The 115,343-nt window shown below is 74.4% G+C and carries 100 protein-coding genes, 1 tRNA gene and 2 pseudogenes (2 of these 103 only partly in view); 37 read left to right on the top strand and 66 right to left on the bottom strand.

The window, feature by feature from the left end:
* Positions 1-1,054 carry the 5' portion of a 30S ribosomal protein S1 gene (rpsA, locus tag HLA93_RS06965; RefSeq protein ID WP_222193618.1) on the bottom strand. It extends 434 nt beyond the left edge of the window, so 1,054 of the gene's 1,488 nt are visible here — the first part of the coding sequence; the start codon lies at positions 1,052-1,054; the stop codon falls past the left edge of the window.
* 237 nt (positions 1,055-1,291) lie between these two features.
* Between rpsA and HLA93_RS06960 the strand changes: the two genes are divergently transcribed.
* A complete protein-coding gene (locus HLA93_RS06960) occupies positions 1,292-2,137 on the top strand; it encodes a class I SAM-dependent methyltransferase (RefSeq protein WP_222193617.1) in 846 nt (281 codons plus the stop codon).
* Between the two features lie 85 nt (positions 2,138-2,222).
* Positions 2,223-2,789 carry a 2'-5' RNA ligase family protein gene (locus HLA93_RS06955; protein WP_222193616.1) on the top strand — a complete coding sequence of 189 codons (567 nt, stop codon included), beginning with the start codon at positions 2,223-2,225 and terminating at the stop codon, positions 2,787-2,789.
* Between the two features lie 72 nt (positions 2,790-2,861).
* On the opposite strand, the gene polA is transcribed toward HLA93_RS06955, so the two are convergent.
* Complete coding sequence (gene polA / locus HLA93_RS06950; protein WP_222193615.1) at positions 2,862-5,603, bottom strand: DNA polymerase I; 2,742 nt, start codon at positions 5,601-5,603, stop codon at positions 2,862-2,864.
* 70 nt (positions 5,604-5,673) lie between these two features.
* On the opposite strand from polA, the gene HLA93_RS06945 reads away from it, so the two are divergent.
* The 7 genes from HLA93_RS06945 to HLA93_RS06915 all read left to right on the top strand — a co-directional run bounded on the left by HLA93_RS06945 (position 5,674) and on the right by HLA93_RS06915 (position 11,356).
* Entirely contained in the window at positions 5,674-6,078 is a 405-nt protein-coding gene (locus HLA93_RS06945; RefSeq protein WP_308127987.1) for a PaaI family thioesterase, read from the top strand.
* Between the two features lie 233 nt (positions 6,079-6,311).
* On the top strand, positions 6,312-7,628 hold the full coding sequence (locus tag HLA93_RS06940; protein ID WP_308127986.1) for a branched-chain amino acid ABC transporter permease: 1,317 nt from the start codon (positions 6,312-6,314) through the stop codon (positions 7,626-7,628).
* Positions 7,629-7,633: 5 nt separating this feature from the next.
* Positions 7,634-8,632: a branched-chain amino acid ABC transporter permease gene (locus HLA93_RS06935; protein WP_222193613.1), complete on the top strand. Its 999-nt coding sequence runs from the start codon at positions 7,634-7,636 to the stop codon at positions 8,630-8,632.
* A complete protein-coding gene (locus HLA93_RS06930; RefSeq protein WP_222193612.1) occupies positions 8,622-9,641 on the top strand; it encodes an ABC transporter ATP-binding protein in 1,020 nt (339 codons plus the stop codon). The genes HLA93_RS06935 and HLA93_RS06930 overlap by 11 nt, the downstream gene beginning before the upstream one ends.
* Positions 9,638-10,489, top strand: coding sequence for an ABC transporter ATP-binding protein (locus HLA93_RS06925; protein WP_222193611.1), 852 nt, complete (start codon positions 9,638-9,640; stop codon positions 10,487-10,489). Before HLA93_RS06930 ends, HLA93_RS06925 begins: the two co-directional genes overlap by 4 nt.
* A 121-nt stretch (positions 10,490-10,610) precedes the next feature.
* Positions 10,611-10,934, top strand: coding sequence for a hypothetical protein (locus tag HLA93_RS06920; protein ID WP_222193610.1), 324 nt, complete (start codon positions 10,611-10,613; stop codon positions 10,932-10,934).
* On the top strand, positions 10,931-11,356 hold the full coding sequence (locus HLA93_RS06915; RefSeq protein ID WP_222193609.1) for a DUF1772 domain-containing protein: 426 nt from the start codon (positions 10,931-10,933) through the stop codon (positions 11,354-11,356). Before HLA93_RS06920 ends, HLA93_RS06915 begins: the two co-directional genes overlap by 4 nt.
* Before the next feature lie 103 nt (positions 11,357-11,459).
* Here HLA93_RS06915 and HLA93_RS06910 read toward each other — a convergent pair whose 3' ends face one another.
* Positions 11,460-12,794 carry an ABC transporter substrate-binding protein gene (locus HLA93_RS06910; protein WP_222193608.1) on the bottom strand — a complete coding sequence of 445 codons (1,335 nt, stop codon included), beginning with the start codon at positions 12,792-12,794 and terminating at the stop codon, positions 11,460-11,462.
* A 226-nt stretch (positions 12,795-13,020) separates the two neighbouring features.
* Complete coding sequence (locus HLA93_RS21985; protein ID WP_222193607.1) at positions 13,021-13,644, bottom strand: ANTAR domain-containing response regulator; 624 nt, start codon at positions 13,642-13,644, stop codon at positions 13,021-13,023.
* 68 nt (positions 13,645-13,712) lie between these two features.
* Between HLA93_RS21985 and HLA93_RS06900 the strand changes: the two genes are divergently transcribed.
* The 6 genes and pseudogenes from HLA93_RS06900 (at position 13,713) to HLA93_RS06890 (ending at position 18,873) form a co-directional block, all read left to right on the top strand.
* Positions 13,713-13,786 (top strand) — tRNA-Leu (locus HLA93_RS06900).
* A gap of 99 nt (positions 13,787-13,885) precedes the next feature.
* Positions 13,886-14,089 (top strand): hypothetical protein, encoded by a 204-nt coding sequence (locus HLA93_RS20810; protein WP_246625839.1) that lies wholly within the window; start codon positions 13,886-13,888, stop codon positions 14,087-14,089.
* A gap of 30 nt (positions 14,090-14,119) precedes the next feature.
* A pseudogene (locus tag HLA93_RS20805) lies at positions 14,120-14,266 on the top strand (pyridoxal-dependent decarboxylase); the annotation flags it as partial.
* A gap of 23 nt (positions 14,267-14,289) precedes the next feature.
* Positions 14,290-14,796, top strand: a pseudogene (locus tag HLA93_RS22505) (transposase); the annotation flags it as partial.
* A 1,155-nt stretch (positions 14,797-15,951) separates the two neighbouring features.
* On the top strand, positions 15,952-16,077 hold the full coding sequence (locus HLA93_RS22500) for a hypothetical protein (protein ID WP_439957961.1): 126 nt from the start codon (positions 15,952-15,954) through the stop codon (positions 16,075-16,077).
* A gap of 927 nt (positions 16,078-17,004) precedes the next feature.
* The gene (locus HLA93_RS06890) at positions 17,005-18,873 is read left to right on the top strand and encodes an aminotransferase class V-fold PLP-dependent enzyme (protein ID WP_308127985.1); all 1,869 of its coding nucleotides are present in this window, start codon (positions 17,005-17,007) and stop codon (positions 18,871-18,873) included.
* Between the two features lie 78 nt (positions 18,874-18,951).
* Here the strand turns inward: HLA93_RS06890 and HLA93_RS06885 are convergent, their stop codons facing one another.
* The 18 genes from HLA93_RS06885 to HLA93_RS06800 form a co-directional block, all read right to left on the bottom strand.
* Positions 18,952-19,839, bottom strand: a complete 888-nt coding sequence (locus tag HLA93_RS06885) for an acyl-CoA thioesterase (protein WP_308127984.1) — start codon at positions 19,837-19,839, stop codon at positions 18,952-18,954.
* On the bottom strand, positions 19,836-21,251 hold the full coding sequence (gene pyk / locus HLA93_RS06880) for a pyruvate kinase (protein ID WP_222193606.1): 1,416 nt from the start codon (positions 21,249-21,251) through the stop codon (positions 19,836-19,838). The genes HLA93_RS06885 and pyk overlap by 4 nt, the downstream gene beginning before the upstream one ends.
* A gap of 154 nt (positions 21,252-21,405) precedes the next feature.
* Positions 21,406-22,893 (bottom strand): glutamate synthase subunit beta, encoded by a 1,488-nt coding sequence (locus tag HLA93_RS06875; protein ID WP_222193605.1) that lies wholly within the window; start codon positions 22,891-22,893, stop codon positions 21,406-21,408.
* A complete protein-coding gene (gene gltB, locus HLA93_RS06870; protein WP_222193604.1) occupies positions 22,886-27,592 on the bottom strand; it encodes a glutamate synthase large subunit in 4,707 nt (1,568 codons plus the stop codon). Before gltB ends, HLA93_RS06875 begins: the two co-directional genes overlap by 8 nt.
* Positions 27,593-27,994: 402 nt before the next feature.
* Positions 27,995-29,011: a prolipoprotein diacylglyceryl transferase gene (gene lgt, locus HLA93_RS06865; protein WP_222193603.1), complete on the bottom strand. Its 1,017-nt coding sequence runs from the start codon at positions 29,009-29,011 to the stop codon at positions 27,995-27,997.
* The gene (gene trpA / locus HLA93_RS06860; protein WP_222193602.1) at positions 29,008-29,808 is read right to left on the bottom strand and encodes a tryptophan synthase subunit alpha; all 801 of its coding nucleotides are present in this window, start codon (positions 29,806-29,808) and stop codon (positions 29,008-29,010) included. The genes lgt and trpA overlap by 4 nt, the downstream gene beginning before the upstream one ends.
* A 73-nt stretch (positions 29,809-29,881) precedes the next feature.
* Entirely contained in the window at positions 29,882-31,276 is a 1,395-nt protein-coding gene (gene trpB, locus HLA93_RS06855; RefSeq protein ID WP_222193601.1) for a tryptophan synthase subunit beta, read from the bottom strand.
* Positions 31,277-31,351: 75 nt separating this feature from the next.
* On the bottom strand, positions 31,352-32,161 hold the full coding sequence (gene trpC / locus HLA93_RS06850; RefSeq protein ID WP_222193600.1) for an indole-3-glycerol phosphate synthase TrpC: 810 nt from the start codon (positions 32,159-32,161) through the stop codon (positions 31,352-31,354).
* A gap of 328 nt (positions 32,162-32,489) precedes the next feature.
* Positions 32,490-33,116 carry a TIGR02234 family membrane protein gene (locus HLA93_RS06845; protein ID WP_222193599.1) on the bottom strand — a complete coding sequence of 209 codons (627 nt, stop codon included), beginning with the start codon at positions 33,114-33,116 and terminating at the stop codon, positions 32,490-32,492.
* Positions 33,113-34,633, bottom strand: a complete 1,521-nt coding sequence (locus tag HLA93_RS06840) for an anthranilate synthase component I (protein WP_222193598.1) — start codon at positions 34,631-34,633, stop codon at positions 33,113-33,115. The genes HLA93_RS06845 and HLA93_RS06840 overlap by 4 nt, the downstream gene beginning before the upstream one ends.
* On the bottom strand, positions 34,617-34,991 hold the full coding sequence (gene hisI, locus HLA93_RS06835; RefSeq protein ID WP_222193597.1) for a phosphoribosyl-AMP cyclohydrolase: 375 nt from the start codon (positions 34,989-34,991) through the stop codon (positions 34,617-34,619). The genes HLA93_RS06840 and hisI overlap by 17 nt, the downstream gene beginning before the upstream one ends.
* Before the next feature lie 31 nt (positions 34,992-35,022).
* The gene (locus tag HLA93_RS06830; RefSeq protein WP_222193596.1) at positions 35,023-35,748 is read right to left on the bottom strand and encodes a hypothetical protein; all 726 of its coding nucleotides are present in this window, start codon (positions 35,746-35,748) and stop codon (positions 35,023-35,025) included.
* A 107-nt stretch (positions 35,749-35,855) separates the two neighbouring features.
* Positions 35,856-37,511, bottom strand: coding sequence for an FAD-binding dehydrogenase (locus HLA93_RS06825; protein WP_222193595.1), 1,656 nt, complete (start codon positions 37,509-37,511; stop codon positions 35,856-35,858).
* 43 nt (positions 37,512-37,554) lie between these two features.
* Positions 37,555-38,064 (bottom strand): hypothetical protein, encoded by a 510-nt coding sequence (locus HLA93_RS06820; protein WP_222193594.1) that lies wholly within the window; start codon positions 38,062-38,064, stop codon positions 37,555-37,557.
* 150 nt (positions 38,065-38,214) lie between these two features.
* Complete coding sequence (locus HLA93_RS06815) at positions 38,215-38,649, bottom strand: hypothetical protein (RefSeq protein WP_222193593.1); 435 nt, start codon at positions 38,647-38,649, stop codon at positions 38,215-38,217.
* A gap of 55 nt (positions 38,650-38,704) precedes the next feature.
* A complete protein-coding gene (locus HLA93_RS06810) occupies positions 38,705-39,124 on the bottom strand; it encodes a hypothetical protein (RefSeq protein ID WP_222193592.1) in 420 nt (139 codons plus the stop codon).
* 42 nt (positions 39,125-39,166) lie between these two features.
* The gene (locus tag HLA93_RS06805; RefSeq protein WP_308127983.1) at positions 39,167-40,975 is read right to left on the bottom strand and encodes an ABC transporter ATP-binding protein; all 1,809 of its coding nucleotides are present in this window, start codon (positions 40,973-40,975) and stop codon (positions 39,167-39,169) included.
* On the bottom strand, positions 40,972-42,777 hold the full coding sequence (locus HLA93_RS06800; RefSeq protein ID WP_222193591.1) for an ABC transporter ATP-binding protein: 1,806 nt from the start codon (positions 42,775-42,777) through the stop codon (positions 40,972-40,974). Before HLA93_RS06800 ends, HLA93_RS06805 begins: the two co-directional genes overlap by 4 nt.
* Positions 42,778-43,011: 234 nt before the next feature.
* On the opposite strand from HLA93_RS06800, the gene HLA93_RS06795 reads away from it, so the two are divergent.
* Positions 43,012-43,641: a TIGR03085 family metal-binding protein gene (locus HLA93_RS06795; protein WP_222193590.1), complete on the top strand. Its 630-nt coding sequence runs from the start codon at positions 43,012-43,014 to the stop codon at positions 43,639-43,641.
* Between the two features lie 13 nt (positions 43,642-43,654).
* On the opposite strand, the gene hisF is transcribed toward HLA93_RS06795, so the two are convergent.
* From hisF to HLA93_RS06775, 4 genes are read right to left on the bottom strand one after another with little or no spacing between them, the layout of a single operon-like run.
* Positions 43,655-44,449: an imidazole glycerol phosphate synthase subunit HisF gene (gene hisF, locus HLA93_RS06790; protein ID WP_222193589.1), complete on the bottom strand. Its 795-nt coding sequence runs from the start codon at positions 44,447-44,449 to the stop codon at positions 43,655-43,657.
* A complete protein-coding gene (locus HLA93_RS06785; RefSeq protein WP_222193588.1) occupies positions 44,446-44,835 on the bottom strand; it encodes a RidA family protein in 390 nt (129 codons plus the stop codon). The genes hisF and HLA93_RS06785 overlap by 4 nt, the downstream gene beginning before the upstream one ends.
* A complete protein-coding gene (gene priA / locus HLA93_RS06780) occupies positions 44,832-45,566 on the bottom strand; it encodes a bifunctional 1-(5-phosphoribosyl)-5-((5-phosphoribosylamino)methylideneamino)imidazole-4-carboxamide isomerase/phosphoribosylanthranilate isomerase PriA (RefSeq protein WP_222193587.1) in 735 nt (244 codons plus the stop codon). Before priA ends, HLA93_RS06785 begins: the two co-directional genes overlap by 4 nt.
* Before the next feature lie 37 nt (positions 45,567-45,603).
* On the bottom strand, positions 45,604-46,449 hold the full coding sequence (locus HLA93_RS06775; RefSeq protein ID WP_222193586.1) for a helix-turn-helix domain-containing protein: 846 nt from the start codon (positions 46,447-46,449) through the stop codon (positions 45,604-45,606).
* 37 nt (positions 46,450-46,486) lie between these two features.
* Here HLA93_RS06775 and HLA93_RS06770 point away from each other — a divergent pair, with 37 nt between their 5' ends.
* The 4 genes from HLA93_RS06770 to HLA93_RS06755 all read left to right on the top strand — a co-directional run bounded on the left by HLA93_RS06770 (position 46,487) and on the right by HLA93_RS06755 (position 48,904).
* Positions 46,487-47,047 carry a TIGR03086 family metal-binding protein gene (locus HLA93_RS06770; RefSeq protein WP_222193585.1) on the top strand — a complete coding sequence of 187 codons (561 nt, stop codon included), beginning with the start codon at positions 46,487-46,489 and terminating at the stop codon, positions 47,045-47,047.
* Between the two features lie 42 nt (positions 47,048-47,089).
* Positions 47,090-47,689, top strand: a complete 600-nt coding sequence (locus tag HLA93_RS06765; protein ID WP_222193584.1) for a nitroreductase family protein — start codon at positions 47,090-47,092, stop codon at positions 47,687-47,689.
* A 16-nt stretch (positions 47,690-47,705) separates the two neighbouring features.
* Complete coding sequence (locus tag HLA93_RS06760; RefSeq protein ID WP_222193583.1) at positions 47,706-48,479, top strand: SDR family NAD(P)-dependent oxidoreductase; 774 nt, start codon at positions 47,706-47,708, stop codon at positions 48,477-48,479.
* Positions 48,480-48,676: 197 nt separating this feature from the next.
* Positions 48,677-48,904: a hypothetical protein gene (locus HLA93_RS06755; RefSeq protein WP_222193582.1), complete on the top strand. Its 228-nt coding sequence runs from the start codon at positions 48,677-48,679 to the stop codon at positions 48,902-48,904.
* A gap of 11 nt (positions 48,905-48,915) precedes the next feature.
* Here the strand turns inward: HLA93_RS06755 and hisH are convergent, their stop codons facing one another.
* The 5 genes from hisH to hisD all read right to left on the bottom strand — a co-directional run bounded on the left by hisH (position 48,916) and on the right by hisD (position 53,129).
* Positions 48,916-49,554: an imidazole glycerol phosphate synthase subunit HisH gene (gene hisH / locus HLA93_RS06750; protein ID WP_222193581.1), complete on the bottom strand. Its 639-nt coding sequence runs from the start codon at positions 49,552-49,554 to the stop codon at positions 48,916-48,918.
* A 393-nt stretch (positions 49,555-49,947) separates the two neighbouring features.
* Positions 49,948-50,124 carry a hypothetical protein gene (locus HLA93_RS06745; RefSeq protein ID WP_222193580.1) on the bottom strand — a complete coding sequence of 59 codons (177 nt, stop codon included), beginning with the start codon at positions 50,122-50,124 and terminating at the stop codon, positions 49,948-49,950.
* Complete coding sequence (hisB, locus tag HLA93_RS06740) at positions 50,121-50,717, bottom strand: imidazoleglycerol-phosphate dehydratase HisB (protein WP_222193579.1); 597 nt, start codon at positions 50,715-50,717, stop codon at positions 50,121-50,123. The genes HLA93_RS06745 and hisB overlap by 4 nt, the downstream gene beginning before the upstream one ends.
* Before the next feature lie 4 nt (positions 50,718-50,721).
* Complete coding sequence (locus tag HLA93_RS06735; RefSeq protein ID WP_222193578.1) at positions 50,722-51,828, bottom strand: histidinol-phosphate transaminase; 1,107 nt, start codon at positions 51,826-51,828, stop codon at positions 50,722-50,724.
* Entirely contained in the window at positions 51,825-53,129 is a 1,305-nt protein-coding gene (gene hisD, locus HLA93_RS06730) for a histidinol dehydrogenase (protein ID WP_222193577.1), read from the bottom strand. The genes HLA93_RS06735 and hisD overlap by 4 nt, the downstream gene beginning before the upstream one ends.
* Before the next feature lie 82 nt (positions 53,130-53,211).
* On the opposite strand from hisD, the gene HLA93_RS06725 reads away from it, so the two are divergent.
* Entirely contained in the window at positions 53,212-54,141 is a 930-nt protein-coding gene (locus HLA93_RS06725) for an LON peptidase substrate-binding domain-containing protein (RefSeq protein WP_222193576.1), read from the top strand.
* Positions 54,142-54,222: 81 nt separating this feature from the next.
* Here HLA93_RS06725 and HLA93_RS06720 read toward each other — a convergent pair whose 3' ends face one another.
* The 6 genes from HLA93_RS06720 to lspA form a co-directional block, all read right to left on the bottom strand.
* On the bottom strand, positions 54,223-54,957 hold the full coding sequence (locus HLA93_RS06720) for a hypothetical protein (RefSeq protein WP_222193575.1): 735 nt from the start codon (positions 54,955-54,957) through the stop codon (positions 54,223-54,225).
* Positions 54,958-55,008: 51 nt separating this feature from the next.
* Positions 55,009-58,572, bottom strand: a complete 3,564-nt coding sequence (dnaE, locus tag HLA93_RS06715; RefSeq protein WP_222193574.1) for a DNA polymerase III subunit alpha — start codon at positions 58,570-58,572, stop codon at positions 55,009-55,011.
* A gap of 230 nt (positions 58,573-58,802) precedes the next feature.
* A complete protein-coding gene (locus HLA93_RS06710) occupies positions 58,803-59,315 on the bottom strand; it encodes a GNAT family N-acetyltransferase (protein ID WP_222193573.1) in 513 nt (170 codons plus the stop codon).
* Positions 59,312-60,109 (bottom strand): CPBP family intramembrane glutamic endopeptidase, encoded by a 798-nt coding sequence (locus HLA93_RS06705; protein WP_222193572.1) that lies wholly within the window; start codon positions 60,107-60,109, stop codon positions 59,312-59,314. Before HLA93_RS06705 ends, HLA93_RS06710 begins: the two co-directional genes overlap by 4 nt.
* A 12-nt stretch (positions 60,110-60,121) precedes the next feature.
* Positions 60,122-61,087 carry an RluA family pseudouridine synthase gene (locus HLA93_RS06700; protein WP_308127982.1) on the bottom strand — a complete coding sequence of 322 codons (966 nt, stop codon included), beginning with the start codon at positions 61,085-61,087 and terminating at the stop codon, positions 60,122-60,124.
* A 75-nt stretch (positions 61,088-61,162) separates the two neighbouring features.
* Entirely contained in the window at positions 61,163-61,732 is a 570-nt protein-coding gene (gene lspA, locus HLA93_RS06695) for a signal peptidase II (protein ID WP_246625837.1), read from the bottom strand.
* A 282-nt stretch (positions 61,733-62,014) separates the two neighbouring features.
* Between lspA and mqo the strand changes: the two genes are divergently transcribed.
* A complete protein-coding gene (gene mqo / locus HLA93_RS06690) occupies positions 62,015-63,502 on the top strand; it encodes a malate dehydrogenase (quinone) (protein ID WP_246625836.1) in 1,488 nt (495 codons plus the stop codon).
* Positions 63,503-63,741: 239 nt separating this feature from the next.
* On the opposite strand, the gene HLA93_RS06685 is transcribed toward mqo, so the two are convergent.
* The gene (locus tag HLA93_RS06685; protein WP_222193570.1) at positions 63,742-65,253 is read right to left on the bottom strand and encodes a potassium/proton antiporter; all 1,512 of its coding nucleotides are present in this window, start codon (positions 65,251-65,253) and stop codon (positions 63,742-63,744) included.
* Positions 65,254-65,348: 95 nt separating this feature from the next.
* On the opposite strand from HLA93_RS06685, the gene ileS reads away from it, so the two are divergent.
* Entirely contained in the window at positions 65,349-68,495 is a 3,147-nt protein-coding gene (gene ileS / locus HLA93_RS06680; RefSeq protein WP_222193569.1) for an isoleucine--tRNA ligase, read from the top strand.
* Between the two features lie 48 nt (positions 68,496-68,543).
* On the opposite strand, the gene HLA93_RS06675 is transcribed toward ileS, so the two are convergent.
* From HLA93_RS06675 to mraZ, 19 genes are all read right to left on the bottom strand, one after another.
* Positions 68,544-69,242, bottom strand: a complete 699-nt coding sequence (locus HLA93_RS06675; protein WP_222193568.1) for a phage holin family protein — start codon at positions 69,240-69,242, stop codon at positions 68,544-68,546.
* A gap of 107 nt (positions 69,243-69,349) precedes the next feature.
* Entirely contained in the window at positions 69,350-70,081 is a 732-nt protein-coding gene (gene wag31 / locus HLA93_RS21460) for a DivIVA-like cell division protein Wag31 (protein ID WP_222193567.1), read from the bottom strand.
* A 97-nt stretch (positions 70,082-70,178) separates the two neighbouring features.
* Complete coding sequence (locus HLA93_RS06665; RefSeq protein ID WP_222193566.1) at positions 70,179-70,481, bottom strand: YggT family protein; 303 nt, start codon at positions 70,479-70,481, stop codon at positions 70,179-70,181.
* Positions 70,482-70,533: 52 nt separating this feature from the next.
* Positions 70,534-71,379 (bottom strand): cell division protein SepF, encoded by an 846-nt coding sequence (locus tag HLA93_RS21455; protein ID WP_222193565.1) that lies wholly within the window; start codon positions 71,377-71,379, stop codon positions 70,534-70,536.
* 103 nt (positions 71,380-71,482) lie between these two features.
* Positions 71,483-72,190 carry a YggS family pyridoxal phosphate-dependent enzyme gene (locus tag HLA93_RS06655; protein ID WP_222193564.1) on the bottom strand — a complete coding sequence of 236 codons (708 nt, stop codon included), beginning with the start codon at positions 72,188-72,190 and terminating at the stop codon, positions 71,483-71,485.
* Positions 72,191-72,284: 94 nt separating this feature from the next.
* On the bottom strand, positions 72,285-73,019 hold the full coding sequence (gene pgeF, locus HLA93_RS06650; RefSeq protein WP_222193563.1) for a peptidoglycan editing factor PgeF: 735 nt from the start codon (positions 73,017-73,019) through the stop codon (positions 72,285-72,287).
* A 77-nt stretch (positions 73,020-73,096) separates the two neighbouring features.
* Positions 73,097-74,395, bottom strand: a complete 1,299-nt coding sequence (gene ftsZ, locus HLA93_RS06645) for a cell division protein FtsZ (RefSeq protein WP_222193562.1) — start codon at positions 74,393-74,395, stop codon at positions 73,097-73,099.
* Positions 74,396-74,770: 375 nt separating this feature from the next.
* Positions 74,771-75,571, bottom strand: coding sequence for a cell division protein FtsQ/DivIB (locus HLA93_RS06640; RefSeq protein WP_246625835.1), 801 nt, complete (start codon positions 75,569-75,571; stop codon positions 74,771-74,773).
* Positions 75,572-75,582: 11 nt separating this feature from the next.
* On the bottom strand, positions 75,583-77,034 hold the full coding sequence (gene murC / locus HLA93_RS06635; RefSeq protein ID WP_222193560.1) for a UDP-N-acetylmuramate--L-alanine ligase: 1,452 nt from the start codon (positions 77,032-77,034) through the stop codon (positions 75,583-75,585).
* A complete protein-coding gene (gene murG / locus HLA93_RS06630) occupies positions 77,031-78,203 on the bottom strand; it encodes an undecaprenyldiphospho-muramoylpentapeptide beta-N-acetylglucosaminyltransferase (protein WP_222193559.1) in 1,173 nt (390 codons plus the stop codon). The genes murC and murG overlap by 4 nt, the downstream gene beginning before the upstream one ends.
* Positions 78,200-79,897, bottom strand: coding sequence for a putative lipid II flippase FtsW (ftsW, locus tag HLA93_RS06625; protein ID WP_222193558.1), 1,698 nt, complete (start codon positions 79,895-79,897; stop codon positions 78,200-78,202). The genes murG and ftsW overlap by 4 nt, the downstream gene beginning before the upstream one ends.
* A 6-nt stretch (positions 79,898-79,903) precedes the next feature.
* Complete coding sequence (gene murD, locus HLA93_RS06620) at positions 79,904-81,343, bottom strand: UDP-N-acetylmuramoyl-L-alanine--D-glutamate ligase (RefSeq protein WP_308127981.1); 1,440 nt, start codon at positions 81,341-81,343, stop codon at positions 79,904-79,906.
* Positions 81,340-82,419 (bottom strand): phospho-N-acetylmuramoyl-pentapeptide-transferase, encoded by a 1,080-nt coding sequence (mraY, locus tag HLA93_RS06615; protein WP_222193557.1) that lies wholly within the window; start codon positions 82,417-82,419, stop codon positions 81,340-81,342. Before mraY ends, murD begins: the two co-directional genes overlap by 4 nt.
* Positions 82,416-83,861: a UDP-N-acetylmuramoyl-tripeptide--D-alanyl-D-alanine ligase gene (locus tag HLA93_RS06610; RefSeq protein WP_222193556.1), complete on the bottom strand. Its 1,446-nt coding sequence runs from the start codon at positions 83,859-83,861 to the stop codon at positions 82,416-82,418. Before HLA93_RS06610 ends, mraY begins: the two co-directional genes overlap by 4 nt.
* The gene (locus HLA93_RS06605; protein WP_222193555.1) at positions 83,858-85,411 is read right to left on the bottom strand and encodes a UDP-N-acetylmuramoyl-L-alanyl-D-glutamate--2,6-diaminopimelate ligase; all 1,554 of its coding nucleotides are present in this window, start codon (positions 85,409-85,411) and stop codon (positions 83,858-83,860) included. The genes HLA93_RS06610 and HLA93_RS06605 overlap by 4 nt, the downstream gene beginning before the upstream one ends.
* Before the next feature lie 95 nt (positions 85,412-85,506).
* Entirely contained in the window at positions 85,507-87,375 is a 1,869-nt protein-coding gene (locus HLA93_RS06600) for a peptidoglycan D,D-transpeptidase FtsI family protein (RefSeq protein ID WP_308127980.1), read from the bottom strand.
* 3 nt (positions 87,376-87,378) lie between these two features.
* Entirely contained in the window at positions 87,379-88,032 is a 654-nt protein-coding gene (locus HLA93_RS06595; RefSeq protein WP_222193554.1) for a hypothetical protein, read from the bottom strand.
* 73 nt (positions 88,033-88,105) lie between these two features.
* Positions 88,106-89,080, bottom strand: coding sequence for a 16S rRNA (cytosine(1402)-N(4))-methyltransferase RsmH (rsmH, locus tag HLA93_RS06590; RefSeq protein WP_222193553.1), 975 nt, complete (start codon positions 89,078-89,080; stop codon positions 88,106-88,108).
* A gap of 419 nt (positions 89,081-89,499) precedes the next feature.
* On the bottom strand, positions 89,500-89,934 hold the full coding sequence (gene mraZ / locus HLA93_RS06585) for a division/cell wall cluster transcriptional repressor MraZ (RefSeq protein ID WP_222193552.1): 435 nt from the start codon (positions 89,932-89,934) through the stop codon (positions 89,500-89,502).
* 226 nt (positions 89,935-90,160) lie between these two features.
* Between mraZ and HLA93_RS06580 the strand changes: the two genes are divergently transcribed.
* From HLA93_RS06580 to HLA93_RS06565, 4 genes are all read left to right on the top strand, one after another.
* Positions 90,161-91,216, top strand: a complete 1,056-nt coding sequence (locus HLA93_RS06580) for an AAA family ATPase (RefSeq protein WP_439957957.1) — start codon at positions 90,161-90,163, stop codon at positions 91,214-91,216.
* A gap of 25 nt (positions 91,217-91,241) precedes the next feature.
* Positions 91,242-92,591 (top strand): DUF58 domain-containing protein, encoded by a 1,350-nt coding sequence (locus HLA93_RS06575; RefSeq protein ID WP_222193551.1) that lies wholly within the window; start codon positions 91,242-91,244, stop codon positions 92,589-92,591.
* Positions 92,588-94,942: a transglutaminase family protein gene (locus HLA93_RS06570; protein WP_222193549.1), complete on the top strand. Its 2,355-nt coding sequence runs from the start codon at positions 92,588-92,590 to the stop codon at positions 94,940-94,942. The genes HLA93_RS06575 and HLA93_RS06570 overlap by 4 nt, the downstream gene beginning before the upstream one ends.
* 116 nt (positions 94,943-95,058) lie before the next feature.
* A complete protein-coding gene (locus HLA93_RS06565; RefSeq protein ID WP_222193548.1) occupies positions 95,059-96,015 on the top strand; it encodes a ribose-phosphate diphosphokinase in 957 nt (318 codons plus the stop codon).
* Positions 96,016-96,091: 76 nt separating this feature from the next.
* Here the strand turns inward: HLA93_RS06565 and HLA93_RS06560 are convergent, their stop codons facing one another.
* Positions 96,092-96,529, bottom strand: coding sequence for a DUF3040 domain-containing protein (locus HLA93_RS06560; RefSeq protein ID WP_308127979.1), 438 nt, complete (start codon positions 96,527-96,529; stop codon positions 96,092-96,094).
* 132 nt (positions 96,530-96,661) lie between these two features.
* A complete protein-coding gene (dinB, locus tag HLA93_RS06555; protein ID WP_222193547.1) occupies positions 96,662-97,897 on the bottom strand; it encodes a DNA polymerase IV in 1,236 nt (411 codons plus the stop codon).
* Between the two features lie 199 nt (positions 97,898-98,096).
* Between dinB and HLA93_RS06550 the strand changes: the two genes are divergently transcribed.
* The 3 genes from HLA93_RS06550 to HLA93_RS06540 are packed head-to-tail and all read left to right on the top strand — an operon-like array spanning position 98,097 to position 100,670.
* Positions 98,097-98,369 carry a BatC protein gene (locus HLA93_RS06550; protein WP_222193540.1) on the top strand — a complete coding sequence of 91 codons (273 nt, stop codon included), beginning with the start codon at positions 98,097-98,099 and terminating at the stop codon, positions 98,367-98,369.
* A gap of 2 nt (positions 98,370-98,371) precedes the next feature.
* Complete coding sequence (locus tag HLA93_RS06545) at positions 98,372-99,703, top strand: cupin domain-containing protein (protein WP_222193539.1); 1,332 nt, start codon at positions 98,372-98,374, stop codon at positions 99,701-99,703.
* Complete coding sequence (locus HLA93_RS06540; protein ID WP_308127978.1) at positions 99,681-100,670, top strand: sucrase ferredoxin; 990 nt, start codon at positions 99,681-99,683, stop codon at positions 100,668-100,670. Before HLA93_RS06545 ends, HLA93_RS06540 begins: the two co-directional genes overlap by 23 nt.
* Before the next feature lie 18 nt (positions 100,671-100,688).
* On the opposite strand, the gene HLA93_RS06535 is transcribed toward HLA93_RS06540, so the two are convergent.
* The 5 genes from HLA93_RS06535 to HLA93_RS06515 form a co-directional block, all read right to left on the bottom strand.
* The gene (locus HLA93_RS06535) at positions 100,689-101,855 is read right to left on the bottom strand and encodes an alkaline phosphatase family protein (protein WP_439957955.1); all 1,167 of its coding nucleotides are present in this window, start codon (positions 101,853-101,855) and stop codon (positions 100,689-100,691) included.
* A 22-nt stretch (positions 101,856-101,877) separates the two neighbouring features.
* Positions 101,878-102,618 (bottom strand): methyltransferase domain-containing protein, encoded by a 741-nt coding sequence (locus tag HLA93_RS06530; protein ID WP_222193535.1) that lies wholly within the window; start codon positions 102,616-102,618, stop codon positions 101,878-101,880.
* Positions 102,619-102,774: 156 nt separating this feature from the next.
* The gene (locus tag HLA93_RS06525; RefSeq protein ID WP_222193534.1) at positions 102,775-106,539 is read right to left on the bottom strand and encodes a DNA polymerase III subunit alpha; all 3,765 of its coding nucleotides are present in this window, start codon (positions 106,537-106,539) and stop codon (positions 102,775-102,777) included.
* The gene (locus tag HLA93_RS06520) at positions 106,536-107,057 is read right to left on the bottom strand and encodes an SAV_6107 family HEPN domain-containing protein (protein ID WP_222193533.1); all 522 of its coding nucleotides are present in this window, start codon (positions 107,055-107,057) and stop codon (positions 106,536-106,538) included. Before HLA93_RS06520 ends, HLA93_RS06525 begins: the two co-directional genes overlap by 4 nt.
* Positions 107,057-107,383, bottom strand: a complete 327-nt coding sequence (locus HLA93_RS06515; protein ID WP_222193532.1) for a DUF6504 family protein — start codon at positions 107,381-107,383, stop codon at positions 107,057-107,059. The genes HLA93_RS06520 and HLA93_RS06515 overlap by 1 nt, the downstream gene beginning before the upstream one ends.
* Positions 107,384-107,787: 404 nt before the next feature.
* On the opposite strand from HLA93_RS06515, the gene HLA93_RS06510 reads away from it, so the two are divergent.
* From HLA93_RS06510 to HLA93_RS06480, 7 genes are all read left to right on the top strand, one after another.
* Positions 107,788-108,333 carry a GNAT family N-acetyltransferase gene (locus HLA93_RS06510; RefSeq protein ID WP_222193531.1) on the top strand — a complete coding sequence of 182 codons (546 nt, stop codon included), beginning with the start codon at positions 107,788-107,790 and terminating at the stop codon, positions 108,331-108,333.
* Between the two features lie 156 nt (positions 108,334-108,489).
* Complete coding sequence (locus HLA93_RS06505) at positions 108,490-109,017, top strand: YbaK/EbsC family protein (protein ID WP_222193529.1); 528 nt, start codon at positions 108,490-108,492, stop codon at positions 109,015-109,017.
* A complete protein-coding gene (locus tag HLA93_RS06500) occupies positions 109,014-109,607 on the top strand; it encodes a GNAT family N-acetyltransferase (protein ID WP_222193528.1) in 594 nt (197 codons plus the stop codon). Before HLA93_RS06505 ends, HLA93_RS06500 begins: the two co-directional genes overlap by 4 nt.
* Positions 109,604-111,277 (top strand): phytoene desaturase family protein, encoded by a 1,674-nt coding sequence (locus HLA93_RS06495; protein WP_246626046.1) that lies wholly within the window; start codon positions 109,604-109,606, stop codon positions 111,275-111,277. Before HLA93_RS06500 ends, HLA93_RS06495 begins: the two co-directional genes overlap by 4 nt.
* Entirely contained in the window at positions 111,274-112,074 is an 801-nt protein-coding gene (locus HLA93_RS06490) for a carotenoid biosynthesis protein (protein ID WP_222193527.1), read from the top strand. Before HLA93_RS06495 ends, HLA93_RS06490 begins: the two co-directional genes overlap by 4 nt.
* Positions 112,071-113,228 (top strand): glycosyltransferase, encoded by a 1,158-nt coding sequence (locus HLA93_RS06485; RefSeq protein ID WP_222193526.1) that lies wholly within the window; start codon positions 112,071-112,073, stop codon positions 113,226-113,228. The genes HLA93_RS06490 and HLA93_RS06485 overlap by 4 nt, the downstream gene beginning before the upstream one ends.
* A 36-nt stretch (positions 113,229-113,264) precedes the next feature.
* On the top strand, positions 113,265-113,912 hold the full coding sequence (locus HLA93_RS06480; protein WP_308127977.1) for a flavin reductase family protein: 648 nt from the start codon (positions 113,265-113,267) through the stop codon (positions 113,910-113,912).
* Positions 113,913-114,036: 124 nt separating this feature from the next.
* On the opposite strand, the gene HLA93_RS06475 is transcribed toward HLA93_RS06480, so the two are convergent.
* Positions 114,037-115,014, bottom strand: coding sequence for a carbohydrate kinase family protein (locus tag HLA93_RS06475; RefSeq protein ID WP_222193523.1), 978 nt, complete (start codon positions 115,012-115,014; stop codon positions 114,037-114,039).
* 119 nt (positions 115,015-115,133) lie between these two features.
* Positions 115,134-115,343 carry the final stretch of a CDP-alcohol phosphatidyltransferase family protein gene (locus tag HLA93_RS06470; protein ID WP_222193522.1) on the bottom strand. 447 nt of this gene lie beyond the right edge of the window, so only the last 210 of its 657 coding nucleotides appear in the window; the start codon falls outside the window, past its right edge; its stop codon occupies positions 115,134-115,136.

Genomic DNA, 115,343 nt, shown 5'->3' with positions numbered 1-115,343 from the left:
TGACCTTGACCAGGATCTCGTCGCCGACCTGCACGACCTGCTCCGGGATCTCCACGTGGCGCTCGGCCAGCTCGGAGATGTGCACCAGGCCCTCGATGCCCTCGTCGACGCGCACGAACGCACCGAAGGGGACCAGCTTGGTGACCTTGCCGGGGACGACCTGCCCGATCTGGTGGGTGCGGGCGAACTGACGCCACGGGTCCTCCTGCGTCGCCTTCAGCGACAGGGAGACCCGCTCACGGTCCAGGTCGACGTCGAGGACCTCGACGGTGACCTCCTGGCCGACCTCGACGACCTCGGAGGGGTGGTCGATGTGCTTCCAGGACAGCTCGGAGACGTGCACCAGACCATCGACGCCACCCAGGTCCACGAAGGCACCGAAGTTGACGATCGAGGAGACGACGCCCGTGCGGACCTGGCCCTTGGCGAGCTTGTTGAGGAACTCGCTGCGGACCTCGGACTGGGTCTGCTCCAGCCACTGCCGGCGGGAGAGGACGACGTTGTTGCGGTTCTTGTCGAGCTCGATGATCTTCGCCTCGAGCTCGCGGCCCACGTAGGGCTGCAGGTCGCGGACGCGCCGCATCTCGACCAGCGAGGCGGGGAGGAACCCGCGCAGGCCGATGTCGAGGATGAGACCGCCCTTGACGACCTCGATGACGGTGCCGGTGACGACCTCGTCGGCTTCCTTCTTGGCCTCGATCGTGCCCCAGGCGCGCTCGTACTGAGCGCGCTTCTTGGACAGGATCAGCCGGCCTTCCTTGTCCTCCTTCTGGAGGACGAGGGCTTCCACCTCGTCGCCGACGTTGACGACCTCGGTCGGGTCGACGTCGTGCTTGATGGACAGCTCGCGCGAGGGGATGACGCCCTCGGTCTTGTAGCCGATGTCCAGCAGCACCTCGTCCCGGTCGACCTTGACGATCACGCCTTCGACGATGTCGCCGTCGTTGAAGTACTTGATGGTCTGGTCGATCGCGGCGAGGAAGTCCTCGGCGGTGCCGATGTCGTTCACCGCGATCTGGGGGGTGCTGTCGGGACGGACCTGGGTGGAGGTCATGTGGTCGAGTGCTCCGGACGGGGGATGCGTAGGGACAGGATCACCCGCGGCCCAGGCGGACCACGGGGAGGTTCACGGGAGACGTACCGCGGCGGTGGCCCCCGTTCCGGGGAGCCGACACCACAGACCTCTGGCGTGATTCCCCATGGTACGGACGTCGGGAGCACCGGTCCACCAGGGGTCGGGGACAGGTGCGCTGCCGCTCCGGACCGGTCGGCGTGTCACCATCGGCGGGTCATGGACGGCTCCCCCGCAGGCCTGCCCCTGGCCGCGGACGGGTACCCGGCGGCCAGCGGTGTGACGCGCCGTCGGGCCGGTGCGGCCGAGTCGGCCCGGGCCAACCGCGGCTGGTGGGACGCCGCCGCGCCGGCCTACCTCGCCGAGCACGGGTCCGACCTGGGCGACACCGACTTCCTCTGGTGCCCCGAGGGCCTGCGCGAGGCCGAGGCGCACCTGCTGGGTGACGTGGCCGGCCGCCGGGTGCTCGAGGTGGGCTGCGGGTCGGCCCCGTGCTCCCGCTGGCTGGCCCGGGCCGGGGCCTCCCCCGTCGCCCTGGACCTGTCCGGCGGGATGCTCGACCGGGCGGCCACGCTGAACCGCCGCACCGGCATCTCCGTCCCGCTCGTCCAGGCCGACGCAGGCGCGCTGCCGCTGGCCGACGGCAGCATGGACCTGGCCTGCTCGGCGTTCGGAGGCCTGCCGTTCGTCGCCGATGCGGCGGCGGTGCTCGCCGAGGTCGCCCGGGTGCTGCGCCCCGGCGGCCGCTTCGTCGCCTCGGTGAACCACCCGGTGCGCTGGGCGCTGCCGGACTCCCCCGACCCGGCGGACCTTCGGGTCGTCTCCTCCTACTTCGACCGGACGCCCTACGTGGAGACCGACGAGCACGGTGCCACCGTCTACGTCGAGCACCACCGCACGGTCGGGGACTGGGTGCGGGCCGTGGTCGGTGCCGGCTTCGTGCTGCGGGACCTGCTGGAGCCGGAGTGGACGCCCGGTCGCAGCCAGACGTGGGGGCAGTGGTCCCCCGAACGCGGCGCGCTGGTGCCCGGCACCCTGATCCTGATCGGCGAACTGCCAGCCTGACCTGCGCAGGGCCGGGCCGACCTGCCAGGCTGGCCGCCGGCGCCGGCCGTGGGCCGGCCACTCGACCGACCTGAGGAGGTCCCCGGTGGACGAGACAGCCCAGGCCGTCCTGGCCGATGCGACCGAGAGCGCCGTCGTGGTGCTGGTCCCGGACGTCGACCCGGTGGTGGATGCCCACCGCCAGCAGTTCGACCTCTCCGCGTCGTGGGGGGTGCCAGCCCACCTGTCGGTGATCTACCCGTTCGTCTCGCCCCGCCAGGTGGACGACGCCGTGCTGAGCGGTCTGGCCGAGGTGCTGTGCGCCGTCCCGGCCTTCGACTGCACCTTCGCCGAGACCGCCTGGTTCGGCGAGGAGATGCTCTACCTGGTGCCCGACCCCGAGGAGCCGTTCCGCCGGTTGACCGCACGGGTGCAGGAGGCCTTCCCCGACCACCCGCCCTACCGCGGCGCCCACGGCGAGCCGGTGCCGCACCTGAGCATCGGCCAGCGCCGGCAGGGCGACCTGGCCGGGCTCCGCGAGGCAGAGGAGGCGCTGCGGGGTCAGCTGCCGGTCCGGGCGCCGATCGAGACCGCCGCCCTGTACGCCGGCACCCGGGAACCGGGTTCCTGGCAGCTGGTGCGCACCTTCCCGCTGGCCCGCCCCGCCGGCTGACCACTCCGCCCGTGGCCCGGATGCAGGGGCCCGCCGCGAGCTCGCGAGCGGTGGGGGCAGGGTGGTCCTTCCTCAGTGGGCGGCGGCGTCCCAGCTGGTGCCGAAGCCGACCGAGACCTCCAGCGGCACCGACAGCTGCGCGGCCCCGGCCATCTCCCGGCGCACCAGCGCCTCCAGCGCGTCGTGCTCACCGGCGGCCACCTCGAGCACGAGCTCGTCGTGCACCTGCAGCAGCATCCGGGACCGCAGCCCCTCGGCCTCGATCGCCCGCTCCACGTTCAGCATGGCCACCTTGATCACGTCGGCGGCCGACCCCTGGATGGGGGCGTTGAGCGCCATGCGCTCGGCCATCTCCCGGCGCTGCCGGTTGTCGCTGGTCAGGTCGGGCAGGTAGCGACGCCGGCCCAGCGTCGTCTCGGTGTAGCCGGTCTGCCGGGCGTCGTCGACCACCCCGTCGAGGTAGTCGCGGATGCCGCCGAACCGCTCGAAGTAGGCGTGCATCTGCTCGCGGGCCTCCTCGGCGGAGATCCGCAGCTGCTGCGCCAGGCCGTAGGCGCTCAGCCCGTACGCCAGGCCGTAGCTCATCGCCTTGATCCGGCGGCGCATCTCCGGGTCGACGTCGGAGATCGGGATGCCGAACGCCCGGGAGGCGACGAAGGAGTGCAGGTCCTCCCCCGAGGTGAAGGCCTCGATCAGGCCGGCGTCCTCGGAGAGGTGGGCCATGATCCGCATCTCGATCTGGCTGTAGTCGGCCGTCATCAGCGACTCGTAGCCCGAGCCCACGACGAACGCCTGGCGGATCCGCCGGCCCTCGGCGCTGCGGATCGGGATGTTCTGCAGGTTCGGGTCGGTCGAGGAGAGCCGGCCGGTGGCCGCGATGGTCTGCTGGTAGGTGGTGTGCACCCGCCCGACCTCGTCGACCATCGGGATCAGCCCGTCGATGACGGTGCGCAGCCGGGTGACGTCGCGGTGCCGCAGCAGGTGCTCCAGGAACGGGTGCCCGGTGGAGGCCAGCAGCGACGTGAGCGCGTCGGCGTCGGTGGTGTAGCCGGTCTTGTTCTTCTTCGTCTTGGGCAGCCCGAGCTCGTCGAAGAGGACCGCCTGCAGCTGCTTGGGCGAACCGAGGTTGATCTCCTTGCCGATGACCGCATAGGCCTCGTCCGCCGCCTCGGTCACCGCGGCGGCGAACTCGCGCTGCAGCTCGTGCAGGAAGTCCAGGTCCGCGGCGATGCCCCGGTGCTCCATGGCCGCGAGGACCCGGGTCAGCGGCAGCTCGATGTCGCCGAGCAGCTGGTCACCGCCCTTCTGCCCCAGCACCTGCTCCAGGGCGTCGGACAGGTCGTTGACCGCCACCGCCTTGAGGACGTCGGCGTGCGCGGCGGCCGCGGCGACGTCCTCATCCGAGGGCCCGAGCCCGTCGAGGGTCAGCTGGCCCTCCGGCTCCGCGGCGTCCTTGAGCTCCCGGCGCAGGTAGCGCACCGCCAGGTCACCGAGGTCGAACGAGCGCTGTCCGGGGTTGACCAGGTAGGCCGCGAGGGCGGTGTCGCTGACCATGCCCTGCAGGTCCCAGCCGCGGTTCCAGATCGCCAGCAGCGGGCCCTTGACCTCGTGCACGACCTTGGGGGTCGCCGGGTCGGCCAGCCAGGCGGCCAGCGCCTGCTCGTCGGCGGGGTCGAGGTCGGGGCCCAGGTCGACGAAGGTGGCGTGGTCGTCGGCGGCGGCCAGCGCGAGGCCGGTCAGCTCGCCGACACCGCGGCCCCACGTGCCCCGGAAGACGACCCCGGTGTGCCCGGTGCGCGCGTGCGCGGTGAGCCAGCCGGCGAGTTCGCCCGCGGCGAGCCGGTCTGCGGTCACCTCGAAGCCGCCGTCGACCTCCGGCTCCGGGGTGGCGAGGGTGGCGAAGAGCCGGTCGCGCAGCACCCGGAACTGCAGGTTGTCGAAGAGGGTGTGCACCTCGTTGCGGTCCCACGGCTGGACGGCGAGGTCGGCCGGCCCGACCTCCAGCGGCACGGCGCGGTCGAGCTCGGTGAGCCGCCGGTTCTGCAGCACCGAGGAGAGGTGCTCGCGCAGCTTCTCCCCCACCTTGCCCCTGACGGTGTCGACCTGGTCGACGAGTGCGTCGAGTGAGCCGTACTCGCGCACCCACTTGGCGGCGGTCTTCTCCCCCACGCTCGGGATGCTGGGGAGGTTGTCGCTGGGGTCGCCCCGCAGCGCGGCGAAGTCCGGGTACTGCGTCGGGGTCAGGCCGTACTTGGCCTCCACCTCCTCCGGGGTGAACCGGGTGAGGTCGGAGACGCCCTTGCGCGGGTAGAGCACGGTGACGTGCTCGTTGACCAGCTGCAGCGCGTCGCGGTCGCCGGTGCAGATCAGCACGTCCATGCCCTGCTCCACCGCCTGCACGGTGAGGGTGGCGATGACGTCGTCGGCCTCGTAGTTCTCCGCGGTGATCACCGGCACGTGCAGGGCGCCGAGCACCTCCTGCACCAGGCTGACCTGGCCGCGGAAGTCGGTGGGGCTCTCCGAGCGGTTGGCCTTGTACTCGGCGTAGATCTCGCTGCGGAAGGTCTTGCGGCTGACGTCGAACGCGACCGCCAGGTGGCTGGGCTGCTCGTCGCGCAGCACGTTGATCAGCATCGACGTGAAGCCGTACACGGCGTTCGTCGGCTGCCCCGTCGTGGTGGAGAAGTTCTCCACCGGGAGCGCGAAGAAGGCCCGGTAGGCCAGCGAGTGGCCGTCGAGCAGCAGCAGCCGCGGACGGGCGCCGTCGGCGGGCGCGGCGGGAGCGGACGCGGGGGCAGCAGCAGGAGCGGACATCGGCACCGATCCTATGTGCGGGGCACGACGGTCCGGGTCGCCGCGAGGGCCCGTTGTCTACGGTGCCCGGGTGACCACACCTCGGCCCGAGTGGCTGCCGCCGACGCAGGGCCCGCTGGACGAGAAGCTCGGCATCCAGATCACCGACTGGGACCCCGAACGGCTGGTCGCGACCATGCCGGTCGCCGGCAACGAGCAGCCCTTCGGCCTGCTGCACGGCGGCGCCACCTGCGCGCTGGTGGAGAGCATCGGGTCGTGGGCGGCCATGCTGCACGCCGGGCAGGGCGGCAACGTGGTCGGCATCGAGCTCAACGCCAGCTACCTGCGCGGCGCGTCCGCCGGCGTGGTCACCGCGGTGTGCACCCCGGCCCGCCGCGGCCGCACGCTCGCCACCTACCTGGTCGAGGTCACCGACGAGGCGGGCCGGGCGACGGCGACCGCCCGCCTGACCTGCATGGTCCGACCGGCCCGCTGAGCCGACGCGCTCCCCCCGGCGTCCCCACGCTCTGGCGCCGGCGCGCTGCGCGCCGGTTCTCCGCGGCCTTACCAGATCGGCGTGTCGCAGATGGGTCACGGTGTGTCCCAGCAGGTCGATCCGCGTAACAGGGGTGGGCTACTGTCCCGGCTCACATCCAACGGCTGGGAGGTCGAGTGACGCACGCGCCCCACCGCGCCCACAGGCACGGGGAACGCAGCAACACCGGGGAGGTGCCCGCTCCGTCCACCGCCGGCGGCCGCCGGCTCGACCGGTGGCGCTCCGGCCGCCGTCCGCTGGTGCTGGCCCTGCTGGTGGCCACCTTCGGCATGCTGCTGGCGCTGGTCGCGCCGGGCATCGCCGGCGCCGAGGGCGAACGCCTCGTCGGCACGCTGCAGACCAGCCGGAGCGGCCCGATCGAGGGCGTCGAGGTGACGGTCGAGACCGCCGCCGGCGACGAGGTCGACTCGGTCGAGACCGACGAGGACGGCCGGTTCGCCATCGACCTCCCGGGAGCCGGTGACTACACGATCAGCCTGGACGCCGAGGCGCTGCCCGACGGCGTCGAGCTGGGCGGCGGCGGTGACACGCGCACGGTCACCGTCGACAACGGCCGCAGCCAGCCGGTCAACTTCGGCCTCCAGGACGGCAGCAGCGGAGGCGGCGGCAGCACGATCCGCGCCGTCCAGCTGCTCGTCGACGGCCTGCGCTTCGGGCTGCTCATCGCCGTCTGCGCCGTGGGCCTGTCGCTGATCTTCGGCACCACCGGGCTGACCAACTTCGCGCACGGCGAGCTGGTCACCATCGGCGCGATCATCGCCTGGTACATCAACGTCCGGGGCGGGGTGCCGCTGATCCCGGCGACGATCATCGCCATGGTCGCCGGGGCCGCGGTCGGAGCGCTCAACGAGCTGGGCATCTGGCGGCCGCTGCGCAGGCGTGGCACCGGCCTGATCGCCGCGCTGGTGGTCTCCATCGGCCTGTCGCTGCTGCTGCGCTACCTGATCCAGATCGTCTACGGCGGGTTCTCCAACCCCTACGGCGACTTCCAGAGCCAGCGCGCGGTCGACTACGGCGCCTTCACCCTCACCAACCGGTCGCTGGCCTCGATCGTCATCTCCGTCGTCGTCCTGGTGCTGGTGGCGCTGATGTTGCAGCGCACCAAGATCGGGAAGGCGATGCGCGCGGTCGCCGACAACCGCGACCTCGCCGCCTCCTCCGGCATCGACGTCAACCGGGTGATCCTGGTCGTCTGGATGATGGGCGGGGCGCTGGCCACCCTCGGCGGCGTGCTGCTCGGCCTGTCCGACCAGGTCCAGTGGGACATGGGCTTCCGGCTGCTCCTCCTGATGTTCGCCGGCGTCACCCTCGGCGGCCTGGGCACGGCCTACGGCGCCCTGGTCGGCAGCGTGATCGTCGGTGTGTTCGTGCAGATGTCCACGCTCGTCATCCCGGACGACATGAAGTACGTCGGAGGGCTGCTCCTCTTGATCGTCATCCTCGTGATCCGCCCCCAGGGCATCCTGGGCAGCCGGGCCCGGATCGGCTGACCGCGATGTCCGATCTCCTCAACGCGTTCGCGATCGCCGGCAAGGCGTTCTTCGGCTTCCAGGCGATCTTCTTCGCCCTGCTGGCCATCGGCATCAACGTCCACTTCGGCTACACCGGCCTGCTCAACTTCGGGCAGATCGCCTTCGCCATGCTCGGTGGCTTCGGCATCGCCATCTCGGTGAGCCAGTGGGGTCTGCCGTTCTGGGTCGGCGTGCTCATCGGCCTGGCCGCCGCCGTCGTCCTCGCGCTGCTGCTGGGTCTGCCGACCCTGCGGCTGCGGGCCGACTACCTGGCGATCGTCACGATCGCCACGGCCGAGGGGCTCAGACTGGTGTTCCGGTCGGTCTCAGCCACCCCGGTCACCGGTGGCACCCGCGGCCTGGCGGCCTTCAACGGCGACTTCATCGACCTGGCGCCCTGGGACACCCAGCGCCGCTACGACATCCTCGGCACCAGCTGGAGCGGTGCGGAGCTGTGGGTGGTGCTGGTCGGCTGGACGCTCGTGGCGCTGGCCAGCCTGCTGGTCTGGCAGCTCATGCGCAGCCCCTGGGGCCGCGTGGTGAAGGCCATCCGGGAGGACGAGGACGCCGTCCGCGCGCTGGGCAAGAACGTCTACGCCTACAAGATGCAGGCACTGGTGCTCGGCGGTGTCTTCGGCGCCTTCGGCGGGATGGTCTACGCCCTTGGCACCGGGTCGGCGCTGCCGGACCAGTACCAGAACGCCAACACCTTCCTGGCCTACGCCGCGCTCATCCTGGGCGGGGCCGCCCGGGTGCTCGGCCCGGTGCTGGGGTCGATGCTGCTGCTGTTCATCCTGCAGTTCGCCGACACCGGCCTGCGGGCGCTGATCTCCAACGGCGTCATCCCCGAGGCGCTGCTGTCCTCGACCGACGTGGCCCAGATCCGCTTCGTCCTCGTCGGACTCGGGCTCATGCTGTTGTTGGTGTTCCGACCCCAGGGCATCTTCGGTGACCGACGAGAGGTGATGCTCGATGCCCGCTGAGAGCGGATCGCACGGCGCGCACGCCGCCCGCGAGGACGAGCTGACGCCGGCCGGCCGGCCGGCGCCCCAGCGGCTGGCCCAGGCGGCACTGAAGGACCTCCCCTGGGAGGTCGGCGTGGCCAAGCCCGACCCGGCGATCGTCGTCGACGGCGTCACCCGCACCTTCGGTGGCCTGACCGCCGTCTCGGTCGACCACCTCGAGGTGCAACGCGGCGGCATCACCGGCCTGATCGGGCCCAACGGTGCCGGCAAGACCACGCTGTTCAACCTGCTGACCGGCTTCGACCAGCCCAACACCGGCACCTGGTCGTTCGACGGCAAGGAGCTGGGCAAGCTCGCGCCGCACCAGGTGGCCCGGCTCGGCGTCGTCCGCACGTTCCAGCTCACCAAGGCGCTGTCCCGGCTCACCGTGCTGCAGAACATGCTGCTCGGCGCCCAGGAGCAGCGGGGTGAGAGCTTCCTGCGCGCCCTGGTGCCGGGCGGCTGGCGGGCCCAGGAGAAGGCGAACACCGAGAAGGCGATGGAGCTGCTCCGTCGCTTCAAGCTCGATGCCAAGAAGGACGACTTCGCCGGCATCCTCTCCGGTGGTCAGCGCAAGCTGCTGGAGATGGCCCGCGCGCTGATGAGCGACCCGAAGGTCGTCATGCTCGACGAGCCGATGGCCGGGGTGAACCCCGCGCTGACCCAGAGCCTTCTCGGGCACGTCAAGGACCTCCGCGAGGAGGGCATGACGGTCATCTTCGTCGAGCACGACATGGACGTCGTCCGCGACATCAGCGACTGGGTCGTGGTCATGGCGGCCGGCAAGGTCATCGCCGAGGGCCCGCCGGAGTCCATCTCGCAGAACCAGGCGGTCGTCGACGCCTACCTCGGTGCCCACCACGACGCCCCCCTCACCGTCGAGGAGGAGGACCGGGTGCTGGCCGAGGTCGAGGCGGAGATCGCCCGCGAGGAGCACGGCGACACCTCGCCCGGCTCCGACGTGATCACCGACGGAGGACGACGATGAGCGACCCGCTGTTCCAGGTGGACGAGACCGACGAGGGGGTCACCCGCGCGCAGACCGCGACCGGGACCGAGCTCTCCCCCGCTGAGAAGGCCGCCACCCGCGAGGAGCACCTGAAGCTGGCCGAGGGCGCGCTGGTGCGCGCCGACGACCTGCTGGCCGGCTACGTGCCCGGCGTCAACATCCTGCGCGGGTGCGACTTCTACCTGCAGGACGGCGAGCTGGTCGGCATCATCGGCCCCAACGGCGCCGGCAAGTCGACCCTGCTCAAGACGCTGTTCGGGCTGATCCCGGTGCGCTCGGGCTCGGTCACGCTGCGCGGCGAGGACATCACCGGCGCCCCCGCGCACCGGCTCGTGTCGATGGGCGTCGGGTACGTGCCGCAGAACAACAACGTGTTCCCCTCGCTCACCATCGAGGAGAACATGCAGATGGGCGTCTACCTGCGGCCGAAGACGTTCAAGGAGCGCTTCGACTACGTCATCGACCTGTTCCCGCTGCTCGGTGAGCGGCGCAAGGGCAAGGCCGGGGCGCTGTCCGGCGGTGAGCGCCAGATGGTCGCCATGGGCCGGGCGCTGATGATGGACCCGTCGGTGCTGCTGCTCGACGAGCCGTCGGCCGGACTCTCCCCCGCCTACCAGGACGAGGTGTTCATCCGCTGCCGGCGGATCAACGCCACCGGCGTCTCGATCATCATGGTCGAGCAGAACGCCCGCCGGTGCCTGCAGATCTGCGACCGCGGCTACGTGCTCGACCAGGGCCGCAACGCCTACACCGACACGGGCAAGGCGCTGATGAACGACCCGAAGGTCATCGAGCTGTACCTGGGCACGCTGGCGAAGGCCCAGTAACCGGAGGACCCCGGTACCTCCCGGACCTCGCACGCCCGGCCCGGGCCCCTGCACCGAGGCCGAACGGCGCCGCTCCCCGCCGGGGGCGGCGCCGTTCGTCGTCCCGGGCCAGGATGGGTCGGTGACCGACCGCGCCACGCTGCTCCACCGCTACCGGGAGCTGGTGCTCGACCAGCTGCCCGCCCGGGCCCGGGCGGAGCGCTGGGTGGTGAGCGCCGACCACTGTTTCGGCCGGATCGTGCTCGACCACGCGGTCGGCGGCCGCTGGTACGACGTCCTCGACCGGCGCCGCTCCCCCGCCTTCACCCAGCTCGACGACGCCCGGCTGGCCGCGGCGGTCGAGCTCGCCGAGCGGATGGACGCCGAGGGCGACCCGCTGGTGCGCCGGCTGGACGCGCAGAGCCTCGCCTGGCGCGGCAAGCCCGCCAAGCCGTCCCGCCCGTGACGGCCCTGCTGGCTGCCCAGCTGGCGCTGGCGGCGGCCTACGCGGGCGTGCAGTGGACCGTGCGGGTGCTGGTCTACCCCCAGTTCACCGCCGTGCCCGCGGACGCCTGGCCGGCCTTCCACGACGGGCACTCGCGCCGAGTCGCCCGGGTCGTCGGCCCGCTCTTCGCCGGGCAGACGGTCACCACCGGCTGGCTGCTGCTCGAGCTCCCGTCGGGTGCGCCGCGGGCGGCGGTGCTGGCCGGCGCGGCCTGCCTGGGCACCGTCCTGTGCATCACCGCCCTGATCGCTGTCCCGCAGCACCGGCGGCTGGGACGTGGGTTCGACGCGGCGGCCCACCGGCGCCTGCTGCACGCGGACTCGGTGCGCGTGCTCGCCGCCACCGGCAGCGTCCTAGCGGCGGGCTGGGCGGCCCTGGGCTGACCGGCGGCCGCCCTCGGACGACACTGCGGCCCGGCACCCTCGGAGGGTGCCGGGCCGCAGCTCGATACAGGTGGTGCGTGCCGATCAGGAGATCAGCATCCGGTCAGCGCTGCGGGCCCACACCGTTGGTGTTGAGCGCCTGGATGATCCGGGAGGACTCCTCGAACCCGATGACCACGATCGCGTCGGGGTTGAAGTCCGTCATCTGCTGCACCTCGGAGTCGAAGTTCGCCGCGGTGGGGTCGTAGATGATCGTCTGGATCGAGTCCTCGGGCAGACCGTCGCTGATCAGGTTGTTCTTCGTGTTCTCGGCGAGGCCGGTGCCGTACGGGTCGTTGAGCGCAAGGATCCCGACGGTGTTGTTGCCGTCGGCGCCGATCAGGTCGGCGAGCGCCCGGGCCTGCAGGGTGTCCGCGGGAGCGGTGCGGAAGTACAGGCCCTTGTCGTCGTACGTGGTGAAGATGTCGGAGGTGTTCGCCGGCGAGAACATCAGCACGCCGGCCCCGACGACGGTGTTGATGACCGACTGGCTGACGCCGGAGGACGCCGCACCGATGATCGCGTTCACACCCGACTGCAGCAGCCGGTCGACGGTCTGAGTGGCGGTGTCGGTGGAGGTGTCGCCCGAGTCACCGGTGACCAGGTTGACCGGGGCGCCCAGGACGCCGCCGGCTGCGTTCACGTCGTTGATCGCCAGCTGGACGCCGGCGACCTCCGGCGGGCCGAGGAAGGCCAGGTTGCCGGTCTCCGGCAGCAGGGTGCCGATGGTCAGCGGGGCGCCGGTCGCGCCCGGGGCGACGGCGGCCGGGCCCTCGTCGGTGGCCGCGTTGGCCTCGTCGCCTGCGATGACGAACTCGGTGGCGGAGTCGTCGAGGGCGTTGTCGTCGCCGAACTGGAGCAGACCGAAGCTGGCCTGCGCCGGCTCACCGGCGTCGGCGAAGCTCAGCGGGCCGGTGATGCCGTCGTAGTCGGGGTTGCCACCGGCGTTGACGATCTCCAGGCAGGAGGCGAAGTCGTCGCACTTCTCGCCACCGAAGGTGATCCCGTTGATGTACGGCGCGAAGGCGGTGGCCTGGTTGCTGCCGGCCATCTGCGCGGCCAGCGCGGTGAGGACCACCGCGTCGTAGGACTCGCCCGCGTAGTTGAAGTCCTGCAGGTCGGGGTCGACTTCGAGCAGCCGGTCGGTGAAGTCGCCGGAGAGCTCGGTCAGCGGCGTCGTCCCCTTCATCCCGGCCAGCGCACCCTGCTCGGAGAAGTCCTCCCCGAGCGCGTTGCCCATGTTGCCGTCGGTGCCGTAGACGTTGACCTGCTTCTCGCCGCTCGCCTCGCCACCGGAGTCACTGCCGCCGCCGTCGTCGCTGCTGCCGCCACAGGCGGACAGAGCGATCAGGGCGGCACCGGAGAGGGCGGTCGCGCGGGCGAACCTGCCTGTGCGCATCAAGGAACTCCCAGAGATGTGAGTGCGTCCATCGACGCCCCCGACCGGCCCCGAGGCCGGCCGGCGGCCGATCAGTGCGGAGAACCTAACCGCCACCTGGAGGGGTGGGGCCGGGCTCGGTCGCACCGTGATGACGTTGTGATCTGCGCGACGCGCAGCCGCCACACCGTGGGACGGGGCGTCACACCCCTGGAACACACCGGGGCGTCGGCCCCGGTGCCGACGCTCAGGAGCCGGTGGGCTCGCCCGCGGTCTCGGCGCCACCGGCGGGCGCGGCCGCGGTGGCGAGGATCGCCTGGGCCAGGGCCTTCATGGAGGTGCGCTCGTTCATCGCCGTCCGCTGGATCCAGCGGAACGCCTCGGCCTCGGTCATGCCGCGCTCGGCCATCAGCCGGCCCTTGGCCTGCTCCACGACCTTGCGGGCCTCCAGGCGCTCCTTGAGGTCGCTGACCTCGGCGTCGAGGGCGTGCATCTCCTGGAACCGGCCGACCGCCACCTCGATGGCGGGCACCAGGTCGTTCTTGGAGAACGGCTTGACCAGGTAGGCCATCGCCCCGGCGTCGCGGGCCCGCTCCACCAGCTCGCGCTGGCTGAACGCGGTCAGCACGATCACCGGCGCGATGCGCGCAGCGGCGATCTGCTCGGCCGCGGCGATGCCGTCGAGGACGGGCATCTGGACGTCGAGGACGACGAGGTCGGGCCGCAGCTGCTGCGCCTGCTCGACGGCGGCCTGGCCGTCGCCCACCTCGGCGACGACGACGTAGCCCTCCTCCTCCAGCATCTCCTTGAGGTCGAGGCGGATGAGGGCCTCGTCCTCTGCGATGAGGACCCGGGTCGGTGCGTTGCTCACCCGATCATCCTATCGGCCGAGGGCGCCCCCGCCCCGCCCGATAGGCTGCCGCTCACCCGGTTGAGCTGGCCCCCGTACCCCAATCGGCAGAGGGAGCGGATTCAAAACCCGCGCAGTGTGCGTTCGAGTCGCACCGGGGGCACTCTTTTCATCGCGCCGAACCGCGGCCAGGTGCCGTTGTCGACACGGCCCCCGCGGCGGCGGGAAGACAGGTCCATACCGTGGCGCTGTCACCAGCCACATGGTCACCGAGCAGTTCAGCCAGCAGGGCCACGAGGTGGTCGACTGGATCCCCGACTACTGGTCCCGGGTGAGTTCGCTCCCGGCGCGGTCGCAGGTCTCCCCCGGTGACGTTCGCGCCGCCCTCTCCCGCGGGCGCCCGACCAGGGTGAGCCGTTCGCCGCGGTACTCGCCGACCTCGACCGGAGCGTCGTCCCCGGCCTGACCCACCGGCAGCGCCGGCTTCCTCAGGTACTTCCCGGCCAATACCTCCGGACCCTCGGTGCTGGGCGACCTGGTGAGCGCCAGCCTGGGGGGCAGGGGGATGTCCTACGTGACCAGCCCGGCCGCCACCGAGCTCGAGCAGCGCGTCATGGACTGGCTGGCCGATCGGACACCGTGACACCTCCGCTGCCACACCCGCGTGACGAGCTGACCGGTCTCCCTGCGGCGGTCAACGCCGTCTGGCCGCGGTTTCGCAGGCCTGCGTGGTGCACCTGATCCGCCCCTCGATCCGCTACGTGTCCGGAAAGGACCGCAAGGCGACGACCGCCCAACTACGGCCGATCGACATCGCACCCACGCGCAGGCCGCCGAGCTGGCCACGGCCGCGTTCAAGGTCGCCTGGGGCACACGCGCGGCCGGGTCGGTGCAGGCGTGAGAGCTGGCTGAAGAGGAGTCAACCCAGCTCCCGGCCTTTCCCGCGAAGATCCGCTACACCGCGCACTTGATCGAGCTGATCAACTTCCAGCTCGGGAAGGTGACCAAGGCCCGCGGCTCGTCCCCACCGACGAGGCCGCATCGAAGATCCTCTACCTGGCCCTGCGCAACATCGGCGACCAGCGAGGGAGTGAAGCCGGCACCCGCACCCACGGCTGGACAACAGCCCTCAACGCCTCCACCCTGCAGTTCCCCGATCGGCTCCCCATTTGAGGACGCGCCAACCGATTAAGATCGGCCACACCCGCTTACACAGAAGAATCGCCAGGCCCGAGACCAAGCCCAGCCGCACGAGGTGCACGGCAAGCAAAACGGCCACTGCGACCCGCCCTCATAAGAGGACCGAGCCGCAGTGGCCGTTCAACGGGCGATGGCCGACCTGACCACCACACTGCAAACCGCTCCACCAGGATCCGCGCCTTGGCCTGCATTCAGCGAAGGGCTTCGCTGTCCACCTACTAGCAAGGCCTTTCCTCTTGGGAGCCGCAGCGAAGATCTATCTTGATTAGCCCCTGCCCTCCGAGTAGGCCAAACCACGAGTGTCCACACGCTCATTACAGAAGGCGTAGCTCCGCCCCCCGTAGGTTGGCATCCAGGGACCATACTTCTTGTAGAGCGATCCGTAGTGGTAGCAGTTGATCACCACACGACCCTCGCCAGTTCCACCGTTGAACACAGCGTAAGCCCCGACGTATCCATCTACATTAGCGTTGTAGACGTTGCGATAGGTTGGTTGAGCCTGCGCAGTCATTGGACTCGCCACCATGCTCACCAGCACTACGGCCACAACCATCATCGTTCGACGCACGATAACCCCCAGGGATTTTCCCGCTCGTGGACTGCGCTACCGAAGCTTGCCTTCAGACGACTAAGTAGCGTGGCTAGAGGCTAACCAGTCCCCCGAGAAGGGGTCAAGCACCATCGATGGATTTTCGCCGCCCAGAGCCAGGTAGAACTCTCTTAACGACTACCAGCCGCGATTCAGTGTCCGAAGGGGTGTCGTTCACTAGGGCGTCTGTCTCAAGAACGAGTCCAGGCGGGCATGGCGGCCAGGGCGACGGCGCCAAGGTAGATGGGTGCGTGCCTGTTGTATCGACGGCCAGTCCGCGCCACTGCTGAGCAGGGCCCATGCCCCCCTCCCCCGCGACGTTGCGTCTCCTGTAGTCGCGATCAAAACTGACCGGCCGTCCGCCCTGATTGCCACAGCGGGCACGGTGGCCTTGCTGGTCGCGGGGTTCAGGGAGGACCCCGGTAACCCGACAGGCACGCTGGTGCGCTCGGGACTGCCCTGGGTTCGGTTGACTCCTTACCTATGAGGCCTCGGCCTCGCTGGAAGCGAGCCTCGGTCACGCTGGAAGGATCAGCATCGTGCCCAAGCCGTTCCCCGAGGAGTTCCGACGGGACGTGATCGCGGTGGCCCGACAGGGCGACCAGCCGATCGCGCAGGTCGCCTGGAGTTCAAAATCTCTGAGTCCTGCCTGCAACGGTGGCTGAAGATCGCCGACCGCGAGGACGGCCTCACCACTAGGACGTCCCCGTCGACCGGCTCAAGCGCCGGGGGCGATTTGGAGGCCAAGAACTGGGAGCTGCGCAAGCGCGCCAAACAGCTGGAGTAGGAGAACCAAATCCTACGCCGCGCGATCGCCTACTTCGCCCGCGACGTGCTCCCACGATGAGGTACACGCTGGTCCAAGACCTCGCCGCTGACAAGATCCCCGTCGCGGTGACCTGCCGGGTGCTCGGGTTCTCCAAGCAAGCCTTCGACAAGTGGCGGGCCGCTCCGGTCAGCCAACGCGACTGGGATGACGCGCACCTGATCAACGCCGCGATCGACATCCTCCACGACGACCCCGGCTTCGCCTACCGGTTCATCGCCGACGAACTCGCCAACCAAAGCCTGCGAGCCTCCCGCAACCGGGTCAACCGGCTGTGCCCCTCCCAGCGACTGTGGTCGGTGCAATCGCACACGCGCGGGCAAGACCGCAACCCGGCCCGCCGGTCCGCGACGACCTGGTCGAGCGCAACTTCACCGCCGAAGCATCCAACCACCTGTGGCCGACCGACATCGCCGAATACCTCACCGCCGAGGGGGCCACCTCTGCGCGAGCAAGGACGCCTGCTCCAAGCGCATCGTCGGCTACTTCATCGGCGCCCGGATGACCTCGGAGCTCGCGGTCAACGCGCTGGCCAACGCACTCGCTCTGCGCGGCGCCGTCGACACGACCCGCGGGGCCCTCCAGACCCCACTCCTCACGACTACCCATCGCATCGCGGCCACGTGCCGATCCCGACCGGCGTTGAGCCGCACCGTCGCTTGATCGCAGGACCCTCCGGGCCCCACTCATGACCACCCCTGGTCCCCGCGCTGGGTGCACAGCCCCCGCGGCCGCGGGCCGGACGCTCGATCAATACGGTGGCGCTGTGACCGGCCACATGACCCCCGAGCAGTTCCGCCAGCACGGCCACCAGGTCGTCGACTGGATCGCCGACTACTGGTCGCGCCTGCAGGACGACCCGGCCTCCTTCCCGGTCCGCTCACGGGTCTCCCCCGGCGACGTCCGCGCCTCGCTGCCCCCCGCGGCCCCCGAGCAGGGCGAGCCGTTCTCCGCGGTGCTGGGTGACCTGGACCGCGTCGTGATGCCGGGGATCACGCACTGGCAGCACCCGGGCTTCTTCGGCTACTTCCCGGCGAACACCTCCGGGCCCTCCGTGCTCGGCGACCTCGTGTCGGCCGGCCTGGGCGTGCAGGGGATGTCGTGGGTGACCAGCCCGGCGGCCACCGAGCTCGAGCAGCACGTCATGGACTGGTTCGCCGAGCTGATGGGCCTGCCGGAGTCCTTCCGGTCCACCGGCACCGGCGGCGGCGTCGTCCAGGACTCCAGCTCCGGCGTGAACCTCATCGCGCTGCTCGCCGCGCTGCACCGGGCCAGCAAGGGCGCCACGCTGCGCCACGGGGTCCGCCCCGAGGACCACACCGTCTACGTCTCCGCCCAGACGCACAGCTCGATGGAGAAGGCGGCCCGGATCGCCGGCCTGGGCACCGACGCCATCCGCATCGTCGAGGTGGACGCCGACCTGGCGATGAGCCCGCGGGCGCTGGCCCAGCGGCTGGAGCGCGACGTCGCCCGTGGGTTCACCCCCGTGCTGGTCTGCGCCACGGTCGGGACCACGTCAACCACCGCGATCGACCCGCTCGCCGAACTCGGGGCGGTGTGCCAGCGCCACGGCGTGTGGCTGCACGTCGACGCCGCCTACGCCGGGGTCAGTGCGGTCGTCCCGGAGCTGCGCGCGCTGCAGACCGGTGTCGAGTGGGCCGACAGCTACACCACCGACGCGCACAAGTGGCTGCTCACCGGGTTCGACGCGACGCTGTTCTGGGTCGCCGACCGGGCCGCGCTCACCGGGGCGCTGTCGATCCTCCCCGAGTACCTGCGCAACGCCGCGACCGACACCGGCACGGTCGTCGACTACCGCGACTGGCAGATCGAGCTCGGACGGCGGTTCCGGGCACTGAAGCTCTGGTTCGTCGTCCGCTGGTACGGCGCCGAGGGGCTGCGCGAGCACATCCGCGCGCACGTGGCACTGGCCCAGGAGCTCGCCGGCTGGGCCCGCGCGGACGACCGGTTCGACGTCGTCGCGCCGCACCCGCTGTCCCTGGTCTGCCTGCAGCCGCGGTGGCCAGCCGGTGTGGACGCCGACGTGGCGACCATGACCCTGCTGGACCGGCTCAACGACGGCGGCGAGGTCTTCCTCACCCACACCACCGTCAACGGCCGGGCCGTGCTGCGCGTGGCGATCGGCGCCCCGGCGACGACCCGCGCACACGTCGAGCGGGCGTGGGCACTGCTGTGCGAGGGCCACGACTGGCTGGCCAACGACTTCGCCGAGCAGCAGGCCGAGCAGCGCGCCCGGGAACTGGCCGAACGTCAGGAGGCCGAGCAGCGCGCCCGGGGGCAGGCAGAGCGGGCGGCCGCCGAGCGGGCCGCCCAGCAGGCCGCGGCGGAGCACTCGTCCACGGAGCCCGCGGCGGCGGAGGAGGCGACCACCGAGCAGGCTGCCCAGCCGGCGGGTGACGAGCCGGTCACGGGCGCGCCGGAGCAGGCCACGGGCGGACAGCCGGCGACCGAGCCGGCCACGGCCGTCGAGGTGCCGGCCGACGAGGCGACCGCGGTCGAGACACCGGCGCCCGGCGCCCCCGACGTCGAGACGCCCGCAGCGTGGGACGAGACGGCCGCGCAGGCGACCGGCCAGACCGACCTCCCGACCGCGACGGACCGGCTGCCCGACTGACGCGGCCGCGCAGTCGCCGGGTCTCCGTCCGCGCGGAGGCCCCGGCGACTGCGCGACCGCAGCTCGACCGGGGGTGGGTCAGCCGAGGGAGCGGATGAGGCCCTCCTGGGCGACGGTGGCCACGTGGGTGCCGTCGGCGGCCCAGATCTGCCCGAAGCACAGCGCGCGCCCACTCGCCGCCGCAGGGCTGTCGGTCTCGTAGAGGAACCACTCGTCGGCGCGCACCGGCCGGTGGAACCACACCGCGTGGTCCAGGCTCGCGCCGACCACCGAGCCACCCCACCCGCCGCCGATCCGGGCCAGCCCGGCCGAGAGCAGGGTGAGGTCGCTGACGAAGGTGAGCGCCGCGGCGTGCACCGCGTCGTCGTCCGGCAGTCGCCCGGCCACCCGGAACCACACCCGGAACGCGGTGTCCGGGGGCAGCCGGGGAGCGGGGTCGAACGGGTCGCTGAGGTAGCGCTGCTCCACCGCCCGGCCGATCGCCTGGGACGCCTTGCCCTGCGCGGGGTGCGCCGCGGCCACCTCGGCCAGGCCGGGCAGCCCCTCGGGGCCGGGCACCTGCGGCATCGGCAGCGAGTGCTCGACCACCGGCCGCTCGCCGGCGGTGAAGTCGGCGGTCAGCGCGAAGATGGCGACGTCCTCGCCCTTGCGGGTCTGCCGCGCCACCACCCGCCGGGTGCTGAACGACCGGCCCTCGCGGATCCGGTCCACCTCGTAGCGGATCTCCTCGTGCGGGTCGCCCGGCCGCAGGAAGTAGGAGTGCAGCGAGTGCACCGCCCGGTCACCCGGCACCGTCGCGTTCGCGGCGGTCAGCGCCTGCGCCGCGACCTGACCACCGAAGATCCGCTGCAGCGGCGTGCTCGGGGTCGTGCCGACGTAGAGGTCCGGACCGCGCTCTTCCAGGTCCAGGACCAGCATCAGCTCCGCAGCCGGGGTCTCCCCCGGCTGCGCGACCCCGGCCGTCACGCCTCGGTCCCCACCTCGTGGACGCGGATCAGGTTGGTGGAGCCGGCGGTGTTCGGCGGGGAGCCGGCCACGACGACGACCTGGTCCCCCTCCTTGAGCCGGCCGATCGACAGCAGCGAGAAGTCGACCTGGGCGACCATGTCGTCGGTGTGCTCGACGGTGGGCACGATGAAGGTCTCCACGCCCCAGGACAGCGCCAGCCGGCTGCGCACCCGCGGGTCGTTGGTGAAGGCCAGGATCGGCAGCCGGGTGTGCAGCGCCGCGAGCCGCTGGGCGCTCTTGCCGGTCGAGGTGAAGGCCGCGAGCGCGGCGACGTCGAGGGCCTCGCCGATGTCCTTGGCCGCGCGCACGATCGCGCCGGGCCGGGACCCGGGCGCCCGGGTCACCGCCGGGCTGAGGATCTCGTCGGTCTCGACGGCGTCGATGATCCGCTCCATCGTCTTCACCGCGATGATCGGGAACTTGCCCACCGAGGTCTCCCCGGACAGCATCACCGCGTCCGCGCCGTCGAGGACGGCGTTGGCGACGTCGGAGGCCTCGGCGCGGGTCGGCCGGGAGTTCTCGATCATCGACTCGAGCATCTGCGTGGCCACGATGACCGGCTTGTTGTACTCCCGGGCCACCTGCACCGCGCGCTTCTGCACCAGCGGCACCTGCTCCAGCGGGAGCTCCACGCCCAGGTCACCGCGGGCGACCATGACGCCGTCGAAGGCCTCGACGATCGCCTCGAGGTTCTCGACGGCCTCCGGCTTCTCCAGCTTGGCGATCACCGGGACCTCGACGTCCTCCTGGTGCATGATCTCGCGCACCAGCTCGACGTCGCGGGCGTGCCGGACGAAGGACAGCGCGATGAAGTCCACGCCCAGGGAGAGCGCGAAGCGCAGGTCCTCGGCGTCCTTCTCCGACATCGCGGGCACGCTGACGGCGACCCCGGGCAGCGACAGGCCCTTGTTGTTCGAGACCGGCCCGCCCTCGAGCACCAGGCAGAAGACGTCCGGGCCGTCGACCTCGACGACGGTGAGGGCCAGCTTGCCGTCGTCGACGAGCAGCCGGTCGCCCACCCGGGCGTCGTTGGCGAGGTCCTTGTAGGTCGTCGAGACGCGCTCGGCGGTGCCCTCGACGTCCTCGACGGTGATGCAGACCCGGCTGCCGGTCTCCCACACGACCGGGCCGTCGGCGAACGTGCCGAGGCGGATCTTGGGGCCCTGCAGGTCGGCCAGGATGGCGACGGCGCGGCCGACCTTGTCCGAGGCCTCGCGCACGAGCCGGTAGGACTTCTCGTGGTCGGCGTGCTTGCCGTGGCTGAAGTTGAGGCGGGCGACGTCCATGCCGGCCTCGACGAGGGCGGTGATCTGCTCCAGGGAGCCGGTGGCCGGACCCAGCGTGCAGACGATCTTGGCGCGACGAGACATGAGGCAAAACTAGTCGCCCCTCGGGCGGACACAGCGGACCGGGTCCGTCGTGTCCCCCCGAGGGGCAGCAGTCGTTCCAGACGTCCTGACGTGCTGGAACGGCCCCTCCGCCCCACGGCGTGCGGTGCGCGTCGTGCGGCGGAGGGGTCCTTCGTCAGCGCAGCGGGACGGCGTCCGGGGTCACCGGGCGGGGCAGCATCGACTCGCCGGTCAGCCAGGTGTCCACGGCGGCCGCCGCGGCGCGGCCCTCGGCGATCGCCCAGACGATCAGCGACTGACCGCGCCCCATGTCCCCGGCGACGAAGACCCCGGGCACGCTGGACATGTAGTCGCCGTCCCGGGCGACCCGGCCGCGCTCGTCGACGCCGCAGCCGAGCTCCTCGACCAGCCCGGTGGTCTCCGGGCCGGTGTAGCCCAGCGCCAGCAGCACCAGGTCGGCGGGCAGCTCGCGGGTGCTGTTCGGCACCGGGACGCGCTGGCCGTCCACCAGCTCGATCTCGGTCACCTGGATGCCCCGCACGTGCCCCTGCTCGTCACCCAGGAACGCCTCGGTGTTGACGGCGAACAACCGCTCGCCGCCCTCCTCGTGGGCCGGGGAGACGCGCAGCACCATCTCGTAGGTCGGCCAGGGGTTGTCCTGCGGTCGGGTGCCGGCCGGCGCCGGCTTGTAGTCCAGCTGGGCCACGCTCGCCGCGCCCTGCCGGTGGGCGGTGCCCAGGCAGTCCGCGCCGGTGTCGCCGCCACCGATGATCACGACGTGCTTGCCCTTGGCCGACAGCGGCGGGTCGTCGAGCTCGCCGAGCGCCTCCCGGTTGCCGAAGGGCAGGTACTCCATGGCGAAGTGCACGCCTTGCAGGTCCCGGCCGGGCAGCGGCAGGTCGCGGGCGACCGGGGTGCCGATGGCCAGGACGACGGCGTCGTGGTCGGCCCGCAGCGCCTCGACCGACAGCGCGCCCTCCCCGGAGCCCCCGACGTGGACGTCGGTGACGAACCGGGTGCCCTCGGCGCGCATCTGGTCCAGCCGCCGGTCCAGGTGGCGCTTCTCCATCTTGAACTCGGGGATGCCGTAGCGGATGAGGCCGCCGATCCGGTCGTCCCGCTCGTAGACGGTGACCTCGTGGCCGGCCCGGGTCAGCTGCTGGGCAGCGGCCAGCCCGGCCGGCCCCGAGCCGATGACGGCGACCTTCTTGCCGGTGAGCTCCGCCGGCGGCTGCGGGGTGACCCAGCCGTTGACGAACGCCTGGTCGATGATCTCCCACTCGATCTGCTTGATCGTGACGGGTGAGTTCTCCAGGTTGAGCACGCAGGCGGACTCGCACGGCGCCGGGCAGAGCTTCCCGGTGAACTCCGGGAAGTTGTTGGTCGCGTGCAGCCGCTCGATCGCCTCCTGCCAGTCGTCCCGGCGGGCGAGGTCGTTCCACTCCGGGATCAGGTTGCCCAGCGGGCAGCCGTGGTGACAGAACGGGATGCCGCAGTCCATGCAGCGCGCGGCCTGCTCCCGCACCGCGGCCACCGGGAAGACGGCGTCCTCGCCGGTGTCGCGGGTCAGGTAGACCTCACGCCAGTCCAGCAGCCGGAGGTCCACCGGCCGCCGCGGCGGCATCTGCCGGTCGTACTTGAGGAAACCGGTCTGATCAACCACGTGCCGCCTCCATGACAGCTCGGTCCACGTCGTGCCCGGCGGCCTCGGCGGCCCGCCGGGCCTCCATCGCCCGCCGGTAGTCCCGCGGCATGACCACGCTGATCCGGCCGGACCACCGTCCCCAGTCGGCCAGCAGGCTGGTGGCCACCGAGGAGTCGGTGGCCTCCCGGTAGCGCTGCAGCACGTCGCGCAGCCACTGCGAGCCGTGCACGTCCAGCTCCTCGACGTCCACCATCTCGGTGTTCACCCGGTGCTTGGCCAGGTCGAGGACGTACCCGATGCCACCGGACATGCCGGCGGCGATGTTGCGCCCCGTCGGCCCGAGGATGATGGCGGTGCCACCGGTCATGTACTCCAGCGCGTGGTCACCCACGCCCTCGACGACAGCGAGGGCGCCGGAGTTGCGGACGCAGAACCGCTCCCCCACCCGGCCGCGCAGGAACAGCTCGCCGCCGGTCGCGCCGTAGCCGATCACGTTGCCGGCGATGACGTTGTCCTCGGCGGCGAAGCTCGCCTCCGGCGCCGGGCGGACGATGATCCGGCCGCCGGAGAGGCCCTTGCCGACGTAGTCGTTGGCGTCGCCCACTAGGGTCATCGTGATCCCGCGCGGCAGGAAGGCGCCGAAGGACTGACCCGCCGACCCGGTGAAGGTCAGGTCGATCGTGCCGTCGGGCAGGCCCTCGCCGCCGAAGCGGCGGGTGACCATCGACCCGAGCATCGTGCCGACCGTGCGGTTGACGTTGCGCACCGGCAGCTCCAGGTGCACGGGGCGGGCGTCGAGCAGCGCACCCTCGCAGAGCTGGATCAGCGTCTGGTCCAGGGCGACGTCCAGGCCGTGGTCCTGGTCGCGGACCTTGCGCCGCGGGGTGCCCTCGGGCAGGTCGGGCACGGCGAGGATCGGCTGCAGGTCCAGCCCGCGGGCCTTCCAGTGGTCGATCGCCGGCGCCACGTCGAGCAGCTCGGCGTGGCCGACCGCCTCGTCGATGGAGCGGAAGCCCAGCTGGGCCAGGTACTCCCGCACCTGCTCGGCGAGGAACTCGAAGAAGGTGACGACGAACTCGGGCTTGCCGGTGAACCGCTTGCGCAGCTCCGGGTTCTGCGTCGCCACGCCCACCGGGCAGGTGTCCAGGTGGCAGACGCGCATCATCACGCAGCCCTCGACCACCAGCGGCGCGGTGGCGAAGCCGAACTCCTCGGCGCCCAGCAGCGCGGCCACGATCACGTCCCGGCCGGTCTTCATCTGGCCGTCGACCTGCACCACGATCCGGTCCCGCAGCCCGTTGGCCAGCAGCGTCTGCTGGGTCTCGGCCAGGCCGATCTCCCACGGCGTGCCGGCGTGCTTGAGCGAGGTCAGCGGTGCCGCGCCGGTGCCGCCGTCGAAGCCGGAGACCAGGACGACGTCGGCCTTGGCCTTGCTGACCCCGGCGGCCACGGTGCCGATGCCGGACTCGGCGACCAGCTTGACGTGCACCCGCGCCTCGTCGTTGGCGTTCTTGAGGTCGTGGATGAGCTGCTTGAGGTCCTCGATGGAGTAGATGTCGTGGTGCGGCGGCGGGCTGATCAGGCCGACGCCGGGAGTGGAGTGCCGGGTGCGGGCCACCCACGGGTAGACCTTGCTGCCGGGCAGCTGGCCGCCCTCGCCGGGCTTCGCGCCCTGCGCCATCTTGATCTGGATGTCGTCGGCGTTGACCAGGTACTCGCTGGTGACGCCGAAGCGCCCGCTGGCGACCTGCTTGATCGAGCTGCGGCGCAGGTCGCCGTTGGCGTCGGGGGTGAACCGGTCGGGGTCCTCGCCGCCCTCGCCGGTGTTCGAGCGCCCACCGAGCCGGTTCATCGCGATCGCGAGGGTCTCGTGCGCCTCCGCGGAGATGGAGCCGTAGCTCATCGCGCCGGTCTGGAAGCGCTTGACGATCTCGCTGACCGGCTCGACCTCCTCCAGCGGCACGGCGGGGCGGGCACCGGTCTTCAGGGTGAACAGGCCGCGCAGCGTCGCCGCCTCGGCCGACAGCCCGTCGACGGTGTCGGTGTACCGCTGGAAGACGTCGTACTGCCGCGACCGGGTGGCGTGCTGGAGCAGGAACACCGTCTCGGGGTTGAACAGGTGCACCTCGCCCTCGCGGCGCCACTGGTACTCCCCGCCGGTCTCCAGCCGCCGGTGCGCGGTCTCCGTCGGGTTGCTCGGGTAGGCGCGGCGGTGCCGCATGGCCACCTCTTCGGCGAGCACGTCCAGCCCGACGCCGTCCAGCGTGGCCGGCGTCCCGGTGAAGTACTCGTCGACGACGGCCTTGGACAGCCCGACGGTCTCGAAGATCTGCGCCATCGTGTACGAGCCGACGGTGCTGATGCCCATCTTGCTCATCACCTTGAGCACGCCCTTGCCCATGGCCTTGACCAGGTTGCGGACGGCGTGGGCCGGCTGCACGCCGGTGAGCGTGCCGGTGCGGATCAGGTCCTCGACGCTCTCGAAGGCCAGGTAGGGGTTCACCGCGGCCGCGCCGTAGCCCAGCAGCAGCGCGACGTGGTGCACCTCGCGGCAGTCGCCGGACTCGACGACCAGGCCGACCTCCATCCGGGTGCGCTCGCGCACCAGGTGGTGGTGGACCGCGGCGGTCATCAGCAGCGACGGGATCGGCGCGCGCTTCTCGTCGCAGTCGCGGTCGGACAGCACGATGACCCGGGCGCCGGCGGCGATCGCCTTGCTCACCTTGGTGCGCAGGTCGGTGATGGCCTGGGTCAGGGCCGGGCCGCCGCCGTTGACGTCGAAGTGACCGGTGATCCGCACCGCGGCGAAGCCCGGCAGGTCGCCGTCGTCGTCGATGTGCAGGATCTTGGCCAGCTCGTCGTTGTCGATCACCGGGTAGGGCAGGAACACCTGCCGGCAGGAGGCCGGGGTGGCGTCCAGCAGGTTCTGCTCGGGCCCGAAGGTGCGGCCCAGGCTGGTCACCAGCTCCTCGCGGATGGCGTCCAGCGGCGGGTTGGTGACCTGGGCGAACAGCTGGGTGAAGTAGTCGTAGAGCTGGCGCGAACGGTCCGACAGCGAGGCGATCGGGGTGTCGGTGCCCATCGAGCCGATCGGCTCGGCACCGCTGGCCGCCATCGGCTGGACCAGGACGCGCAGCTCCTCCTCGGTGTAGCCGAACAGCTGCTGCCGGCGCACCACGGACTCGTGGCTGGGCCGGGAGCGGCGCCGCTCGGGCAGCGAGGGCAGGTGCACCAGGCCGGCGTGCAGCCAGTCGTCGTAGGGCTGCTCGGCGGCCAGGGCCCCCTTGACGTCCTCGTCGGAGACGATCGCTCCGGCGGCGGTGTCGACCAGGAACATGCGGCCCGGCTGCAGCCGGCCCTTGGCCACGACGTCACCGGCCGGGATGTCCAGGACGCCGGCCTCGCTGGCCAGCACGACCAGGTCGTCCTTGGTGCGCCACCAGCGGCCGGGGCGCAGGCCGTTGCGGTCCAGGACGGCGCCGATCAGCGTGCCGTCGGTGAAGGCGACGCAGGCCGGGCCGTCCCAGGGCTCCATGATCGAGGAGTGGAACCGGTAGAAGGCGCGGCGGGCCGCGTCCATCTCGTCGTGGTTCTCCCACGCCTCCGGGATCATCATCAGCACCGCGTGCGGCAGTGACCGGCCGGACAGGTGGATCAGCTCGAGCACCTCGTCGAAGGTGGCCGAGTCGCTGAAGTCGCTGGCGGTGACCGGGAAGATCCGCTCCAGCCCGAGCTCGCTGGCCGGGCCGGCCGGCCCGTCGAACAGCCCGGTCTCCAGCTTCGCCTCGCGGGCGCGCATCCGGTTGCGGTTGCCCTTGATGGTGTTGATCTCACCGTTGTGGGCGATGAACCGGAACGGGTGGGCCAGCGGCCAGCTCGGGAACGTGTTGGTGGAGAACCGGCTGTGCACCAGCGCGATCGCCGACTCGTAGCGCTCGTCCTGCAGGTCGGGGAAGAACGCCGGCAGCTGGTCGGTGGTCAGCATGCCCTTGTAGGTGATCGTGCGGGAGGACAGCGAGGCGATGTAGCAGCTGGTCCCGGCGTCCCGGGCCGCGCGCTCGACCCGCTTGCGCAGCACGAAGGAGCGCCGCTCCAGCCGGGTCACCCCGTGCGGGGCCGCGGTGCCGCCGAAGGCCTTCGCGTCGGCCCGCGCACCGATCGTCTCGGCGACGAACAGCTGGGCGAAGTGCGGCATGACCGCCCGCGCCGTCGGGCCGAGGTCCGCACCGTCGGGGTCGACCGGCAGCTCGCGCCAGCCCAGGACGGTCAGGCCCTCCTCGGCGGCCAGCCCGGCGACGGCGTCGACGACGGAGGCCCGCTCGGCCTCGTCGGCCGGGAGGAACGCGATGCCCACGGCGTACTCGCCCAGCGGCGGCAGGTCGAAGTCGACGCTGCCCCGCAGCAGGGCGTCGGGGACCTGGGTGAGGATGCCCGCCCCGTCCCCGGAGTTCGGCTCGGAGCCGGCAGCGCCCCGGTGGTCGAGGTTGTGCAGCGCGGTGAGGCCGGCGGCCACGATCGACCGGGAGCGGCGTCCCTGCGCGTCGGCGACGAAGGCGACGCCGCAGGCGTCGTGCTCGCGGGCCGGGTCGTAGAGGCCGGTGGCGGCCGGGAGGGCGGAGAACGGGACGGCGGTGCCCGGCGCGGCCGAGGAGGACCGGGCCCCGTCGGACTGGGCCTCAGCGGACTGGGGCAGGGCGCGGGCGGCGAGGTCAGACATGTCACTCCCGTCGTCGGCTGGCCGCGGCGCCGGCCGCCGGAGCGGTGGCGCTGGTGCGGGGGGTCACGCAGACCCCGCCGGGTCGTGTCGAAGCGGGTGGGGCGGTGCGGGGAGGACCGGTGCGGTCCGACGGGTGGGGCAACGGGGCCGGCGGGACACGGTACGTCGAGCCTGCCCTGGTACCCGCGCGCCCGCGGGGTGTGTGTCCGCGGGGGTGGTCGTGCGCGGGGCAGCGCTGGCCCGGTTCCGACGTCGCCGGCCGGCCCAGGATCACTGGTCGGCCGACGACGAGCGTACACAGCAACGACACCTGAGCGACATGTCTGCCAGGTCTCACCCTGGTGACGACGCGAGGACGTCGCCGGGTGGCGCCGGCCGCCGGCTGGGCTCGCCTGCCGGTGGTCAGCCCGCCGGCGGCGTCGTGCCCGGGCGGCGGTCCCCCGGGCCCTCGCCGGGCTCCCCCGCCCGGTCGGCCGGGGTCACCGCGCCCTCACCGGCGGGACCACCCTCGGCCGGGGCGGCGGCGACCGTGGCGCCACCCTCGGCGGGCTGTCCCTTCGCGGCGGCCAGGTCGGCGCCGCGGGTGATGACCTCCCGCGGGCGGCCACGCTGGGCGAACAGGTAGGCCACCGCCAGCAGCCCTACGACGATCGAGGTGAAGACGTTGAGCCGGATGCCGAAGAACTGCTCGGCGGTGTCGATCCGCAACGCCTCGATCCACACCCGGCCGGCACAGTAGGCGGCCACGTAGAGCGCGAACGCCCGCCCGTGGGAGAGCCGGAACCGGCGGTCGGCCCAGATGACCAGCAGCGCCACCCCGACGTTCCACAGCAGCTCGTAGAGGAACGTCGGGTGGAAGGTGCCCAGCACCAGGGCGGCACCGTCGGGGCCGGTCAGTGCCCGCCCGGCCGAGGGGTCCCACCGGTGGATGGTGAGTGCCCACGGCAGGTCGGTGGGCCCGCCGTACAGCTCGTTGTTCCACCAGTTGCCCAGCCGGCCGATCGCCTGGGCCAGCACGATGCCCGGCGCCAGCGCATCGGCCCACGCCGGCAACGGGATGCCGCGCTGCCGGCAGCCGATCCACGCGCCCAGGGCGCCGAGGGCGATGGCGCCCCAGATGCCCAGGCCGCCGTCCCAGATGGCGAAGGCCCGCAGCGGGTCCCCGCCCTCGCCGAAGTAGGGCTCGGGCGTGGTGAGCACGTGGTAGATGCGGCCACCGACGATGCCGAAGGGCACCGCCCAGACCGCGACGTCCAGCACGTCGCCGGGGGCTCCCCCGCGGGCGACCCAGCGGCGTTCGCCGAGCCAGGCGGCGGCCACGATGCCGGCGATGATGCACAGCGCGTACGCGCGCAGCGGGAACGGCCCGATCTCCCAGACGGCCTGGGTCGGGCTGGGGATCGCAGCGAGCACGGTCATGTCCGCACCTTCGCACGGCGGACGCCTTCGGCGAGCTCACGGGACAGGACACGCACGCCGTCGGGGCCCCGGTCCTCCAGCAGGGTGCGCACGTAGGCCGAGCCGACGATGACCCCGTCGGCGAAGCCGGCCACCTCGGCGGCCTGGTCGCCGTCGGAGACGCCCAGCCCGACGCAGACCGGCAGGTCGCCGGCGACCGCCCGGGTCCGGGCGACCAGCCGCTCGGCGGCGTCGCCCACCGTGGCCCGGGTGCCGGTGACGCCCATCGTGGAGGCCGCGTAGACGAAGCCCCGGCAGGCGGCGACGGTGCTGGCCAGCCGGGCGTCGGTGGACGACGGCGCGACCAGGAACACCCGGTCCAGGCCGGTGCGGTCGCTGGCGGCCAGCCAGGCGCCGGCCTCGTCCGGGATCAGGTCGGGGGTGATCATCCCGGCGCCGCCGGCCGCGGCCAGGTCCTCGGCGAACCGGTCGACCCCGTAGCGCTCGATCGGGTTCCAGTAGCTCATCACCACCGGCACCGCCCCGGCCTCGGCGACCGCGCTCACCGCGCGCAGCACGTCGGGCAGCCCGACCCCGGCCCGGACGGCGACGTCCACCGCCTCCTGGATGACCGGACCGTCCATGCCCGGGTCGGAGTAGGGCACGCCGACCTCGACCACATCGGCGCCGCCCTCGACGGCGGCGACCATCGCCGCGATCGAGGTGTCCACGTCGGGGTACCCGACGGGGAGGTAGGCGACCAGCGCGGCCCGGCCCTCGGCCCGCGCGGCGACGATCCGGTCCTGCAGCGCGCTCACGAGTCCTCCTCGCCGGCGCTCGTCGGCCGCGTTCGCGGAGCTGCTGCGTCCATCAGTTTGCTCGCACGCTCGCTCACTGCTGCTCCCCCGCGTCCTGGCCGGCGACGGCCTCGTCGTTGGTGACCGCGCCCTCGGTGGCGTGCTGGTCCTCGTCCAGCCCCGGGCCCGGCTCGGCGCCGCGGCCGGCCTCGACGGCCCGCTCGTCGCCGTCGGTGGGCGCGGTCCGGTCCCCCAGCCCGAACCAGGCACTGGCGGTCTCGACGTCCTTGTCGCCGCGCCCGGAGAGGTTGACCAGCAGGACGGCGTCCGGCCCGAGCTCCTGGCCGACCTGCATGGCCCCGGCCAGTGCGTGGGCGGACTCGATCGCCGGGATGATGCCCTCGGTGCGGCAGAGCAGCGCGAAGGCCTCCATCGCCTGCGCGTCGGTGACCGGCCGGTACTCAGCCCGCCCGATGTCGTGCAGGAAGGAGTGCTCGGGGCCGACGCCCGGGTAGTCCAGGCCGGCGGAGATCGAGTGCGACTCGATGGTCTGCCCGTTGACGTCCTGCAGCAGGTAGGACCGCGCGCCGTGCAGCACGCCGGGGTCACCGCCGGTGATGGTGGCCGCGTGCCGGCCGGTCTCCACGCCGTCGCCGCCGGCCTCCAGGCCGATCAGCCGCACCCCGCCGTCGGGGACGAAGGCGGTGAAGATGCCGATCGCGTTGGACCCACCACCCACGCAGGCCAGGACGACGTCGGGCAGCCGGCCCTCGCGCTCGAGGAGCTGGGCCCGGGCCTCGTCGCCGATCACCCGCTGGAAGTCGCGGACCATCGCCGGGAACGGGTGCGGGCCGGCGACGGTGCCGAAGACGTAGTTGGTGGTCTCGACGTTGGTGACCCAGTCGCGGAACGCCTCGTTGATCGCGTCCTTCAGCGTCCGGGACCCGGTCGTGACCGGGATGACCTCGGCGCCCAGCAGCCGCATGCGGGCGACGTTGAGCGCCTGGCGGCGGGTGTCCTCCTCGCCCATGTAGACGGTGCAGGACAGCCCCATCAGCGCGGCCGCGGTCGCGGTGGCCACGCCGTGCTGGCCGGCGCCGGTCTCGGCGATGACCCGCTGCTTGCCGATCCGCTTGGTCAGCAGCGCCTGACCCAGCACGTTGTTGATCTTGTGTGAGCCGGTGTGGTTGAGGTCCTCACGCTTGAGCAGCACCCGGGCGCCGCCGCAGTGCTCGGCGAACTTGGGCACCTCGGTGACCGGGCTGGGACGACCGGTGTAGTCGCGCTGCAGCCGGGCGAACTCCTGGACGAACTCGGGGTCGACCCGCATCGCCTCGTAGGCGGCGGTGAGCTCGTCGAGCGCGGCGATCAGCGCCTCGGGCACGAACCGGCCGCCGTAGACACCGAAGTGCCCGGTGGCGTCGGGCCACTGCGCAGGCGCCGTGGCGTCGGGGACGTCAGGGGCCGGTGCGTGCGCGGAGAGGGTCATGCCCTCCAGCGTAGGGACCCCGCCACCCCCGGCCCTCCTGCAGGGCCTGCCGACAGCGGGGTCGGAAGGTCCGCGTCAGCGGGAGGCGCGCGGGGTGGCCGGGTGCGAGCCGGCGGTGACCAGGTCGGCGACGGCCTGGCGCGGGTCGCCGGCGGTGACCAGCCCCTCGCCGACCAGCACCGCGTCGGCACCGGCGCCGGCGTAGCTGATCAGGTCGTGTGGTCCACGGACGCCGGACTCGGCGATCTTGACCACCTCGCTGGGCAGGCCAGGGGCGATCCGCTCGAACGTGGAGCGGTCAACCGACAGCGTGGTCAGGTCGCGGGCGTTGACGCCGATCACCGTGGCGCCTGCGGTCAGTGCACGGTCGGCCTCGGCCTCGCTGTGCACCTCGACCAGGGCGGTCATGCCCAGCGACTCGACCCGCTCCAGCAGGCCGGTCAGCACCGGCTGGTCCAGCGCCGCCACGATCAGCAGGACGACGTCGGCCCCGTGCGCCCTGGCCTCGTGCACCTGGTAGCTGCTGACCACGAAGTCCTTGCACAGCACCGGGACGTCGACCGCGGCGCGGACCGCGGCCAGGTCGGCGTGCGAGCCGCCGAACCGGCGCCCCTCGGTCAGCACGCTGATCACCCGGGCACCACCGGCGGCGTACTGCACGGCCAGTGCGGCCGGGTCGGCGATGTCGGCCAGCGCGCCCTTGCTGGGGCTGCGCCGCTTGACCTCGGCGATCACCCCCACGCCGGGGGCGCGCAGCGCGGCCTGGGCGTCCAGGGCCGGCCGGGCGTCGCGGGCCGCGGCCTGCACCTCGCTCAGCGGGGTGGCGGCCTGCCGGGCAGCGACGTCCTCACGGACGCCGGCGACGATGTCGTCGAGGACGCTCACGACCCCTCCTCGGACCCCTCAGCATGTGGCACCGGACCTGTACCGCACCACTCGGACAGCGCAGATCACTGTAGAGACGTGCCGGTCCGGCCAGCGGGCGGGGGGCGGTGCGGCGCCCGCGCGGGCCGGGTGTAGACGTGGCCCGGGTCGCCGCGGGTCCCCGCCCCGGGCGCCCGTCTCCGGTGCAGCCGTCCGCGGCGAGGGGGCCGGTTCTCCTCACCCCTCGCACGCTCGGGGGCGAGCGCGGCCGCGTCCGCGGACCGTCGAAGCGGCCATGTTCGCCAACATGGCCGCTCTCTACAGGCGGGCCACGTCGGCGGGGCCTCGCTCAGACGGTCGGGTCGTCCCCGCGGTCCAGCGACCGCCAGGCCGCCTGGTGCCGGTCCTCGGCCGTCTCCGGCCGGGCGGCGCGGGCCGGTGCCGCGGCCGGCGCCCCGGCGCGCTCGTAGCGGCGGCCCATCCCCGGCCAGTTGCGCCCGCGTAGCACCACCAGCCCACCGGCGAGCACCCCGAGCAGGCCGGCGACCAGGGTGAGCGCCGGCCACGTGGTGACCGCGTCGGTGGTGACCTGCGACCCGCCCAGACCGACGGTGGCGCCCACGTCGGTGCCGTCGAGGTCCAGCTGCCCGGTGAGGCCGCGCAGCCCGGACCACCCGAGCACCCCGCCGGCGACGGCGACCAGCAGCCCGACGGCCAGACGACCGGCGCCCCGGACGGCGATCACCGCCACCGCGGCGGCGAGCAGCAGCAGCCCACAGGCGGCCACCAGCGGCGCGGCCTGGCTGCCGGTGAGCACCGTCTCGGTGGGTGGCAGCGGCGCGGGCCGGGTGATCGTCACGTCGGCCCAGGGCTGGCCGGACGCCGACAGCGCCAGCGCACCGGCGAGCGCGCAGCCCAGCAGCGCGAGGGTCAGCTCGCGGCGCTCGGTGCGCGGTGGACGCCCGGGCTCGCTCACCGGAGCTCCCGCAGCCCCTCGGCCGTCGCGATCGCCGACAGCACCGCCCGGGCCTTGTGCCGGGTCTCGGCCTCCTCGGCGGCCGGGTCGCTGTCGGCGACGATGCCGGCACCGGCCTGCACGTAGGCCCGCCCGTCGTGCAGCACTGCCGTCCGGATGGCGATCGCCATGTCCATGTCACCGCTGGCGTCCAGGTAGCCGACCGTGCCGGCGTAGAGCGCGCGCCGGGTCGGCTCCAGGGACTCGATGACCTCCATCGCCCGCGGCTTGGGCGCCCCGGAGACGGTGCCGGCGGGGAAGGTCGCGTCGAAGACGTCGAGGGCGTCGCGGCCCGGCGACACCTGGCCGGCCACGGTCGAGACCAGGTGCATGACGTGGCTGTAGCGCTCGACCCGCATGAAGTCGGCGACCTCCACGGTGCCCGGCACGCTGACCCGGCCCAGGTCGTTGCGGGCCAGGTCGACCAGCATCACGTGCTCGGCCCGTTCCTTGGGGTCGGCCATCAGCTCCTCGGTGAGCCGGACGTCGTCCTCCGCCGTCGCCCCGCGCGGGCGGGTGCCGGCGGGCGGGTGCACGATCGCCCGGTCGCCGGTGACGGTGACCAGCGCCTCCGGCGAGGAACCGACCACGTCGAACGGTGACTGCCGGCCGGCGAAGCGCAGCAGGTACATGTAGGGCGAGGGGTTGGTCGCCCGCAGCACCCGGTAGAGGTCGAGGGCGTCGACGTCGGTGGCCAGCTCGAACCGCTGGCTGAGCACGGTCTGGAAGACGTCGCCGGCCCGCACGTGCTCACGCACCCGCTCGACGCCGGCCTCGTACTCCCCCGCGGCCATGTTGCTGGTCACCGGCGGGGCGTCGGCGGTCTCCAGGGTGGCGACCCCGGGCGGCACGGCCTTCGTCAGGTCGGCGGCCATCGCGTCCAGCCGGGTGACCGCGTCGTCGTAGCCGGCCGCCGAGCCGTCGAGCACGTTGGCGATGAGCAGCACCGTGCCGTCGGTGTGGTCGAGCACGGCGAGGTCGGTGACCAGCATCATCGCCAGCTCGGGCATGCCCAGGTCGTCGGCGGCGCTCTGCGGCAGCCGCTCGAGCCGGCGCACCACGTCGTAGCCGAGGTAGCCGACCAGCCCGCCGGTCAGCGGTGGGAGACCGTCGGCGGCCGCGCGGCGCGGTGCCCGGAACCGGCGGGCCAGGGTGCGGACGGCGGCCAGCGGGTCGGCCGGCAGGTCGTCGGTGAGCCCGGGCAGCGGGTCGCCGAGCCAGGTCGTCGTCCCGTCGGTCTCGGAGAGCACGCCGGCGCTGCGGACGCCGACGAAGCTGTACCGCGACCACTGCTTGCCCTGCTCTGCGGACTCGAGCAGCACCGTGCCCGGGCGGTTGCCGGCCAGCTTGCGGTAGACGCCGACCGCGGTCTCGCTGTCGGCCAGCAGCCGTCGGGTGACCGGGACCATCGCCGTGCCCGCGTCCTCACGCGCCAGGAAGCCCGCGCGGGAGGGCACCGTGTCACCGAACCGCGGCACGCTGCACCTCCAGCGGGCGGTGGAAGCAGCTGCGCTCGCCGGTGTGGCAGGCAGGCCCCTCCTGGTCGACCAGGAGCAGCAGGGCGTCGCCGTCGCAGTCGAGCCGCACCTCGCGCACCCACTGGCGGTGACCGGAAGTCTCGCCCTTGGCCCAGTACTCCTCGCGGCTGCGCGACCAGTAGGTGGCCCGGCCGGTGGTCAACGTGCGGCGCAGCGCCTCGTCGTCCATCCAGGCGACCATGAGCACCTCGCCGGTGTCGTGCTGCTGGGCGACGGCGGCGACGAGCCCGGCGGGGTCCCGGCGGAGCAACGAGGCGACCTCGGGGTCCAGCCGGGGGCCGGAGGCAGGGGCGGACATGCCCAGATCGTCCCACCGCTCCCCCGGCCGGTCAGGCCCCGGGCTCGGGGTCGGCCGGGGGCCGGCCGGCCGTGCCGGTACGCAGCTGCGCCCAGGCCCGGCTCGCCGGCAGCGCGGCCAGCACCGCGGAGGTCACCGCGAGCAGCGTGAAGAGGACCGGGAGCACCACGGTCGGTGCGGTGTCCAGCAGCTGTCCGGCGCCCCGCGCGCCGACCAGCCACCACACCGACAGCACCAGCAGCGCGCCGTCGGCGAGCACCAGCCAGCGCCACCGGCCGGCCAGCGCGAGGGCCGCGCCGGCGACCAGCAGCCCGGCCAGCACCAGCTGCAGCACCACGACCCCCGGGCCGGCCATCGCGTCCGGCCGCCGGACGACGGTGAGCAGCGCGGCGAAGGCGGCGAGGAACAGCGTGCACATCAGCAGCAGGGCCGCAGCGGCGAACCCGAGCGACGCGGCCGCGACGACGGTCCCGGGTCGTACGGCGCCGGGTCGGCCGGGGGGCGGGGCCCACGGCTGCTGGCCGGCGTACGGCGCCGGCCACTGACCCGGCGGCGGGTACGGGGGCTGGGCGTACCCGGCCGACGGGTACTGGGGCTGGGCGTACCCGGCCGACGGGTACTGGGGCTGGGCGTACTGGGCCGCCGGGTGCCCGGCCGGTGGCTGAGCCGGCTGCGCGTAGCGCGGCGGGCCCGAGTAGGGAACCGCCTCCCACTCCACGCCGTCGGGGCCGCCTGTCGCCGCGGGGTCCCCGGTCACGCCGTCGTCCTCATGCCACCACTGTCACAGGACGACGCCACCACTGTCGCGAGGCCACGCCACCGCCGGTGCGGGACCGCCCCCCACGGCACCCCGCGCCGCCGCCGTCACAGCTGCGCGGCCAGCGCCCTCCCGGCGACCCGGCCGGAGAAGAGGCAGCCGCCCAGGAAGGTGCCCTCCAACGAGCGGTAGCCGTGCATCCCGCCGCCGCCGAAACCGGCGACCTCGCCGGCGGCGTACAGCCCGGGGAACGGTGCGCCACCGGCGCGCAGCACCCGGCCGGACAGGTCGGTCTCCAGGCCGCCGAGGGACTTGCGGGTGAGCACGTTCAGCCGGACGGCGATCAGCGGGCCGGCGTCGGGGTCGAGCAGCCGGTGCGGCGCGGCGACCCGGATGAGCTTGTCACCGAGGAACGTGCGGGCCTGGCGCATCGCGGTGACCTGGAGGTCCTTGGTGAAGGTGTTGGCGATCTCCCGGTCGCGGGCGACCACCTCGCGCTCCACGGTGGCCAGGTCGACGTGCGGGGAGTCGCCGGTGAGCCGGTTCATCCCGGCGACCAGCTCGGGCAGGGTGCGCTCGACGACGAAGTCCGCCCCCTTGTCGAGGAACGCCTGGACCGGCGCCGCGGCGCCGGAGCGCACCCGGGTGAGCAGCAGCTTGAGGTCCTTCTCCGTCAGGTCGGGGTTCTGCTCGGAGCCGGAGAGGGTGAACTCCTTCTCCACGATCTTCTGGGTGAGCAGGAACCAGGTGTGCTCGTGGCCGGTCGTGCCGATGTGCGCGAGGGTGCCGAGGGTGTCGAAGCCGGGGAACAGCGGCACCGGCAGGCGGGTGCCGGTGGCGTCCAGCCACAGCGAGGAGGGGCCGGGCAGGATCCGGATGCCGTGCCGGGCCCAGACCGGGGAGTGGTTGGCGATGCCCTCGGTGTAGTGCCACATCCGGTCGGGGTTGACCACCCGGCCGCCGGCGCCCTCGGTGATCTCCAGCATCCGGCCGTCGACGTGCGCCGGCACGCCGGAGAGCAGCCGCTGCGGCACCGGGCCCAGCCGGGCCGGCCAGTTCTTGCGCACCAGGTCGTGGTTGCCGCCGATCCCACCGGAGGTGACGACGACGGCCTGTGCGGCGTACTCGAACTCCCCGACCTCGGTGCGGGAGCTGGCCTCCCCGCGCGCTACGTCACTGGGCTCCAGCACCGCCCCGCGCACGCCGGTGACCGCCCCGCCGGTGAGCACCAGGCCGTCGACCCGGTGCCGGTGCCGCACGGTGACCAGCCCGCGCGCGGCGGCGTCGGCGACCCGCCGCAGGAAGGGGGCGAGCACGCCGGGCCCGGTGCCCCAGGTGACGTGGAACCGGGGGACGGAGTTGCCGTGCCCGGTGGCGGTGTACCCGCCGCGCTCGGCCCAGCCGACCACCGGGAAGAACCGCACGCCCTGCTGGTGCAGCCAGGCCCGCTTCTCCCCCGCGGCGAACTGCAGGTAGGCCTCGGCCCACTGCCGCGGCCAGTGGTCCTCCTCGCGGTCGAAGCCCGCGGTGCCCAGCCAGTCCTGCCGGGCGAGCTCCAGGGAGTCCTTGACCCGCAGCCGGCGCTGCTCGGGGCTGTCGACGAGGAACAGCCCGCCGAAGGACCAGTGCGCCTGCCCGCCGAGGGAGGCGGCCGGCTCCTGGTCCAGCAGCAGCACCCGCTTCCCGGCGTCGGCCAGCTCGGCGGTGGCGACCAGTCCGGCCAGCCCCGCGCCCACCACGATGACGTCAGCGTCGTTGCTCACCCCGGGGACGCTAGTGCTCTGCTGCCTGGCAGGCAGCAGAGCACTAGCGTCCCCGGCCCCCCGAACGAGCCGGGCGCGCGGCGCTCCACTGCCGGACCGGCCGTTGCAGCGCCAGCACCAGGCCGCCCACCGGGCCGACGACCAGCAGCAGCGCCCACCAGGCGGCCTGGCCACCGCCCAGCGCGGCGAAGAACAGCGCGAGCCCGATGAGTCCGACCATCGGCAGCACGCAGGCCGCCGCGAGCACCGCCGACCCGCTCACCCGGCTGCCGAGCGCACGACCGCGGTGCACCAGCACCGCGCCGGCGACCGCGGCTCCGGCCAGCACGACCGGTAGCACCAGGTACCAGCCCCAGCCGGGGTCGGCGTCCCAGAGGAGCCAGCCGAGGTAGGCGTTCTCGGCGGCCACGAGCAGCCCGAAGACGGCGGCGAACGGCGCCTGCACCGGCCGGGCCGGTGCGGGCGGGGCGGTCGAGAAACCGCGCCCGATCGGACGGCGCGGTCGGTGCTGGGAAGCCGCCGGTCCGCGGCGGCGGCTGGAGGTGGACGGCATGCCCGGCAGGTTAGGACCGCCGTCCTGGCCCCAGCGTGAGGGTCAGCTGGGAGGAGCCTGGGCGGGCCGGTCGGCCCGCGACGGACCCCGGACGACGACGCGGGCAGCACCGCCAGCAGCGGACCGGCCGTCCCGAAGCCCAGCCAGTGGTCAGCCGCGAGCTGTGGACAGCCGGGCGCACCGCCGGGCAGTGACCCAGCGGCGGACGCCGGGCAGCGCGGCGAGCACCGCCGTCCCGGCCGGCAGCGCCCAGATGAGTGGCAGGAGACCGTCGGACTCCGTGATCAGCCCCTCGGTGACGATCACCCAGCCGAGCAGCACGACCAGCGCCGCGGCGGGCAGGAACACCGCCAGCCAGCTGCGGCCGAGCAGGAGCAGCAACCCCCCGGCGAGCAGCCACACCGACAGCACCACCGGGACGGCGACCACGAGCCAGCCCCCGCCGTCGAAACTGCCGTTGGAGAACGCCAACGCGATCAGCGCGAAGAGGGCGACCGCCAGCGCGCTGAGCACCGCCAGCGGGACGGCGAGGAACACCGCGACCGGAGGACGGCGGCGGGCGGGGGCCTCGGGGGCGACGTGCACCGGGTGAACGTAGAGGTCAGCGACCCATCGGTGGGTCAGCCCCGCCGCAGGCAGCTCAGGGCGCCGGGGTGACGGTGAGATCCACGCCGTAGCTCGCGCAGCTCCCGGTGTCGTCGCACGGCTCGTCGTACGGGCTGCCGTGCACGGCGACGTGGGACTCCCCGGGGGATGCGTCCACCGGCACGGTCACCACGGTCCAGAAGGACCCGTCGGGGTCGACCTCGACGTCACCGAGGTCGACCGGGTCGGCGCGGCCCAGGGACAGCAGCTCCAACGAATACTGCTCCCGGCCCTCGTAGCGGTCGTCGCAGGCGAAGCCCGTCGAGGCGATGGTCACCTGCCCGCCGGCCGCGACCTCGGCGGGCTGGACGGTGGGCAGCTCAGGCAGGCAGTCCTCACCGATCACCCCCGGACCGCAACCGCAGAGACCGGCCGTGACGAGGACAGCGGCCAGGCCGGAGGACCAGGGGCGCATGCCGGCCGAGCATGCCCGGTCCAGGTCACGGCCAGGCCTCGGTCAAACCGCGGGTTCGGCCTGCCGCCCGGAGCTGCGCCGCCAGGAGGCGTGCAGCCGGGCGTAGGGGCCCTCGGCATCCACCAGCTCCTCGTGCCGACCGCGCTGCACCACCCGGCCGGCGTCGACCACGAGCACCTCGTCGGCCCGCTCGGCGGTGGACAGCCGGTGGGCGATGGTCAGCGTGGTGCGCCCGTCGGTGAGCGCGTCCAGCGCCCGGGTCAGCCGCATCTCGGTGGCCGGGTCGACCGCGCTGGTGGCCTCGTCGAGCACCAGCAGGTCGGGGTCGGCGACGTAGGCGCGGGCGACGGCGACCAGCTGCCGCTCCCCCGCCGACAGCAACTCACCGCGCTGGCCCACCGGGGTGTCCACGCCGTCGGGCAGCCCGGCCAGCCAGTCGCCCAGCCCGAGCTCGGTGAGGGCGGCGACCACCTCGGCGTCGGAGATGCCCGGCCGGCCGTACCGGACGTTGGCCGCGACCGAGGCGTCGAAGAGGAACCCGTCCTGCGGCACCATGACCACCCGCTCCCGCAACGAGGCGAACGCGACCTCGGTCAGCGGCACGCCCCCGACCAGCACCCGCCCCTCGGTGGGGTCCATCAACCGGGTGACCAGCTTGGCGAAGGTGGTCTTGCCCGAGCCGGTCTCGCCGACGATGGCGATGCGGGTGCGGGCGGCGATGGTGAGGTCGACGTCGTCCAGGGCCTTGCGGGCGCCGGCGGCGTAGGCGAAGCCGACGTGGTCGAACCGCACGTCCAGCGGGCCGTCGGGCAGCGCCCGGCCGTCGGCGGGGTCCTGCACGTCGGGCTCGGTGTCGAGCACGTCGAGCACCCGGCGGAACCCGGCGACGGCGTTCTGCGCCTCGTTGAGCACCTCGCTGGCGGTCTGCACCGGGGCGACGAAGAGAGTGACCAGGAAGAGGAACGCGACCAGGGTGCCGGCGGAGATGTCCCCGGCGATGCCCAGCAGCACGCCGACGACGACCACGGCGGCGTTGGCCACGGCCGCGACCAACTCCCCGCTCACGTAGACCGCGGCGGTGACCTTCTGCGCGTGCACCGAGGCCTGGTAGTGCCGGTCGATGGCGCGGTCGATGCGCGCCGCCGTCCGGGCCCGGACGCCGTAGGCCCGCACGGTCGGGGCGCCGACGACCGACTCGGCCACCGCGCCGAGCACGTCACCGACCCGCTCCCGGACCACGCCGTAGACCTCGGCGAGCCGGCGGGCGAAGTACTTGACCGCGACCGCCAGCGGGATGAAGCAGACCAGCACCAGCAGGGTCAGCTGCCAGGAGTAGAAGGCCATGACGACGGTGGCGACGACCAGCTGGCCGAGGCTGACCAGCCCCAGCACGCCGCCCCACTGCATGAACACCGACAGCTGGTCGACGTCGCTGGTGACCCGGGAGACCAGCGAACCGCGGCGCTGGCCCTGCTGGTGCAGCACCGAGAGGTCGTGCACGTGCCGGAACGCACGCACCCGCAGCCCGGCCAGGGCCGTCTCGGTGGTGCGGAACAGCCGCACGTTCATCCGGTAGACGGCGAAGCTGGTGATCAGCACCACCGCGGCGCAGATCGCGACCAGCTCGCGGACCAGGGGGAGGTCGGGCCCACCGGGGGCGTTCAGTCCGTTGTCCAGCGTCTGCTGGACGGCGATCGGCACGACCACCCGGCCGGCGGTGGCGACCAGCGCGAGGGCGAAGGTCGCCGGCAGCCCCTGGCGGAACTCCGGCATCATCCGCAGACCGCGGCGCAGCGTGGCGGTGGCGCTCTCCGACCGGCGGTCGGCGGTCAGCAACGGCTCGTCGCTCACGCGGGCACCTCCGTGCGGTCGGCCTCCGGCCCGGTGGCGGGTTCGGTCTGGTAGGCCTGGACCAGGCGGGCGTAGCCGGGCACCTGGGCGAGCAGCTCGGCGTGCGTGCCGCGGGCGGCCAGCCGGCCGTTCTCGATCCACACGACCTCGTCGGCCAGCGCGATGGTCGCCTGCCGGTAGGCCACCACGACCACCGTGGCCGGGCGGTCGCTGGCGCGCAGCGCGTCCAGGATGCGGGCCTCCACGGAGGGGTCGACGGCGCTGGTGGCGTCGTCCAGGACCAGCAGCCGGGGCCGCCGGACGACGGCCCGGGCCAGTGCCAGCCGCTGGCGCTGCCCACCGGAGAGGCTGGCCCCGCGCTCCCCCACCCGGGTGTCGAGGCCGGCGGGCAGCCGGGCGACGAAGTCGTCGGCGGCGGCGATCCGCAGCGCCTCGTGCACCTGCTCGTCGGAGAACGGGCCGCCGAGGGTGATGTTGTCCCGGACGGTGTCGTCGAACAGGAACGTGGACTGGGCGACGAAGGCGACCTGGCTGCTCACCTCCCCCTCCCGCACGGTGCGCAGGTCGACGCCGTCCAGCAGCACCGCGCCGGTGTCCGGGTCGGTCAGCCGCACGAGCAGCCCGGCCAGGGTGGACTTGCCCGAGCCGGTGGGGCCGACGACCGCGAGCGTCCGGCCGGCGGTGACGTCGAAGGTGACGCCGTCCAGGGTGGGCCGGGCAGCGCCCTCGAACCGGTAGCCGACGTCGCGCAGGCCGAGCTTGGCCCCGCGGTCACCGCTGGGGGCGGCGTCCGGGCCGTGCGGGATCTCACCCGTCGCCTCGAGCACCGGAGTGACCCGGTCGAAGCCGGCCATCGCCCGGGGCAGGTCGGCGAGCACCCAGCCGATCGCCCGGATCGGCAGGGCGAGCAGCGTGAACAGGTAGGCGATGGAGACCAGGTCGCCGGCCTCGGCCGCGCCACCGGCCACCCGCTCGGCGCCGACCAGCAGGACGGCGAGCGTGCCCAGGTTGGGCAGCGCCTCCATGATCGGGTCGAACAGGCCGCGGACCCGGCCGACGGCGACCAGCCCGTCGCGCAGCTCGTCGGCCTTGGCCGCGAAGCGGGTGGTCTCGCTGGCCTCGCGGCCCAGGGTCTTGACCACCAGGGCGGCGTCGAAGCTCTCGTGGGCGATCTCGCTGACCTCGGCGCGCAGCTGCTGGGCGCGGGCCATCCGCGGGGACATCACCTGGCTGTAGACCGCGTTGATCACGAAGACCAGCGGGAAGACGACCAGCCCGACGATCGCCAGCAGCGGGTCGGTGAGCACCAGGGCGACCGCGGTGATGGCGATCATGACCAGGGCGCCGCAGGCGAAGGGCAGCGGCGAGACGAAGAACCAGGCGGACTCCACGTCGGAGTTCGCGTTGGACAGCAGCTGCCCGGTGGGGTGCCGCTGGTGCCAGGACAGCGGCAGCCGGAGGTACTGGCCGGTGACCCGGCGGCGGTAGTCGGCCTGCAGCCGGTAGGTCATCATCCCGGCGAACAGCCGCCGGCCGATGATCCCGGCGATCTTGAGGACGGCGACGACCAGGATCACCAGCGCGGCCAGGCTCAGCGCCGCCGCCGTGGTGGCGCCCTCGTCGAGGGCCGGCAGCAGGACCCGGTCGGTGATGCCGCCGATGACGTAGGCGCTGGCCACCGTCATGCCGCCGTACAGGCTGCTGCCCAGCAGGGCGAGGGTGAAGATGCCGGGCTGCTCGCGGATGGCGCGGCGGACGTGCCCCAACCCGCGCCGGACGACGGCTTCTCTGCGGCGCGGCACAGGTGTCCTCCGGTGGGTGGTGCGATCGGTGCACCCAGCCTACTCGACTTGGTTACCCCTCCTAACGGATTACCGGACGACGCAGGCGCCCGGCCACGTCGGCGGACGCGGCCGGGCCGGACCGGCGGCCATGTTGGCGAAGATGGCCGGGCGCGGGACGGCGGCGGGGTGGTCGGGTCGGCGGAGGTGGCCGCCGACCCGCCCCGGAGCGCGCGGCTGGCATAGCCTCGGGCGGTGCCGACCTCAGCCGTGCCCGTGTCGCAGTCGGAGCGAGCCGCGCTCGCCGACCTGCTAGACCAGCTCGGGCCCGACGAGCCGACCTGCTGCACCGGCTGGACCACCCGCGACCTGGCGGCACACCTGGTGGTGCGGGACCGGCGCCCCGACGCCATGCCCGGGTACGCCCTCCCCGGCCCGTTCCGCGCCTGGACCGGGCGGGTGCACGACCGGGCCCGGGACCGTCAGCCGTTCGGCCGACTGGTCGCCGAGCTGCGCTCCGGCCCGCCGTCCTGGGTGCCGACCGCGTGGCCGGTGGTGGACCGGCTGGCCAACACCGCCGAGTTCGCCATCCACCACGAGGACGTCCGCCGGGCTCAGCCGGGCTGGGCGCCGCGCGAGCTCCCCCGCCCGGTGCAGAACCAGTTCTGGAAGACCGTGCCGTTCCTGGCCCGTGGCCGCTCCTCGTCCCGGCCGGCCGGTGGCCTGCTGGTGCGGCGCAGCGACGTGCCGGACGGGTCGGCCGGCAGCGAGCGGCGGCTGCACGACGGCGAGCCGACGACGACGGTGGTCGGCGCGCCGCTGGAGGTCCTGCTCTGGGTGAGCGGCCGACGCGACGTGGCCTGCGTGGACCTCGTCGTCGACTGAGCGCCCTCCCGGTTCAGCCGAGCGGGCGGTCGGCCTCGTGGCGGATCGGCACGCCGGCGGCGGCGAGCCCGGCCTTCACGTCGCCGACCCTCAGCTGCCCGAAGTGGAAGACGCTGGCGGCCAGCACCGCGTCGGCGCCGGCAGCGACCGCGGGCGGGAAGTGGTCGACCGCGCCGGCTCCGCCGCTGGCGATCAGCGGGACGGTGACCTCGCGGCGCACCGCGGAGATCAGCTCGGTGTCGAAGCCAGCCCGGGTGCCGTCGGCGTCCATCGAGTTGAGCAGCACCTCGCCCACGCCCAGCTCGGCGGCCTGCACGACCCACTCGACGGCGTCCCGGCCGGTGCCGCGGCGGCCGCCGTGCGTGGTGATCTCGAAGCCGGAGTCGGTGCGCGCCCCGTCGCGGACCCGGCGGGCGTCCAGGCTGAGCACCAGCACCTGGTTGCCGAACCGGTCGGCGATCTCAGCGATCAGCTCGGGCCGGTCGACCGCCGCGGTGTTCACCGCGACCTTGTCCGCACCGGCCCGCAGCAGCTTGTCGACGTCGGCGACGCTGCGCACGCCCCCGCCGACGGTCAGCGGGATGAACACGCTCTCCGCGGTGCGCCGGACCACGTCGTAGGTGGTCTCCCGGCTGCCGGAGGAGGCGGTGATGTCGAGGAAGGTGAGCTCGTCGGCGCCCTCGGCGTCGTAGACCCGGGCCATCTCCACCGGGTCGCCGGCGTCCACGAGGTCGACGAAGTTGACGCCCTTGACCACCCGGCCGGCGTCGACGTCCAGGCACGGGATCACCCGCACCGCGAGGCTCATGCCGCACCCCGGACCGCGTCTGCCTCGATCTCCACCAGCATCGCCGGGTCGATCAGCGCGGCGACCTGGACCATCGAGGTGGCCGGCCGGACGTCGCCGAAGAACGCCCCGTGCACCCGCCCGACCGCCTCCCACTCGCTGATGTCGGTCACGTACACGCGGGTGCGGACCACGTCGCCGAGTGCGAAGCCGGCGTCCGCCAAGGCCCGCTGGATGCCGGTCAGCGCCACCTCTGTCTGCGCCGCGGCGTCGCCGGGGTGCACGACCTCGCCCTCGACGGTCGCGGTGGTGCCGCTCACCCACGCCGCGTCGCCGGTGGCCACGACCCGGCTGTAGCCGACGACCGCCTCCCAGGGTGCCCCGGAGCCCAGCCGGACGGCGCTCATCCGGCCACCTCGGCGGTCAGCGCGAGCGCCTCCGGCAGGGTGAACTGCCCGGCGTACAGGGCCTTGCCCACGATCGCGCCCTCGACGCCGACCTCGGTGAGCCCGGCCAGCGCGCGGATGTCGTCCAGCGAGCTCACGCCGCCGGAGGCGACCACCGGGCGCGGGGTGGCGGCGCAGACCTCACGCAGCAGCTCCAGGTTCGGGCCGCGCAGCGTGCCGTCCTTGGTGATGTCGGTGACCACGTAGCGGGCGCAGCCCTCGTCGTCCAGGCGGGCGAGGGTCTCGTAGAGCTCGCCGCCCTCCTTGGTCCAGCCGCGCGCGGCCAGCCGGGTGCCGCGCACGTCCAGGCCGACGGCGATCCGGTCGCCGTGCTCGGCGATGGCACGCGCGCACCACTCCGGTGACTCCAGCGCGGCGGTGCCCAGGTTGACCCGCTTGCAGCCAGTGGACAGCGCCGCGGCCAGCGACTCGTCGTCCCGGATGCCGCCGGACAGCTCCACGTCGACGTCCAGGGCGCCGACCACCCGGGCCAGCAGCTCGCGGTTGGACCCGCGGCCGAACGCGGCGTCGAGGTCGACCAGGTGCACCCACTCGGCGCCGTCCCGCTGCCAGGCCATCGCGGCCTCGAGCGGGTCACCGTAGGAGGTCTCGCTCCCGGCCTCCCCCTGGACCAGACGGACGGCGAGGCCGTCGGCGACGTCGACGGCGGGGAGCAGCTCCAGCTTCGGCACGGGTCCAGCCTAGGGACCGGCGATCCGGGGCCCGGCGTCAGCTCCTGGTGGCGTGCCGGGCGGCGAACTGGCCGGGGCTCACGCCGGTCACCCGGGCGAAGTCGCGGCTGAGGTGCGCCTGGTCGGCGTAGCCGAGCACCGCCGCCACCTCACCGACGCTCGCCGGGTCCCCCCGCAGCCGCTCGGCCGCCTCCTGCAGCCGGCGACGCTGGATCAGCCACTTGGGGGTCAGCCCCAGCCGGCGCTGCGCCAGCCGCTGTAGCGCCCGCTCGGAGAGGCCGAAGCGCTCGCACACCTGGGAGACGCGGACGACCTCGCGGTTCCCCTCGACGAAGGCGACCACGTCGTTGACCAGCCGGCCGTCGTCGTCCACCGGCAGGAGGGGCCGCAGCGCGTCGCCGAACGCGGCCACCGCCACGCCGTGCGCGGCCGGGGAGTGCGGGTCCGGCGCCATGGCCGCGCGGACCCGGGCGGTCAGGCGCTCGCCCTCGGCGCCCAGCACGTCGGGAACGTCGACGTGCCGGTCGGTGTACCCGCTCATCGCACCGCCGATCAGGGCACCGGCCGCGGGTGCGCACATCACGCCGACCGCCCAGCCGGCGCCGGTCAGCGTGGTCGTGGACAGGCCGGAGACCACGCCGTAGAACCGGGCGTAGTCGGCGGCGACCACCAGCAGCGACACCGGGTACTGCAGGACCCGCTGCGGCGCCTCGCAGCCGGGCGGCACCGACCACACGGGGACCCAGAACCGCTGCAGCAGCCCGTCGAACTCCGGGGCGGCGGCGTACCGGTACATCACGTGCGAGGCGTCGCCGGGGTCCTTGAGGTGCGCACGCTCGATCACGTCCATCGCGGCCGGCACCCCGGGGCTGTCGGGTTTCATCAAGACCGAGCCTGCCGCACGCTCCTAGGTTCCGGCCATGACCTCCACCGCGACCACCGTCGCCGAGCGCTTCGCAGCCGCCGACCGTCCCCTCACCGCGTTGCTGGACAGCGTGTCCCCGGCCGGCTGGTCGCGCCCTTCCCCGTGCGAGGGCTGGACCGCCGCCGACGTCGTCGGGCACCTGATCGGTACGCAGCGGGAGTTTCTCACCACCCACGGCGTGGAGCTGGGCGAGGCGCCCGACGTCGCCGCCGACCCGGCCGCCGCCTGGCGCGCGCACGTGCAGCGGGTCATCGGGGCACTGTCCGACGAGGCCGTGCCCGCCCGGGGGTTCGACGGCTTCTTCGGCCCCACCACGGTCGGCGCCGCCTTCGAGCAGTTCTACGTGTGGGACATGGTCGTGCACCGCTGGGACGTCGCCCGCGCCGTCGGCGCAGACGCCGGCCTCACCGACGCGGAGCTGGACCGGATCGAGGCCGGCGCCGACAGCTTCGGGCCCGCCCTGCACATGGACGGCATCTGCCGCCCGGCGCTGGACGTGCCCGCGGGCGCCGACCGGGCAACGCGCGCGCTGGCCCGGCTCGGCCGCGGCGCCTGACCGCCGGCGGTCGGTGCCGGACCGCTGCGGCAGGGTGTCGGCATGGAGTTCCGGGACGTCGTCCGCCGCCGCCGCATGGTCCGTGACTACGACCCCGACCGGCCGGTGCCGGCCGAGGTCCGGGAGCGGCTGCTGGAGCACGCGATCCGTGCGCCCTCGGCCGGGTTCAGCCAGGGCTGGGCGTTCCTGGTGCTGGAGACCGCGGAGGAGCGCGACCGGTTCTGGGCCGCGACCACCGACGCCGGCCCGGCCGACGGCTGGCTGACCCGGATGCGCCGGGCTCCCCTGCTCGTCGTGCCGCTCTCGCACAAGGCCGCCTACCTGGACCGCTACGCCGAGCCGGACAAGGGCTGGACCGACCGGGACGAGGCCCGCTGGCCGGTGCCCTACTGGGACGTCGACGCCGGGATGGCGTCGCTGCTGATGCTGCTCACCGCGGTCGACGAGGGCCTGGGCGCCTGCTTCTTCGGCGTGCCGCCCGAGCGGATCGACGGCTTCCGCGCGGCCTTCGGGGTGCCGGCCGCCTACACCCCGATCGGCTGCGTCTCGGTCGGCTACCCCGGCGCGGAGGACAAGCGGTCGCCCTCGCTCAAGCGCGGCCGGCGAGGGCTGGACGAGGTCGTGCACCGGGGCAGCTGGTGACTGGTTGACTCCCCCGGTGACCTCGAACGAGCAGTCGACGACCTCCCGCGCCGTCCTGGTGACCGGCGCCTCCCGCGGCATCGGCCGCGCCATCGCGCTGGCCTTCGCCGCGCAGGGCGACCGGGTGGCGGTGCACGCCAACACCTCCCGCGAGCAGGCCGAATCGGTGTGCGCCGAACTGCCCGGCGAGGGCCACACCGTCGTGACCGCCGACGTCGCCGACCCCGAGGCGATCGGCCGCGCCGTAGACGAGGCCGCCGCCACCCTGGGCGGGCTGCACGTGCTGGTCAACAACGCCGCGATCTTCACCGCCCACCCGCCGCAGGAGGTGGACTACGCGCAGTGGCAGCAGGCCTGGGAGCGCACCCTGGCGGTGAACCTGCTCGGGCCGGCGAACGCCACCTTCCGCGCGCTGCCACACCTGATCGCCGCCGGTGGCGGCGCGGTGGTCAACGTCTCCAGCCGGGGGGCGTTCCGCGGCGAGCCCAACACCCCCGCTTACGGCGCCTCGAAGGCCGGGCTGAACGCCTTCGGCCAGTCGATGGCCCTGGCCCTGGCCCCGCACGGCATCTCGGTCGGCACGGTCGCCCCGGGCTTCGTGCAGACCGAGATGGCCCGCGAGGTGCTCGACGGTCCGGGCGGGGACGCCGTGCGCGCCCAGTCGCCCTACGGCCGGGTCGCCCGCCCCGAAGAGGTCGCCTCGGCGGTGCTCTGGCTCGCCTCCCCCGGCGCGCGCTTCTCCACCGGCACGATCATCGACGTCAACGGCGCCTCCTACCTGCGCAGCTGACGACGACCACGCAGACCCTGCCCCCGGCTCCTGGCTCCTGGCTGTGGTCGCCGGGTGGCTGACGAGCTGTCGCGCCTCTCCGCCCGGGTGGCCGATGTGTTCCGCGCCCAGGCAGAGGAGGACGCCCACGACGCGCACCCCGACCGGCCGTGCCCTCGCCAGCGCCGCCCTCCTCGGCCTCTGACACGATCGAGCGGATGACGACGCAGTGGCGACGCCCTTCCAGGCCGATCTGGCTGGCGGCCGCCGCGTGCTGGCTGGCCTACCTCGTCGGCGTCAGCCTGCTGCGCAACTGGCCGCTGGCCCTCCTCGGCTGCCTCCAGGTCGCGTTCGCCGCCGGCATGGCCTGGGACGCCCGGTGGACGCCCCGCTGGTGGCCCCGCAGGCGAACGGACCGGCAGCGGGGCTCGACCGAGCCGCGCTGAGCCAGCGGCGATCAGTCGAGGGTGTCGAGCCAGTTCGTGAGCAGCTGGGCGCCGGCGTCGCCGCTCTTCTCCGGGTGGAACTGGGTCGCCGACAGCGGCCCGTTCTCCACGCCGGCGACGAACCGGTCACCGTGCTCGGCCCAGGTCACCGACGGCGGCGTCAGTCGCCCGGTCACCCCGGCCTCGGCCAGCGGGAACTCCCGCACGCCGTAGGAGTGCACGAAGTAGAAGCGCTGGTCGGTCAGGCCGGCGAACAACGTCGAGCCCTCCGGCGGCTGCACGGTGTTCCAGCCCATGTGCGGCAGCACCGGCGCCTGCAGCTGCTCGACCACGCCGGGCCACTCGCCGCAGCCCTCGGTGTCCTGGCCGTGCTCGACGCCGCGCTCGAACAGCACCTGCATGCCCACGCAGATGCCGAGCACCGGACGCCCGCCCGCCAGCCGGCGGCCGATCACCTTCGGCCCGTCGACGGCCCGCAGCCCGTCCATGCAGGCGGCGTAGGCGCCCACCCCGGGGACGACGAGACCGTCGGCGTCCAGCGCTGCCTGCGGGTCGGCGGTCACGGTGACGTCGGCACCGACCCGGGTCAGCGCACGCTCCGCCGACCGCAGGTTGCCCGATCCGTAGTCCAGGACGACGACCTTCTTCACAGCTGCCACGCTACCCATCAGCTCGTCGGTGATCCCCGGTGTTCCAGCCCAGCACTGTGAGCTGCGGCCCTCGCGTCACCCGGCGACCACCTCTGCCCCCAGCACCGACCGGGCAGCCGACCGCGGAACCGTGGCCTGCTCGGCCAGAGGCTCACCCGGCCCTTCCTCCCCCGCGGGACCCGATGGAGCATGTCGCTCGGCGCACGCTCGTGCTCTGCGTGCGAGGACGACGCAGAGCACGAGCGTCGGACGAGCGATGGTCGCCCACTGCCGGGGCGTGTCCGGGATCCCGTTCCTCGCCGGACGGAGCAACACCCGCGGGGCGACCGACGGTCCGCCGAGCCGGGGTGGAGCGGGGCGGCGCCCTGGCACCGAGCAGCAGCGGGCAGTGCCTCAGACCAGGTAGAGGACCCCGGCGACGGAGGCCAGCAGTGCGGCGACCAGCAGCAGGACGGCGAACCCGATCTGCGCGCCGGTTCGGCCCTCGGTGTCGGAGTCGGCCCGGAAGATGCTGTACGCCCCGCCGAGCAGGAAGCCGCCGACCAGCAGCAGCGCGACCCCGAAGGTCACAGAGCGCCCTTGGTGGAGGGCACGTCGGTGACCCGCGGGTCCAGCGCCACGGCGGTGCGCAGCGCCCGGGCGAGGGCCTTGAACTGTCCCTCCACGATGTGGTGGGCGTCGCGGCCGGCGTAGAGCACCCGCACGTGCAGGCTGATCTTCGCGTTGAACGCCAAGGACTCCAGCACGTGCTTGGTCAGGCTCGTCGGGTAGTCCGGCCCGATCATCGGCGTCATGTCCGCGGGCTCGGCGTGCACGAAGTACGGCCGGCCGGAGAGGTCGACGGCGGCCTGCACCAGCACCTCGTCCATCGGGATGGTGGCATCGCCGTAGCGGGTGATGCCGCGCTTGTCGCCCAGCGCCTCGGCGAACGCCTGCCCCAGGGCGATGGCGACGTCCTCGACGGTGTGGTGCGCGTCGATGTGCAGGTCGCCGTCGGCGCGCACCGTCAGGTCGATCCCGCTGTGCTTGGACAGCGCGGTGAGCATGTGGTCGTAGAAGCCGACCCCGGTGGCGACGTCGGCCACGCCCGTGCCGTCCAGGTCGAGCTCGACGACGAGCGTGGTCTCCTTGGTCGCCCGCTCGACGCGTGCAGTGCGGTTCATGCCCTCAGTCTCCCAGGCGGTGGGCCGGGGCCACCTCACCCAGGGCGGTGAGGAAGGCGTCGGTCTCCTCGGTGGTGCCGGCGGTGACCCGCAGCCAGCCGGGCAGCCCGACGTCGCGCACCAGCACTCCCCGGTCCAGCAGCGCCTGCCAGGCGGCCGCCGAGTCCGCGACGTGCCCGAAGAGCACGAAGTTGGCGTCGCTGGGCACGCTGGTCAGCCCCATCGCCGGGAGCGCGGCGACGATCCGGTCCCGCTCGGCCTTGACCGCGTCCACGGTGGCCAGCAGCTCGTCGGTGTGCGCCAGCGCGGCCCGCGCGGCGGCCTGGGTGAGCGAGCTCAGGTGGTAGGGCAGCCGGACCAGCTGCAGCGCGTCGACCACGCTCGGGTCGGCGGCCAGGTAGCCCAGCCGCAACCCGGCCATGCCGAAGGCCTTGCTCATCGTCCGGCTGACGATGAGCCGTGGCCGCCCGGGCAGCAGCGACAGCGCCGAGACGGTGCCGGTGCGGGCGAACTCGGTGTAGGCCTCGTCGACCACCAGCACCCCGCTGGTCGCCTCGTAGAGGGCGGCGATGGTGTCCAGCGCGACCGCGGTGCCGGTCGGGTTGTTCGGGCTGGTCACGAAGACGACGTCCGGACGCACCTCGCGCAGCTGCGCGGTGGCCGCGTCGACGTCGATGGTGAAGTCCGCGCGGCGGTGCCCATCGACCCACGCCGCACCCGTGGCCGCGGTGATGATCGGGTGCATCGAGTAGGACGGCGTGAAGCCCAACGCCGTCCGCTCGGCGCCGCCGAAGGCCTGCAGCACCTGCTGCAGCACCTCGTTGGAGCCGTTGGCCGCCCACACCTGGGCCGGGTCCACCTGCTCCCCGCTGGTGCGGGTCAGGTACGTCGCCAGGTCGGTGCGCAGCGCGGTGGCGTCCCGGTCCGGGTAGCGGTTCAGCCCCTGCGCGGCCTCGGCCAGCGCGACCTGCAGGTCGGCCAGCAGCGAGGGCGGCAGCGGGTGCGGGTTCTCGTTGGTGTTGAGCGCGTACCGCACCGACAGCTGCGGGGCGCCGTAGGGCGTGCGGCCGCGCAGCTCCGGCCGCAGCGGCAGCTCCTCGAGCCCGGTCACCGACGCTGCCGGGCCCGGACGGCGGCCGCGTGCGCCGGCAGGTCCTCGGCACCGGCCAGGGCGTCGATGTGCCCGGCGACGTCGGCCAGCGCCTGCTCGTCGTACTCGATCAGGTGGATGCCGCGCAGGAACGACTGCACGCTCAGCCCGCTGGAGTGCCGGGCGCAGCCGCCGGTGGGCAGCACGTGGTTGGAGCCGGCGCAGTAGTCGCCCAGGGAGACCGGCGCCCACGGGCCGACGAAGACCGCGCCGGCGTTGCGCACCCGCATGGCCACCTCGCGGGCGTCCCGGGTCTGGATCTCCAGGTGCTCGGCGGCGTAGGCGTCGACCACGGCCAGGCCGGTCTCCAGGTCCTCGACCAGCACGATCCCCGACTGGCTGCCGTTCAGCGCGGTGGTGATCCGCTCGCTGTGCTTGGTGGCCGCGACCAGCCCGGGCAGCAGCTCCACCACGTCGTCGGCGAGCTGCTCGCTGGTGGTCACCAGCACCGCCCCGGCCAGCGGGTCGTGCTCGGCCTGGCTGATGAGGTCGGCGGCGACGTGGCCGGCAGCGGCGGTGTCGTCGGCCAGCACGGCGACCTCGGTGGGCCCGGCCTCGGAGTCGATGCCGATGAGCCCGCGCAGCAGCCGCTTGGCCGCGGTCGTGTAGACGTTGCCCGGCCCGGTGACCATGTCCACCGGCTGGCACGGCCCGGCGCCGTAACCGAACACGGCGATGGCCTGGGCGCCACCGACCGCGTAGACCTCGGTGACGCCGAGCAGGGCGCAGGCGGCCAGGACGCCCGGGTCGGGCAGTCCGCCGTTGGCCCGCTGCGGCGGGCTCGCCACGGCGATCGACTCCACCCCGGCCAGCTGCGCCGGGACGACGTTCATCACCACCGAGCTCAGCAGCGGGGCGAGCCCACCGGGCACGTACAGGCCGACCCGGCGCACCGGCACCCAGCGCTCGGTGACCGTGCCGCCGGGGACGACGTCGGTGGTGACGTCGGTGCGGCGCTGGTCGGCGTGCACCTTGCGCACCCGGGCGATCGCCTCGACCAGGGCGGCGCGGACCGCCGGGTCGACCGTGGCCAGCGCGTCGTCCAGCGCGGCCTGCGGCACGGCGAGGTCCGGGACGTCGACGCCGTCCAGCCGGGCGGTGATCTCGCGGACCGCCTCGGCACCGCGCAGCCGGACGTCCTCGCAGATCGGGCGGACGACGGACAGCACCGAGTCGATGTCGGTGCCGGCGCGGGGCAGCAGCTGGGCGAGCTCACGCGGCCCGGGCAGAGCGGACCCACGCAGGTCGATGCGGGACAGCACGGAGCACCTCCGGGTACGAACGGGAGAACACCCAACCGTAGACGCCCCGCTGCGGCGGCCCTGCTGCCCGTAGGCTCGCCGCGTGGCTGAGCCAGGGGCAGGGGCGGGCGCGGGCGGTCGCGAGGTCATCCCGCTGTTCCCGCTGGAGACCCCGCTGTTCCCCGGCGTCGTCCTGCCGCTGCAGATCTTCGAGCCGCGCTACCGCCGGCTGGTCGTCGACCTCACGGCCCGGCCCGAGGGCGCGCAGCGCCGGTTCGGGGTGGTCGCCATCCGGCAGGGCTGGGAGGTGGAGCGGGTCGCGCCCGCCGAGGCCCTGTACGACGTCGGCTGCACCGCGGTGGTGCGGGTGATCGCGCCGCAGAGCGACGGCGGCTACCGGCTGGTGGCGGTGGGTGGCGACCGGTTCCGGCTGCTCGACGTGCTCGTGCCCCCCGACGGCGGACAGGACGCCGACGCCGCCGAGCCGCCCTACCTGCAGGCCGTCGTCGAGTGGCTGGACGAGGAGGAGGCGGCCGAGGAGGCCGCCGGGAACGCCGACGGCCTGGTCGGTGCAGAGGCTGCCGCCGGGATCGTCCCCGAGGACGTGGTCAGCGAGGTGGCCCGCGGGTCGCTGGAGGTGCTGGCCGGCAACGTCCGGGACCTGTTCGCCCGCTACGTCGCCGACGTCGCGGTCCGGCAGGGCGGTGACCCCGACGGGCTCTCCGACGAGGTGCTGGAGGCGCTGAGCCCGGGCGAGCTGCTGCCCGAGGACGAGGGCACGCCGGCCGAGCTCAGCGGGACCGCTGCCCTGCTGCGGGAGGTCAGCGACGACGCGCGCGGGCTGTCCTACCTGGTCGCCTCCGCCGCGCTGCTCACCACCGAGGACCGGCAGGCACTGCTCGCCGAGTCCGCCACCCGTCGCCGGCTGACGCTGGAGTCGCGGCTGCTGCGCCGCGAGCTGACCCTGCTGCGGACGCTGGGCGCGGTGCCCGTGCCGCTGCGGCAGTTCGCCACCCCGATGACCTCGAACTAGGTCAGCAGGCCCGACTGCCCGTCGGCCCCGTCCACCGGCCCGCCCGAGCGTGCGACAGGTGCGGACGACGCGGCCCGCCCACTAGGACCGGGGCGCCGGCGGTGGGACGGGCGGCAGCGGTGGGCGTGGGGCCGACGGCACCGCGGCGGGGACGTCGTCCCCCGGGCGGCCCAGGTCGTCCCGGCTGTCCAGGACGGCGGCCACCACGTAGGCCAGGACGGCGAAGAACGGCCCCACCGCCAGCGCGGCAGCAGCCCCCAGGCTGAGGCCGGTGGTCACCGTCGCCCCGACCTCGGTGAGGTCGGCCTCGGTGGGTCCGGCCCCCAGCCACTCGCCCAGCTGCCAGGCGACGACGCCGGCCGCGAGCGACCCGGTGGCCAGCGCTGCCAGGGTCAGCGCGCCGCGGTGACGGCGCAGCAGGAACCACCCGGCGAGGCCGGCGAGCAGCCCGAGCGCGGCCAGCACCAGCACGAAGACGCCGTCGTCGGCCATGAAGATCTCGGCGGACACCGGCCCGTCCACCGGGACCACGTCGGCGTCGGTGACCCGGTAGTCGGCGCGCGGGGCCAGCCACAGCCACAGCCCTCCGGCGACCAGCCCGGAGGCGGCGAGCGCGACCACGGTGACCAGCGCGGGCCGCAGGTCCGCGCGGCTGTCCCGCAGTCCGGGCGTCCCCGCCGGGCGGGCCGGCGCCCAGCCCTGCCCGGTCACCGACGGCCCGGCCGGGACCGGCGGGGCGGCGGGCGCCCGTCCGGTCGGCACGGCGGGACCGGAGGGGAACGGCCGGCCCGGACCGGCGGGACGGGGATCGCTCACCGGTTCAGTCTCGCTGGCCCTGCTGCGCGACGTGCGCCCGGTGGTCGCCGCTCACAGCAGGGCGACGCTCGTGGGCCCCAGCAGGGCCTTGATGTCGCCCATCAGCGCGGTGCTGGGGCGCACCCGCAGCCCCTGGTCCAGCCGCAGCACCGTCTCCCGGCCGCCGTTGAGCAGCTTCAGCTGCACCTCGGTGGTGCCCGGGTGGCTGCCCAGCACCTCGCGCAGCCGCTCCACCACCGGCGGGGTGCAGCGGGCGGCGGGCATCGAGACCAGCACCGGACCGCGCGGCCCCTCGGTGAGCTCGGGGACGGTCACCTCGGAGGCGAACAGCGAGGGCGTGTCGTCGCGGCGGCTGATCCGCCCCTTGACCACCACGATCTGGTCCCGGACCACCTTGTCCGACACCTGCGCCCAGGTCTTGGGGAAGAACAGCACCTCCAGGCCGGCCTCGAGGTCCTCGATGGTGGCGATCGCCCACGGGGCGCCCTGCTTGTTGGTGCGCGGGCCGACCGCGGTCAGGATTCCGGCGATGGTGACGTTCGCGCCGTCCTCCACCCCTCCGGCGATGATCTCGGCGAGGGCGGTGTCGGCGTGCGAGGTGAGCACGTGCTCCACGCCGTGCAGCGGGTGGTCGGAGACGTAGAGGCCGAGCATGTCGCGCTCGAAGACCAGCCGTTCGGCCTTGGACCAGTCTGCGGTCGGGATCGGGATGTCCAGCGCGGCGCTCAGCGGGTCACCGACGCCGTCGTCCTCGCCGAAACTGCCGAACAGGTCGAACTGGCCCTCGGCCTCCTTGCGCTTGAGGCTCATCGCGGAGTCGACGGCCTGGGCGTGGACCGCGGCGATGCCCTGCCGGGAGTGGCCCAGGGAGTCGAACCCACCGGCCTTGGCGAGGGACTCGATCACCTTCTTGTTGCAGGCGACGGTGTCGATCTTGCGCATGAAGTCGGCGAAGTCCTTGAAGGCGCCCTTCTCCTCGCGCGCCCGCACGATCGACTCGACGACGTTGGTGCCCACGTTGCGCACCGAGGCCAGCCCGAAGCGGATGTCGTTGCCGACGGCGGTGAAGTCCCAGGAGGACTCGTTGACGTCGGGCGGGAGCACCTTGATGCCCATCCGCCGGCACTCGGCGAGGTAGACCGGCCGGCGGTCCTTGTCGTCGCCGACGCTGGTGAGCAGCCCGGCCATGTACTCGGCCGGGTAGTTGGCCTTGAGGTAGGCGGTCCAGTAGGAGACCAGCCCGTAGGCGGCCGAGTGCGCCTTGTTGAAGGCGTAGTCGGCGAAGGGGACCAGGATGTCCCAGAGCGTCTTGACCGCCGCGGCGGAGTACCCGTTGGCCTTCATCCCCGCCTCGAAGCCGACGTACTCGGCGTCCAGGACGGACTTCTTCTTCTTGCCCATCGCGCGGCGCAGCAGGTCGGCCTTGCCGAGGGAGTACCCGGCGACCTTCTGCGCGATCGCCATGACCTGCTCCTGGTAGACGATCAGGCCGTAGGTCTGGCCCAGGATCTCCTGCAGCGGCTCGGCCAGCTCCGGGTGGATCGGGGTGATCTCCTGCTGGCCGTTCTTGCGCAGCGCGTAGTTGGTGTGCGAGTTCGCACCCATCGGGCCGGGGCGGTACAGCGCGCCGACCGCGGAGATGTCCTCGAAGTTGTCCGGGCGCATCAGCCGCAGCAGCGACCGCATCGGGCCGCCGTCGAACTGGAAGACCCCGAGGGTGTCACCGCGACCGAGCAGCTCGTAGGTCTTCTTGTCGGTGAGGTCCTTGCTGATCTCGTCGAGGTCGACCGGTTCCTTGCCGTTGATGACGATGTTGCGCAGCGCGTCGTCGATGACCGTGAGGTTGCGCAGGCCCAGGAAGTCCATCTTGAGCAGGCCGAGCGTCTCGCAGGTCGGGTAGTCGAACTGCGTGATGATCGCGCCGTCGGCCTCCCGGCGCATGATCGGGATGCTGTCGATCAGCGGGTAACGGCCGATGATCACCCCGGCCGCGTGCACGCCCCACTGCCGCTTCAGGCCCTCCAGCTTGCGGGCCTGGTCGACGACCTCGGCCGCACCCGGGTCGGACTCGTAGCGGGCCCGGAACTCCCCGGCCTCCTTGTAGCGCTCGTGCTTGGGGTCGAAGATCCCCGAGAGCGGGATGTCCTTGCCCATGACGCCCGGGGGCATCAGCTTGGTCAGCTCGTCACCCACCGAGTAGGGCCGGTCGAGCACCCGGGCGGCGTCCTTGATCGCGGCCTTGGCCTTGATGGTGCCGTAGGTGACGATCTGACTGACCCGCTCCTCGCCGTACTTCTGCGAGACGTACTGGATGACCTCGCCGCGGCGACGGTCGTCGAAGTCGATGTCGACGTCGGGCATGGAGACGCGCTCGGGGTTGAGGAACCGCTCGAAGATCAGCCCGTGCTGCAGCGGGTCGAGGTCGGTGATGCCCATCGCGTAGGCGGCCAGCGAACCCGCGGCCGAGCCGCGGCCGGGGCCGACCCGGATGCCGTTGTCCTTCGCCCAGTTGATGAAGTCGGCGACCACGAGGAAGTACCCCGGGAACCCCATCTGGGTGATGATCCCGACCTCGTAGTCGGCCTGCTTGCGCACGTGGTCCGGGATGCCGCTCGGGTAGCGCTTGTGCAGCCCCCGCTCGACCTCCTTGACGAACCAGGAGGTCTCGTCCTCCCCCTCGGGCAGCGGGAACCGGGGCATCAGGTCGGCGCCCTCGGTGAACTGCACCTCGCACTGCTCGGCGATCAGCAGGGTGTTGTCGCAGGCCTCGGGGTGCTCACGGAACAGCGCGCGCATCTCCGCGGCGGACTTCAGGTAGTAGCCGTCGCCGTTGAACTTGAAGCGGTTGGGCTCGTTGAGCCGGGAGCCGGTCTGGATGCACAGCAGGGCGTCGTGCGCCTGGGCATCTTCGCGGTGGGTGTAGTGCAGGTCGTTGGTGCCCAGCAGCGGGATGCCGAGGTCCTTCGCGATCTCCAGCAGGGCCGGCTTCGTCTTCTTCTCGATGGACAGCCCGTGGTCCATGATCTCGGCGTAGAAGTTCTCCTTGCCGAAGATGTCCTGGAAGTCCGCGGCGGCCTGGCGGGCCTTGTCGACCTTGCCGGCGCGCAGCCACATGTTGACCTCACCGGAGGGGCATCCGGTGGTGGCGATGAGGCCCTTGCCGTAGCGCTCCAGCAGGTCGCGGTCGAAGCGCGGCTTGCGGTACTGGCCCTCCAGGCTGGCCAGCGAGGAGATCCGGAAGAGGTTGTGCATGCCCTCGGTGGTGCGGGCCAGCAGGGTCATGTGGGTGTACGCGGCCTTGCCGCGGTTGGACCCACCGTCGCCCTCCTCGTCGATCAGCTTGTCGCCGAAGTCGAACGGGGCGCGGTCGAACCGGGAGCCGGGCGTGTAGTAGCCCTCCATGCCGATGATCGGCTTGACCCCGGCGGCGTTGGCCTGCTTGTAGAAGTCGTAGGCGCCGAACACGTTGCCGTGGTCGGTCATCGCCAGCGCCGGCATGCCCTCGGCCGCGGCGGCCTTCGTCACCTCACCGAGCTTCGCGGCCCCGTCGAGCATCGAGTACTCGGTGTGCACGTGCAGGTGCACGAAGTTCTCGGACGACGGGGTGCTGCTCATGCTGTGGGGTGCTCCTCACGGTCGTGCGCACCGCCTGTCCACCGGCAGGTGGGCAGGGGCGGCGGGTGGTTCTGGGTGACCGGCGGGGAAGGCCGTTCGGTACTGCTCTACGACTTCGGCACTGCTCTGGGACTGGGCCCGGCGCGGTGACCGGTCCCCCGATCCTCGCACCTCCGCAGTCCTACGCCGAGGGTCCGACAGGACGTGTCTCCGCGATCCGGACCACTCCGTCACACCGGTCCCGCGCGCTCCGCGCCGAGCTGGCCAGAGCGCTCCGCGTCGAGCTGGCCAGAGCGCTCCGCGTCGAGGCTGCGGCACATCGGCACGTGGGCCATCCCGACCTCCTGGTGCTCCTCGCCGACGCAGACGTAACCGGCCCGCTCGTAGAACCGCCGGGCGGTCACCTGGGCGTGCAGCTCCACCGCGACCTGACCGCGGGCGACCGCCTCGCGGTGCAGCACCTCCAGCACCGCGGCGCCGTGGCCGCGGCCCCGGACGGCGGCGTCGGCGGCCATCCTGCCGATGACCGCCCGGCCGGGCCCGGCGGCGTCGACCAGCAGCCGGCCGGTGGCCACCACCCGGCCGGCGTCGTCCCGGCTGACCGCGTGCACGGCCGTCGCATCGGCGGCGTCGTGCTCCAGCTCGGCGGGCACGCCCTGCTCCTGCACGAAGACCCGGTACCGCAGGGCCGTGACCTCCGGCCAGTCGTCGGCGGCGGCCACCGTCGCCCGGGGGGCGCTCACCGCAGCGCCGCCGGGAGCGCCGAGGAGGGCACCAGCAGGAAGCGCAGGTCGATCGCTGCGTGCAGCAGCACCGGCAGCAGCAGCGACCCGGTGCCCAGGTACACCGCGGCCAGCACGCCGCCCAGGACGCCGGTGGTCAGCACCCCGGACAGCCCCTGGTAGGCGTGCGCCAGGCCGAAGGCCGCACCGGCGACCAGCACCAGCAGCCCGACCGGCAGCGCCGGCACCAGCGCGGCCACCACGGCCAGGAAGAAGCCGCGGTACAGCCACTCCTCGCAGACCCCGGCGGTGACCCCCACCAGGCCGAAGAGCCGGCGCTCCGAGCGGCTGCGGGGCAGCAGCGCGAGCGTCGCGTGTCCTGGCGGCTCGGCGTGCCGCGCCTCCCCGGGCCGGGTCCGGCGCAGCACCTCCGGCGGTGGTCCGGCCACCGCTCCCCCGCGCAGCGCCCGGGTGGACAGCAGCACCAGCAGCAGGAGCCCCAGCACCGCCGCCCAGGTGAACGGGCCGGGCCAGCGGGTCGGCCAGCCGAGCCCCACCTCGGCCGCGGAGACGCCGGGTGCCGCCAGCCAGACCACCAGCACGATCAGCGCCAGCCCCCACTCCAGCACCAGCAGCCGGCGGTAGAACGAGCGGCGGGCGGCCGGGTCGGTGCGCAGCCGCCCCTCGAACCGCCGGTGCAGCACGTAGCCGACGAAGGGCTCCCCCACGACCAGGTAGACCGCGACGATCCCCGCCGCCAGCTGCGCCGGACCGAAGTCGGCGAAGGAGGCGGGCAGGGCGGTCGCTGCGGACACGAGGGGCGGGGCTCAGTTCTCGGCGCGCAGCACGGCCAGCGCGCCGGCCAGGTCGGCGGGGTGGTCGCTGGTGAACTCCACCCAGCGCCCGTCGGCCGGGTGGGCGAAGCCGAGCCGGACCGCGTGCAGCCACTGCCGGGAAACGCCCAGCCGGGCGGCCAGCGTCGGGTCCGCGCCGTAGGTCATGTCGCCGACGCAGGGGTGACGCAGCGCGGAGAAGTGCACCCGGATCTGGTGGGTGCGCCCGGTCTCCAGGTGCACGTCGACCAGGCTGGCCGCCGGGAACGCCTCGACCACCTCGTAGTGGGTCACCGACGGGCGGCCGCCGGCCACCACGGCGAACCGCCAGTCGTGCTTGGGGTGCCGGTCGATGGGGGCGTCGATGGTGCCCTTGGACGGGTCGGGGTGGCCCTGCACGAGGGCCTGGTAGCCCTTGTCGACGGTGCGTTCCTTGAACGCGGCCTTGAGCAGCGTGTACGCCCGTTCGCTCTTCGCCACCACCATCAGCCCGGTGGTCGCGGCGTCCAGGCGGTGCACGATGCCCTGTCGCTCGGCGGCACCGCTGGTGCTGATCCGGTAGCCGGCCGCAGCCAGCCCGCCGGTGACGGTCGGCCCGTCCCAGCCGGGGCTGCCGTGCGCCGCGACGCCGACCGGCTTGTCGATGACCACGACGTCGTCGTCGTCGTGGACGACGGTGAGCCCGTCGACCGGCTGCGGGGCAACCGGCTCGCCCGGCGGCGGCGGGAGCTCGACCTCCAGCCAGCTGCCACCGGACAGCCGGTCGCCCTTCCCCCGGGCCCGCCCGTCGACGACCACCGCCCCGGCGTCGGCGAGCTCCGCGGCCACGGCCCGGGTGAGCCCGAAGAGCCGGGTGAGCGCCTGGTCGACCCGCTGGCCCTCCAGGCCGTCGGGCACCGGCAGCGAGCGGAGCTCCCCCCGGCGGCCGTCGGTCGAGGTCGGGCCGGGAGAGCTGGTCACCGCCCCATTGTGCAGAAGGACCCCGTCCTCCTCACCGCTCGCACGCTCGCGGCGAGCCTCTGGACGGGGCCACGGTCAGTCCTGGGTGCGGTCCGAGGCCCGGCTGCCGTCGAACTCGATGCCACGGAAGGCCAGCAGCGCGCCCAGCACGCCGCCGCACACGATCGCCGAGTCGGCCACGTTGAAGATCGGCCACACCTCGCCGTAGGGGTCGAACAGCGAGATGAAGTCGACGACGCCGCCGCGCAGGAAGCCCGGGTCGCGGAACACCCGGTCGACCAGGTTGCCCAGCGCCCCGCCGAGGACCAGGCCGAGGGCCACGGCCCAACCGGTGGAGAACAGCTTCCGGGCGGTGCGCACGATCACCACGACCACCGTCAGGGCGATCAGCGTGAACACCGCGGTGGCGCCCTCGGCGAAGGAGAAGGCGGCACCGGTGTTGCGCGCCTCGGTCAGGTAGAGCGCACCGCCCAGCAACCGCAGCGGCTCACGGTCGGACAGCGTGGCGACCACCAGCAGCTTGGTGCCCAGGTCCAGGGCCAGCACGCCGGCGGCCAGCCCCAGCAGCAGCGCGGCCCGCGGCCGGCGCGCCGGGGTGGGCGCGCCCTCCGCCGGGGACGTCGAGGTCTCGGGCTGCTCGGACATCGCCGTCCTCCCCGCTGGCGGCCCCGGTGGCCACGTCCGTGGACGACGATAGCGGCGGAGCAGGACGGGGCTGTCTGCCACGCTGCCCCGATGACCACAGGACCGGCCCTGCCGGGTCGTCGTGGCCGTGCTGCGCCGGCGGTGAGCGCAGGGCACCCTCGAGGACGGTCCCTGTGATGCATCTCATCCCCTCAGTTCGGGGAGAGCACCGGGTTCCGGCCGTGTCGTCCAGAGGGTCGGACGACGATGGGTGGGTACGCACACCAGTCACGGAGGCAGATCTTGACCACGGATGGTTCCTCGAACCCCGACGTAGTCCTCGTCGGCGGCGGCATCATGAGCGCGACGCTGGCCGCACTGTTCGGCATCGTCGCGCCGGACTGGACCGTCGAGGTGTTCGAGTCCGGCACCGAGGTGGCGGGTGAGAGCTCCGGGCCGTGGAACAACGCCGGCACCGGGCACTCCGCGCTGTGCGAGCTGAACTACACCCCGGCCCGCCCCGACGGCACGGTCGACCCGGCCAAGGCCGTGGGGATCAACGAGCAGTTCCAGGTGTCCCGCCAGTTCTGGTCGCACCTGGTGCGCAGCGGGCTGACCGACTCGCCCAAGACCTTCATCACCTCGGTGCCGCACGTCAGCTTCGTCACCGGCGCCGAGGGCCACCGGTACATGCGCAACCGCTATGAGGCACTGGCCCCGCAGCCGCTGTTCGCCGGCCTGGAGTTCACCGACGACCCCGCCGTCCTCGCCGACTGGCTGCCGCTGATGATGACCGACCGGTCCGCCGGCGAACCCGTCGCGGCCACCCGCTCGCTGGCCGGCACCGACGTCAACTTCGGCGCGCTGACCCGGCTGCTGCTGGAGGACGCCGTCGGCCGGGGGGTGCAGCTGCACCTGCAGCACCGGGTGCGCAGGGTCCGCCAGGAGCGGGACGGCCGCTGGGCCACCACCGTCACCGACCTCACGACCGGCAAGAAGCGCACCGTGCACAGCCGATTCCTCTTCGTCGGCGCGGGCGGCGGGGCGCTGCCGCTGCTGCAGGGCGCGGGCATCCCGGAGATCCGCGGGTTCGGCGGCTTCCCGGTGAGCGGCCAGTTCCTGCGCACCCGCAACCCGGAGCTGGTCGCCCGGCACCAGGCCAAGGTCTACGGCCAGGCGAAGGTCGGTGCGCCGCCGATGTCGGTGCCGCACCTGGACCTGCGGCTGATCGACGGGGAGCAGGCGCTGCTGTTCGGGCCCTACGCCGGGTTCTCGCCCAAGTTCCTCAAGTCCGGCTCGATGTGGGACCTGCCGCGCTCGGTCCGCGGCGGCAACCTGGGCTCGATGCTGGGTGCCGGCATCGCCAACATCCCGCTCACCCGGTACCTGATCGGGCAGGTGCTGCAGTCGACGTCGGCCCGCTTCCGGGCGCTCGAGGAGTTCGTGCCGACCGCGGAGCAGGACGACTGGGAGCTCATCACCGCCGGTCAGCGGGTGCAGGTGATCAAGCAAGACCCGACGACCGGCCGTGGGGTGCTCCAGTTCGGCACGGAGCTCATCGTGGGCGCCGAGGGCACGGTCGCCGGCCTGCTGGGCGCCTCCCCCGGCGCCTCCACCGCGACGTCGGCGATGCTCACGCTGCTGGAGCGCTGCTTCCCCGACCGGATCGACGCCTGGCGGCCGTTGCTGCAGGAGGCCATCCCCTCCTACGGCCGCGAGCTGTCCGCCGAGCCCGAGCTGCTGGCCCAGGTGCGCGCCGACACCACCAAGACCCTCGAGCTCCAGGGCTGATCGGAACGGCGCCACTCCGGGTCGGCCAGACCGGGCTGTGGCCGAGCCCACCGGAGGTGGAGCCGCCCCAGGCGAGGTTGAGCCGAGCCAGCAGGGGTTGAGCCGCGCCAGCTGGGGTTGAGCCGCGTGCTGGCGCGGCTCAACCCCATCCCGTCCGGGTCAACCCGGACGGCGGCGGTCCGAGACCAGCTCGGGCGGCGGCTGACGAGGCTTGCACCGACCGCCGGAGGAGTGCCGGGTCAGTCGCTCTCGCTGGGCTGGCCGGCCTCGCCGCGCCAGGTGGCCAGCCGGCCGGCCCGGCTGACCGCCCGCAGCCGGCGCTCGGCCTCGGCGCGGGAGCCGCGCGCCGACACCAGCAGCGCCTGGTCGCCGCGCATCAGCCGGGTGTTGCGGTCGGGCACGAACGGCCGCCCGTCCCGGACGACGAGCACGACCGCGGCGTCCTCGGGCAGCCGCAGCTCTGGCAGGTAGACGCCGTGCAGCCGGGAGCTCTCCGGCACCCGCAGCTGCATCAGCTCCGCTCCCAGCTCGTCCAGCGGTGCGGACTCCACGTCGATGTCCCGTGGGGTGACCGGGGTGGCGATGCGCAGGAGCCGGGCCACCCAGGGCAGCGACCAGCCCTGGATGAGGGTGAACACCACGACGAGCACGAACACCGTGTCGAAGATCCGCTCCGCACCCGGCACCTGGGCCGCGACGGGGAACGTCGCGAGCACGATCGGCACCGCGCCGCGCAGCCCGGCCCAGGAGATGAACAGCTGCTGCGAGATCGGCAACCGGAACCAGACCAAGCTCAGGAGCACCGAGAGCGGACGGGCTACCAGCAGCAGCGCCCCGCCGACGAGCAGGGCCGGCAGCAACGCATCGGGGAGCCGCGACGGGGAGACCAGCAGCCCCAGCAGCACGAAGAGCCCGATCTGCGCCAGTGACGCGAGCCCCTCCGCGAAGCCGATGCTGGCGGCGCGATGCGGCAGCGCGGCGTTCCCGAGCACCAGGCCGCACAGGTAGACCGCCACGATGCCCGAGGTCTGCGCCAGCGTGGCGCCGGCGTACGCCAGCACGCACAGCGCCAGCGTCGCCAGGGGGTAGAAGCCGACCAGCGGCAACGCCGCCCGGCGGAGCAGCCATGCCCCGCCGAAGCCGATGGACAGCCCGATCGCCGACCCACCGGCGAGCTCGACCAGGACCTCGGCCAGCACCAGGTACCAGACGTCCGTCGTCCCCCCGGTCAGCTGCTCGGAGAGGACCAGGACCAGGAGGATCACCGGGGCGTCGTTCAGCCCGCTCTCGGCTTCCAGGGAGGCGGCCAGTCTCCGGGGCAGCGGCAGGCGGCGCAGGGTCGCGAACACGGCTGCGGCGTCGGTCGAGCTGATGACCGCGGCCAGCAGGATCGCGAAGCCCCAGGCGTAGCCCAGCAGCCACACGGTCACCGCGGCGGTCACCGAGATGCTCACCGCGACCCCGAGTGTGGCCAGAGTCAGCCCGGGGCCCAAGGCCCGCCGGAGGTCGGACCAGCGGGTGGTCAACCCGCCCTCCGCGAGGATCACGACGAGCGCGGCGACCCCGAGGGTCTGGGTGAGCTCGACGTCGTCGAACTGCACCCCGAGACCGCTCTCCCCGATCGCCATCCCCAGCGCCAGGTAGATCAACAGCGAGGGCAGTCCCAGGCGGTCGGCCAGCCGCAGGGCCACCGCGGCGACGAGCACCACCAGCGCACCGATGGCCAGGGCGAGGGTGACCGTCGTGTTCATCGGCGCGCCCCCATGAGGGCAGTCTCCCGTACCCGCCGGTCCGGGCCGCCCACGCCTCGGCCGGGCCGGCCGCGTCAAGTGTCAAACTTGACACCGTGAGTGCTCCCGCCGGGCCGTTCCGGGCCCTTCCCCCGCAGGTCGACCTGCCGGCCCTCGAGCACGAGGTCCTCGAGCAGTGGGAGGCCGACAAGGTCTTCGCCCGCTCGCTCGAGGGGTCGGCCGACAAGCCGCAGTGGGTCTTCTACGAGGGCCCGCCCACGGCCAACGGCCGACCGGGCACCCACCACATCGAGGCCCGGGCGTTCAAGGACGTCTTCCCCCGGTTCAAGACGATGCAGGGCTACTCGGTGCCGCGCCGCGCCGGGTGGGACTGCCACGGCCTGCCGGTGGAGATCGCCGTCGAGCAGGAGCTGGGTTTCGCCGGGAAGCCGGACATCGAGCGCTTCGGCATCGCCGAGTTCAACGCCAAGTGCCGGGAGTCGGTGGAGCGGCACGTCGACGCCTTCGCCGAGCTCACCCACCGGATGGGCTACTGGGTCGACATGTCGACCGCCTACCGGACGATGGACGCCAGCTACATCGAGAGCGTCTGGTGGTCGCTGAAGCAGGTGTTCGACAAGGGCCTGCTGGTGGAGGACCACCGGGTGGCGCCCTACTGCCCGCGCTGCGGCACCGGACTGAGCGACCACGAGGTGGCCCAGGGGTACGAGACGCTGACCGACCCGTCGGTCTACGTCCGGCTGCCGGTCACCAGCGGCGAGTGGGCCGGCAAGGCCGATCTGCTGATCTGGACGACGACGCCGTGGACCCTGCCGTCCAACACCGCGGTGGCGGTGCACCCCGACGTGACCTACGTGGTCGCTCGCACCGACGACGGCACCTTCGTCGTCGCCGAGCCGCTGCTGACCGCGGTCCTCGGTGAGGGTGCCGAGGTGCTGGCGCGCACCACCGGCCGGGACTGGGAGCGCGTGCACTACCAGCGCCCCTTCGAGCTGGTGGAGTTCCCCGAGGGGGACGCGCACTACGTGCTGCTGGCCGACTACGTCACCACCGAGGACGGCACCGGCCTGGTCCACCAGTCCCCCGCCTTCGGCGCCGAGGACTTCGCCGTCTGCCGTGAGTACGGCCTGCCGGTGGTCAACCCGATCGACCCGACCGGGCACTTCCTCCCCGAGGTCCCGCTCGTCGGTGGGCACTTCTTCAAGGGCGCGGACCCGACGCTGGTGCAGGACCTCGCCGACCGCGGCGTGCTGTACCGGGAGCTGCGCTACGAGCACAGCTATCCGCACTGCTGGCGCTGCCACACGCCGCTGATGTACTACGCGCAGCCCTCCTGGTACATCCGCACCAGCCAGGTCAAGGAGCAGCTGCTCGCGCAGAACGAGCGCACGAACTGGCACCCGGAGAACATCCAGTGGGGCCGCTACGGCGACTGGCTGAACAACAACGTCGACTGGGCACTGTCCCGCGACCGGTACTGGGGCACCCCGCTGCCGATCTGGCGCAACGACGCCGACCCCGGTCGCATGGTCGTCGTCGGGTCGCTGGCCGAGCTGTCGGAGCTGACCGGCACCGACCTGTCCGACCTCGACCCGCACCGGCCGTTCATCGACGACGTCACGTTCACCGTCGCCGGCGAGGAGGGCACCTACCGCCGGGTCCGGCAGGTCATCGACGCCTGGTACGACTCCGGCTCGATGCCCTTCGCCCAGTGGGGCGCCCCGCACCGCAACAAGGCGGAGTTCGAGGCGGCCTACCCGGCGCAGTTCATCGCCGAGGCGATCGACCAGACGCGTGGCTGGTTCTACACGCTGATGGCCGTCGGCACGCTCGTCTTCGAGCAGAGCTCCTACGAGAACGTGCTGTGCCTCGGGCACATCCTGGCCGAGGACGGCCGGAAGATGAGCAAGCACCTGGGCAACATCCTGGAGCCGATGCCGCTGATGGACCGGCACGGCGCCGACGCCGTCCGCTGGTTCATGCTCGCCGGCGGCTCACCGTGGTCGGCCCGCCGGGTCGGTCACGAGACGCTGTCCGAGGTGGTCCGCAAGGTCCTGCTGACCTACTGGAACACCGCCAGCTTCTTCACCCTGTACGCCGAGACCAACGGCTGGGACCCGGCCGCCACACCGGCTCCCCCGCGCGCGGAGCGACCGCTGCTGGACCGCTGGGCGCTGGCCGAGCTGGCCTCGGTCACCGCCGGGGTCACCGACGCGCTCGAGCAGTTCGACACCCAGACCGCCGGCCGGCTGATCGCCGGCTTCGTCGACGACCTGTCCAACTGGTACGTCCGGCGCAGCCGTCGACGCTTCTGGGACGGCGACCCGGCGGCCCTCGGCACGCTGCACGAGGTGCTCGACGGCCTGACCCGGCTGATGGCCCCGTTCACCCCGTTCCTCACCGAGCAGGTGTGGCGCAACGCCGTCCTGCCCGGTGCGCCGGGTGCCGCCGACTCGGTGCACCTGGCCAGCTGGCCGACCGTGGACGACGACGCCCGGGACGACGTCCTGGTCGAGCAGGTCGCCCTGGTCCGCCGGCTGGTGGAGCTGGGCCGCTCGGCACGCACCTCGGCCAAGGCCCGCACCCGGCAGCCGCTGGCCCAGGCACTGATCGCCGCCCCCGGCTGGGCGCAGCTCCCCCGCGACCTGGTCGGGGAGGTGGCCGAGGAGCTCAACGTCGCCGAGCTGACCGAGCTCGCCGCCGTCGACGGGTCGCTGGTGGACGTGTCGGTGAAGGTGGACTTCCGGGCGGTCGGCCGCCGGCTGGGCAAGCAGGTGCAGGCGGTCGCCGCGGCCGTCGCCGCCGCCGACCCGGCCGAGCTGGTCGCCGCCTACCGCACCGGCACGGCCGCCGTCCCGGTCGACGGCGCCGACGTGCCACTGGCCGAGGGCGACCTGATCGTCACCGAGACCCCGCGCGAGGGCTGGACCGTGGCCTCGGCCGGCGGGCTGACCGTGGCCCTGGACCTGACCCTCACCCCGGAACTGGAGCGGGCCGGGCTGGTCCGCGAGGTGGTCCGGCTGGTCCAGGACGCCCGCAAGTCCCGCGGGCTGGCCGTCAGCGACCGGATCGAGCTGTGGTGGACCGGGGACGGCGCGATCGCCCAGGCGCTCACCGAGCAGGGCGAGCAGCTGTCCGGCGAGGTGCTCGCGACGGCGGTGCACGCGCAGACCGCCGGCCCCGGTGAGCCGCTCGAGGCGCCCGCGGGTGCCTCGGTCTGGATCGCTGCGACCCGCAGCTGATCGGGTCCTCGGTGAGGTCCCGTCGCCGGGCTCCCCGGCGGCGGGACGTCAGGCCGAGCGGCGGGCCCGCTCCCGTCTCGCCAGTTCCCGGTCGGGAGTGCACGCACCGCAGGGGGTGAACCCGTCGGTGCGCGCCTCCACCATCGGCAGCGGGGCCGGCTGGGCGCCGACCAGGTGGGGGCACCGGGGCAGGTGGTAGCGCGGGTGCTCGTCGACCACCAGGACCTCGTCGGTCAGGTCGAGCACGAGCAGCAGGTCGGTCACCTCGACCTCCTCGGCGGGCGGCTCACCGTCGGCGCCGATCGGCGGGGCGCCGGCTTCGGACCGGGCGTGGGCCCCGGTCACCGGTCCGTCCTGCGCTCGGGCGTGCGAGCCCGTGGGTGGGCCGGGCGCGCGGCCGGCTGACGGGGGCGTCACGCCGCCGTCGGGGTGCGGGCCCCGGTCCAGGCGTCCGTCCAGGCCCGGGTTCGTCCGCGGGACGGGAGGCAGGGTCGTCGGTGCCAGGCGGACCACGGGTCCCGGCTCGGGATCGGTCGGCGCGCCTCCTGGCGGGGCCTCCGCGGTCGCCGCGCGGCCGGCAGCGGCCCGGGTCCGGCGGCGCCGGCGGAGCTCGCTGACCACCAGGAGCAGGACCGCCGCCGAGCTGGCGCCGAAGGAGACCCACTGCACCGTGGTCGACCCGGCGACCAGCCCGGCGACCAGCAGGCCCACGGCTCCCAGCACGAGCACCCCTGCGACGAGCACCACAGCCGGATGCTAGCCGCGCGCTCCCCTGCCGGCCCCGGACGCGACGGAGCCCCTCCGGACCGGGGTCCGGAGGGGCTCCGTGGACCACCCGTCAGGGTGGTGGTCGGTCAGGCGCTGACGTGCTGGTTCTGCCGGGCGTTGGACGACGGCTCGGCCGAGCCGCGGCTGTCCAGGTCCCGCAGGTGCGACTCCAGGTAGGAGCGCAGCCGGGTGCGGTACTCGCGCTCGAAGGTGCGCAGCTCGTCGACCTTGCGCTCGAGGCTGGCCCGCTTCTCCTCCAGGGAGCCCATCGCCTCGACGTGCTTGCGCTCGGCGTCCTGCTGCAGGGCGGTGGCCTTGGCGCGGGCCTCGCGCTCCATCGTGTCGGCGCGGGTGCGTGCGTCGCCGAGCATCGCGTCGGCGCGGCTCTTGGCCTCGCCCACCATCTGCTCGCTCTTGGCGCGGGCCTCGGCGAGCATGCGCTCGCTGTTGCTCTTGGCGCTGCCGACCATCTGCTCGGACTGGGCCTTGGCCTCGTTCACGTGCCGCTCGGCGGTCTCGGTCGCCAGGGCCAGCATCCGGGAGGCCCGGATCGCGTCGTCCTCACGCACCTGCGGCGCGGCCGGCTGGGCCGGGGGCGGCGGCGGGGCGGCGACCGTCATGGGAGCGGACTCGGGGCGCTCGTCGCGCGAGCCACTGCCCCCGGAGGCGCGGAGGTCGTTGTTCTCCTCGATGAGGCGGGCCAGCTCGGCCTCCACCACGTCGAGGAAGGCGTCGACCTCGTCCTCGTCGTAGCCGCGCTTGCCGATCGGCGGCTTCTTGAAGACGACGTTGTGCACGTCGGCGGGAGTCAGTGGCATGCGGCTCACCTCAGGTCGGACGGGAGGAACGGGAACGTACGCAGACCGGCGGCGAACCGCTCGGTGTCCGCACCCCGCTCCAGGAAGGTAGGACGAGTCATGCGACGGAGTAGGCCCAGCTGTCGAGGATGCTGCGCAGCAGGATGACGCCGATCAGGAGCACCATAAACCCGAGGTCCAGCCGGATCTGCCCGAGGTTCAGCGGTGGGATCACCTTGCGCACGGCCTTCAGCGGCGGGTCGGTGGTGGCGTAGACGACCTCGAGGCCGGCGGCGACCAGGCCCTGCGGGCGCCAGCTACGGGCGAGCACCATCACCCAGTCGACGACGAACCGGGCGAACAGCAGGATGAGGAAGACGAGCAGGATCGACGAGACGATCTGCAGAAGGAGAGCAGGCACGGTCCTCGCTCGTTCAGGGCACCTCGTGCCGGGTGGTCACGACGCACAGCCATCAGGACTGACTGAAGAACCCGCCCTCACGGATGCGGGCCTTGTCCTCAGCTGTCACGTCCACGTCCTGCGGGCTGAGCAGGAAGACCTTGGCCGTGACCCGCTCGATACTACCGTGCAGGCCGAACGTCAGGCCGATGGCGAAGTCGACCAGTCGCTTCGCGTCGGCGTGCTCCATGTCGGTGAGGTTCATGATCACCGGCATGCCGTCCCGGAAGCGCTCGCCGATCGTGCGCGCCTCGTTGTAGGAGGCGGGGTGCACGGTGGTGATCCGGTAGCCCTGCGGCTTGGGCTCGGGGGCCGGGACGGGCGCCGGCGCGGGAGCCGGGGCTGGGGCGACCGGCTCGCTCATCGCCAGGCCGGCCGAGCCGGACGTCGCCGTGCCACCAGCGGAGATGCCCCCGCCGGAGATCCGGCTGCGTGCCGCGGACGCCGAACCGAGGCCCGTCCCGCCGGCCGCGGCCAGGCGGGCGGAGGTGCTGCCCGACGTCGTCCCGGCGAGGCCCAGCGTGCGCGGGGTGGCCGGTCGGCGGCCGAGGGACACCTCGGGCTCGGGCGGGAGCTCCTGGGCGAAGTTGTCACCGGCGCGGTCGGCGTACTGGTCGGCCGCATGGTCGTCGTAGCCGGCCGAGCCGTAGGCGTCGGCGTACCCGTAGCGGTCTCCCGCGACGTCGGCGGCGGGGTCGTCGTCGTAGGACGTGGCGTACCGGTCGTAGCCGCGGTCGTAGCCCCGGTCGTCGTGGTCGTAGTCGCCCTGACGCGACGCGTAGCGGTCGTACCCGCCACGGGCGTCGTCGTCCTCGACGAGGCCCAGGTAGACCCCCATCCTTCGCATGGCTCCGGCCATCGGACGTCTCCCTCTGGTCTCGTCGCAGGACGACTCGTGCTGAACGGGTGATCGGTGGTGCGGGTGGTGCTGGTGTGACTCGGGAGGGCGCACGGGTGCCGCGTCACTCCCCTGGACCGGAGGTTAGGGGGCGGGCGCCGAACAACGCGGTACCGACACGCACCTCCGTGGCCCCAGCTGTCACGGCAGCCTCCAGGTCTCCGCTCATGCCTGCCGATAGCTCCACGGCGGAAGGATGATCGGCCCGGACCCGGGCGGCGAGCTCGGCCAGCCGGGCGAACGCCGGCTCGGGGTCCTCGCCGCGGGGGGCCACCGCCATCAGGCCGAGCAGCCGCAGGCCCGGCGCCTCCGCGACGGCGTCGGCGAGGCCGGGCACGTCGGCGGGCGAGGCCCCGCCCCGGGCGCCCAGCTCCCCCTCGGGGCCGCCGAGGTCGACCTGGAGGTGGACCTCGACGGTGCGCTGCTCCCGGTCGGCGGCCCGGCCGAGCGCCTCGACCAGCGGGACCCGGTCGACCGAGTGCACCCCGGCGCCCAGCCGGACGACGGCGGCGGCCTTGTTGCGCTGCAGCTGCCCCACCAGGTGCCAGCGGAGCTCGGTCAGGTCGGCGAGGTCGGCCGCCTTGCCGCTGAGCTCCTGCACCCGGTTCTCGGCGAAGTCCCGCTGCCCGAGACCGGCGAGGGTGCGCACGTCCGCGGCCGGCCGGGTCTTGCTGACCGCCAGCAGCCGCACCGACGCCGGGTCACGGCCGGCGGCCCGGGCGGCCGCGTCGATCCGTTCCCGGACCGCCTGCAGGTTCTCGGCGAGGGTCATGACCCGATCCTCCCCGCCCGGTCCGCCCCGGCGGCGTGACCCGCTGACGGGCCGGGTCGCACGGGCGTGGGCTGGGGCGCGCCGGGGAGCCGGGTCAGCTGCCGAGCCAGACGACGCCGGCCTGCCGGCCGGTGACGCCGTCCCGCCGGTGGCTGAACAGCCTGGGGTCCTCGACGGTGCAGCGCGGGTCGTGCACGACCTGCCGGACGCCAGCCCCGCGCAGCACCTCGGCCAGCCCGGCCCGCAGGTCCAGCCCCGGCGTGCCGGTGCGGGTGCGCACCACCGCAGCGGGGGCGACCCGGCCGACGTCGGCCTGCATGGCGGTCGGCACCTCGTAGTCCAGGCCACAGACGGCCGGGCCGAGCAGCGCCTCGACGTCGCCGGGGCGGGACCCCAGCCGGGTCATCGCCGCGAGCGTCGCCGGCACCACCCCGCGCCGGACACCCTCCCGCCCGGCGTGCACCGCCGCGACGACGCCGGCCACCGGGTCGGCCAGCAGCACCGGCACGCAGTCGGCGACCAGCACGCAGAGCACCAGCCCGGGGGTGGCGGTGACCAGCGCGTCCACGTCGGCCACCGGGTTCTCGTCGGCGTCCTCCACGATGGCGACCCCGGTGCCGTGCACCTGGGTCATCCAGACCAGCTGCTCGGCCGGCACCCCGAGCTCACCGGCCAGCCGGGCACGGTTGGCCGCGACGTCGGCGGGGTCGTCACCGACGTGCCCGCCCAGGTTGAACGAGTCGTACGGCGCAGCAGAACGGCCGCCCCGCCGGTCGGTGACGACCCGTCGGGGTCGCACCGCCGGCGAGACGGCCGATCTGTCAGCCACGGACGTGACCTGCGGGAGCGGCCCCCGTGCAGGGGCCCGCCACGAGCTGGCGAGTGGTGGGGGGCACGGGGGTCCTCTTACTGACTGCGCAGGAACTCGGGGATGTCCAGCTCTTCCTCGAAGTCCTCGGACGCGAGCGGACGACGGGCGCCGTTGCTCCCCTGGCCGCCGCCCGGCATCGGCGGCAGCGGCGGGACGGTCAGCCCACCGCCCTGGGGCGGCGTGCTGCCCGGCTGCCCGGCACGCGGAGCCGTCGTCGACGGCGGCGCGGGAGTCGGGGCCGCCGCCGGGGCGGCCAGCCGCTCACCGGTCTGGGCCGGCGCCGGCCGCACCTGCGCCGGCGGGGTCGCCGGCGCGGCCGGAGCCGCCGGGGCGACCGGGGCAGACGTCGCCAGCGGCGTCGTCCCGGCGTCCTTGCGGTTGCTCGGCTTGCCACCGTCGAACCCGGCGGCGATCACCGTGACCCGCACCTCGTCACCGAGGGCGTCGTCGATGACGGCGCCGAAGATGATGTTGGCGTCGGGGTGGGCGGCGTCGCTGACCAGCGAGGCCGCCTCGTTGATCTCGAACAGGCCCAGGTCCGAACCACCGGAGATCGACAGCAGGACACCGTGGGCGCCCTCCATCGAGGCCTCCAGCAGCGGGCTGGCGATCGCCTGCTCGGCGGCCAGCAGCGCCCGGTTGTCACCGCGGGCGCTGCCGATGCCCATCAGCGCCGACCCGGCCCCGGACATGACCGACTTGACGTCGGCGAAGTCGAGGTTGATCAGGCCGGGCGTGGTGATCAGGTCGGTGATGCCCTGGACACCGGAGAGCAGCACCTGGTCGGCTGTCCGGAAGGCGTCCATCACGCTGACGTTCCGGTCGCCCAGCTGCAGCAGCCGGTCGTTCGGGATCACGATGAGCGTGTCGCACTCGTTGCGCAGCTCCTCGATCCCCGACTCGGCCTGGACGGCCCGCCGCTTCCCCTCGAAGGAGAACGGACGGGTGACCACGCCGATGGTCAGTGCACCGAGCTTGCGGGCGATGGAGGCGACGACCGGTGCACCACCGGTGCCCGTGCCACCGCCCTCGCCCGCCGTCACGAAGACCATGTCGGCGCCCTTGAGCACCTCTTCGATCTCCTCGCGGTGGTCCTCGGCGGCCTGCCGGCCGACGTCGGGCTGCGCGCCCGCGCCCAGGCCGCGGGTGAGCTCACGGCCGACGTCGAGCTTGACGTCGGCGTCGCTCATCAGCAGTGCCTGTGCGTCGGTGTTGATCGCGATGAACTCGACCCCCTTGAGGCCGACCTCGATCATGCGATTGACCGCGTTCACCCCGCCGCCGCCGATGCCGACGACCTTGATGACCGCGAGGTAGTTGTGCGGAGGTGTCATGCTGCGCTCCCCAACTGGACCCTCATCCTCAGGTTAAGCCTTATAGTTATGTCAACTGAGTCGTTGTGAGGACGAAGTTAGGTGTGCCCTTGCGGGGCAGCAAGCACCCCTCATCGCTCGGCGTGTCCACAGAGCGGATTCGCACGAGACGCAGCCGACCCGTCCGTCACATTTGACTCACCGAACGTGACGACTTGCCTGGCTGAGGTCTCACGCCCGGGTCCAGACACCGGACGAGCCGAGCGGCGCGCCCGGAACGGACGACGCGCAGGTCGTTTTCCCGCCGGGCGTGTCGCGACAGCCCCGGTACCGCCCACCGATCGGGGCCTCCGCCCGCCCACCCAGGACGACCCGGCTCACCGCAGGACGGCCCGCTCACCGCAGGACGACGGAGTCCGGCGTGCTCACGTCGAGGACGTCGGCCGGCTCCAGCTCGCCGTCCTCGATCTGGGCCAGCAGCGCACCCAGCACCTCGGCCTTGCGGTCGGTCCGGGCCGCGCTCCCCCACCGCACCGTGCGGTCGCCACTGAGGCTCAGCGTCACGTCGTCCCCGGTCGTGGCGCTCACGCCGGTCACCGCGTCCCGCACCTCGTCGGGCAACGCGGTCAGCGCACCGAGCGCGGCCGAGGTGGCCACGTCGTCCGGGCCCGGGTCGGGGACGTCCAGCGGCACGACACCGGCCGGGGGCTCACCCGTGATCGTGTCGAAGAGCACTCCCCCGGCGTCCACGAGCTGGCGGCTCCCCGCCTGCTCGACCACGGCCACCGGCACGCGCTCTTCCACGGTGACCACCACGGTGCCCGGCCAGCCGCGGGTCACCTCCACCGCGGCCACCTGGGGCAGCTCCGCCACCCGGGCGGCCGCCGCCTCGGTGTCCACCCGCACCAGCGGGGTGCCCTTGGGCACGCCGGCCGCCTGCACGACCTGACCGTCGGACAGGGCAGCCGCACCGTCGACCCGCACCGTGCGCACCGCCAGCAGCGGGCTGGCCAGGAACACCCACGCCAGAGCCCCGACCACCAGCACCACGGCTGCCAGGACCGCCAGCTGCCGTCGCCGCGGGTGCGTGCGCCGGCGTGACCGGCGCCGCCGGGCCCGCAGCGAGGTCACCGAGGTCGCTCCGCCGGACGGGACGCCGCCGCGCCGGCCGGTGCGGGCCCGGTCGCTGGTCGTCATCCCGTTCCGGCTCACCGCACCGGCCCCGGCTCGTCTCCCGTCGCCTCCGGTGCCGCCAGTGCGGTCAGCACCTCCGGCCCGACCATCGACACGTCACCGGCGCCCATGGTCACCACGACGTCACCGGGCCGGGCGCGCGCGGCCATCGCCGGTGCGGCCGCCGACCAGGACGGCTCGAACGCCACCCGGCCGGGGGCCAGCGGCACCGCGTCGGCGACCAGCGCACCGGTCACCCCGGGCACCGGGTCCTCGCGGGCGCCGTAGACCTCCATCACCACGACCTCGTCGGCCAGGCTCAGCGCCCTCCCGAAGCCGGCTGCGAACTGGGCGGTGCGGCTGTAGAGGTGCGGCTGGAAGAGGACCAGCAGGCGCCCGGAGCCGACGACCGCGCGCGCGGCGCGCAGCTGCGCGGCCACCTCGGTCGGGTGGTGGGCGTAGTCGTCGTAGACCCGCACCCCGGCCGCGGTGCCCTTCAGCTCGAACCGCCGGTGGACGCCGCCGAAGCGGCCCAGCCCACCGATCAGCCCGGCGGCCGGCAGGCCCAGCTCCAGCCCGGCCAGCAGTGCCGCGGCGCTGTTGAGCGCCATGTGCTCACCCGGCAGCTGGATGTGCACCTCGCCGAGCACCCGGCCGTCGAGGACCGCGGTGTACCGGGTGCCGTCGGCGGCGACCCGTAGGTCGGCCAGCCGCAGGTCGGCGTCCGGGTGCTGCCCGTAGGTGCGCACCCGGGCCCCCGCGCCGACGCCGGCCAGCCGGGCCGCGCCCGGGTCGTCCAGGCAGAGCACCAGGAAGCCGCCGTCGGCGACCGTGCCGACGAAGGTGTCGAAGGCCGCCTCGACCGCGGCCAAGTCGCCGTAGTTGTCCAGGTGGTCGGCCTCGACGTTGGTCACGATCGCCCCCAGCGGGGCCAGCAGCAGGAACGACCGGTCGCTCTCGTCGGCCTCGGCGAGGAAGACGTCACCCTGCCCGGAGTGGGCGTTGGAGCCCGACTCGTTCAGCGTCCCGCCGATGGCGAAGGACGGGTCGACCCCGCAGGCCTGGACGGCGACGGTGAGCATCGACGTCGTCGACGTCTTGCCGTGCGTGCCGGCCACGGCGACGCTGCGCCGGCCGGCCATCACCGCGGCCAGGGCCACCGCCCGGGGCAGCACCCGCAGCCCGCGCTCACGGGCCGCCAGCAGCTCGGGGTTGTCGTCCCGGATCGCGGTGGACACCACCACGGTGGCGGCCTCGCCCAGGTGCTCGCCGGCGTGGCCGACCACCACCCGGGCACCGAGGGCGGCCAGCGCGCGCAACGCCGGGGACTCACGGCGGTCGCTGCCGGAGACCGGCACACCCCGGGCCAGCATGATCCGGGCGATCCCGCTCATCCCGGCGCCGCCGATGCCGATGAAGTGCACCGCGCCGAGGTCGTCCAGCGCCGGGATGGGGCCGCGCCAGGCGGCGACGTCGTCGGCGCTCACCGGCGTCGCACCCCCTGGCCGGCGACCTGCAGCACGAGGTCGGCGAGCCGCTCGTCGGCGTCCCGGGAGCCGGCGGCGGCCGCGTGCCGGGTCAGGCCGGCCAGCTGCCGCGGGTCGGTGAGCAGGGGCACCAGCTGGGCCTCGATCCAGGACGGCGACAGGTCGGCGTCGGCCACCAGCAGCCCACCACCGGCCTCCACCACGGGCAGGGCGTTGAGCCGCTGTTCACCGTTGCCGATCGGCAGCGGCACGAAGGCGGCCGGCAGCCCCACCGCGGACAGCTCGGCGACGGTGACCGCGCCGGAGCGGCACAGCGCCAGGTCGGCCGCGGCGTAGGCCAGGTCCATCCGCTCCAGGTAGTCGACGACGACGTACGGGGCCGCGCCGGCCGGGCGGGCGGGCACGGCGACGTCGGTGTTCTTGGGCCCGCGGGCGTGCAGCACCTGCACGCCGGCGGCGGTGAGCGCGTCGGCGGCGGCCACCGCGGCCCGGTTCAGCGAGGCGGCGCCCTGGGAGCCGCCGAAGACCAGCAGCGTGGGCCGGTCGGCGTCCAGGCCGAAGGCCGCGCGGGCCTCCGCCCGCCGTGCGGCGCGGTCCAGCCCGCTGATCGAGGTGCGCAGCGGCATGCCCACGTGCTGCCCACCGCGCAGCGGGGTGCCGGGCACGGTGACCGCGACGGCCGCGGCGACCCGGGCACCGATCCGGTTGGCCAGCCCGGGCAGCGCGTTCTGCTCGTGCACCACGACCGGCACGCCGGCCCGGCGCGCGGCCAGGTAGGCCGGCAGGGCGACGTAGCCGCCGAAGCCCACGACCACGTCGGCGTCCAGCTCGCTGAGCAGGGCCCGGGTCTCGGCGACCGAACGCCGGACCCGGCCCGGCACCCGCAGCAGGTCCGGGGTGGGCTTGCGGGGCAGCGGCACCGGGGGGATGAGCCGCAGGTCGTAGCCACGGGCCGGCACCAGCCGGGTCTCCATGCCCCGGGCGGTGCCCAGGCAGGTGACCCGGGGCGTGCCGCCGGTGGAGCCACTGCGCCGGGTGAGGGCGTCGGCGAGGGCCAGCATCGGCTCGATGTGCCCGCCGGTGCCGCCGCCGGCGAGCACGACGGAGACCGGGCGGTCGCCGGTCGGCTCAGCCGCTCCGGCGCCGGGGGCGGACTGGGGGGAGGTCACAGGGGACGTGGCCGTTCCGTTCTCGGGGGGCGGGGCCGGGCGACCGGCCGCGCCCGCGCGGCGGGGGGTTCACCGGGCCCACCGGGGTCGCGGGGCACGTCGCGGAGGACGGGCCCGGCACCCGGGGGCCGGTTGCGGACGGTCGGACGGTCACCGGCGGGGAGCCGGCCGCGCCCAGTCTGCCGCTGGACCGCACCCCGGCGCGCGTCCGGGGCGCCGGCCCACGGACCCGGGGCAGCCCGCCGGGGGTCCGGGCGGGGTTCCCGGGCGCCGGGACGCACGGCCAGCTGCTCCTGGGTGCGCAGCCCGGGGACCCGGGTGACCGTGCGACCGGGACGCCACCCGGACGGGTCGGTGCCCGGCCCGGGACGCGCGCCGGGCCCCGGCCGCACCGGCCGGCGCCGGCGGGAGGGCACCGGGTCGACGGCGGCGGCCGGCACCGGCAGCAGCAGCCGGGCCAGCCAGCCGCGGCGGACGTGCCGCTGGTGGGCGATCGCGGCCGGCTCGGACCGGGCGAACCGGGCCAGCAGCCCGATCACGAACAGGGTGAGCACCAGCGACGTGCCGCCGGCGGAGATCAACGGGAGCGTGACACCGGTGACCGGCAGCAGCCCGACGACGTAGCCCATGTTCATCGTCGCCTGGCCGACCAGCCACACCGTGATGGCGATGCTGGCCAGCTGCACGAACCGGTCGGTGGAGCGGCGGGCGATCCGGAACCCGGCCCAGGCCAGCATCGCGTACAGGCCGATCACCACGAGGCAGCCCAGGAAGCCCAGCTCCTCACCGATGATGGCGAAGATGTAGTCGGACTCCGCGTGCGGCAGCAGGTTCCACTTCAGCGCGCTGTTGCCCAGGCCCACGCCCCACACGCCGCCGGTGGCCAGCGCGTAGAACCCGCGGATCGCCTGCATGCCGTCGCCCAGGGGGTCGGCGAACGGGTCGAGGAACGAGGTCACCCGGGCCATCCGGTACGGCGCCACCGCGACCATCAGCGCGACCAGCGCCGCCACCAACGCGACCGCGCCGGCGATGTAGCGGCGGGACAGCCCACCGGCCCACATCAGCCCGGCCACGACCAGGCCGAGGCTCACCACGGCGCCCATGTCCGGCTCGGCGAGCAGCAGCAGGCACATCAGCACGAAGACCGGGATGACGGGGACCAGCAGCGACTGGGTGGTCATGTACCGCTCGCGCAGGGCGAGGACGTGAGCGCCCCACAGCGCGAAGACCAGCTTGGCCAGCTCCGAGGGCTGGAAGTTGGTGAAGCCCAGGTCGAACCAGGCCCGCGAGCCGTTGAGCTTCAGCCCGATGCCCGGGACCAGCACCAGGAGCAGGAGGAGGAAGACCAGCAGCATCCCCCGGCCTGACCACTGCCGGATGCGCCCGACCGGCAGCCGCATCGCCACGAGCATGCCGGCCAGGCCGATCCCGGCGAAGGTCAGCTGCCGGACGCCGGGCAGCCAGGCCGGCTGGCCGGAGGTGGCCGCCTCGATCGAGGAGGCGGAGAAGACCATGACCAGACCGATGGCCAGCAGCATGCCGGCCGAGCCGAGCACCAGGTGCGAGCTGGTCATCGGCCCGTCGAGCCAGGCCGGGCCGCGGAAGCGGGCGGCCAGCCCGGCGCGGGGCGCTTCGGCGGGTTCGGGCGGGCGGGCGGGCACGGCCCGGCGGTCCCGGGTGGTCGTGGCCATCCCGGGTCAGCCCAGCGCCCGGACGGCGGCGGCGAAGGCCCGGCCGCGGTGGGCGTAGTCGGTGAAGACGTCCATCGAGGCGGCCGCGGGCGCCAGCAGCACGGTGTCCCCCGGCCGGGCCAGGCGGACGGCGGCCGCCACCACCTCACCCATCACCCGGTCCCCGTCGGTCCCATCCGTCACAGCGTCATCGTCGCCGCTGGGGACCACCGTGCGCGGGACCGACGGGGCGTGTCGCGCCAGCGACCGGGCCAACTGCTCGCGGTCCCGGCCGAGCAGCACCACCCCGGCCAGCCGGTCGGCGACCGCGGCGACCAGCGGGTCGACGTCGGCGCCCTTGAGCAGGCCGCCGGCGATCCACACCACCCGCGGGTAGGCGGCGAGCGAGGCGCCGGCGGCGTGCGGGTTGGTGGCCTTGCTGTCGTCGACGAAGTCCACGCCGTCCACGCTGCCGACGAGCACGTTGCGGTGGGCGCCGCCGCGGAAGCCGGCCAGGCCGCGACCGACCGCGGCCGCGTCGACGCCGGCCGCGCGGCCGAGGGCGGCGGCGGCGAGGGCGTTGACCGTGTTGTGCGGCCCGCGGACCTGCAGCGCGGCCAGCTCCACCAGCACCTCGCCGGCGGGCTCGGCGCTGAAGGCGCGGTCGACCAGCGCCCCGGCGCGCACCCCCAGCTGGCCGCGCGCCGGCTCGTCGAGGGTCACCGTGACCGGGTGCCGGTGGGTGGCGACGACCGCGGACGCCACCGGGTCGCCGGCGTCGGCGACCGCGACCGGCGCCAGCCGGACCAGCTGGGCCTTGGCGTCGCGGTAGGCGTCGAAGGAGCCGTGCCAGTCGACGTGGTCGTCGGCCACGTTGAGCACGCAGGCGGCCTCGGGGGCGATCGAGGAGGACCAGTGCAGCTGGAAGCTGGACAGCTCCACGGCGATCGCGTCGTAGGCGGGGCTGCCGTCGGCGGTGCGGGCGGTGACCACCTCGACCAGCGGCCGGCCGACGTTGCCCGCCGCGACCGCCCGCCGTCCACCGGCGAGCAGCACCTGCTCGAGCATGGTCACCGTCGTCGTCTTGCCGTTGGTGCCGGTGACGGCGTACCAGGGCGCCGGCTGCCCGCCGGGGCCGGCGATCCGCAGCCGCCAGGCCAGCTCGGGCTCGCCGACGACCTCCAGGCCCCGGGCAGCCGCGGCCACCAGCAGCGGGGAGTCCGGCCGCCAGCCCGGCGAGGTGACGACCAGGTCGACCCCCTCGGGCGGGGCGTCCACCGGGCCGAGCCACCGGGCACCGGCGGCGACCAGCTCGGAGAGCACGGCCGGCTCCGCGGCGTCGGTGAGCAGCACCTCGTCGCCGCGGGCCAGCAGCACGCGCGCGGCCGCGGCGCCGGAGACGCCCAGCCCGGCCACCAGCACGGTGCCGATCGGCTGCTGCCCGCTCTGCTCCATCGGTGCGCTCACAGCCCGGCGAAGGCGAGCCAGTCGGCGTAGAACAGCCCCAGCCCGAAGGCGACCGCCATGCCGGTGACCAGCCAGAACCGGACGATGACGGTGTTCTCCGCCCAGCCGGCCAGCTCGAAGTGGTGGTGCAGGGGCGCCATCCGGAACACCCGCCGCCGGGTGGCCCGGAAGAAGCCGACCTGGATGACCACCGAGAGGGTCACCGCGACGAAGAGCCCGCCGAGCACCACCAGCAGCAGCTCGGTGCGGGTGACGATCGCCAGCCCGGACATCAGGCCACCGAGGGCCAGCGAGCCGGTGTCGCCCATGAAGATCCGGGCCGGGGAGGTGTTCCACCACAGGAAGCCCAGGCAGGCGCCCATCGCCGCGGCGGCCACCAGGGTCACGTCCAGCGGGTCGCGCACCGTGTAGCAGCCGTCGACGAGCTCACCGGCGCAGTCGTGCCCGAACTGCCAGAACGAGATGATCACGTACGAGGCGAAGACCATCGCGGAGCAGCCGGCGGCCAGCCCGTCCAGGCCGTCGGTGAGGTTGACCGCGTTGGAGAAGCCGGCGATGAAGAGATAGGCCAGCGCGATGAACAGGAACGCCGGCAGCGTCAGCGGCGCGATGTCCCGGACGAAGGAGACCGCCGTGGTGGCCACGGCCGTGCCGTTCTCGTCGTCGGCCATCAGGGCGAGGACGGCGAAGGTCACCCCGACGACCAGCTGGCCGACCAGCTTGGCGGTCTTGTTCAGCCCGAGGCTGCGCCGGTAGCGGATCTTGAGGTAGTCGTCGAGGAACCCGACGGTGCCCAGGCCGATGAGCAGGAAGAGCAGCAGCAGCCCGGTGGCGGTGACCCCGCGCCCCTCCTGGTTGATCAGGAACAGGTGGGCGACCAGGTAGCCGAGCACGGTGGCCAGCACCATGACGGTGCCGCCCATCGTGGGCGTGCCCTTCTTCGACAGGTGGCTCTCCGGCCCGTCGTCCCGGATCTCCTGCCCGAAGCCGTGCCGGCGGAAGGCCTTGATCGCCAGCGGGGTGACCAGGATCGAGATGATCAGCCCGACGGCGGCGGCGACCAGCACCGACTTCACGCGGTCACCTCCGAGCCGCCCGAGCCCAGCAGCTCGGCGGCGAGCTCCTCGAGCCCGTAACTGCGCGAGGCCTTCACCAGGACGACGTCGCCCGGGGCCACCACCTCGGCCAACAGCCGCGCTGCCGCGGCCCGGTCCGGCACGTGCACGCTCGTCTCCTGCTCTCCCCCGTGGCTGTCTGCTGTGTCGCTGCCGGCGTCCTGCGCGCCACGCTCGGCCAGCGCACCGGTGTGCACGCCGAGGGCGTCCGGGCCGACCGCGACCAGCAGGTCGACCCCGGCGCGCACCGCGTCCCGGCCCAGCCGGGTGTGCTCTGCGTCGGCGGCGGGCCCCAGCTCGCCCATCGCGCCGAGGACGGCGATCCGGCGGCGGCCCGGCAGCCGGACCAGCGCCGCGAGCGCGGCCCGCATCGACTCGGGGTTGGCGTTGTAGGCGTCGTTGACCACCGTCACCCCGTCGGCGCGCCGGGTGACCTCCATCCGCCAGCGGCTGCGCGGCCCGGCCGCCGACAGCGCGGCGGCGACCTGCGCGGGGGTCATCCCGGCGGCCAGCGCGGCACCGGCCGCGGACAGCGCGTTGGCCACCTGGTGGACCCCGACGACCTGCAGGGCGACCGGGTGCTGCTCGCCGCCGGCCAGCAGGGTGAACCGGGTGCGGGCGGCGTCGTCCAGGGTCACGTCGGTGGCCCGGACGTCGGCGTCGTTCTCGACGCCGGTGGTCACGACGGCCGCCCGGGTGCGGGGCGCCATGCCGATCACCCGCGGGTCGTCGGCGTTGAGCACCGCGGTGCCGTCGGCGGGCAGCGCCTCGACCAGCTCGCCCTTGCTCGTGGCGATCACCTCGGCGCTGCCGAACTCGCCGAGGTGCGCCGAGCCCACGTTGAGCACCACGCCGACGTGCGGCCGGGCGATCCGGCAGAGCCGGGCGATGTGCCCGGGACCGCGCGCGCCCATCTCCAGCACCAGGTGCCGGGTGCCGGCGTCGGCGGTGAGCACGGTCAGCGGCAGTCCGATGTCGTTGTTGAAGGAGCCCTGCGGGCTGACGGTCGGGCCGGCGGTGGCCAGCACCTGACCGAGCAGGTCCTTGGTGGAGGTCTTGCCCGAGGAGCCGGTGATGCCGATGGTGACCAGCCCGCCGTCGACCAGCCGCCGGTGCACCGCCCCGGCCAGCCGGCCCAGCGCCTCGACCGGGTCGGCGACGACGACGCAGGGCAGCGCGGGGTCCGGCCGGGTGCTGAGTGCGGCCACCGCGCCGGCCGCGGCGGCGGCCGGGACGAAGTCCGCCCCGTCCACCCGCTCCCCCGGCAGCGCCACGAACAGGTCCCCGGCACCGACGGCGCGGGAGTCGACCAGCACCGCGCCGGAGACGGTCAGGTCACCGGGCCCACCGACGAGCTCACCGCCGACGGCCTCGGCCACCTCGGCCAGCGTCAGCGCGATCACGCCGGCACCGTCCCGGCGGTCAGCAGCTCCCGCAGCACCGCACGGTCGTCGAAGGGCAGCACCTGACCTCCCACCTCCTGGCCGGTCTCGTGGCCCTTCCCGGCGACCAGCAGGGTGTCACCCGGGCGCGCGAGAGCGACGGCCGCCGCCAGCGCGGCGCGCCGGTCACCGATCTCCAGCACCTCGGCCCGTTCCCCGGCGGGGACGTCGTCGACGCCGGCCCGCATGGCGCTGCGGATCGTCGCCGGCTCCTCCGACCGCGGGTTGTCGTCGGTGATCACCAGCACGTCGCTGCCGGCCGCGGCCGCGGCGCCCATCGCCGGCCGCTTGCCCGGGTCCCGGTCACCACCGCAGCCGAGCACCGTGACCAGCCGCCCGGTGGTCGCCCCGCGCAGCGCCCGCAGCGCCGTCGCCACGGCGTCGGGGGTGTGCGCGTAGTCGACGACGGCCATGAACGGCTGGCCGGCGTCCACCGGCTCCATCCGGCCGGGGACGACGGTCTCGGCCAGTCCTGCGACCGCGGTCTCCACCGGCACGCCGACGGCGTCCAGCAGGGCGACGGCGAGCACCGCGTTGGCGACGTTGAAGCTGCCGGGCAGCCGGAGCCGGGCCGGCCAGCTGCGGCCACCGGGGCCGTGCAGGGTGAAGGTGGACCCGCCGGAGGGAACGCCGGCCACGTCGGTGGCCCACCAGTCGGCGGCCTTCCCCGCGGTCGAGACGGTGACCGTGCCGGGCCGGACCAGCCGCCGCCCGGCCGGGTCGTCGACGTCGACGACCTCGACCGCGGCGCGCCCGTCGAAGAGCAGCGCCTTGGCCCGGAAGTAGCCCTCCACGTCCCCGTGGAAGTCCAGGTGGTCGCGGGAGAGGTTGGTGAACCCGGCGGCGGCGAACCCGACGCCGCCGACCCGGCCCTGCACCAGCGCGTGGCTGGACACCTCCATCACCACCGCCTGCACGCCAGCCTCGACCATGGTGGCCAGCAGGGCGTGCAGGTCGGTGGCCTCCGGCGTGGTGCGCACGCTGGGCAGCTCGGTGGTGACCGGCGCACCGGCGGCGTCCCGGCCCCGGGTGCGGGTCTGCACGGTGCCGATCAGGCCGCTGGGCAGCCCGGCAGCGGCCAGCCCGGCCTCGACCAGGTAGGCGGTGGTGGTCTTGCCGTTGGTGCCGGTGATCCCCACGACGCGCAGCTGCTCGGTCGGCCGGCCGTACACCCGGGAGGCGACCGCGCCGAGCACGGCCCGCGGCTCCGGGGTGACGCACACCGCCAGCCCGGTCGCCCGGGCCTCGGGCTCACCCGCGGGGTCGGTGAGCACGGCGACCGCGCCCCGGGCGGCGGCGTCGGCGGCGTACCGGGCCCCGTGGGTCCGGGCGCCGGGCAGCGCCGCGTAGAGGTCGCCGGGGCGGACCTCGCCGGAGGCGAGGGTGACACCGCGGACGGTCACGTCGGCCGCCCCCTGCACGGGGGCGCCGAGCAGGTCGGCGAGGTCGCGGAGCGGGAGCGGGCGGTTCCCCGCTGGCCGGGGCACCGACCCTGGCACGGTCGAGGTCACGTCGGTCCAATCTACCGGCGCGGGCCCGGTCGGCCCGGTCACCCGCCGGGCCCGTGTCGCCGGGGCCGGTGGGCCGGCCCCGACGCTGGTCGGGGTCAGGGGACGGTGAGGGTGAAGTCCGGCCGCGCCGAGCCGGAGGGGACGACGCCGCCGGACATCAGCGCGTACCGCATGACGTCGGCGAACAGCGGGGCGGCGACCTGGCCGCCCTCGGCGTCGCTGGTGGGCCGTTCGAGGTCGACGGCGACCACGTACTGCGGGTCGTCGGCCGGTGCGTAGCCCACGAAGGTGGTGAAGTAGCCGCCACCGGCGTAGCTGCCGGTCTCCGGGTTGGCCCGCTGCGCGGTGCCGGTCTTGCCGGCCACCCGGAAGCCGTCGACCTCACCGAGGGGCGCGGTGCCGCCGGGGCCGACGACGGCCTCGAGCATGTAGGTCAGCTGGTCGGCGGTGGACTCGCTGACCACCCGGACGCCCGCCGGCTGCGGCGTGTCGGTCACCGTGCCGTCCGCGGCGGTCAGCGACGAGACGATCCGGGGCGGGATGCGCACGCCGTCGTTGGCCAGGGTCTGGTACACCGAGGCCATCTGCAGCGTGGTCACGGAGATGCCCTGGCCGATCGGCACGTTGGCCGCCCGGGCGGGGCTCCAGTCGGCGGAGCCCTGCAGGATGCCGGCGCTCTCGCCGGGCAGCTCGATGCCGGTGGTCGACCCCAGGCCGAAGGCGCGCAGGTAGCGCTCGAACGTGCTGTCCCCGACCTCGCGGGCCAGCATGATCGACCCGACGTTGCTGGACTTGGCGAGGATCCCGGTCAGCGTGAAGTCGATCGGCTCGTGGTCGTGGGCGTCGGTCACCACGACGTCCCCGGCCTGGATGTGGCCGTCGACGGTGAGCACGGTGTCCTTGGTGGCCTTGCCCTCCTCGATGGCGGCGGCCAGCGTGACCGCCTTCATCACCGAGCCGGGCTCGTACACGTCGGAGACCACCGGGTTGCCCAGCAGCGCGGGGTCGGTCGTGTTGTAGCTGCCCGGGTCGTACCCGGGGCAGGAGGCCAGCGCCGCGACCTCACCGGTGTGCACGTCGAGGGCGACCGCGGAGGCGGAGGTGGTGGCCTCGTCGGCGCAGGCGTCGTCCAGCGCCTGCTGGACGACGAACTGCAGGTCCTCGTCCAGGGTGAGCTGCACGGTGCTGCCGTCGGTGGCCGGCCGGGACTCGTTGATCCCCGAGGGGATCGGGTTGCCGCTGCCGTCGACCTCGACCCGCTGGGCACCGTCGGTGCCGGCGAGCTCCTCCTCGAAGACCTGTTCGATCCCGGCCAGCCCGTTGCCGTCCTTGCCGACGAAGCCGACGACCTGGCCACCCACGGCACCGGCCGGGTACAGCCGCACCGGGTCGTCCACCAGCACCAGCCCACCCTGGGTGTTGGCGGGCAGCTCACGGATCTGGTCGGCGATCTCGGTGGAGACCTCCTCTGCCAGGACGACGTAGCGCCCGTCCCGGGTCAGCTTCTCGGTGAGCTCGTCCACCGGCACGCCCAGCAGCGTGGTCAGCGCCAGCGCGGTGCGCGTCGGGTCGGCGACGACGGTCGGGTCGGCGGTGACCCGGACGGCGTCGACGGAGTAGGCCAGCACCTTGCCGTTGCGGTCCACGATCTGCCCGCGGACGGCCTCGATCGGGTAGTTCCGGAGCCGGTCCTTCTCCGCGGCCAGCTGGAGCGCGGCGCCGTCGACCCCCTGCAGGACGACGAGCTTGCCCACCACGACCACCAGCAGGGTGATCAGGAAGGCCAGGCCCAGCCGGTTGCGCCGGTCGCGCTCGACCGTGCCCAGGGCCGGCCGGCGCCGACGAGGGCCGGGGTCGCGGCGCGCCCGCAGCGCGTCACCGCGACCCGCCGGGCCGGTGGACCGACCACCGTCCCCCCGGGGGGTGGTGGGGCGGATCGGCGGAGGAGGGCCAGCGGAGCGCACGGATCAGTTCCCGGGGGTCGGCGACGAGGGTCCGTCGGTCTCTGTCTCGGTCTCGGTCGAGGGCTCGGGCTCGGGTGCCGGTTCGGCGGCGCCGACGACCACCGAGGTGCCGTCGGGCTGCAGCACCAGGTGGGCCGCTGCCCCCGGCTGGACCAGCCCGGCCGCCGCTGCGGCGCGAGCCAGTTCGGCTGCGGTATCGGCAGCGACGACCTGCTGCTCCAGTCGAGCGACCTGCTGGGCCTGCTCGGCGTTCGCGACCCGCTGCTGGGTGGCCTGCAGTGAGTCGACGGCGATCGCGGTGTTCAGCAGCAGCAGACCCAGGGTGGTGGCGACCAGCAGGCCGACCAGCAGGGCGACGAACGGCGCCCGGCGGGTGCGCCCGGCCGGGCGGCGGTTGCGGGACCGGCCGGGGGTGCGGGCCGGGGCCGGGGGCACCAGGCGCAGCTGCGCGCCGGCGGTGATCGGCCCGGTGCGCCGGGTCGAGGAGCTGCGCGGCACGTGCACCGGGCCGGTGGTGGTGCGCGGGCCGGTGGCACGGGCGGTCGTGGCGCGGGCGGGTGCGGGGCTGCTGCGGGTGGCGCCGGTGCGGGAGGAGGTGGCCCGTGCCGCCGTCCGGGGGGTGCTCGGGCGGGGCACGGCCCGCGCGGGCTGGCTCATGGGTGCTCCTCGCGGACGGTCGTGGGCTGGGTCGGTGCTGCGGTCGTCGGGGCGGGGGCGCCCGGGTGTCCGGTCACGGCCGCCGGACCCGCTCGGCGGCGCGGACCCGCGCGGAGGCGGCGCGGGGGTTGGCGGCGAGCTCGGCCTCGCCGGGCGCCTCGCCGCCGCGGGTGACCAGCCGCAGCACCGGCGCGTGCTCGGGCATCGGCATCGGCATGCCCGGCGGGGTGCGGTCGGTGGCCTCGGCCGCGAGGGTCTGCTTCACGATGCGGTCCTCGAGGGAGTGGAAGCTGATCACGGCCAGCCGGCCGCCGACGGCGAGGGCGTCGATGGCGGCCGGGAGCGCGCGGTTCAGGACGCCCAGCTCGTCGTTGACCTCGATCCGCAGCGCCTGGAACGTCCGCTTGGCCGGGTGCCCGCCGGTGCGGCGGGTGGCGGCGGGGATGGCGTCGCGCACCAGCTCGGCCAGCCGGGCGGTGCCGGTGAACGGCTCGCGCTCGCGCTCGCGCTCGATGGCGGCGGCGATCCGGCCGGCGAAGCGCTCCTCGCCGTAGACCTTGAGCACCCGGGTCAGCTCGCCGCGGGAGTAGGTGTTCACGACGTCGGCGGCGGTGCGCGGGCCGGTGGGGTCCATCCGCATGTCCAGCGGGGCGTCGGTGGAGTAGCTGAACCCGCGGGTGGGGCGGTCCAGCTGCAGGGAGGAGACGCCCAGGTCGAAGAGGACGCCCTGGACCTCGGGCACGCCCAACCGGTCGAGCACGTCGGGCAGCTCGTCGAAGACGGCGGGCACCAGCGTGGCGCGGTCGGCGTGCCCGGCGGCGGCGATGCGGGCGGATGCCTCGGCGCGGGCGTCGGGGTCGCGGTCCAGCCCGATCAGCCGCAGGCCGGGGTGCGCGCCCAGCAGCGCCAGCGAGTGACCGGCCAGGCCGAGCGTGCAGTCGACCAGGACGGCGCCCTCGACGCTCAGTGCCGGGGCCAGCAGCTCGGTCACGCGGTCGAGGAGGACGGGGACGTGCAGCGCGGGCCCGGTGGGCTCGGGGCTGCTCATCGACGGGCTCCTCTGTGCTGCTGCCGGGTCTGGGCGGGCTCGTGGACGGGCGGTGTCGGCGGCCCCTCTGTGGGGCCGGCCGGTGGGGCGTTCGGGTGGGTGGGGCGGAGTGGGGCCGGTGGAGCCGGGTGGAGCGGGAGTGGGGCGCGGACCGGGTCCTGCCCTGGCCCGCCGCCCCGCAGGGCCCGCCTGGCGCCGGGGAAGCGGTACCAGGAGGAGCCCTGCTGGGGCGGCTGGGCGGGTGGGGCGGTCCTGCCGTCGTGCGGTGGTGCCGTGCGGTGGGCGTCGAGCCGGGGGGAAGTCGGCTCGGTGCCCGGTCCCGACCGAGCCGGGGGGAAGTCGGCTCGCTCGGGGAGTTCTGGGGCGGTGCTGGGGGTGGTGCGGTCTCGGGGGCGGTCGGTGGGGCTGGGTGGGGCGGGTCAGGACAGGGTCGGCATCCCCTCGCTCTCCATCGCGGCGAAGATCGCCTCCTGCTCGGCCACGTAGGCGTCCCAGGTGGTGGCGTCCCAGATCTCGAAACGGGTGTCGACACCGACGACCACGACGTCGCGGTCCAGGCCGGCGTACTCCCGCAGGCTGGCGGGGAGGGTGATCCGCCCGGTCTTGTCCGCCTCGACCTCGACCATCGAGCCGAAGCTCATCCGGGCGTGCATGCGGGCGGCGTTGGTGTCGGCGGGGGCCATCGCCTTGAGGGCGGCGCTCTGCTCGGCGACCCGGGCCATGGTCAGCCCGTAGATGCAGCGTTCCTGGCCCTTCTTGATCACCATCCCGTCGGCCACGAGCTCGCGGTAACGGACCGGCAGGGCGAGCCGGCCCTTCTCGTCGAGACGCAGGGGGTAGCTGCCGACGAACACCGGATCACCCCCCGCATCTGTCCTCCTCTGGCTGTGCCGACCCCCATCCGTGGGGTCGGCCTCCCCATTGCGCGACACACTAACCCACTGGCCCCCACTGGACACCACTTCGCCACGTGTCGCCCCCTCCTCCCCACCGCGCCCCACGGCGCCCACCACGGAGCTCCCCGATCACCGGAACCGGATCGGCCGCGCCCGGAGCTGATCAGCACGTACCGTGGGCCGGGTGACGGAGGGCACGGCAGAGCTGCGGTCGGGTCGGGGTGCCACGGAGCTGACCTCCGCGCCCCCGGACGGCACCGGCCCGCACGCCGCAGAGACAGCAGTGCACGACCAGCCGGAGGTCGACGTCGCCGCCGCCGGCGCCCGGCTCGCCGAGGCGATCGGCCGGGTGGTCGAGGGCAAGCCCGACGTCGTCCGGCTGGCGCTGGTCGTGCTGCTGGCCGAGGGCCACCTGCTCATCGAGGACGTGCCCGGGGTCGGCAAGACGACGCTGGCCAAGGCGCTGGCCCGCACCATCGACGGCACGGTGCGCCGGATCCAGTTCACCCCGGACCTGCTGCCCAGCGACGTCACCGGTGTCGCCGTCTACGACCAGGAGTCCCGGGCCTTCGAGTTCAAGCCCGGCGCCGTCTTCGCCAACGTGGTCGTCGCCGACGAGATCAACCGCGCCTCGCCCAAGACCCAGTCGGCGCTGCTGGAGTGCATGGAGGAGCGCCAGGTCACCGTCGACGGCGTCACCTACGAGCTGGCCCGGCCGTTCATCGTGGTGGCCACCCAGAACCCCCAGGAGATGGAGGGCACCTACCCCCTCCCCGAGGCCCAGCGCGACCGGTTCACCGCCCGGGTCTCGATGGGCTACCCCGACCGGGACGCCGAGCTGGCCATGCTCGACGAGCGGGCGACCACCGACCCGCTCACCGCGCTCTCCCCCGTCATCGACGCGGCCGGCGTGCGGGCCCTGGTCGCCGCGGTGGGCCGGCTGCACGTCGCCGAGCCGCTGCGCCGCTACGTGGTCTCGCTCGTGGAGGCCACCCGCCGCTCCCCCGACCTGCGCCTGGGTGCCTCGCCGCGAGCCGGCCTGCAGCTGCTGCGCGCCGCCCGTGCGACCGCGGCGCTCGCCGGCCGCGACCACGTGCTCCCCGACGACGTCCAGGCGATGGCCGTGCCGGTGCTGGCGCACCGGCTGCTGCTCACCCCCGACGCCGCGCTGGCCCGGCGGGACACCCAGCGGGTCGTGACCGACCTGCTCGCCGCCGTGCCCGTCCAGCGCGGCCACTGACCCGGCTCCCGCGCAGGAACCCCGGATGGCCCGCACCCGGCTCGCCGACGCCGCCTCGTCCCTGACCCTGCGCGGCCGCTGCCTGGTCGCCGCCGGGATCACGCTGGTCCTGCTGGGCGCGCTGCTCGGTGAGCGGGCCCTGGTGCAGCTGGCGCTGTTCGTGCTGGCCCTCCCGGTCGTCTCGGCGATCGGCGTGGCCCGGCAGCGCTTCCGGGTCGCCACCCGGCGCACCGTGACCCCGGCCCGGCTGCCCCGGGGCGGCACGGCCGACGTGCTGCTGGAGGTGGCCAACACCGACCGCCGTCCCGGAGGACTGTGGCTGCTCACCGAGCAGCTGCCCGCCGAGCTGGGCACCCGGCCCCGGTTCGTCGTCGAGCGGCTGTCCAGCGGGGCCACCGCCCCGCTGCGCTACCGGCTGCACGGCACCCACCGCGGGCGCTTCTCCCTGGGCCCGCTGCGGCTGCGGCTGGTCGACCCCTTCGGGCTGGTGCTCCGCACCGCCGCCGGCAGCGACACCGCCGCCCTCCTGGTCGTCCCCCGGGTGCGCCCGCTGCAGGGCAGCGGCTCGCTGACCGGCGCCGGCGGGTCCGGCGGGGAGGGCGCCCGGCGGTCCATCGCGGTGCACGGCGAGGACGACGTGAGCACCCGGGAGTACCGCTACGGCGACGACCTGCGTCTGGTGCACTGGCGCGCCACCGCCCGCACCGGCGAGCTGATGGTCCGGCTGGAGGAGCGGCCCTGGCGCGCGGCGGCCACGCTGTTCCTGGACGGGCGGGCCACCGGGCACCTGCTCGGCGGCCAGGTCGCCGCCACCACCGACCCGGCCGCACCGCAGGACACCCTGGAGTGGGTGGTCGAGGCGGCCGCCAGCATCGGCACGCACCTGCTGCGCCGCGGCGCCGGGCTGCGCGTGGTCACCGACGCCGGCGAGCTCACCCCCGCGCTGGGGCACGGCCAGCTGGGACCGGAGGAGCTGCTCGAGCGGCTCGCCGTCCTGGGCGGCTCCCGCTCCCCCGGCCTGCACGCGGGCACCGAGGCGATGCGCCGGTCCTCGGTCGAGGGCCCGGCCATCTGCCTGCTCGGCCTGGTCGACCCGGACGACGTCTCGGCCCTGGCCCGGTCCCGCTCCGGCCCGGGCACCGACGTGGCCGTGCTGGTCGACCCCGCCGGCTGGCTGGACGCCGGCGCGACCCGGGGCCGCCGGCCGCTGAGCCCCGCCGCGCGCGCCGAGCTCTGCACCCGGCAGGGCCAGGCGGCCGACCTGCTCCGGGCCGCCGGGTGGCAGGTGGTCCTGGCCGGCCCGGACCGGCCGGTCGAGCAGGTCTGGGCCCAGCTGGGCGCCGCGCCGTCCACCGGCGGGCGGGTGCCGGCATGACCCGCCCACCCGACGGGTCGTCCCGGTCCCTGGACACCGGGACGGGCACCGCACTGGCCGCCACCGTCGCGGTCCTGCTCGGCGCCCTCGCGCTGGACCCGGTGTTCGCCGCCCGCACCTGGATCGCGCCGGTGACGCTCGCCGTCCTGGCCGTCGGCCTCGGCGGCGCCGCGCTGCGGGCCGGCCTGGCCAGACTGGTCGACCCCGACGGCGGCCGGCTGGCCCTGGCAGCCGGCCGGCTGCTGGTGCCGGTGGGGCAGCTGGCCCTGGTGCTGGTGGTCCTCACCGTGGTCTTCACCCCCGAGCACGCGCTCGCCGGGGTGGTGCCCACGCCGGGCAGCCTGGCCGACCTGGGCGGTGTGCTGGGCGACGGCGCGGCCGAGATCCGGGAGCAGGCCACGCCCGCGCTGCCGCTGACCGGCCTGGTGGCACTGACCTCGGTGTTCGTCGCGCTGGTGGCGCTGGCCGTGGACCTGCTCGCCGTCCCCGCCCGGCAGCCGGCGCTGGGCGGGCTGGGCCTGCTGGTCCTGTACTGCGTGCCGGTCAGCACCGTCACCGGCGACGTCGCCTTCGTCTCCTTCGCCGCGCCGGCCGCCGGCTTCGCCGTCCTGCTCTGGGCCGACCAGCGGGGGCGGCTGATCGGCAGCGCCCGGGGCGGCAGCGGCTCCCCGCTGGGCACCGGCACCCTCCCGGCGCTGCGCACCGGCCTCGTCGCCCTCGTCGCCGGGGTGCTCCTGCCGGCCGTCGTCCCCACCCTGTCCGAGGGGTCGCTGGCCGCGGGGATGGGCGGGGCCGGCACCGGCGACGGGGTGGGGACGGCGCTGGACCCGGTCGCCGAGATGCAGGGCCAGCTCACCCTCCCCGACCCGATCGACCTGCTGCGCGTCGACTCCTCGGTCGAGGACCCCGGCTACCTGCGGGCGGTCGCGCTCGACGAGTACGACGGGGACGAGGGCTGGCACCTGAGCAACCTGGACGGTCAGCTGTCGATCGCCGACGACGGTGCGCTGGCGCCGCTGTCGGCGGCCCAGACCAGCCGTCGGGTGACCGCCGCGATCACGGTGCTCGAGCACGACGACCGCTTCCTCCCGCTGCTCTACTCGCCGCTGTCGGTGCGGGTGCAGGACGCCGACGACGAGGACTGGCGCTTCGACCAGGACGCCCGGACGGCGTTCGGCCGGGACACCACCACCGGTGGGCTCTCCTACCGGGTCACCGCCGAGCAGCCGGAGCCCTCCGTGGCCGAGCTGCAGGCAGCCCCGCAGACGTCCGAGGACGCCGACGTGCAGCAGCGTTACACCGAGCTGCCGGCGCTGGACCCCAGCGTCACCCTGCTGGCCGACGGGCTGACCAGCCCCGAGCAGACCCCCTACGAGCGGGTGCGCGCGATCCTGGGCCTGTTCACCGACCGGGCCAACGGGTTCACGTACTCGCTGTCCACCCAGTCCGGCACCACCGGGGACGACCTCGCCGACTTCCTGCGGCTGCGCCGCGGCTACTGCGAGCAGTACGCCGGCGCGATGGCGGTGCTGGTGCGGGCCGCCGGCGTGCCGGCCCGGGTCGTGCTGGGCTACACGCCCGGCCGCGAGCGTGGCGAGGACGGCCACCGGGTGGTGACCACCGACGACGCGCACGCCTGGGTCGAGGTGTGGTTCGACGGGCTGGGCTGGATCCCCTTCGACCCGACCCCGATCGCGGCGAACCGGGCGGTGCCGCTGCCCTGGGCTCCGCGGTCGGAGGCGATCGCCGACGCGGTCACCGACCCGGCCACCCCGTCCGCCGAGGCCCCGGTGCCGGCCGGGCCGACGGCCACGCTGGACCGGGACGACCAGCAGGTGCCACTCGCCGTGCCGGCCGGCGCCGAGCCCGCGTCGCTGCTCCCCTGGCTCGCCGGGGCCGGCGGCGTGCTGCTGCTGGTCGCGGTGGCCGGGGTGCCGCTGCTGGCCCGGCGGCGGGTGCGCCGGGCACGGCTGGCCGACGGCCGACCGGCCGCCCTGTGGGACGAGCTGCTGGACACCACCACCGACCTGGGCATTGAGGTGGCCGGCGCCTCGACCCCGCGCCAGCTGGCCCGGCAGCTGGCCGAGCGCCTCTCCGGTGCCGAGCCGGCCGCGGTCGCCGGGCTGCGGACCCTGGCCCTGGCCGAGGAACGGTCGGTCTACGGCCCGCCCACGGACGCACCGGGGCCCGACCCGGCGCTGACCGAGGCCCTGGGCACCGTCCGGCGGGCACTGCTTCGCTCGGCGACGCGGCCGCAGCGGCTGCGGGCGGCCTGCTGGCCGGCGTCGACGCTGGCCGCCGCGGCGCGCTGGGTCACCGCGCACACCCCACGCCCGCTCCGCCCGGCCTGAGGCGGCCGCTCCACCCGTGCGGGCGTCACCCGCTCCGACCGGCGGGCCGGCGCGGGTCCTCGTTACGGTGGCGCCGGCGGCTGCCGCCGTCGTCGTCCGCACCCCCGGAGCGCCCCTTGCGTGAGATCGCCGTGTTCGCCGGAAGTGCCCACCCCGAACTGGCCGCGGAGATGTGCGCCCAGCTGGGCGTGCCGCTGCTCCCGGTGCGGACCACCCGGTTCGCCAACGACTGCCTCGAGGTGCAGCTGCAGGCCAACTGCCGGGAGCGCGACGTCTTCCTGGTCCAGCCGCTGGTGACGCCGGTGCAGGAGGCCCTGGTCGAGCTGCTGCTGATGATCGACGCGGCGCGCGGCGCCTCGGCCGGGCGGATCACCGTGGTGATGCCGCACTACGCCTACGCGCGCTCGGACAAGAAGGACGCCCCGCGGATCTCCATCGGGGGCCGGCTGATCGCCGACCTGATGGTGGCCGCCGGGGCGGGGCGGGTGCTGGCGATGACGCTGCACTCCCCGCAGGTGCACGGGTTCTTCAGCGTCCCGGTCGACCACCTGCACGCGCTGCGGGAGCTGGCCGACCACTTCCGCACGCTGGACCTGTCCCGCACCACCGTGGTCTCCCCCGACCTGGGCAACGCCAAGGAGGCCGCGGCCTTCGCCCGCCGGCTCGGCGTGCCGGTGGCGGCCGGGGCGAAGCAGCGGTTCGCCGACGACCGAGTGAGCATCAACGCCATCATCGGCGACGTCGCCGGCCGGGACGTGATCGTCCTCGACGACGAGATCGCCAAGGGCAGCACGGTGCTGGAGCTGATCGACCGGCTGCGCGACGCCGGCGCCCGGTCGATCCGGGTGGCCTGCACCCACGGCTTGTTCGCCGCCGGCGCGCTGGACCGGATCGGCGCCCAGCCCGACGTGCTGGAGATCGTCTGCACCAACACGGTGCCGGTGCCGGCGGATGCCTCGGAGAAGCTCACCGTGCTGTCGGTCGCCCCCGCGCTGGCCCAGGCCGTGCAGCGGATCCACGACGGCGAGTCCGTCAGCGCCCTGTTCGACACGGTGCCCACACCAGAGGGCTGACCGGCCCAGACACCGCAGCCGCCGTCCCGGGTGGGACGGCGGCTGCGGTGTGCTGACGGGCGGGCCCGGTGCGCGGCTACTGGTCGTAGCGGCGGCGGAAGCGTTCTTCGAGGCGGTTCTTCATCGGCTGGCGACGGGCCTTGGCAGCCCGCGCCCCACCTGCGGCGGGGCGGCCGGCCGGCCCGGGGGCGTTGCCGGTCTCGACGGCGCCGGTGGCCGACTTGTAGTTCAGGACGCCGAGGACGGCACCACCGAAGGCGATGAGGAAGCCGAGGACGCCCAGGAAGACGTTGGGCACGGCCACACCACCGACCACGACGGCCAGGCCGACGACGACGAGGAGAGCGCCCAGCTGCAGCTTGCGGCGGGCCTTCTGCCGGCGGTCGCCGGTACGGACGGTCGAGGCGAACTTCGGATCGTCATCGACGAGGGCGCGCTCGATCTGCTCCAGCAGACGCTGCTCGTGCTCGGAGAGCGGCACGTCGACCTCCAGGTGCGCAGTGCAATCAGCCACCGGCGGCAGTCCGCCCGCGGTGACACCGAGGATACGAGCCGTTGGCGGGCTGCGAAAGGCGAGTTGCCCTCGACACACCCGTTGGTGCCCCCGATCGCCTTGCCGGGGGGTGCCGCGAGGCCGACCAGCAGGTCAGCGACCGGTTCCCCGGGATGGGTCGCGCACGACCGGACCGGCTCCCGGGACGTGCCGCCGGCCCAGCAGCGTCGCCGGCCGGACCGCCCCCGCGCCGAAGCGCCGGGCGGCCCGGTCCGCGGCCAGCTCGGCGTCCCGGCGGCCGTGCTCGCGCGCCCCCAGCTCCAGCTGCCGGGCGGTGGCGTCGGCCTCCACCAGCCCCTCGGCCCGCACCCCGACCAGCCGGATCCGGGCCCGGTCCAGCCCGAGGGCGTCGAAGAGGGTGCGGGCGGTGTCGTACAGCTCCTGGCCCACGTCGGTGGGGACCTTGAGGGTGCGGGAGCGGGTGATCGTGGTGAAGTCGGCGAAGCGGACCTTGAGCGTGACCGTGCGGGCCAGGTGCCCGGTCGAGCGCAGCCGCCCCGCCGTCCGCTCGGCCAGGTGCAGCAGCTCCCGGTGCACCACCTGCGGGTCGTCGACGTCGGTGCCGAAGGTCTCCTCCGCCCCGGTCGACCGGTCGGGCTCGTCGGGGACCACCCGGCGGGGGTCGCGCCCCCAGGCCAGCTCGTGCAGGTGGCTGCCGGCCGCCTGGCCCACCGCCCGCTGCAGGGTGCGCGCCGGCACGTGCGCCAGGTCGCCCACCGTCTTCAGCCCCAGCCGCAGCAGCACCTCCTCGGTCTTGGCGCCGACGCCCCACAGCGCCCCGACCGGCAGCGGGTGCAGGAAGTCCATGACCTCGGCCGGCGGCACGACCAGCAGCCCGTCGGGCTTGGAACGGGTGGAGGCCAGCTTGGCCACGAACTTGCTGCCGGCCACCCCGACCGAGCAGGTGATCCCCTGCTCGTCGTAGACCCGGGCCCGGATGTACTCCCCGATCTCCACCGGCCCGCCCAGCCGGCGACCGGCACCGGCGACGTCCAGGAACGCCTCGTCCAGGCTCAGCGGCTCCACCAGCGGGGTGATCGAGCGGAACAGCGCCATCACCGAGCGGGACACCTCGGTGTAGAGGGCCAGGTCGCCGGGGAGCACGGTGGCCGTCGGGCACAACCGCAGCGCCCGGGAGGTCGGCATCGCGCTGCGCACCCCGTAGCGGCGGGCCTCGTAGGTGGCCGAGGTGACCACCCCGCGGTTGCCCACCCCGCCGACGATGACCGGGGTGCCGGCCAGCTCGGGGTGCCGGCGCACCTCGACGCTGGCGAAGAAGGCGTCCATGTCGACGTGCAGCACCGTGCAACCGGTAGCGCGTCCGGACACCTGACACCCCCACCCCTCGTGGTCGAACAGGTGTTCGACTCGTCGAGGACAGTAGCCGGTCCGGCCGCCGCGGTGCGGTCGCCACACCCCCGGTGTCACGGGTCGGGCAGTTCCACAGGTGTGCGAATTCGATCTTCGCGGTAGAACTCCCCCGGGTGGCCGTCGTCCGGCGGCCACGACCTCGACGATCGGAGGAGCCATGGCGCTCGACGACGACGACATGACCAGCACGGAGGGCCCCGCCGACGGCGGTGCCGAGGGCACGCCGGGTCAGCACGACGGCGGTGCCGATGGTGGCGCCGACGGCGGTGCGGATGGCGGCGCTGATGGTGGCGCCGACGGCGGTGCCGATGGTGGCGCGGACGGCGGTGCCGACGGTGGCGCCGACGGTGGCGCCGAGGGTCCGGCCGACTCGGGTGCCGGTGGCGGCACGCCCGGGCAGCACGACGGTGGCGCGGACGGCTCGGCCTGACCGTGCTCGACCCTGAGCTGCAGGACCGGGCGCCGTCCTCTTCCGAGGGCGGCGCCCGCCCTGCGTTGCGCCGCTGCATCCGGGTCGACCCGGAGGTGTTCGCCACCGAGCACTGGTCCCGCCGCCCGCTGCTGTCCACCGCCGCGGAGCTCGGCGGCACCTTCACCGACCTGCTGGACCTCGAGGCCGTCGACGAGCTGCTGAGCACCCGCGGGCTGCGCACCCCGTTCCTGCGGATCGCCAAGGACGGCGCCGTCGTCGACGCCAAGCGGTTCACCAGCCCCCAGGGCGCCGGCGCCGAGGTCGCCGACCAGGTCTCCTCCGACGCGGTGCTCCGGCTGTTCGCCGAGGGCAGCACCGTCGTCCTGCAGGGCCTGCACCGGCTGTGGCCGCCGCTGATCGACTTCGCCGGCCAGCTCGCCGCCGACCTCGGGCACCCCACCCAGGTCAACGCCTACATCACCCCGCCGTCCTCGCGCGGGTTCTCCCCGCACTACGACGTGCACGACGTCTTCGTGCTGCAGGTCGCCGGTGAGAAGCACTGGACGATCCACGAGCCGGTGCTCCCCGACCCGCTGCGCACCCACCCCTGGGCCGACCGCGCCGACGAGGTCGCCGCCGCCGCGCAGCGCCCGCCGGTCATCGACGCCGTGCTGCGCCCCGGCGACGCCCTCTACCTGCCCCGCGGCTACCTGCACTCGGCGGTGGCGCTGGGTGAGATCAGCGCGCACCTGACCGTCGGCGTGCACTCGGTGACCCGGTGGGGCGCGGTGGAGTCGGCGCTGGACCTCGTGCGCACGCTGGCCGCCGACGACCCCACGCTGCGCGGGTCGCTGCCGCTCGGCGTGGACCTGGCCGACCCCGCCGCCACCGCCGACGACGTCGCCGCGGTGCTGTCGGGCCTGCAGCGCTGGCTGGGCGAGGTCGACCCGGCGGCCGTGGCCGACGCGCTGCGGGCCCGCACCTGGGCGCAGGTGCGGCCGGCCCCGGTGTCGCCGCTGGCCCAGTCCAGCGCGATCGCGGCGCTGTCCGCGGACACCGTGCTGCAGGTGCGACCGCTGCTGCGGGTCCAGCTGCGCGAGCCGGACGGCGACCGGGTCGCCCTGGTGGCCGGCCGGCGCACCCACGACCTGCCGGCCAGCACGCACCCGGCACTGGCCGCGCTGCTCGCCGCGGGTGAGATGGAGGTCGGCGACCTGCCCGGCCTGGACGCCGCCGACCAGCTCACCCTGGCCCGCCGCCTGGTGACCGAGTCGATCGCGATCGTCCCGGGCGCCCGGCCGGGCGGCGCCGCAGAGCACGATGGGACCCGTGACGACCGCACCGAGGCCTGAGCCCACGGAGGTCGACCCGCAGTTCTGCCAGGACGCCGGGGAGGCCACGGCTCCGCGGCCCAGCCCGGTGGGCCGGCTCGACGACGTCCGCTGCTCGGTGCAGGCGCTGCTGCGCGGCGACTCCCCCATGGCGACCGCGCCGCCGGCCCGCCGGTGGCTGCTGGTGGAGCAGCCGGGCCCCTGGGGCCGGGACGCGCTGCTGGAGTCCCGGTTCGACCACCGGGTCGCCTCCCGGCTTGCCGCCCGGGCCCGCGAGCTGGGCATGCGGATCCAGATGGTGCGCCGGCCCGGTGAGCGGCTGGCCGACTCCGGCCGGCGCTGGGCCGTCGCCGACACGACGCCGGGGCAGGAGACGGTCCGCTGGTCGACCCGGGACTCCGATGCCGAGCTGCTCGACCGGCCCTGGGACGGGTCGGTCGGGGAGCCGACCCAGGTGCCCACCTACCTGGTCTGCACGCACGGTGCGCATGACGTCTGCTGCGCGGTGCGGGGCCGGCCGCTGGCCCGGGCGCTGCCCACCGGCGGCGTCCCCGCCGACGTCTGGGAGACCAGCCACCTGGGCGGTGACCGGTTCGCCGCCAACGTCGTCGTCCTGCCCTGGGGCTTCGTCTACGGCCAGGTGCCCGAGGACGGCGAGCAGCTGCTCGCCGCGCACGCGGCCGGCCAGGTCGCGCTGCCCTGGCTGCGCGGCCGGGCCGGTGTCGCACCGGCGGCGCAGGCCGCCCAGCACCACGCCCGGTCCGAGCTCGGGCTGCTGGGCGTGCACGAGCTGGCCACCCGGCGGGTGCGGGCACTGGAGGCACCGGCGGGCGTCGAGCGGTTCGAGGTGACGCTGGCCGGGCCGGCCGGCGACGTGGTGGTCACCGTGGAGAGCCGGCTGTCCGCCGAGGCGCACCGGCTCACCTGCGCGGCGGCCCAGCCCGGCCGCTGGCGCACCTGGCACCCGCTGTCCCTGCAGGCGACCTGACCCTCAGCGCAGGGCTCGTCAGGTCAGGGCACGGCCGCGGGCGGCCAGCAGGGGGACCGCCAGCTCCACCGGGGTCAGCGAGCCGTGGTAGGCGGTCAGCACCGAACCGTGCGGCTCCTGCGTGCCGGCGGTGAACGCCCAGGTGCCGCGGGCGAGGGCGACGACGTCACCGATCCGGCCGGCGAGCGCAGGGTCGACGTCGCCGAAGACCCCGGTGGCGATCGCCTCGTCGCGGCCGGCGACCCAGCCGCGGTGGCCGATCACCGAGCGCCAGGCGGCGAGCACGTCGTCGGCCGCGCCGGGCTCGGCGTGCACGTAGCGGGCCCGTGGTTCACCGGCCAGCAGCGAGACGCCGTCGAGCAGGCCCGGCTCCTCGTCGACGTCCAGCCGGGTGGAGTCGGGCACGTCGAGCATCCCGTGGTCGCCGGTCACCAGCAGGACGGCGTCCTCGGGCAGGCCGGCGGCGAGCTGCTCGACCAGCCGGTCGACGATGGCCAGCTGCGCCCGCCAGCTCGGTGAGTCGACGCCGCGCAGGTGGCCGGTCAGGTCGAGGTCGGCGGTGTAGCCGTAGACCAGACTGCGGTCACCGGCGCGGAGGGCCGCGTGCATCCCGGCGACCAGGTCGCCGGCGGTGTACGCGTCGGCGTAGTCGGCGCCCCGGTAGGCGGCGCGAGTCAGCCCGGAGCCGCGGAAGCTGTGCGGGCCGACCGCGGTGCAGGACACCCCGTGGGCGGTGGCCTGCTCGAAGACCGTGGGCTGCGCCTGCCACTGGCGCGGGTCGGGGTCGTCGCCCCAGTGCACGTGGTTGAGGGTGCGGGCCTCCCCGGGCACCGCGGTGACGAAGCCGAGCACGCCGTGGCTGCCCGGCGGCAGGCCGGTGCCCAGGGTGGTGAGGCTGACCGGGGTGGTGCTCGGGCAGGGGGCCGACAGCACGCCGGCCGGGGTGCCCAGCGCATTGAGCACGGGCGCCTCGTGCGGATGGGCAGCCACCAGGTCGGCGCCGAGCCCGTCGACCAGCAGGACGGCGACCCGGCGGGCACCGCCGAGGGCCGGGGTCAGGTCGAGCGGGTCGGCCGGCAGGTCGCCGCGGTGCACCGGCACCCCGAGCGCGGCGGCGACGCTGGGCAGCACGTCGGCGAGGGTGTTCGCGCCGTAGGCAGGCACCCCGAACTCGTCGGGCAGCACCATGACAGCCGGGCCCGCCGGGTCAGCCAGCGGGCCGGGTGGCCAGCACGTGCAGGCCGGTGGCGACGTCCCGGTAGGGCGAGGTGCCGGCCAGGGCCAGCTCCAGGGCGCGCAGCGCGTCGGGGTCGGCCCCGGAGGAGGCACCGAGCAGGTCGGCGACGACCGAGACGCCGCGCCACTCCCCCGGCTCCAGGCCCGCACCGGCGAGCAGCTCGAACAGCTGCTCGGGGTCGAACCGCCGGCGGGCGGGCCCGCTGCGGCCGGGCGCCGGGTCGCGGTCGGTGAGCAGGGCGCGGGCCTCCACCGGGTGCCCGCCGACCGCACGGGACAGCACCGCGCCGGCTCGGTTGGCCGTGGCGAGGGAGAGCTGGCCACCGGGGCGGAGCACGCCGGCGAGCTGCTGGAGGGTGCTGGCCGGCTCGTCGACGACCTCGAGCACGAAGTGACACAGCACCAGGTCGAACACGTCCCCGGACGGCAGCGCAGTGAGCATCCGGTCGCCGTCGCCCTGGACGCCGCGCACCCGGTCACCGGCGCCGGCCGTGGCCGCCCGGCGGTGCAGGGTGGCCAGCGCGTCGGCGCTGGGGTCGACGACAGTGACCTGGTGGCCGAGGGCGGCGAGCGGGACGGCGAACATGCCACTGCCACCACCGAGGTCGAGCACCTGCAGCGGGGTGCCGGCGGCGACCAGCGGGTCGAGCGCGGCCCAGATCGCTGCCGTCCGGGCCGGGGCCTGCGCGGCGGTGGCGGGAGGGGTCGTCACCCCGCGGAGCCTAGTGGCGGGCCGCCCAGCCCACCCGGCCCGGACGGCACCGTGCAGCGGCGGTGCGCCCACGGCGCACCCCGGCGGCCGGCTGACCCGCACGGCCCAGAGTTGTCGGACTCCTGGGCCGTGCGGGTTCAGCGGTGGGGCGGCCCGTCAGTGGCCGGAGCTGCCGGGGCTGGAGTGCCAGAGCTTGCGGGGCGGGGCGGCGGCCGCGCGGCGGGCGGCGGTGGCGGCGTCCTCGCCGGCGGGCTTGATGTCGGCGTAGGGCGACATCCGGAAGCCGGTCGGGTGCACCAGCACCGGGCGCACCACCACCGGGCGGGAGGCCCGGGACGCCGCTGCCCCGGTGATCGCCTGTTCGGTGTACTCCCCCGGCGCGGCCATCAGCTCGGCGACCGCGGCCATCCCGCCGGTCTCCCAAGCCTCGTGCAGCGCCGGCAGCTCCCAGGCACCGGTGGCCCGCATCGACACCCCGCGCGGACCGGTGCGGCGCATCACCCCGCGGACCACCAGTAGCCAGGAGTGGAAGACGGTGGCGGCGTAGGGGCCCTGCACGTCCTCGAAGAAGGTCGAGTCCGCGCAGCCGGTGCCGTCGTCCAGGGTCACGAACACCACCCGCCGACCGGACCGGATCGGCGGGGTCTGGGTGGCCACCTTCACCCCGGCCACCAGCACCTCCGCACCGCTGCGGCACTGCAGCAGCTCCCCGGCGGGCACCGCACCGAGCGCGGCCAGGAACGGCCGGTAGAACTCGACGACGTGCCGGCTGGCGTCCAGCCCCAGCACCTCCAGCTCGGCGCGCACCCGTTCGGCGTCGGTGAACTCCGGCAGTCCGGAGGCGACGAACTCCGGCTGACCGCCGGCGTCCTCCGCGGGGCTCTCGACGTCGAACAGCCCGGGCTCCGCCGAGGTCTCGGCGCCGAACAGGTCGAGGCCCAGCTGCCCGGTGCCGGCGGCCTTGGCGCCGCTGCGGCTCCAGCGGTCGAGCTCGCCGATCTGCAGCAGCAGGTCGCGCCGGGTCAGCTGCTCGCGCCGCCGGGCGGGCCGGCCGGCCTCGCTGTCGCGCACCCCGAACCCGTAGACCGAGTCGAAGCCCCCGGCCAGCACCAGCCGCTCCACCACCGGTCGGGACACCCGCGCCCGGTTCCAGAAGTCGGTCAGCGACCGGTAGGGCTGCCCGGCCTGGATGCGGGCGACCTCCTCGTCGTTGATCCCCTTCACGTCGGCCAGGGACAGCCGGATGCCGTACCGCCCCGGCTCCGGCATCGACGCCGGCATCCACTCCGGCCGTGGTCGCAACCCGTCCCCGCCGTCCAGCTCGTCGTCCGTGCCGCTGTCGACCCGTTCGATCCGGTAGCTGCCGGCGGAGGCGTTGACGTCCAGGCCCAGCACCTGCACCCCGAAGTTGCGGGCGTCGTCGAGGATCAGCCGCTTGGGGTACATCCCCGGGTCGTGGGTGAGCACCCCGGCCAGGAAGGCCGCGGTGTGGTGGGTCTTCAGCCAGGCCGACTGGTAGGTGGGCAGCGCGAACGCCGCGGCGTGCGCCTTGCAGAAGCCGAAGGAACCGAAGGCGACCAGCACCTCCCACACCTGCTCGACCACCGCGACGTCGAAGCCCTCGGCCAGCGCGCGCGGCGCGAACCAGGCCTTGACCTCGGGGTGGGCGTCCTTCTCCCCCAGCGCCCGGCGCACCTCGTCGGCCTCGGCCAGCGTGCAGCCGGTCATCACCGACACGATCTGCAGCACCTGCTCGTGGAAGACCACCACCCCGGCGGTCTGCTCCAGCGCCGGTTGCAGCGCGGGGTGCAGGTAGACCGGGTCGCGCCAGCCGTTCCGGGCCATCAGGAACGGGGTGACCATGTCGCTCTTCACCGGCCCGGGCCGGAACAGCGAGATGTCGACGATGAGGTCCTCGAAGGTCTGCGGCCCGAACTTGCCGACCAGCTCGCGCTGGCCCGGTGACTCGATCTGGAACATGCCGAGGGTCCGGGTGCTGCGGATCAGCTCGAAGGTCGTCGGGTCGTCCCGCGGGACCGCGTCGATGTCGACCTGTTCGCCGTCGACCCGGGCCACCTCGTCCATCGCGTGCGCGATCGCCGACTGCATCCGGATGCCGAGCAGGTCGAGCTTGAGCAGCCCCAGCTCCTCGACGTCGTCCTTGTCGAACTGGCTCATCGGGTAGCCGAGATAGCTGTTCTCCACCGGCGTGCGGTCGAGCAGTGTGGCGTCGGAGAGCAGCACGCCGCACGGGTGCAGCGCGATGTGCCGGGGCAACCCGTCGAGCCGGGAGACCAGGTCGAACAGCAGGTCGAGGTCACCGGTGCCGCCGCCCCGCTGGGAGCCCATCCGGCTGGCCCGCAGCTCGGGCAGGTCGCGCAGCGCGGCGTGCACCTGGTTGGCCCGGATGTGCGGGAACGCCTTGGCCACCGCGTCGACCTCGGCCGGGGGCAGCCCGAGGGCCGCGCCGACGTCGCGGATCGCGTGCCGCACCCGGTAGGTGTCCATCATCGAGATGCAGCTGACCCGGGAGGCGCCGAAGCGGTCGATCACTGCGTCGTAGACCTCCATCCGCCGGGCGGACTCGACGTCGATGTCGATGTCGGGCAGCTGGTGGCGCAGCGGGGAGAGGAACCGCTCCATCAGCAGGCCGTAGCGGATCGGGTCGACGTCGGAGATGCCCAGCAGATAGGTGACCAGGCTGCCGGCGCCCGAGCCCCGGGCCGCGGCCCGCACCCGGAGCTCCTTGATCAGGGTGACCACGTCGGCGACGGTGAGGAAGTAGGACGGGTAGCCGAGGGAGTCGATCACCGCCAGCTCCTCCTCCAGCCGCTCGCGCACCGCGGCCGTCGGGGTCATCCCGCGCCGGCCGAACCCGGCCTCGCACCGCCCGCGCAGCACCTGCGAGGGGCCCATCCCCCGCTCGGCGGCGGTGGTGACCACGTCGAGCTCGGGGTGGCGCACGGTGCCGATGCCGAGGTCGGCCCGGACGTCGACCACGCACTGCTCGGCGACCCGGGCGGTGGTCTCCAGCAACCGCAGTGCGGCGTCCCGGTCGGGGCCGGCGAGCTCCTCGGCGAGCAGCGCCATCTCCTTGCCCGACTTCAGGTGCCCCTCGGCGGTGCGCCGGTCGACGTGCCGCTGCCCCAGCGGCACCAGCCGGCGGCTGGCGTCCAGGACGTCGGCGGTCGGGGCGTCGAGCGCGTCGACGTACCGGACGGCGTTGGTGAGCACCGCCGGCACCCCGGCCTCGGCGGCCAGCCGCAGCATCGCCTGCGCGCGGGACCGGTCGCCCTGCCCGCGGTGGTGCACCACCTCCAGCACCAGCTGCCCCGGGCCGAAGACCGCCCGCCAGGCGGCGAGCCGGGCGTGCGCCAGGTCGGCCCGGCCGGCGGCCAGCGCCCGGCCCACCGAGGACCCGGGCCCCAGCACCGCCAGCAGCCCGGTCGAGTGCTCGGCGGCCAGGGTCAGCGAGCTCACCGGCTCCCCGCGGGTGCCGCCCAGGTGGGTGGCGCTGGTCAGCCGGCACAGCGACCGCCAGCCCGCGCCGTCCCGGGCGAGGAAGGTGACCCGTGGGGACCGCGGGTCGACGCTGGCCCCGCCGCGGGCCGGGGACCGGCGGCCGGCGGGGTGCGCGGCCCGGTGCCGAGCGGCGGCGGTGATCCGGCCGGGGGTCTGCTCCCCCGGCTCACCGCCGGCGACCGGGTCGACGGCGAGGTCGACGCCGAACAGCGGGCGGATGTCGGCCGACCGGCAGGCCAGGGCGAACTTGACCGCCCCGTACAGGCCGTCGCGGTCAGTCAGCGCCAGCGCCCCCATGCCGTGGTCGGCCGCCCGGGTGACCAGGTCGGCCGGGTGGTTGGCGCCGTGCCGCATCGAGTACCCCGAGGCGACGTGCAGGTGGACGAAGGGGTCGCTCACAGGGCGGTGCTCGGACCGGTGGTGCTCGGACCGGTGCGCCCGGGGCCGCGGCGGCGCGAGCCCGGGTCGACCGCGCGCAGCCGCGGTGGGGCCGCTGCCGGGCGGCTGATCGCCGTCTCGACGACCCCGAGGAACGTCCGCACGTCCCGGACCAGGTCGTCGGCCTCCCGCTCGGTCACCGCGTGCGAGAGCCCGGCCTCGGCCGCGGCGCGCTTGGCCGCGCCGGCGGCGAAGAACGTCGCCCACTCACCCAGCTCCGGGGCGACCTGGCCGATCAGCACCCAGGCGCTGCGCGGGCGGCGCCGCCCCGGCTCGGGCTGGGTGCGGGCGGCCAGCACCGCGGCCGCGGCCCGGAGCGCGGCCAGGTGCGCGGTGGCGTACCGCCAGCCGGCGTCGGGGCAGGCAGCGGCCTCGCCCAGGCCCCGGTGGGCCTGGCCGAGCAGCTGGGCGGCGGCGGTCGGCAGCGGCGGGGGCAACGGGAGCTCGCCCTGGGCCGGCAGGGCACGCGCGGCGCCCATCAGTCGTGCACCCGCACGAGCAGCCACTGGTTCGCCGTCGGCTCCCAGGACAGGTCGAACACCCCGGCGAAGCTCATCCGGGAACGCCCGGCGCGGACGGCCTCGACCCGCCAGACCTGCCGGGTGGCGACCAGGTCGGCGGACGCACCACCGCGCCCGGCGGCGCCGGGCTGCCACCACGGCGCGGTCTCCACCCAGGAGTCGAGCAGCTCGCCCACGACGTAGCGGGTCTGCGCCCGCCAGAACTGGGCCGGCCCCAACGGCCCCTGCTCGACCTGCACCTCTTCACCGACGTGGCCACCGGCCCCGACGAGCACCCGGCTCATGACAGACTCCGCAACTCTCGGCCCCCACCTGCCGGCCCACGACCGGCCCGGCGGGGAAGCGCACGCCGTACGGCATGACGGCCCGGGCCGGTGAGCGGACCCACCGGTGTTCGAACAGGTGTTCGAACAGGTCTGAGTAGACCGGAGCCGTCGGGAGGCGTCAAGCCGGACGGGCGTGTCGGCGTCCGTGTCGTTACAGCCACTGCATCTGACTGGCGCAGTCCGCTGCGCACGGGATCGACCCGTTCGTCCACAACACCCGAGCGCTGGACGACCAGGCGGGATGGCAGCACCTCGCCGCCGTCCTCGGGCCAAATAGGCGCGATCCCGTCCGGGTCACCCGGTGATCGGTCCGGTCGCCCGGGCGACCGGACCACGGCCGGCGCCCCGGTGCAGGATGAGCCGTGGCCGACACACTCCTGGCTGCGCTGCCGGCCGAACTCGCCAGCGTGCGGACCACGCTGCGACTGATCACGCCGGACGACTGGCCGGTGGAGGTGGCACTGTCGGCGCTCCCGGACGTCGTGCGCTGGACGCGGTACCCGCCGGATCTGGACGAGTCCGGCGCCCGGGCCCGGATCGAGACGAGGGTGCGCGGGGCAGCGGCCGGCACGGGTGGGCGTTACGTCGTGCGGGACTCCGCAGGCTGCGCCGTCGGTACCGCGGGCATCGCCATGAACGGGCAGCACGACCCCGAGGTGTTCTACGCCCTGCTCCCGGCGGGACGGGGCCGTGGGCTCGCCACCGCGGCGACCCGTCAGCTCACCGACTGGGCGCTGGACGTCGGGCACCACCGGGTGGTGTTGAAGACGATCGAGGGCAACACGGCCAGCGAGGCGGTCGCACGTCGCTCGGGCTACGCGCTGGTGGCGACGGAGACGGCGACCGTCCGGGACGCCGCGGTGCGACTCCGCCGGTGGGAGCGCCGACCCGGCGACCGGGAGCACTGACGCGCCGCCGGCAGGATGCCCCACCCGATCGGGTCACGACCGCCTGACCCGGACGGGCTGGACCCGCAGGACGGTCGAGGAACGCTGCGCCACCGACCGGAGCCCTCGCGGTCCCGGGTGGGGCGCGGCCCCGGAGCCGGTGGGAGGATCGCCGGCATGACCGCACCGGAGACCCAGCACCCCCGGGTCGCCGAGGTCGTGCGCCTGCTGCGCGAGGCCGGCGCCGCCGGTGAGGTGCGCGTGCTGCCCGACAGCGCCCGCACCGCCGCCGCGGCCGCCGCGCAGCTCGGCGTGGCGGTCGGGGCGATCGCCAACAGCCTGGTGTTCGACGCCGGTGGCCAGCCGCTGCTGGTGCTGACCAGCGGCGCGCACCGGGTCGACGAGGCCCTCGTGGCCGACCTGCTGGGCGTCCCCCGGGTCACCCGGGCCACGCCGGAGTTCGTCCGCGAGCACACCGGGCAGGCCATCGGCGGGGTCGCCCCGATCGGCCACCCGGCACCCATCGGCACCCTGGTCGACGTGGAGCTGGCCCGGCACGACCAGGTGTGGGCCGCGGCCGGGCACCCGCACACCGTCTTCCCCACCAGCTACGACGAGCTGCTGCAGCTCACCGCCGGCACACCCGCGGAGGTGGGCCCCGGGCCCGGCTCCCGGCCCGGCGACGACGAGGGGACCCCCCGATGACCGACACCACCCCCGCCACCCGCGTCACCGAGCTGCCGGCGGGCTGGATGCGCGAGCACCTGCACGAGGCGCTGGCCATCTACGGCGCCGCGATGGGCTACGGCGACTCCGTCGTCGCCGGCCGCTACGGCTACGCCGTCCAGCACACCGAGCGACCCGGCTTCCGGGCGGTCGGCGCCTTCGCCGAGGGCCGCCGGGAGGACGGCACGACGGCCGAGCGCCTGGTCGGCTTCGGCTACGGCTACCTGGTCGCCCCCGGCCAGTGGTGGCACGACCAGGTGCGCAACGCCCTGGACCGGCGGACGGCCAAGCAGTGGCTGCCCGGCGCCTTCGAGGTCTGCGAGCTGCACGTGCACCCGGACTCCCAGAGCCGGGGCCTGGGCCGGCAGCTGCTGCACGCCCTGCTGGCCGACCTGCCGTACCCGGCCGCCCTGCTGAGCACCCCGGACACCGACACCAAGGCCTTCCGGCTCTACCACGCCGACGGGTTCGTCGACCTGGCTCGCGACCACCACTTCCCCGGCGACCCGCGCCCGTTCGCCATCCTCGGCGCCCGGCTGCCACTGGCCCGTCCCGTCCCGAAGGACTGATCCCCGTAGCGACACCGGAGACACCCCCCGCCGACACCGCCGTCGACGCCGTCGTCATCGGCTCCGGGCACAACGGCCTGGTCGCCGCCTGCCACCTGGCGAAGGCCGGGCTGCGGGTGGAGGTGGTGGAGTCCGACGAGGTGCTGGGCGGCGCGGTCTCCACCGTCGAGCGCTGGCCGGGGGTGCGGGTCGACCGCGGCTCCAGCGCCCACGTGATCATCCGGCACAGCGGGGTGGTCGAAGAGCTCGAGCTGGAGCGGCACGGGTTGCGCTACGTCGACTGCGACCCGTGGGGCTTCGCGCCCGCACCGGTGCCCGGCGACCCCGGCCCCGACGGCCGGCCACTGGTCTTCTCCGTCGATCTCGACGCCACCTGCGCCTCGATCGCCGCCGCCTGCGGGGACGCCGACGCCGCCGCCTACCGCCGGTTCGTCGCGGTGTGGGGCCCGCGCAGCGCCGCCGTGGTCAAGGCCTTCGGCGACCGGCCGAGCCCCGCGCGGCTGGTCCGGCACCTGTGGCCGGTGGGCGCGCCCCGGCGCGGGCAGCCGCGCACCTCCGGCGGGGAGATCGCCACCGACTTCCTCGGGTCCGGCGACGCCCTGCTGGACCGCTGGTTCACCAGCGAGCGGCTCAAGGCGGCGCTGGCCTGGTTCGGCGCGCAGTCCGGCCCGCCGATGTCCGAGCCCGGGACGGCGGCGATGGTCGCCTGGGTGGCGCTGCTGCACGACGTCCCGCCCGGCCACCCGGTGGGCGGCTCCGGCGGCCTCACCCAGGCGCTGGCCGCCCGGCTGGCCAGTGACGGCGGCCGGGTCACCCTCGGGGACGGCGCCGCGCGACTGCTCGTCGAGGGCCCGGACGGCGACCGGCGGGTCACCGGCGTGCAGACGCTCTCCGGACGGCGGATCACCGCCCCCGTCGTCGTCGCCGCCTGCCACGTGCTGGCCACCAAGGCCCTTGCCGGGGACGACGCCCCGCCCGCGCTGGCCGACGCGGACCCGCCGCTGGGCAACGGCTTCGGTCTGGTGCTCCGGTGCCAGACCGATGCCCTGCCGCAGTACCCCGGCGTGGGCGACGAGGCGTTACAGGGACTGCAACTGCTGTGCACCGACCGCGCTCAACTGGCCCGGGCGCACGGTGACTGGCTGGCCGGTGAGCTGCCCCGCGAGCCGGTGCCGCTGGCGATGTCGTTCTCCGCGAGCGACCCGACGCTGGCCCCGCCCGGCCAGCACGTGGTCACCATCTGGGGCCAGTGGTACCCGTACGAGCTGGCCGACGGCTCGGACTGGGACGAGATCGCCGACCGGGCCGCCCAGCAGCTGATCGCCGCGGTCGACCGGTACGCCCCCGGGTTCGCCGACTCGGTACAGCGGCTGTACGTGCAGACCCCGCTCAAGCTGGAGCAGGAACTGTCCCTGAGAAGAGGCAACGTCATGCACGTGGAGATGAGCCTGGCCAGCATGTTCGGCTTCCGGCCCACCCCGGCGCTGTCCGGCCACCGGGTGCCCGGGCTGGGCGGGCTGTACCTGACCGGCGCCTCCACCCACCCCGGCGGTGGGGTCTCCGGCAACTCCGGGCGCACCGCGGCCCGGGTGGTGCTCGCCGACCGGCGCCCGGCCGCCCGGCTGCGGGGCGAGCTCATCCGGAGGCTCCGCCGGAGGACCGCGGGGTGACCGGCGCGGTCACCACCGCCCGCACCCTCCCCCGGCCGTCGGCCGGCTGGGTGCCCCTGGCCTTCACCGTGGCCCTGCTCGGCACCGCCATCGCCTACCCGCTCACCGACGGCCCGGCCCGGGACGGGGTCAGCTGGGCGATCGTGCTGTTCGGCTCGTCCGCGGCGATCAGCCACGCCGCGGTCAGCCGCGGGCTGCGCACCGGTCTCGGCGTGCTGGTGCTGGTCGCCGTCGTCGCCGTGCTCTTCGAGGCGCTCGGCCTGGCGACCGGGTTCCCCTACGGCAGCTACACCTACAGCGACGTGCTGGGCCCGACGCTGCTCGGCGTGCCCTTCCTGGTCCCGCTGGCCTGGCTGATGATGGCCTGGCCCAGCTGGGTGGCCGCCCGCCGGCTCGCGCCGTCGTCCCAGCCGCTGCGGGTGCTGATCGCGGCCTACGTCTTCGCCGTCTGGGACGTCGTCCTGGACCCGCAGCTGGTCCAGGCCGGCTACTGGCGCTGGGAGTTCCCCAGCCCCGGGCTGCCCGGCATCGACACGGTGCCGCTGACCAACCTCGCCGGCTGGCTGCTCGCCGGGCTGGTGCTCATGACCGCGCTCGACCTGCTCGTCGCCCGCACCGCCCGCCCCGGCCCACCGCGCTCCGGCGACACCGCACCGCTGCTCACCCTGGGCTGGATGGTGCTCGGCGGGGCGCTGGCGCACGCCGGCTGGCTGGGCCTGCCCGGGTCCGCGATCTGGGGCGTGCTGCTGGCACTGCCGGTGGTCGTCGCCCTGGCCGCCCAGCAGCGCCGCCGGTGACCGCGGTCTGGCGACGGCTGGTGCGGGTCTGCGCCGGCCTCTCGGTGCTGGCCGCGCTGCACGCGGTGGTCAACACCCGGCTGCTGCGCCGGCCCCCGGCCGTGCCGCGCCCGACGGCCCAGCGGGTCACCGTCGTGGTCCCCGCCCGCGACGAGGCCGAGCAGATCGAGGGCTGCCTGGCCGCCGTGCTCGACCAGCGGGGCGTTCGAGACCTCCGGGTCGTGGTGGTCGACGACGGCTCCACCGACGCAACGGCTGAACGGGTGTCCGGGGTCGGCGACGACCGGGTACGGCTGGTCACCGGCACGCCGCCGGAGCCCGGCTGGCTGGGCAAGCCACACGCCTGCGCCCAGGGCGCAGCGGCGGCGGGCGAGGTCGACCTGCTGGTCTTCCTGGACGCCGACGTGCGGCTGATGCCCGACGCGATCGCCTCGGCCGCGGCGGTGCTCGAGGAGGCGGAACTCGACCTGGTCTCCCCCTGGCCCCGGCAGCTCACCGGCAGCGCGGCCGAGCGGCTGGTCCAGCCGCTGCAGCAGTGGCTGTGGGCGACCCTGCTGCCGCTGCGGCTGGCCGAACGCTCACCGCGGCCGTCCCTCGCGGCGGCCAACGGGCAGTTCCTGGTGGTCCGGCGGGCGGCCTACGACCGGGCCGGTGGCCACGCCGCGGTGCGCGGTGCGGTGATCGAGGACGTCGCGCTGCTGCGGGCGGTGAAGGCCGCCGGGGGGCGCGGGGTGGTGGTCGACGGCTCGACGCTGGCCGCCTGCCGGATGTACGACGGCTGGCCCGGGGTCCGGGACGGCTACGGCAAGTCGCTGTGGTCGGCGGTGGGCGGGCGGCCGGCGGCCGCCGCCGGGGCCGCCGCCGCGCTCAGCGCCGTCTGGCTGCTGCCGCCGCTGGCCGCGCTGGCCGGCTCCCGGGCCGGGGCGGTCGGCTACGCGGCCGGGGTGGCCGGGCGGGCCGTCGTCGCGGCCCGCACCGGCAGCCGGGTCTGGCCCGACGCGCTGGCCCACCCGGTGTCGATCGCGGTGCTGGACGTGCTGGTGGCCCGGTCGGTGCGCGGGCACCGCCTCGGCCGGCTGCACTGGCGCGGCCGCACCCTGCCCGGGGCCGACGCGCCCTCCCCCGGGGCCGACGCGCACCGCCCCGGGGGCTGACGCGCACTGCCCGGCCGCGTCACCGACGATGGGCCGGTGACCTCCTCCGAGCGCGTGCACTTCGACCCGGCCGAGATGGACACCGGCGCCTTCTACCGGGTGCTGAACTCGGTCGTCGTCCCCCGGCCGATCGCCTGGGTGTGCACCCGGTCGACCGAGGGCGTGCGCAACCTCGCCCCGCACTCCTTCTACACGGTGGCCTGCGTCGACCCGCCCGTCGTCCAGTTCACCAGCGTCGGCCGCAAGGACTCGCTGACCAACGTCGAGCAGACCCGCGAGTTCACGATCAGCCTCACGCCGGAGGCGCTGTTCGAGCAGGTCAACGCCACCGCCACCGACTTCCCACCGGACCAGGACGAGGCCGAGCACGCCGGGGTGCGGCTGGAGCCCAGCGAGGTGGTCGGCGTCCCGCGCGTGGCGGAGTCGCCGGTGTCGCTGGAGTGTGTGCTGCACGGCACGGTGTCCCTCGGCGACAGCACCGTCGTCTTCGGCCGGGTGGTGCACATCGCCGTCCACGCCTCCGCCGTCCGGGACGGCCGGCCCAGGATCGACCAGCTGCGCCCGCTGGCCCGGCTGGGCGGCAACGAGTGGTCGACGATCGGCGAGGTCACGGAGATCCGCCGCATCCCCTACCGCGACTGGTCCGGGGACCCGGCCATCGGCGAACGCCTCCGCGGCGGCTGACCCCCGTGCGGCCATGTCGGCGAACATGGCCGCACGGCGGCCGCACGGGGACGGCGGCCGCCGGAGGGGGCGCCCCGGTCAGGCGGCCATGGTGGTGAACATGGCCGCCTCGAGGCGGGCGCTGTCAGGCGGGGAGGTACGGGGCGACCTCGTCGGCGGCGTCGGCGCCGAAGGCCTCGGCGAACCGGGCCAGGAAGGGCTCCCGGGACAGCGTGTACTCCTGGGTGCCGATCACCTCGACCGCGGCCGTGGCCACCGCGGAGCCCACCTGGGTGGCGCGCTCGATGCCCAGGCCCCACTGGCGCGCGGCCACGAACCCGGCGCGCAGGGCGTCACCGCCGCCGGTGGGCTCGACCGGCTTGGTCTCCGGGACGGCGATGACCTCGATCGGCTCGGCTCCGGCCTGCTCCACCCGCACGCCCTTGGCCGCCTGCGTGGTCACCCAGGTGCCCACCCGGGAGAGCACCTCGGCGTCGTCCCAGCCGGTCTTCTGCAGCAGCAGTGCGTGCTCGTACTCGTTGGTGAACAGCAGGTCGGCGCCGTCCACCAGGTCGCGGATCATCTCGCCGTCGGCCCAGGCCAGCTGCTGGGAGGGGTCGGCGAGGAACCGGTAGCCGCGCTCCCGGCACTCGCTGGTGTGCTGCACCATCGCGGTGGGGTCGTTCGGGCCGACGATGACCAGGTCGACCGCGCCGACCCGCTTCTCCACCGGCGCCAGCTCGATGAGCGAGGCCTCGGACATCGCGCCGGAGTAGAACGAGGCGATCTGGTTGTTCGCCGCGTCGGTCGTGCAGGTGAACCGGGCGGTGTGCTTGAGCTCGGACCAGCGGACGCTGCCGGTGTCCACCCCGTGCCGGGTCAGCCAGGCGTCGTAGTCGTCGAAGTCGCTGCCCACCGCGCCGACGAGCACCGGGCGCAGCCCCAGCTGGGCCAGGCCGTAGGCCATGTTCGCCCCGGCGCCGCCGCGGTGCTGCACCAGGTCGTCGACGAGGAAGGAGAGGGAGACGTTCTCCATCTTCCCCTCGACGAACTGGTCGGTGAACTTGCCGGGGAAGGTCATCAGGTGGTCGGTGGCGATGGACCCGGTCACGACGACGGACATGGGAGGACTCTCTCCGTGCGGGGACGGCGGCCGCAGACAGGCCGCTCGACCCCGGGCAGGAACGCGCGCCGAGGCGTCTCCAGGGTAGGAGGGCGGCCGCGCCGACCGCCCATCCCGGGTCAGTCGGCGAGCGCGCGGCGCAGCTGCACGCCGAGCTGCGCGGTGCCCACCAGGCCGAGCAGGCAGCCCACGGCCGCGCCGAGGGTGACGACCAGGCCGGGGTCGACGACGGCGGAGGTGATGCCCGCCCCGCCGACGGTGAAGCCGGCCATCGCCACCCGGGTGGGCCGTTCCCAGACCGAGATCGCGCCGGTCTCCCGGACGCCGGC

Origin of the sequence: Modestobacter italicus (assembly GCF_019799965.1) — a bacterium.
GTDB classification, from domain to species: Bacteria; Actinomycetota; Actinomycetes; order Mycobacteriales; family Geodermatophilaceae; genus Modestobacter; species Modestobacter italicus_A.
This window is presented reverse-complemented; position numbering and strand designations above follow the sequence as displayed.

Coding starts and splice junctions, on each gene's coding strand:
- HLA93_RS06960 (WP_222193617.1), top strand. CDS start 1,292: ATGGACGGCTCCCCCGCAGGCCTGCCCCTGGCCGCGGACGGGTACCCG.
- polA (WP_222193615.1), bottom strand. CDS start 5,603: ATGTCCGCTCCTGCTGCTGCCCCCGCGTCCGCTCCCGCCGCGCCCGCC.
- HLA93_RS06935 (WP_222193613.1), top strand. CDS start 7,634: ATGTCCGATCTCCTCAACGCGTTCGCGATCGCCGGCAAGGCGTTCTTC.
- HLA93_RS06930 (WP_222193612.1), top strand. CDS start 8,622: ATGCCCGCTGAGAGCGGATCGCACGGCGCGCACGCCGCCCGCGAGGAC.
- HLA93_RS06925 (WP_222193611.1), top strand. CDS start 9,638: ATGAGCGACCCGCTGTTCCAGGTGGACGAGACCGACGAGGGGGTCACC.
- HLA93_RS06910 (WP_222193608.1), bottom strand. CDS start 12,794: ATGCGCACAGGCAGGTTCGCCCGCGCGACCGCCCTCTCCGGTGCCGCC.
- HLA93_RS20810 (WP_246625839.1), top strand. CDS start 13,886: ATGGTCACCGAGCAGTTCAGCCAGCAGGGCCACGAGGTGGTCGACTGG.
- pyk (WP_222193606.1), bottom strand. CDS start 21,251: ATGTCTCGTCGCGCCAAGATCGTCTGCACGCTGGGTCCGGCCACCGGC.
- gltB (WP_222193604.1), bottom strand. CDS start 27,592: ATGTCTGACCTCGCCGCCCGCGCCCTGCCCCAGTCCGCTGAGGCCCAG.
- lgt (WP_222193603.1), bottom strand. CDS start 29,011: ATGACCGTGCTCGCTGCGATCCCCAGCCCGACCCAGGCCGTCTGGGAG.
- trpB (WP_222193601.1), bottom strand. CDS start 31,276: ATGACCCTCTCCGCGCACGCACCGGCCCCTGACGTCCCCGACGCCACG.
- hisI (WP_222193597.1), bottom strand. CDS start 34,991: ATGTCCGCCCCTGCCTCCGGCCCCCGGCTGGACCCCGAGGTCGCCTCG.
- HLA93_RS06820 (WP_222193594.1), bottom strand. CDS start 38,064: ATGCCGTCCACCTCCAGCCGCCGCCGCGGACCGGCGGCTTCCCAGCAC.
- HLA93_RS06810 (WP_222193592.1), bottom strand. CDS start 39,124: ATGCGCCCCTGGTCCTCCGGCCTGGCCGCTGTCCTCGTCACGGCCGGT.
- hisF (WP_222193589.1), bottom strand. CDS start 44,449: ATGAGCCTCGCGGTGCGGGTGATCCCGTGCCTGGACGTCGACGCCGGC.
- HLA93_RS06785 (WP_222193588.1), bottom strand. CDS start 44,835: ATGAGCGCCGTCCGGCTGGGCTCCGGGGCACCCTGGGAGGCGGTCGTC.
- HLA93_RS06775 (WP_222193586.1), bottom strand. CDS start 46,449: ATGAAACCCGACAGCCCCGGGGTGCCGGCCGCGATGGACGTGATCGAG.
- HLA93_RS06770 (WP_222193585.1), top strand. CDS start 46,487: ATGACCTCCACCGCGACCACCGTCGCCGAGCGCTTCGCAGCCGCCGAC.
- HLA93_RS06765 (WP_222193584.1), top strand. CDS start 47,090: ATGGAGTTCCGGGACGTCGTCCGCCGCCGCCGCATGGTCCGTGACTAC.
- HLA93_RS06755 (WP_222193582.1), top strand. CDS start 48,677: ATGACGACGCAGTGGCGACGCCCTTCCAGGCCGATCTGGCTGGCGGCC.
- hisB (WP_222193579.1), bottom strand. CDS start 50,717: ATGAACCGCACTGCACGCGTCGAGCGGGCGACCAAGGAGACCACGCTC.
- dnaE (WP_222193574.1), bottom strand. CDS start 58,572: ATGAGCAGCACCCCGTCGTCCGAGAACTTCGTGCACCTGCACGTGCAC.
- lspA (WP_246625837.1), bottom strand. CDS start 61,732: ATGTCCGAGCAGCCCGAGACCTCGACGTCCCCGGCGGAGGGCGCGCCC.
- HLA93_RS06685 (WP_222193570.1), bottom strand. CDS start 65,253: ATGAACACGACGGTCACCCTCGCCCTGGCCATCGGTGCGCTGGTGGTG.
- wag31 (WP_222193567.1), bottom strand. CDS start 70,081: ATGCCACTGACTCCCGCCGACGTGCACAACGTCGTCTTCAAGAAGCCG.
- HLA93_RS21455 (WP_222193565.1), bottom strand. CDS start 71,379: ATGGCCGGAGCCATGCGAAGGATGGGGGTCTACCTGGGCCTCGTCGAG.
- HLA93_RS06655 (WP_222193564.1), bottom strand. CDS start 72,190: ATGACCCTCGCCGAGAACCTGCAGGCGGTCCGGGAACGGATCGACGCG.
- ftsZ (WP_222193562.1), bottom strand. CDS start 74,395: ATGACACCTCCGCACAACTACCTCGCGGTCATCAAGGTCGTCGGCATC.
- HLA93_RS06640 (WP_246625835.1), bottom strand. CDS start 75,571: ATGACGACCAGCGACCGGGCCCGCACCGGCCGGCGCGGCGGCGTCCCG.
- ftsW (WP_222193558.1), bottom strand. CDS start 79,897: ATGGCCACGACCACCCGGGACCGCCGGGCCGTGCCCGCCCGCCCGCCC.
- HLA93_RS06595 (WP_222193554.1), bottom strand. CDS start 88,032: ATGAGCCAGCCCGCGCGGGCCGTGCCCCGCCCGAGCACCCCCCGGACG.
- rsmH (WP_222193553.1), bottom strand. CDS start 89,080: ATGAGCAGCCCCGAGCCCACCGGGCCCGCGCTGCACGTCCCCGTCCTC.
- HLA93_RS06575 (WP_222193551.1), top strand. CDS start 91,242: ATGGCCCGCACCCGGCTCGCCGACGCCGCCTCGTCCCTGACCCTGCGC.
- HLA93_RS06570 (WP_222193549.1), top strand. CDS start 92,588: ATGACCCGCCCACCCGACGGGTCGTCCCGGTCCCTGGACACCGGGACG.
- HLA93_RS06550 (WP_222193540.1), top strand. CDS start 98,097: ATGGCGCTCGACGACGACGACATGACCAGCACGGAGGGCCCCGCCGAC.
- HLA93_RS06520 (WP_222193533.1), bottom strand. CDS start 107,057: ATGGGCGCCGCGCGTGCCCTGCCGGCCCAGGGCGAGCTCCCGTTGCCC.
- HLA93_RS06515 (WP_222193532.1), bottom strand. CDS start 107,383: ATGAGCCGGGTGCTCGTCGGGGCCGGTGGCCACGTCGGTGAAGAGGTG.
- HLA93_RS06505 (WP_222193529.1), top strand. CDS start 108,490: ATGACCGCACCGGAGACCCAGCACCCCCGGGTCGCCGAGGTCGTGCGC.
- HLA93_RS06500 (WP_222193528.1), top strand. CDS start 109,014: ATGACCGACACCACCCCCGCCACCCGCGTCACCGAGCTGCCGGCGGGC.
- HLA93_RS06475 (WP_222193523.1), bottom strand. CDS start 115,014: ATGTCCGTCGTCGTGACCGGGTCCATCGCCACCGACCACCTGATGACC.